The sequence below is a fragment of the Mycobacterium sp. IDUB_28 genome (genome assembly GCF_055419285.1).
Map to the genome: position 1 here is coordinate 361062 of NZ_JBVAXK010000003.1, position 111526 is coordinate 472587.

Annotated in this window: 123 protein-coding genes and 3 pseudogenes (1 of these 126 running past the window's edge); 90 read left to right on the top strand and 36 right to left on the bottom strand. The window is 67.4% G+C overall.

The features are described 5' to 3' along the window. The 9 genes and pseudogenes from ACZYZ9_RS08470 to ACZYZ9_RS08510 form a co-directional block, all read left to right on the top strand. On the top strand, window positions 1–501 hold the 3' portion of the coding sequence (locus ACZYZ9_RS08470; protein WP_463825788.1) for a TetR/AcrR family transcriptional regulator. It extends 150 nt beyond the left edge of the window; only the last 501 of its 651 coding nucleotides appear in the window; its start codon lies beyond the left edge, outside the window; its stop codon occupies window positions 499–501. 246 nt (window positions 502–747) lie between these two features. Continuing rightward, on the top strand, window positions 748–1122 hold the full coding sequence (rpsL, locus tag ACZYZ9_RS08475) for a 30S ribosomal protein S12 (RefSeq protein WP_055578870.1): 375 nt from the start codon (window positions 748–750) through the stop codon (window positions 1120–1122). Beyond that, window positions 1122–1592: a 30S ribosomal protein S7 gene (gene rpsG / locus ACZYZ9_RS08480; RefSeq protein ID WP_065159461.1), complete on the top strand. Its 471-nt coding sequence runs from the start codon at window positions 1122–1124 to the stop codon at window positions 1590–1592. The genes rpsL and rpsG overlap by 1 nt, the downstream gene beginning before the upstream one ends. Before the next feature lie 72 nt (window positions 1593–1664). Then, window positions 1665–3770: an elongation factor G gene (gene fusA / locus ACZYZ9_RS08485; RefSeq protein ID WP_463825789.1), complete on the top strand. Its 2106-nt coding sequence runs from the start codon at window positions 1665–1667 to the stop codon at window positions 3768–3770. A 109-nt stretch (window positions 3771–3879) separates the two neighbouring features. Then, a complete protein-coding gene (gene tuf / locus ACZYZ9_RS08490; protein ID WP_463825790.1) occupies window positions 3880–5070 on the top strand; it encodes an elongation factor Tu in 1191 nt (396 codons plus the stop codon). A 174-nt stretch (window positions 5071–5244) separates the two neighbouring features. Then, window positions 5245–6105: pseudogene (locus ACZYZ9_RS08495) on the top strand (PE family protein); the annotation flags it as partial. Between the two features lie 111 nt (window positions 6106–6216). Continuing rightward, the gene (locus ACZYZ9_RS08500) at window positions 6217–7020 is read left to right on the top strand and encodes an SHOCT domain-containing protein (protein WP_463825791.1); all 804 of its coding nucleotides are present in this window, start codon (window positions 6217–6219) and stop codon (window positions 7018–7020) included. 66 nt (window positions 7021–7086) lie between these two features. Next, window positions 7087–7905: a mycofactocin-coupled SDR family oxidoreductase gene (locus tag ACZYZ9_RS08505; RefSeq protein ID WP_463825792.1), complete on the top strand. Its 819-nt coding sequence runs from the start codon at window positions 7087–7089 to the stop codon at window positions 7903–7905. 25 nt (window positions 7906–7930) lie between these two features. Beyond that, window positions 7931–9103, top strand: coding sequence for an NAD(P)/FAD-dependent oxidoreductase (locus tag ACZYZ9_RS08510; protein WP_463825793.1), 1173 nt, complete (start codon window positions 7931–7933; stop codon window positions 9101–9103). On the opposite strand, the gene ACZYZ9_RS08515 is transcribed toward ACZYZ9_RS08510, so the two are convergent. Genes ACZYZ9_RS08515 through mftR form a run of 4 tightly spaced genes read right to left on the bottom strand, consistent with a single transcriptional unit; the run spans window position 9100 to window position 12541 of the window. Further along, window positions 9100–10341, bottom strand: coding sequence for a VOC family protein (locus ACZYZ9_RS08515; RefSeq protein WP_463825795.1), 1242 nt, complete (start codon window positions 10339–10341; stop codon window positions 9100–9102). The genes ACZYZ9_RS08510 and ACZYZ9_RS08515 overlap by 4 nt on opposite strands. Continuing rightward, window positions 10338–10847: an RNA polymerase sigma factor gene (locus ACZYZ9_RS08520; RefSeq protein WP_463825796.1), complete on the bottom strand. Its 510-nt coding sequence runs from the start codon at window positions 10845–10847 to the stop codon at window positions 10338–10340. The genes ACZYZ9_RS08515 and ACZYZ9_RS08520 overlap by 4 nt, the downstream gene beginning before the upstream one ends. Window positions 10848–10901: 54 nt before the next feature. Next, entirely contained in the window at window positions 10902–11951 is a 1050-nt protein-coding gene (locus ACZYZ9_RS08525) for a DUF2332 domain-containing protein (RefSeq protein ID WP_463825797.1), read from the bottom strand. Continuing rightward, window positions 11948–12541 (bottom strand): mycofactocin system transcriptional regulator, encoded by a 594-nt coding sequence (mftR, locus tag ACZYZ9_RS08530; RefSeq protein ID WP_463825798.1) that lies wholly within the window; start codon window positions 12539–12541, stop codon window positions 11948–11950. The genes ACZYZ9_RS08525 and mftR overlap by 4 nt, the downstream gene beginning before the upstream one ends. 87 nt (window positions 12542–12628) lie before the next feature. On the opposite strand from mftR, the gene mftA reads away from it, so the two are divergent. The 7 genes from mftA (at window position 12629) to mftG (ending at window position 19239) form a co-directional block, all read left to right on the top strand. Next, window positions 12629–12736, top strand: a complete 108-nt coding sequence (mftA, locus tag ACZYZ9_RS08535) for a mycofactocin precursor MftA (protein WP_463825799.1) — start codon at window positions 12629–12631, stop codon at window positions 12734–12736. Beyond that, a complete protein-coding gene (gene mftB / locus ACZYZ9_RS08540) occupies window positions 12721–13050 on the top strand; it encodes a mycofactocin biosynthesis chaperone MftB (protein WP_463825800.1) in 330 nt (109 codons plus the stop codon). Before mftA ends, mftB begins: the two co-directional genes overlap by 16 nt. Further along, on the top strand, window positions 13047–14228 hold the full coding sequence (mftC, locus tag ACZYZ9_RS08545; protein WP_463825801.1) for a mycofactocin radical SAM maturase: 1182 nt from the start codon (window positions 13047–13049) through the stop codon (window positions 14226–14228). Before mftB ends, mftC begins: the two co-directional genes overlap by 4 nt. 2 nt (window positions 14229–14230) lie before the next feature. Further along, a complete protein-coding gene (gene mftD / locus ACZYZ9_RS08550; RefSeq protein ID WP_463825802.1) occupies window positions 14231–15406 on the top strand; it encodes a pre-mycofactocin synthase MftD in 1176 nt (391 codons plus the stop codon). Window positions 15407–15630: 224 nt separating this feature from the next. Next, window positions 15631–16329 carry a mycofactocin biosynthesis peptidyl-dipeptidase MftE gene (gene mftE, locus ACZYZ9_RS08555; RefSeq protein ID WP_463825985.1) on the top strand — a complete coding sequence of 233 codons (699 nt, stop codon included), beginning with the start codon at window positions 15631–15633 and terminating at the stop codon, window positions 16327–16329. A gap of 49 nt (window positions 16330–16378) precedes the next feature. Next, complete coding sequence (mftF, locus tag ACZYZ9_RS08560; RefSeq protein ID WP_463825803.1) at window positions 16379–17791, top strand: mycofactocin biosynthesis glycosyltransferase MftF; 1413 nt, start codon at window positions 16379–16381, stop codon at window positions 17789–17791. Between the two features lie 8 nt (window positions 17792–17799). Beyond that, window positions 17800–19239 (top strand): mycofactocin dehydrogenase MftG, encoded by a 1440-nt coding sequence (gene mftG, locus ACZYZ9_RS08565; RefSeq protein WP_463825804.1) that lies wholly within the window; start codon window positions 17800–17802, stop codon window positions 19237–19239. A 7-nt stretch (window positions 19240–19246) separates the two neighbouring features. On the opposite strand, the gene ACZYZ9_RS08570 is transcribed toward mftG, so the two are convergent. Then, complete coding sequence (locus tag ACZYZ9_RS08570; protein ID WP_463825805.1) at window positions 19247–19909, bottom strand: PE family protein; 663 nt, start codon at window positions 19907–19909, stop codon at window positions 19247–19249. Between the two features lie 300 nt (window positions 19910–20209). On the opposite strand from ACZYZ9_RS08570, the gene ACZYZ9_RS08575 reads away from it, so the two are divergent. After that, window positions 20210–20815, top strand: a complete 606-nt coding sequence (locus ACZYZ9_RS08575) for a TetR/AcrR family transcriptional regulator (RefSeq protein ID WP_463825986.1) — start codon at window positions 20210–20212, stop codon at window positions 20813–20815. Between the two features lie 70 nt (window positions 20816–20885). On the opposite strand, the pseudogene ACZYZ9_RS08580 reads toward ACZYZ9_RS08575, so the two are convergent. Beyond that, window positions 20886–21074: pseudogene (locus ACZYZ9_RS08580) on the bottom strand (hypothetical protein); the annotation flags it as partial. Window positions 21075–21181: 107 nt separating this feature from the next. Between ACZYZ9_RS08580 and rpsJ the strand changes: the two are divergent. The 11 genes from rpsJ to rpsQ are packed head-to-tail and all read left to right on the top strand — an operon-like array spanning window position 21182 to window position 26673. Continuing rightward, a complete protein-coding gene (rpsJ, locus tag ACZYZ9_RS08585; RefSeq protein ID WP_003873519.1) occupies window positions 21182–21487 on the top strand; it encodes a 30S ribosomal protein S10 in 306 nt (101 codons plus the stop codon). 14 nt (window positions 21488–21501) lie between these two features. Next, window positions 21502–22155 (top strand): 50S ribosomal protein L3, encoded by a 654-nt coding sequence (rplC, locus tag ACZYZ9_RS08590; protein WP_463825807.1) that lies wholly within the window; start codon window positions 21502–21504, stop codon window positions 22153–22155. Beyond that, window positions 22155–22817, top strand: coding sequence for a 50S ribosomal protein L4 (gene rplD, locus ACZYZ9_RS08595; protein WP_463825808.1), 663 nt, complete (start codon window positions 22155–22157; stop codon window positions 22815–22817). Before rplC ends, rplD begins: the two co-directional genes overlap by 1 nt. After that, window positions 22818–23120, top strand: a complete 303-nt coding sequence (gene rplW, locus ACZYZ9_RS08600; RefSeq protein ID WP_463825809.1) for a 50S ribosomal protein L23 — start codon at window positions 22818–22820, stop codon at window positions 23118–23120. Between the two features lie 29 nt (window positions 23121–23149). Next, window positions 23150–23992: a 50S ribosomal protein L2 gene (rplB, locus tag ACZYZ9_RS08605; RefSeq protein ID WP_065159153.1), complete on the top strand. Its 843-nt coding sequence runs from the start codon at window positions 23150–23152 to the stop codon at window positions 23990–23992. Window positions 23993–24004: 12 nt separating this feature from the next. Further along, window positions 24005–24286 carry a 30S ribosomal protein S19 gene (gene rpsS, locus ACZYZ9_RS08610; protein ID WP_085258074.1) on the top strand — a complete coding sequence of 94 codons (282 nt, stop codon included), beginning with the start codon at window positions 24005–24007 and terminating at the stop codon, window positions 24284–24286. Then, window positions 24283–24816 carry a 50S ribosomal protein L22 gene (gene rplV / locus ACZYZ9_RS08615; protein WP_463825810.1) on the top strand — a complete coding sequence of 178 codons (534 nt, stop codon included), beginning with the start codon at window positions 24283–24285 and terminating at the stop codon, window positions 24814–24816. The genes rpsS and rplV overlap by 4 nt, the downstream gene beginning before the upstream one ends. Then, window positions 24816–25646, top strand: coding sequence for a 30S ribosomal protein S3 (gene rpsC, locus ACZYZ9_RS08620; protein ID WP_463825812.1), 831 nt, complete (start codon window positions 24816–24818; stop codon window positions 25644–25646). Before rplV ends, rpsC begins: the two co-directional genes overlap by 1 nt. 3 nt (window positions 25647–25649) lie before the next feature. Next, window positions 25650–26066 carry a 50S ribosomal protein L16 gene (gene rplP, locus ACZYZ9_RS08625; protein ID WP_463825813.1) on the top strand — a complete coding sequence of 139 codons (417 nt, stop codon included), beginning with the start codon at window positions 25650–25652 and terminating at the stop codon, window positions 26064–26066. After that, the gene (gene rpmC / locus ACZYZ9_RS08630; RefSeq protein ID WP_463825814.1) at window positions 26066–26302 is read left to right on the top strand and encodes a 50S ribosomal protein L29; all 237 of its coding nucleotides are present in this window, start codon (window positions 26066–26068) and stop codon (window positions 26300–26302) included. Before rplP ends, rpmC begins: the two co-directional genes overlap by 1 nt. After that, a complete protein-coding gene (gene rpsQ / locus ACZYZ9_RS08635) occupies window positions 26299–26673 on the top strand; it encodes a 30S ribosomal protein S17 (RefSeq protein ID WP_463825815.1) in 375 nt (124 codons plus the stop codon). The genes rpmC and rpsQ overlap by 4 nt, the downstream gene beginning before the upstream one ends. A gap of 7 nt (window positions 26674–26680) precedes the next feature. Here the strand turns inward: rpsQ and ACZYZ9_RS08640 are convergent, their stop codons facing one another. Then, entirely contained in the window at window positions 26681–27235 is a 555-nt protein-coding gene (locus ACZYZ9_RS08640) for a TetR/AcrR family transcriptional regulator (RefSeq protein ID WP_463825987.1), read from the bottom strand. Window positions 27236–27336: 101 nt separating this feature from the next. On the opposite strand from ACZYZ9_RS08640, the gene ACZYZ9_RS08645 reads away from it, so the two are divergent. Beyond that, on the top strand, window positions 27337–28689 hold the full coding sequence (locus ACZYZ9_RS08645; protein ID WP_463825816.1) for an oxygenase MpaB family protein: 1353 nt from the start codon (window positions 27337–27339) through the stop codon (window positions 28687–28689). Between the two features lie 226 nt (window positions 28690–28915). On the opposite strand, the gene ACZYZ9_RS08650 is transcribed toward ACZYZ9_RS08645, so the two are convergent. Further along, on the bottom strand, window positions 28916–29602 hold the full coding sequence (locus tag ACZYZ9_RS08650) for a class I SAM-dependent methyltransferase (protein ID WP_463825818.1): 687 nt from the start codon (window positions 29600–29602) through the stop codon (window positions 28916–28918). Window positions 29603–29633: 31 nt separating this feature from the next. Between ACZYZ9_RS08650 and ACZYZ9_RS08655 the strand changes: the two genes are divergently transcribed. The 5 genes from ACZYZ9_RS08655 to ACZYZ9_RS08675 all read left to right on the top strand — a co-directional run bounded on the left by ACZYZ9_RS08655 (window position 29634) and on the right by ACZYZ9_RS08675 (window position 35923). Then, the gene (locus ACZYZ9_RS08655; protein WP_463825820.1) at window positions 29634–30881 is read left to right on the top strand and encodes a cytochrome P450; all 1248 of its coding nucleotides are present in this window, start codon (window positions 29634–29636) and stop codon (window positions 30879–30881) included. A 111-nt stretch (window positions 30882–30992) separates the two neighbouring features. After that, a complete protein-coding gene (locus tag ACZYZ9_RS08660) occupies window positions 30993–33350 on the top strand; it encodes an arylsulfatase (RefSeq protein ID WP_463825822.1) in 2358 nt (785 codons plus the stop codon). A gap of 7 nt (window positions 33351–33357) precedes the next feature. After that, a complete protein-coding gene (locus ACZYZ9_RS08665) occupies window positions 33358–33999 on the top strand; it encodes a hypothetical protein (protein WP_463825824.1) in 642 nt (213 codons plus the stop codon). Window positions 34000–34003: 4 nt separating this feature from the next. Further along, a complete protein-coding gene (locus ACZYZ9_RS08670) occupies window positions 34004–34897 on the top strand; it encodes a formylglycine-generating enzyme family protein (protein ID WP_463825826.1) in 894 nt (297 codons plus the stop codon). 81 nt (window positions 34898–34978) lie between these two features. Continuing rightward, window positions 34979–35923 (top strand): DUF4436 domain-containing protein, encoded by a 945-nt coding sequence (locus ACZYZ9_RS08675; protein ID WP_463825828.1) that lies wholly within the window; start codon window positions 34979–34981, stop codon window positions 35921–35923. A 10-nt stretch (window positions 35924–35933) separates the two neighbouring features. Here ACZYZ9_RS08675 and pstS read toward each other — a convergent pair whose 3' ends face one another. After that, window positions 35934–37067: a phosphate ABC transporter substrate-binding protein PstS gene (pstS, locus tag ACZYZ9_RS08680; RefSeq protein WP_463825830.1), complete on the bottom strand. Its 1134-nt coding sequence runs from the start codon at window positions 37065–37067 to the stop codon at window positions 35934–35936. A gap of 415 nt (window positions 37068–37482) precedes the next feature. Here pstS and ACZYZ9_RS08685 point away from each other — a divergent pair, with 415 nt between their 5' ends. Then, complete coding sequence (locus tag ACZYZ9_RS08685) at window positions 37483–38451, top strand: DUF4436 domain-containing protein (protein ID WP_463825832.1); 969 nt, start codon at window positions 37483–37485, stop codon at window positions 38449–38451. Next, window positions 38430–39614: a flavin-containing monooxygenase gene (locus ACZYZ9_RS08690; RefSeq protein ID WP_463825834.1), complete on the top strand. Its 1185-nt coding sequence runs from the start codon at window positions 38430–38432 to the stop codon at window positions 39612–39614. Before ACZYZ9_RS08685 ends, ACZYZ9_RS08690 begins: the two co-directional genes overlap by 22 nt. On the opposite strand, the gene ACZYZ9_RS08695 is transcribed toward ACZYZ9_RS08690, so the two are convergent. Then, on the bottom strand, window positions 39577–40653 hold the full coding sequence (locus ACZYZ9_RS08695) for an NAD-dependent epimerase/dehydratase family protein (RefSeq protein WP_463825836.1): 1077 nt from the start codon (window positions 40651–40653) through the stop codon (window positions 39577–39579). The genes ACZYZ9_RS08690 and ACZYZ9_RS08695 overlap by 38 nt on opposite strands. 244 nt (window positions 40654–40897) lie before the next feature. Between ACZYZ9_RS08695 and rplN the strand changes: the two genes are divergently transcribed. From rplN to rplO, 10 genes are all read left to right on the top strand, one after another. Continuing rightward, the gene (gene rplN / locus ACZYZ9_RS08700) at window positions 40898–41266 is read left to right on the top strand and encodes a 50S ribosomal protein L14 (RefSeq protein ID WP_036352708.1); all 369 of its coding nucleotides are present in this window, start codon (window positions 40898–40900) and stop codon (window positions 41264–41266) included. Next, window positions 41267–41584: a 50S ribosomal protein L24 gene (gene rplX / locus ACZYZ9_RS08705; RefSeq protein ID WP_463825838.1), complete on the top strand. Its 318-nt coding sequence runs from the start codon at window positions 41267–41269 to the stop codon at window positions 41582–41584. Between the two features lies 1 nt (window position 41585). Further along, on the top strand, window positions 41586–42149 hold the full coding sequence (rplE, locus tag ACZYZ9_RS08710) for a 50S ribosomal protein L5 (protein WP_463825840.1): 564 nt from the start codon (window positions 41586–41588) through the stop codon (window positions 42147–42149). A gap of 3 nt (window positions 42150–42152) precedes the next feature. Next, entirely contained in the window at window positions 42153–42338 is a 186-nt protein-coding gene (locus ACZYZ9_RS08715; RefSeq protein WP_011739072.1) for a type Z 30S ribosomal protein S14, read from the top strand. 73 nt (window positions 42339–42411) lie between these two features. Next, window positions 42412–42810, top strand: a complete 399-nt coding sequence (gene rpsH / locus ACZYZ9_RS08720; RefSeq protein WP_463825843.1) for a 30S ribosomal protein S8 — start codon at window positions 42412–42414, stop codon at window positions 42808–42810. 14 nt (window positions 42811–42824) lie between these two features. Next, entirely contained in the window at window positions 42825–43364 is a 540-nt protein-coding gene (gene rplF, locus ACZYZ9_RS08725; protein WP_463825845.1) for a 50S ribosomal protein L6, read from the top strand. A 41-nt stretch (window positions 43365–43405) separates the two neighbouring features. Next, window positions 43406–43774, top strand: a complete 369-nt coding sequence (gene rplR / locus ACZYZ9_RS08730; RefSeq protein WP_463825988.1) for a 50S ribosomal protein L18 — start codon at window positions 43406–43408, stop codon at window positions 43772–43774. Window positions 43775–43811: 37 nt separating this feature from the next. Further along, window positions 43812–44495, top strand: a complete 684-nt coding sequence (rpsE, locus tag ACZYZ9_RS08735; protein ID WP_463825847.1) for a 30S ribosomal protein S5 — start codon at window positions 43812–43814, stop codon at window positions 44493–44495. Continuing rightward, the gene (gene rpmD, locus ACZYZ9_RS08740) at window positions 44492–44674 is read left to right on the top strand and encodes a 50S ribosomal protein L30 (protein ID WP_463825849.1); all 183 of its coding nucleotides are present in this window, start codon (window positions 44492–44494) and stop codon (window positions 44672–44674) included. Before rpsE ends, rpmD begins: the two co-directional genes overlap by 4 nt. Then, the gene (gene rplO, locus ACZYZ9_RS08745) at window positions 44671–45111 is read left to right on the top strand and encodes a 50S ribosomal protein L15 (RefSeq protein ID WP_463825850.1); all 441 of its coding nucleotides are present in this window, start codon (window positions 44671–44673) and stop codon (window positions 45109–45111) included. Before rpmD ends, rplO begins: the two co-directional genes overlap by 4 nt. On the opposite strand, the gene ACZYZ9_RS08750 is transcribed toward rplO, so the two are convergent. Further along, entirely contained in the window at window positions 45108–46034 is a 927-nt protein-coding gene (locus ACZYZ9_RS08750; RefSeq protein WP_463825851.1) for an LLM class flavin-dependent oxidoreductase, read from the bottom strand. The genes rplO and ACZYZ9_RS08750 overlap by 4 nt on opposite strands. A 59-nt stretch (window positions 46035–46093) precedes the next feature. Here ACZYZ9_RS08750 and sppA point away from each other — a divergent pair, with 59 nt between their 5' ends. Continuing rightward, window positions 46094–47890 carry a signal peptide peptidase SppA gene (gene sppA, locus ACZYZ9_RS08755; RefSeq protein WP_463825852.1) on the top strand — a complete coding sequence of 599 codons (1797 nt, stop codon included), beginning with the start codon at window positions 46094–46096 and terminating at the stop codon, window positions 47888–47890. On the opposite strand, the gene ACZYZ9_RS08760 is transcribed toward sppA, so the two are convergent. From ACZYZ9_RS08760 to ACZYZ9_RS08770, 3 genes are all read right to left on the bottom strand, one after another. Further along, window positions 47887–48801: a class I SAM-dependent methyltransferase gene (locus ACZYZ9_RS08760; RefSeq protein ID WP_463825853.1), complete on the bottom strand. Its 915-nt coding sequence runs from the start codon at window positions 48799–48801 to the stop codon at window positions 47887–47889. The genes sppA and ACZYZ9_RS08760 overlap by 4 nt on opposite strands. Before the next feature lie 9 nt (window positions 48802–48810). Next, on the bottom strand, window positions 48811–49764 hold the full coding sequence (locus ACZYZ9_RS08765; RefSeq protein WP_463825854.1) for a class I SAM-dependent methyltransferase: 954 nt from the start codon (window positions 49762–49764) through the stop codon (window positions 48811–48813). A gap of 75 nt (window positions 49765–49839) precedes the next feature. Then, window positions 49840–50487 (bottom strand): class I SAM-dependent methyltransferase, encoded by a 648-nt coding sequence (locus tag ACZYZ9_RS08770; protein WP_463825855.1) that lies wholly within the window; start codon window positions 50485–50487, stop codon window positions 49840–49842. 73 nt (window positions 50488–50560) lie between these two features. Between ACZYZ9_RS08770 and ACZYZ9_RS08775 the strand changes: the two genes are divergently transcribed. Beyond that, window positions 50561–51415 (top strand): helix-turn-helix transcriptional regulator, encoded by an 855-nt coding sequence (locus tag ACZYZ9_RS08775; protein WP_463825856.1) that lies wholly within the window; start codon window positions 50561–50563, stop codon window positions 51413–51415. A gap of 177 nt (window positions 51416–51592) precedes the next feature. Here ACZYZ9_RS08775 and ACZYZ9_RS08780 read toward each other — a convergent pair whose 3' ends face one another. Then, on the bottom strand, window positions 51593–52246 hold the full coding sequence (locus ACZYZ9_RS08780) for an L-fuculose-phosphate aldolase (RefSeq protein WP_463825857.1): 654 nt from the start codon (window positions 52244–52246) through the stop codon (window positions 51593–51595). Then, complete coding sequence (locus tag ACZYZ9_RS08785) at window positions 52243–53223, bottom strand: NAD(P)-dependent oxidoreductase (RefSeq protein ID WP_463825858.1); 981 nt, start codon at window positions 53221–53223, stop codon at window positions 52243–52245. The genes ACZYZ9_RS08780 and ACZYZ9_RS08785 overlap by 4 nt, the downstream gene beginning before the upstream one ends. Before the next feature lie 30 nt (window positions 53224–53253). Between ACZYZ9_RS08785 and ACZYZ9_RS08790 the strand changes: the two genes are divergently transcribed. Both ACZYZ9_RS08790 and ACZYZ9_RS08795 read left to right on the top strand, forming a co-directional pair. After that, on the top strand, window positions 53254–54609 hold the full coding sequence (locus tag ACZYZ9_RS08790) for a xylulokinase (protein ID WP_463825859.1): 1356 nt from the start codon (window positions 53254–53256) through the stop codon (window positions 54607–54609). 49 nt (window positions 54610–54658) lie between these two features. Further along, a complete protein-coding gene (locus ACZYZ9_RS08795) occupies window positions 54659–55324 on the top strand; it encodes a GNAT family N-acetyltransferase (protein ID WP_463825860.1) in 666 nt (221 codons plus the stop codon). 8 nt (window positions 55325–55332) lie between these two features. On the opposite strand, the gene ACZYZ9_RS08800 is transcribed toward ACZYZ9_RS08795, so the two are convergent. Both ACZYZ9_RS08800 and ACZYZ9_RS08805 read right to left on the bottom strand, forming a co-directional pair. Then, complete coding sequence (locus ACZYZ9_RS08800; RefSeq protein WP_463825861.1) at window positions 55333–56259, bottom strand: class I SAM-dependent methyltransferase; 927 nt, start codon at window positions 56257–56259, stop codon at window positions 55333–55335. Between the two features lie 2 nt (window positions 56260–56261). Next, window positions 56262–57206 (bottom strand): class I SAM-dependent methyltransferase, encoded by a 945-nt coding sequence (locus ACZYZ9_RS08805; protein WP_463825862.1) that lies wholly within the window; start codon window positions 57204–57206, stop codon window positions 56262–56264. 296 nt (window positions 57207–57502) lie between these two features. Between ACZYZ9_RS08805 and secY the strand changes: the two genes are divergently transcribed. The 4 genes from secY (at window position 57503) to ACZYZ9_RS08825 (ending at window position 60736) form a co-directional block, all read left to right on the top strand. Next, on the top strand, window positions 57503–58828 hold the full coding sequence (gene secY, locus ACZYZ9_RS08810; protein WP_463825863.1) for a preprotein translocase subunit SecY: 1326 nt from the start codon (window positions 57503–57505) through the stop codon (window positions 58826–58828). After that, on the top strand, window positions 58825–59370 hold the full coding sequence (locus tag ACZYZ9_RS08815) for an adenylate kinase (RefSeq protein WP_463825864.1): 546 nt from the start codon (window positions 58825–58827) through the stop codon (window positions 59368–59370). The genes secY and ACZYZ9_RS08815 overlap by 4 nt, the downstream gene beginning before the upstream one ends. A 3-nt stretch (window positions 59371–59373) precedes the next feature. Next, window positions 59374–60171 (top strand): type I methionyl aminopeptidase, encoded by a 798-nt coding sequence (map, locus tag ACZYZ9_RS08820; RefSeq protein ID WP_463825865.1) that lies wholly within the window; start codon window positions 59374–59376, stop codon window positions 60169–60171. Window positions 60172–60235: 64 nt separating this feature from the next. Beyond that, a complete protein-coding gene (locus ACZYZ9_RS08825; protein ID WP_463825866.1) occupies window positions 60236–60736 on the top strand; it encodes a MarR family winged helix-turn-helix transcriptional regulator in 501 nt (166 codons plus the stop codon). On the opposite strand, the gene mmsB is transcribed toward ACZYZ9_RS08825, so the two are convergent. From mmsB to ACZYZ9_RS08840, 3 genes are read right to left on the bottom strand one after another with little or no spacing between them, the layout of a single operon-like run. Continuing rightward, window positions 60733–61614 carry a 3-hydroxyisobutyrate dehydrogenase gene (mmsB, locus tag ACZYZ9_RS08830; protein WP_463825867.1) on the bottom strand — a complete coding sequence of 294 codons (882 nt, stop codon included), beginning with the start codon at window positions 61612–61614 and terminating at the stop codon, window positions 60733–60735. The two genes, ACZYZ9_RS08825 and mmsB, sit on opposite strands and share 4 nt — an antisense overlap. A 9-nt stretch (window positions 61615–61623) precedes the next feature. Continuing rightward, a complete protein-coding gene (locus tag ACZYZ9_RS08835; RefSeq protein WP_463825868.1) occupies window positions 61624–62784 on the bottom strand; it encodes an acyl-CoA dehydrogenase family protein in 1161 nt (386 codons plus the stop codon). A gap of 9 nt (window positions 62785–62793) precedes the next feature. Then, window positions 62794–64314 carry a CoA-acylating methylmalonate-semialdehyde dehydrogenase gene (locus ACZYZ9_RS08840; protein WP_463825869.1) on the bottom strand — a complete coding sequence of 507 codons (1521 nt, stop codon included), beginning with the start codon at window positions 64312–64314 and terminating at the stop codon, window positions 62794–62796. Between the two features lie 123 nt (window positions 64315–64437). On the opposite strand from ACZYZ9_RS08840, the gene ACZYZ9_RS08845 reads away from it, so the two are divergent. Next, window positions 64438–65697, top strand: a complete 1260-nt coding sequence (locus ACZYZ9_RS08845) for an HNH endonuclease (RefSeq protein WP_463825870.1) — start codon at window positions 64438–64440, stop codon at window positions 65695–65697. On the opposite strand, the gene ACZYZ9_RS08850 is transcribed toward ACZYZ9_RS08845, so the two are convergent. From ACZYZ9_RS08850 to ACZYZ9_RS08865, 4 genes and pseudogenes are all read right to left on the bottom strand, one after another. Beyond that, window positions 65694–66296, bottom strand: a complete 603-nt coding sequence (locus ACZYZ9_RS08850) for a dTDP-4-dehydrorhamnose 3,5-epimerase family protein (RefSeq protein ID WP_463825871.1) — start codon at window positions 66294–66296, stop codon at window positions 65694–65696. The two genes, ACZYZ9_RS08845 and ACZYZ9_RS08850, sit on opposite strands and share 4 nt — an antisense overlap. A gap of 1 nt (window position 66297) precedes the next feature. Continuing rightward, window positions 66298–67293, bottom strand: coding sequence for a dTDP-glucose 4,6-dehydratase (gene rfbB, locus ACZYZ9_RS08855; RefSeq protein ID WP_463825872.1), 996 nt, complete (start codon window positions 67291–67293; stop codon window positions 66298–66300). A gap of 10 nt (window positions 67294–67303) precedes the next feature. After that, window positions 67304–68163: pseudogene (locus tag ACZYZ9_RS08860) on the bottom strand (LLM class F420-dependent oxidoreductase). An 8-nt stretch (window positions 68164–68171) separates the two neighbouring features. Further along, the gene (locus ACZYZ9_RS08865; protein WP_463825873.1) at window positions 68172–69023 is read right to left on the bottom strand and encodes an LLM class F420-dependent oxidoreductase; all 852 of its coding nucleotides are present in this window, start codon (window positions 69021–69023) and stop codon (window positions 68172–68174) included. 245 nt (window positions 69024–69268) lie between these two features. On the opposite strand from ACZYZ9_RS08865, the gene infA reads away from it, so the two are divergent. The 8 genes from infA to truA all read left to right on the top strand — a co-directional run bounded on the left by infA (window position 69269) and on the right by truA (window position 73828). After that, window positions 69269–69490, top strand: coding sequence for a translation initiation factor IF-1 (infA, locus tag ACZYZ9_RS08870; RefSeq protein ID WP_003418601.1), 222 nt, complete (start codon window positions 69269–69271; stop codon window positions 69488–69490). 51 nt (window positions 69491–69541) lie between these two features. Then, window positions 69542–69655 carry a 50S ribosomal protein L36 gene (gene rpmJ, locus ACZYZ9_RS08875; protein ID WP_003886927.1) on the top strand — a complete coding sequence of 38 codons (114 nt, stop codon included), beginning with the start codon at window positions 69542–69544 and terminating at the stop codon, window positions 69653–69655. A gap of 161 nt (window positions 69656–69816) precedes the next feature. Beyond that, on the top strand, window positions 69817–70191 hold the full coding sequence (gene rpsM / locus ACZYZ9_RS08880) for a 30S ribosomal protein S13 (protein ID WP_463825874.1): 375 nt from the start codon (window positions 69817–69819) through the stop codon (window positions 70189–70191). 6 nt (window positions 70192–70197) lie between these two features. Next, window positions 70198–70614 (top strand): 30S ribosomal protein S11, encoded by a 417-nt coding sequence (rpsK, locus tag ACZYZ9_RS08885; protein WP_463825875.1) that lies wholly within the window; start codon window positions 70198–70200, stop codon window positions 70612–70614. Between the two features lie 6 nt (window positions 70615–70620). Continuing rightward, on the top strand, window positions 70621–71226 hold the full coding sequence (gene rpsD / locus ACZYZ9_RS08890; protein WP_463825876.1) for a 30S ribosomal protein S4: 606 nt from the start codon (window positions 70621–70623) through the stop codon (window positions 71224–71226). Window positions 71227–71311: 85 nt separating this feature from the next. Then, window positions 71312–72355: a DNA-directed RNA polymerase subunit alpha gene (locus tag ACZYZ9_RS08895; protein ID WP_055579866.1), complete on the top strand. Its 1044-nt coding sequence runs from the start codon at window positions 71312–71314 to the stop codon at window positions 72353–72355. Between the two features lie 59 nt (window positions 72356–72414). Then, window positions 72415–72990, top strand: a complete 576-nt coding sequence (gene rplQ / locus ACZYZ9_RS08900; protein ID WP_463825877.1) for a 50S ribosomal protein L17 — start codon at window positions 72415–72417, stop codon at window positions 72988–72990. Next, a complete protein-coding gene (gene truA, locus ACZYZ9_RS08905; protein WP_463825878.1) occupies window positions 72896–73828 on the top strand; it encodes a tRNA pseudouridine(38-40) synthase TruA in 933 nt (310 codons plus the stop codon). Before rplQ ends, truA begins: the two co-directional genes overlap by 95 nt. Here truA and ACZYZ9_RS08910 read toward each other — a convergent pair. Then, window positions 73825–74418 carry a cutinase family protein gene (locus tag ACZYZ9_RS08910; protein ID WP_463825879.1) on the bottom strand — a complete coding sequence of 198 codons (594 nt, stop codon included), beginning with the start codon at window positions 74416–74418 and terminating at the stop codon, window positions 73825–73827. The two genes, truA and ACZYZ9_RS08910, sit on opposite strands and share 4 nt — an antisense overlap. A 31-nt stretch (window positions 74419–74449) precedes the next feature. Beyond that, window positions 74450–75292, bottom strand: a complete 843-nt coding sequence (locus ACZYZ9_RS08915; RefSeq protein ID WP_463825880.1) for a cutinase family protein — start codon at window positions 75290–75292, stop codon at window positions 74450–74452. A 119-nt stretch (window positions 75293–75411) separates the two neighbouring features. Between ACZYZ9_RS08915 and eccB the strand changes: the two genes are divergently transcribed. Beyond that, a complete protein-coding gene (gene eccB, locus ACZYZ9_RS08920; RefSeq protein WP_463825881.1) occupies window positions 75412–76809 on the top strand; it encodes a type VII secretion protein EccB in 1398 nt (465 codons plus the stop codon). On the opposite strand, the gene mycP is transcribed toward eccB, so the two are convergent. Beyond that, window positions 76771–78066: a type VII secretion-associated serine protease mycosin gene (gene mycP / locus ACZYZ9_RS08925; protein WP_463825989.1), complete on the bottom strand. Its 1296-nt coding sequence runs from the start codon at window positions 78064–78066 to the stop codon at window positions 76771–76773. The two genes, eccB and mycP, sit on opposite strands and share 39 nt — an antisense overlap. A gap of 14 nt (window positions 78067–78080) precedes the next feature. Further along, window positions 78081–79382: a type VII secretion integral membrane protein EccD gene (eccD, locus tag ACZYZ9_RS08930; RefSeq protein ID WP_463825882.1), complete on the bottom strand. Its 1302-nt coding sequence runs from the start codon at window positions 79380–79382 to the stop codon at window positions 78081–78083. Between the two features lie 93 nt (window positions 79383–79475). Here eccD and eccCb point away from each other — a divergent pair, with 93 nt between their 5' ends. From eccCb to ACZYZ9_RS08975, 9 genes are all read left to right on the top strand, one after another. Further along, complete coding sequence (gene eccCb, locus ACZYZ9_RS08935) at window positions 79476–82976, top strand: type VII secretion protein EccCb (protein ID WP_463825883.1); 3501 nt, start codon at window positions 79476–79478, stop codon at window positions 82974–82976. Continuing rightward, the gene (locus tag ACZYZ9_RS08940) at window positions 82973–84172 is read left to right on the top strand and encodes a type VII secretion-associated protein (RefSeq protein ID WP_463825884.1); all 1200 of its coding nucleotides are present in this window, start codon (window positions 82973–82975) and stop codon (window positions 84170–84172) included. Before eccCb ends, ACZYZ9_RS08940 begins: the two co-directional genes overlap by 4 nt. 59 nt (window positions 84173–84231) lie before the next feature. Then, the gene (locus ACZYZ9_RS08945) at window positions 84232–84558 is read left to right on the top strand and encodes a WXG100 family type VII secretion target (protein ID WP_463825885.1); all 327 of its coding nucleotides are present in this window, start codon (window positions 84232–84234) and stop codon (window positions 84556–84558) included. 16 nt (window positions 84559–84574) lie between these two features. Continuing rightward, a complete protein-coding gene (locus tag ACZYZ9_RS08950) occupies window positions 84575–84874 on the top strand; it encodes a WXG100 family type VII secretion target (protein WP_463825886.1) in 300 nt (99 codons plus the stop codon). A gap of 187 nt (window positions 84875–85061) precedes the next feature. Continuing rightward, window positions 85062–85505 carry a 50S ribosomal protein L13 gene (gene rplM / locus ACZYZ9_RS08955; protein ID WP_463825887.1) on the top strand — a complete coding sequence of 148 codons (444 nt, stop codon included), beginning with the start codon at window positions 85062–85064 and terminating at the stop codon, window positions 85503–85505. 26 nt (window positions 85506–85531) lie between these two features. Beyond that, on the top strand, window positions 85532–85969 hold the full coding sequence (gene rpsI / locus ACZYZ9_RS08960) for a 30S ribosomal protein S9 (RefSeq protein ID WP_463825990.1): 438 nt from the start codon (window positions 85532–85534) through the stop codon (window positions 85967–85969). 130 nt (window positions 85970–86099) lie between these two features. Continuing rightward, complete coding sequence (glmM, locus tag ACZYZ9_RS08965; protein ID WP_463825888.1) at window positions 86100–87437, top strand: phosphoglucosamine mutase; 1338 nt, start codon at window positions 86100–86102, stop codon at window positions 87435–87437. Between the two features lie 44 nt (window positions 87438–87481). Then, entirely contained in the window at window positions 87482–87769 is a 288-nt protein-coding gene (locus tag ACZYZ9_RS08970) for a type VII secretion target (protein WP_463825889.1), read from the top strand. Between the two features lie 2 nt (window positions 87770–87771). Next, window positions 87772–89076 (top strand): hypothetical protein, encoded by a 1305-nt coding sequence (locus ACZYZ9_RS08975; RefSeq protein ID WP_463825890.1) that lies wholly within the window; start codon window positions 87772–87774, stop codon window positions 89074–89076. Between the two features lie 4 nt (window positions 89077–89080). Here ACZYZ9_RS08975 and ACZYZ9_RS08980 read toward each other — a convergent pair whose 3' ends face one another. Genes ACZYZ9_RS08980 through ACZYZ9_RS08990 form a run of 3 tightly spaced genes read right to left on the bottom strand, consistent with a single transcriptional unit; the run spans window position 89081 to window position 91316 of the window. After that, complete coding sequence (locus ACZYZ9_RS08980; RefSeq protein WP_463825891.1) at window positions 89081–90124, bottom strand: LLM class F420-dependent oxidoreductase; 1044 nt, start codon at window positions 90122–90124, stop codon at window positions 89081–89083. Next, window positions 90124–90471, bottom strand: coding sequence for a nuclear transport factor 2 family protein (locus tag ACZYZ9_RS08985; protein WP_463825892.1), 348 nt, complete (start codon window positions 90469–90471; stop codon window positions 90124–90126). Before ACZYZ9_RS08985 ends, ACZYZ9_RS08980 begins: the two co-directional genes overlap by 1 nt. Before the next feature lie 5 nt (window positions 90472–90476). Then, window positions 90477–91316 carry a dienelactone hydrolase family protein gene (locus ACZYZ9_RS08990; protein WP_463825893.1) on the bottom strand — a complete coding sequence of 280 codons (840 nt, stop codon included), beginning with the start codon at window positions 91314–91316 and terminating at the stop codon, window positions 90477–90479. A gap of 140 nt (window positions 91317–91456) precedes the next feature. On the opposite strand from ACZYZ9_RS08990, the gene glmS reads away from it, so the two are divergent. The 13 genes from glmS to ACZYZ9_RS09055 all read left to right on the top strand — a co-directional run bounded on the left by glmS (window position 91457) and on the right by ACZYZ9_RS09055 (window position 105427). Further along, the gene (glmS, locus tag ACZYZ9_RS08995) at window positions 91457–93325 is read left to right on the top strand and encodes a glutamine--fructose-6-phosphate transaminase (isomerizing) (protein WP_463825894.1); all 1869 of its coding nucleotides are present in this window, start codon (window positions 91457–91459) and stop codon (window positions 93323–93325) included. Window positions 93326–93340: 15 nt separating this feature from the next. After that, window positions 93341–94177 carry a DUF4436 domain-containing protein gene (locus ACZYZ9_RS09000; RefSeq protein WP_463825895.1) on the top strand — a complete coding sequence of 279 codons (837 nt, stop codon included), beginning with the start codon at window positions 93341–93343 and terminating at the stop codon, window positions 94175–94177. Window positions 94178–94190: 13 nt separating this feature from the next. Further along, window positions 94191–94940: a rhomboid-like protein gene (locus ACZYZ9_RS09005; RefSeq protein ID WP_463825896.1), complete on the top strand. Its 750-nt coding sequence runs from the start codon at window positions 94191–94193 to the stop codon at window positions 94938–94940. Window positions 94941–94949: 9 nt separating this feature from the next. Then, complete coding sequence (locus tag ACZYZ9_RS09010; RefSeq protein WP_463825897.1) at window positions 94950–96368, top strand: NAD(P)H-hydrate dehydratase; 1419 nt, start codon at window positions 94950–94952, stop codon at window positions 96366–96368. Between the two features lie 21 nt (window positions 96369–96389). Further along, window positions 96390–97769: a glutamate decarboxylase gene (locus ACZYZ9_RS09015; RefSeq protein WP_463825898.1), complete on the top strand. Its 1380-nt coding sequence runs from the start codon at window positions 96390–96392 to the stop codon at window positions 97767–97769. Between the two features lie 28 nt (window positions 97770–97797). Next, on the top strand, window positions 97798–98955 hold the full coding sequence (alr, locus tag ACZYZ9_RS09020; protein ID WP_463825899.1) for an alanine racemase: 1158 nt from the start codon (window positions 97798–97800) through the stop codon (window positions 98953–98955). Window positions 98956–98996: 41 nt separating this feature from the next. Beyond that, a complete protein-coding gene (gene tsaE / locus ACZYZ9_RS09025) occupies window positions 98997–99413 on the top strand; it encodes a tRNA (adenosine(37)-N6)-threonylcarbamoyltransferase complex ATPase subunit type 1 TsaE (protein ID WP_463825991.1) in 417 nt (138 codons plus the stop codon). Continuing rightward, the gene (gene tsaB / locus ACZYZ9_RS09030) at window positions 99410–100030 is read left to right on the top strand and encodes a tRNA (adenosine(37)-N6)-threonylcarbamoyltransferase complex dimerization subunit type 1 TsaB (protein WP_463825900.1); all 621 of its coding nucleotides are present in this window, start codon (window positions 99410–99412) and stop codon (window positions 100028–100030) included. The genes tsaE and tsaB overlap by 4 nt, the downstream gene beginning before the upstream one ends. Next, window positions 100027–100485, top strand: a complete 459-nt coding sequence (gene rimI / locus ACZYZ9_RS09035) for a ribosomal protein S18-alanine N-acetyltransferase (RefSeq protein WP_463825901.1) — start codon at window positions 100027–100029, stop codon at window positions 100483–100485. The genes tsaB and rimI overlap by 4 nt, the downstream gene beginning before the upstream one ends. Next, entirely contained in the window at window positions 100482–101507 is a 1026-nt protein-coding gene (tsaD, locus tag ACZYZ9_RS09040) for a tRNA (adenosine(37)-N6)-threonylcarbamoyltransferase complex transferase subunit TsaD (protein ID WP_463825902.1), read from the top strand. The genes rimI and tsaD overlap by 4 nt, the downstream gene beginning before the upstream one ends. Before the next feature lie 253 nt (window positions 101508–101760). Continuing rightward, complete coding sequence (gene groES, locus ACZYZ9_RS09045) at window positions 101761–102063, top strand: co-chaperone GroES (protein ID WP_085250279.1); 303 nt, start codon at window positions 101761–101763, stop codon at window positions 102061–102063. A 140-nt stretch (window positions 102064–102203) separates the two neighbouring features. Next, entirely contained in the window at window positions 102204–103826 is a 1623-nt protein-coding gene (groL, locus tag ACZYZ9_RS09050; protein ID WP_463825903.1) for a chaperonin GroEL, read from the top strand. Between the two features lie 89 nt (window positions 103827–103915). Beyond that, window positions 103916–105427, top strand: coding sequence for an adenylate/guanylate cyclase domain-containing protein (locus ACZYZ9_RS09055; protein WP_463825904.1), 1512 nt, complete (start codon window positions 103916–103918; stop codon window positions 105425–105427). On the opposite strand, the gene ACZYZ9_RS09060 is transcribed toward ACZYZ9_RS09055, so the two are convergent. Both ACZYZ9_RS09060 and ACZYZ9_RS09065 read right to left on the bottom strand, forming a co-directional pair. After that, window positions 105409–105921 (bottom strand): hypothetical protein, encoded by a 513-nt coding sequence (locus tag ACZYZ9_RS09060; RefSeq protein WP_463825905.1) that lies wholly within the window; start codon window positions 105919–105921, stop codon window positions 105409–105411. The two genes, ACZYZ9_RS09055 and ACZYZ9_RS09060, sit on opposite strands and share 19 nt — an antisense overlap. Before the next feature lie 23 nt (window positions 105922–105944). Further along, on the bottom strand, window positions 105945–106526 hold the full coding sequence (locus ACZYZ9_RS09065) for a TetR/AcrR family transcriptional regulator (RefSeq protein WP_463825992.1): 582 nt from the start codon (window positions 106524–106526) through the stop codon (window positions 105945–105947). A 139-nt stretch (window positions 106527–106665) separates the two neighbouring features. On the opposite strand from ACZYZ9_RS09065, the gene ACZYZ9_RS09070 reads away from it, so the two are divergent. Next, window positions 106666–107613, top strand: coding sequence for an oxygenase MpaB family protein (locus ACZYZ9_RS09070; protein ID WP_463825906.1), 948 nt, complete (start codon window positions 106666–106668; stop codon window positions 107611–107613). Window positions 107614–107842: 229 nt separating this feature from the next. Here ACZYZ9_RS09070 and ACZYZ9_RS09075 read toward each other — a convergent pair whose 3' ends face one another. Further along, a complete protein-coding gene (locus ACZYZ9_RS09075) occupies window positions 107843–108151 on the bottom strand; it encodes a WhiB family transcriptional regulator (RefSeq protein ID WP_463825907.1) in 309 nt (102 codons plus the stop codon). Window positions 108152–108616: 465 nt separating this feature from the next. Between ACZYZ9_RS09075 and ACZYZ9_RS09080 the strand changes: the two genes are divergently transcribed. The 3 genes from ACZYZ9_RS09080 (at window position 108617) to ACZYZ9_RS09090 (ending at window position 111035) form a co-directional block, all read left to right on the top strand. After that, window positions 108617–109486: a hypothetical protein gene (locus tag ACZYZ9_RS09080; RefSeq protein WP_463825908.1), complete on the top strand. Its 870-nt coding sequence runs from the start codon at window positions 108617–108619 to the stop codon at window positions 109484–109486. A gap of 81 nt (window positions 109487–109567) precedes the next feature. Then, complete coding sequence (gene sigD, locus ACZYZ9_RS09085) at window positions 109568–110143, top strand: ECF RNA polymerase sigma factor SigD (protein ID WP_463825909.1); 576 nt, start codon at window positions 109568–109570, stop codon at window positions 110141–110143. After that, a complete protein-coding gene (locus ACZYZ9_RS09090) occupies window positions 110136–111035 on the top strand; it encodes an anti-sigma-D factor RsdA (protein WP_463825910.1) in 900 nt (299 codons plus the stop codon). The genes sigD and ACZYZ9_RS09090 overlap by 8 nt, the downstream gene beginning before the upstream one ends. Here ACZYZ9_RS09090 and ACZYZ9_RS09095 read toward each other — a convergent pair. Next, window positions 111032–111445 carry a DUF5319 domain-containing protein gene (locus ACZYZ9_RS09095; RefSeq protein ID WP_236981250.1) on the bottom strand — a complete coding sequence of 138 codons (414 nt, stop codon included), beginning with the start codon at window positions 111443–111445 and terminating at the stop codon, window positions 111032–111034. The two genes, ACZYZ9_RS09090 and ACZYZ9_RS09095, sit on opposite strands and share 4 nt — an antisense overlap. Window positions 111446–111526: the final 81 nt, after the last annotated feature.

A 111526-nucleotide genomic window follows, 5' to 3' on the forward strand; every position in this document is an offset into this window, starting at 1 on the left:
CTGGCGACCCAGCTCGGGACCAAGGGTCCATCGTTGTACAACCACGTGGACAGCCTGGAGGATCTGCGCCGCGCGGTGCGCATCCGGGTCGTCGACGACATCATCACCATGCTGAATCGGGTCGGCGAGGGGCGCGCCCGCGATGATGCCGTTCTGGTCATGGCGGGCGCCTATCGCAGCTACGCCCACCACCACCCGGGGCGGTACTCGGCGTTCACCCGGATGCCCTTCGGCGGGGACGACCCCGAATATTCCGCCGCGACCAAGAATGCGGCCGGGCCGGTGATCGCGGTGTTGGCTTCCTACGGTTTGGAGGGCGACGAGGCGTTCTACGCGGCGCTGGAATTCTGGTCGGCGATGCACGGCTTCGTGCTGTTGGAGATGACCGGGGTGATGGACGACATCGACACCGACGCCGTGTTCACTGACATGGTGCTGCGGCTGGCGGCCGGCATGGACTCGCGCACCCCCCATTCCGGGGATCGCCGCCTGACCCGTTAGCCGTCGCCGTCGCTTTGACCTGCCAGACCGCTGGCGGGTAATGTGGTGGCTCGTGCCTGGCGGCTTACGGCGCCTGACGTAAGGGAACGAATGCCGGGCTAATTCGCATGTCCGCGCAGCATCGGAGTGCTTCCGGTGCTCGGCCGTATGCGACACGCCCGCACGCGGGGGGAGCGCGAGGTCCCCTTCGAGGGCATAACTGCAGTACAGAGACTTGACGTGAACGAGAACAGAGAAAGCCGGTAGATGCCAACCATTAATCAGCTGGTCCGCAAGGGTCGCCGTGACAAGGTCGCCAAGGTCAAGACCGCGGCCCTGAAGGGCAGCCCGCAGCGCCGCGGCGTGTGCACGCGTGTCTACACCACCACCCCGAAGAAGCCGAACTCGGCGCTTCGCAAGGTGGCGCGTGTGAAGCTGACGAGTCAGGTCGAGGTCACTGCCTACATCCCCGGCGAAGGCCACAACCTGCAGGAGCACTCGATGGTGCTGGTGCGTGGTGGACGTGTGAAGGACCTGCCCGGTGTTCGCTACAAGATCATCCGGGGGTCGCTGGACACTCAGGGCGTGAAGAACCGTAAGCAGGCGCGCAGCCGCTACGGCGCCAAGAAGGAGAAGAGCTGATGCCGCGCAAGGGCCCCGCACCCAAGCGCCCGCTGGTCAACGACCCGGTATACGGGTCGCAGCTGGTCACCCAGTTGGTGAACAAGGTGCTGATGCAGGGAAAGAAGTCGCTGGCCGAGCGCATCGTGTATGCGGCGCTCGAGCAGGCGCGCGACAAGACCGGCACCGATCCGGTCATCACCCTCAAGCGGGCACTCGACAACGTCAAGCCGGCCCTGGAGGTTCGTAGCCGCCGCGTCGGTGGTGCCACCTACCAGGTGCCGGTCGAGGTACGTCCGGACCGGTCCACCACGCTGGCGCTGCGCTGGCTGGTGAGCTTCTCGCGGCAGCGCCGGGAGAAGACCATGATCGAGCGGCTGGCCAACGAGATCCTGGACGCCTCCAACGGCCTCGGGGCCGCCGTCAAGCGGCGTGAGGACACCCACAAGATGGCCGAGGCGAACCGCGCCTTCGCGCACTATCGCTGGTGACAGCCACCAGCGGACACGCTGGGTGCAACCGATAGCGATTTTACTGAGCAACGAAAGAGTGGGAAGACTTCTGTGGCACAGAAGGACGTGCTGACCGACCTGACGAAGGTCCGCAATATCGGCATCATGGCGCACATCGACGCCGGCAAGACAACGACGACCGAGCGCATCCTCTACTACACCGGTATCAGCTACAAGATCGGTGAGGTGCACGACGGCGCCGCAACCATGGACTGGATGGAGCAGGAACAGGAGCGCGGCATCACCATCACGTCCGCAGCGACCACCTGCTTCTGGAACGACAACCAGATCAACATCATCGACACCCCGGGCCACGTCGACTTCACCGTCGAGGTGGAGCGTTCCCTCCGTGTTCTCGACGGTGCCGTGGCCGTTTTCGACGGCAAAGAGGGTGTCGAGCCGCAGTCCGAGCAGGTGTGGCGGCAGGCCGACAAGTACGACGTGCCGCGGATCTGCTTCGTCAACAAGATGGACAAGATCGGCGCCGACTTCTACTTCTCGGTCCGGACGATGGAAGAGCGCCTGGGCGCCAACGTCATCCCGATCCAGTTGCCCGTCGGGTCCGAAGGCGACTTCGAGGGCGTCGTCGACCTGGTCGAGATGAAGGCCAAGGTGTGGCGGGGCGAGACCAAGCTCGGTGAGACCTACGAGACTGTCGACATCCCCGGCGACCTTCAGGAGAGGGCCGACGAATACCGCACCAAGCTGATCGAGGCGGTCGCCGAGACCGACGAGACGCTGCTGGAGAAGTACCTCGGCGGCGAGGAGCTGTCGACCGCGGAGATCAAGGGTGCGCTGCGCAAGCTCACCATCAACTCCGAGGCCTACCTGGTGCTGTGCGGTAGCGCGTTCAAGAACAAGGGCGTGCAGCCCATGCTCGATGCCGTCATCGATTACCTGCCCTCCCCGCTCGACGTGCCGCCGGCGATCGGCCACCCGCCGGGCAAAGAGGACGAGGAGATCGTGCGCAAGCCGTCGACGGATGAGCCGTTCTCGGCGCTGGCGTTCAAGGTCGCCTCGCACCCGTTCTTCGGCAAGCTCACCTACGTCCGGGTGTACTCGGGCAAGGTCGACTCCGGCAGCCAGGTCATCAACGCCACCAAGGGCAAGAAGGAGCGGCTGGGCAAGCTGTTCCAGATGCACTCCAATAAGGAGAACCCGGTGGAGACCGCGTCGGCGGGTCACATCTACGCGGTGATCGGCCTGAAGGACACCACCACCGGTGACACCCTGAGCGACCCGAACAACCAGATCGTGCTGGAGTCGATGACCTTCCCCGATCCGGTGATCGAGGTGGCCATCGAGCCCAAGACCAAGAGCGACCAGGAGAAGTTGAGCCTGTCGATCCAGAAGCTCGCCGAAGAGGACCCCACCTTCAAGGTGCACCAGGACGCCGAGACGGGCCAGACCGTGATCGGCGGCATGGGCGAGCTGCACCTGGACATCCTGGTGGACCGGATGCGCCGCGAGTTCAAGGTCGAGGCGAACGTCGGCAAGCCGCAGGTGGCCTACAAGGAGACCATCAAGCGGACCGTGGAGAAGGTCGAGTTCACCCACAAGAAGCAGACCGGCGGCTCGGGCCAGTTCGCCAAGGTGCTCATTTCCCTCGAGCCCTTCACCAGCGAGGACGGCGCGACCTACGAGTTCGAGAGCAAGGTCACCGGTGGGCGCATCCCACGGGAATACATCCCGTCGGTGGACGCCGGCGCCCAGGACGCGATGCAGTACGGCGTGCTGGCCGGCTACCCGCTGGTGAACTTGAAGGTCACCCTGCTCGACGGCGCCTTCCACGAGGTCGACTCGTCGGAGATGGCGTTCAAGATCGCCGGTTCGCAGGTGCTGAAAAAGGCTGCGGCGCAAGCCCAGCCGGTGATCCTGGAACCGATCATGGCCGTCGAGGTCACCACCCCCGAGGACTACATGGGTGATGTGATCGGCGACCTGAACTCCCGCCGTGGTCAGATTCAGGCCATGGAGGAGCGGGCCGGTGCGCGCGTCGTGAGGGCGCACGTGCCGCTGTCGGAGATGTTCGGCTACGTCGGCGACCTGCGGTCCAAGACGCAAGGCCGGGCGAACTACTCCATGGTGTTCGACTCGTACGCCGAAGTGCCGGCGAACGTGTCGAAGGAAATAATCGCGAAGGCGACGGGGGAGTAGGCCCGGAGAAGCCTGCGAGTAGGCTGACGCGGTTAGCACCGCGGCAAGAACAAAACCAGAAAAATCAACACTGCTTTTTTAAGCACCAACAGTCCAGGAGGACACAGAAGTGGCGAAGGCGAAGTTCCAGCGGACCAAGCCGCACGTCAACATCGGGACCATCGGTCACGTTGACCACGGCAAGACCACCCTGACCGCGGCTATCACCAAGGTCCTGCACGACAAGTACCCCGACCTGAACGAGTCGAAGGCGTTCGACCAGATCGACAACGCCCCCGAGGAGCGTCAGCGCGGTATCACGATCAACATCGCGCACGTCGAGTACCAGACCGAGAAGCGTCACTACGCGCACGTCGACGCCCCCGGCCACGCCGACTACATCAAGAACATGATCACCGGTGCCGCCCAGATGGACGGCGCAATCCTGGTGGTCGCGGCGACCGACGGCCCGATGCCGCAGACCCGTGAGCACGTGCTGCTCGCCCGCCAGGTGGGTGTGCCCTACATCCTGGTCGCCCTGAACAAGTCCGACGCGGTGGACGACGAGGAGCTGCTCGAGCTCGTCGAGCTGGAGGTCCGCGAGTTGCTGGCCGCCCAGGAGTTCGACGAGGAGGCTCCGGTCGTGCGGGTTTCGGCGCTCAAGGCGCTCGAGGGCGACGCGAAGTGGGTCGAGTCCGTCGAGCAGCTGATGGACGCGGTCGACGAGTCCATCCCGGACCCGGTCCGCGACACCGACAAGCCGTTCCTGATGCCCGTCGAGGACGTCTTCACCATCACCGGCCGCGGCACCGTGGTCACCGGTCGTGTGGAGCGCGGTGTGGTCAACGTGAACGAGGAAGTCGAGATCGTCGGCATCAAGCCGACCAGCACCAAGACCACGGTCACCGGTGTGGAGATGTTCCGCAAGCTGCTCGACCAGGGCCAGGCCGGTGACAACGTCGGTCTGCTGCTGCGTGGTGTCAAGCGTGAAGACGTCGAGCGCGGCCAGGTCGTCATCAAGCCCGGCACCACCACGCCGCACACCGAGTTCGAGGGCCAGGTCTACATCCTGTCCAAGGACGAGGGCGGCCGGCACACGCCGTTCTTCAACAACTACCGTCCGCAGTTCTACTTCCGCACCACCGACGTGACCGGTGTGGTGACGCTGCCGGAGGGCACCGAAATGGTGATGCCCGGTGACAACACCAACATCTCGGTGAAGCTGATCCAGCCCGTCGCCATGGACGAGGGCCTGCGGTTCGCGATCCGGGAAGGTGGCCGCACCGTCGGCGCCGGCCGGGTCACCAACATCATCAAGTAATTTCTGACAGCGTTGCCCGGGCCACGCCCGGCCGCCAGACGCAAATGCCCCCGAAAGCGAAGGTTTTCGGGGGCGTTTGCGTCTGCCGCCTTTTTGGGGTAGTCGACTACGCAAGCGCATGGCAGCGCCCGTCCGTAGGCTCAGCTCACACCGGGTCCGAGTCAGGAGGGTCGGATGTCGTTCGTTACTGCCACAACCGGTTGTGTGTCCGCCGCCGCGGCGGATCTGGCCAGGATCGGCGTTACCCTCGGTGCTGCGAACGCCGCCACCGCACTGCCGACCCAGGCGGTGCTGTCCGCTGGAGCCGACGAGGTGTCGGCCGCGGTCGCGTCGTTGTTCAATGCGCATGCGCAGGCCTATCAGGTGGTGAGCGAACAGGCGGCGCTCTTTCATGACCAGTTCGTCGAACTGCTCAACGGTGGCGCTGCGCAGTACGCCGCGGCCGAAGCTGCCAACGTGCAACAGCAACTGCTCGACGCGATCAACACCCCCACCCGACTGCTGCTGGGCCGCCCGCTGATCGGTGACGGGCGAGCAGGGGCACCCGGACTGGCCGGCGAGGACGGCGGGATCCTGTGGGGCAACGGTGGCGCCGGCGGCGCAAGCAATGCCATCGGAATGGCCGGCGGACGAGGCGGCTCGGCGGGCCTGCTCGGCAACGGCGGTGCCGGTGGTGCCGGATACAACGGCGCCTTCCGGCCGGACGGCACCGGGTATAGCGCCGGTACGAACGGAGGAGCCGGTGGGCGTGGTGGTCTGTTGTACGGCGACGGCGGTGCCGGCGGACGGGGTGGCACCGGGGCCAGTGCGCAGTACCAATTCGGTGCCTTCACAGGCATATATGCCTCCGCTGGTGGCGCCGGCGGCGCGGGTGGGTCGGCCTGGATATTCGGCGACGGCGGAACAGGTGGCCCCGGTGGATCAGGCGGATCGAGCTTGGGATATTTGGAATTCGGTGCCCTGGGTGGCGTCGGCGGAGCGGGCGGTCACCGCGGGTTCCTGCTTGGCGTCGACGGCGGCAACGGTGGGCCAGGGATCACCACCGGTGTCAATTCGCCGGGCGGTAACAGATTCTTCTTGTGATCGGTAGCCGGACCGCGGGCGTTACTGTGGCAGCAACTTTCCGGCGTCTCAAAGGGCGGTCACATGCTGGCGCGGTATATCAAGATGCAACTGCTGGTGCTGTTGTGCGGTGGTCTGGTGGGGCCGATCTTCCTGGTCGTCTACTTTGCCGCCGGGCTGGGCCAGTGGATGTCCTGGATGTTCTACGTCGGCCTGCTCATCACGATCGCCGATGTGCTGATCGCGATAGCGCTGACCTACTACGGGGCAAACGCGCAGGCCAGGTCGGAGTTCCTGGAGCAGCACGGGGTGCTGGCGCTGGCACAGATCATCGGCCTCACCGAAACCGGGACCTCGATCAACGACCAACCGGTGGTCAAGGTGCGCCTGCACATCTCGGGGCCCGGCATCGCGCCGTTCGAGAGCGAGGACCGGGTGCGAGCCAGCGTCGGCCGGCTGGGCATACTGACTTCCCGTAACTGCGTGGTGTTGGTCGATCCCGGCTCGAACGAATACCACATCGATTGGGAGCGAAGCGCATTGGTCACCGGCCAGCTGCCCGCCCAGTTCACCGTCGAGGAAGACAACCGGACCTACGACCTCAGCGGACAGGCCGGCCCGCTGCTGGAGATCCTGCAGATCCTCAAGGCCAACAACCTCCCGTTCAACCGCATGGTGGATATCCGGTCCCATCCGGCGCTGCGCCAGCAGGTCCTGGCCGTGGTGCGTCGGGCAGCCGGTCAGCAGGCGGCGCCGGCCGCGGAGTTCGTGGTTCCGCAGGCCTCGATCGCCGACCGGCTGCAGGAGCTGGAGTCGCTGCGGGCCGACGGTGTGCTGAACGACCACGAATACGCCACTCGCCGGGCTCAGATCATCGCCGAAATCTGATCTGCGGGACGCACTAGAACACGTTTCAGTTTCGCTGCTAGCCTGACAGCGGCGAAAGGACGACACGTGGCTGGATCACTGCAAGGACAGGTCGCTTTCATTACCGGCGCCGCGCGCGCCCAGGGTCGGTCGCACGCGGTGCGGCTGGCCCGGGAGGGCGCCGACATCATCGCCTCCGACATCTGCGCCTGGGTCTCGGACCATCTGACCTACCCCCCGTCCACGCCGGAGGACCTGGCCGAGACCGTCCGTGCCGTCGAGGCCGAGGGTCGCAAGGTGCTGGCGCGGGAGGTCGACGTCCGCGACGACGCAGCGCTGCGAAAGTTGGTGTCCGACGGCGTGGAACAGTTCGGCCGGCTCGACGTCGTGGTCGCCAACGCCGGCGTGCTGGGCTGGGGCCGGGTGTGGGAGCTCACCGACGAGCAGTGGGACACCGTGATCGGGGTCAATCTGACCGGCACCTGGCGCACCCTGCGGGCCACCATCCCCGCGATGATCGAAGCCGGCAACGGTGGTGCCATCGTGGTGGTCAGCTCCGCAGCAGGTATCAAGGCCACGCCGGGCAACGGGCATTACGCGGCCAGTAAATACGGGCTCACCGCGCTCACCAATACGCTGGCGATCGAACTCGGCGAGTTCGGAATTCGCGTCAACTCCATCCACCCGTATTCGGTCGACACCCCGATGATCGAGCCGGAGGCCATGATGGAGGTGTTTGCCAGGCATCCCCGGTTCGTACACGCCTTCCCGCCAATGCCGATGCAGTACAAGGGGTTTATGAGCCCCGACGAAGTATCCGATGTGGTGGTGTGGTTGGCGGGCGCTGGCTCGGGCACGTTGTCGGGCACGCAGATACCTGTGGATAAGGGTGCCCTAAAGTACTGACCGGCCATCGTGCTATGAACTCCACGTGACCAACAACGGAATCGTGATCGTCGGGGGTGGGCTTGCCGCCGCCCGGACCGCCGAGCAATTGCGCCGGGCAGCGTACGACGGCCCTGTCACCATCGTCAGTGACGAAGTGCACCTGCCCTACGACCGGCCGCCGCTGTCCAAGGAAGTGCTGCGCAGCGAGGTTGACGACGTCGCCCTCAAGCCGCGCGAGTGGTACGACGACAAGAACATCACGCTGCGACTGGGTGCGGCGGCCACCGGTCTGGACACCACCGCTCAGACGGTGAGCCTGGCCGACGGCAGCGAGCTGGGTTACGACGAGTTGGTCATCGCAACCGGCTTGGTGCCGCGCCGCATCCCGAGCTTTCCTGATCTCGAGGGCGTCCGGGTGCTGCGGTCCTTCGACGAGAGCATGGCGCTGCGCACCCATGCGGCAGCATCGAAAAAAGCGGTGGTCATCGGTGCCGGGTTCATCGGCTGCGAAGTGGCGGCCAGCCTCCGCGGCCTCGGCGTGGACGTGGTCCTGGTCGAACCGCAGCCGACACCGCTGGCATCGGTGCTCGGCGAGCAGATCGGTGCGTTGGTCACCCGGTTGCACCGCGCCGAGGGCGTCGACGTGCGCACCGGACTCGGAGTGGCCGAGGTCCGCGGCGCGGGTCACGTCGACACGGTGGTGCTCACCGACGGCGCCGAGATCAGTGCCGACCTGGTGGTCGTCGGCATCGGATCACTGCCGGCCACCGACTGGCTGGCCGACAGCGGCATCGACGTCGCCAACGGCGTCGTCTGCGACGAGGCCGGACGCACCAGCGCGCCGCACGTCTGGGCACTCGGCGACGTTGCTTCCTGGAAGGATGCGACGGGACACCAAGCGCGCGTGGAACATTGGAGCAACGTTGCCGACCAGGCCCGGGTGGTGGTGCCCGCCATGCTGGGGGCCGAGGTGCCGTCCAACGTCGTCGTCCCGTATTTCTGGAGCGACCAGTACGACGTCAAGATCCAGTGCCTGGGGGAACCCGAGGCCACCGACATCGTGCACCTCATCGAGGACGACGGGCGCAAGTTCCTGGCGTACTACGAGCGCGACGGGGTGTTCGTCGGGGTGGTCGGAGGCGGCCTGCCCGGCAAGGTGATGAAGGTCCGCGCCAAGATCGCCAACGCCACGCCCATCGCCGAGATGCTCGGCTAGAACTGCCCCAGGTAAAACCGCGCGCCCTGGTCGTCGGCGCATTCGGCAGACAGCCCGTAGGGCTGTTGCGACGGTTCGGCCAGCACGGTGCCGCCGGCCGCGCGGACCCGCGCCACCGCAGCCTCGATGTCGGCGACGGTCCACATCGGTACGACACCCGGCTGCGTGCTGCCGCCCGCGGCACCCGACATCGGGTGGGCGTCCAGCACCTGCCACCCGTCGGCAATCCGGCCCGGTGCGAAAGTCCACCCCAGCACCTGACCGTAGAAGTCGCGGAACGCAGCGGAATCGGCCGTCTCGTAGGTGACATACGACAGCTCCCCGGGCCCGGACCCGTTGAGCTCCGGGCGTTTCCGTCCCGGTGTCGCTTCCAGGACGGCAAAGGCCGCGCCCTGCGAATCCGTCGCATCGAGGAGGGTGCCGCGCTCGGTCTGACGTAGTTCGCCGGGTGTGCCACCGGCTGCGGTGATCGCTGCGCTGGCGGTCGTCAGGTCGGCAACCGCGTAGCAGCAGATCAGGGTCGGCCGCCCCGCGGCGGCGTGGATGCCGGTCGGCAGATCGGTGTTGGTCACCCGATGCGTCCCGGGGTCGTAACTCCAGCCCAGGACGTGACCGTAGAACGCGGCTGCGCGATCTGCGTCGGGCACCCGCATCGAGATGGATCCGAGGTCGCCCGGCTGAATCACAGCGCCGACAGGTCCGGTCAGCATCCAGCGGTGGCCGAACGGGTCGACGATGGTCGCGTTGCGCGACCCATGACTTTCACCGATCTCGCGTACCACTTCGGCGCCGTGTTGACGCGCCCGCCGAAGCGCCGCATCGGTGTCGGCCACCTGGAGCATCAGGCTCACTGAAACCGCTTCTGGCTCAGGAGCTCTCAAGCCCAGCTCGGGATATTCGTCGGCCAGGTAGAGCACGCCACCGGCCAGTGCGATCTCCGCGTGCCCAATTCGGCCGTCCGGCATGACAATCGGCTCACCGGCGAGCACAGCACCGAAGGCGTCGGTGTACCAGGACAGCGCACTGCGGGCGTTGGCCACGCACAGGTAGGGCAGCGCCGCGGGCCGCGGAACTACCTCGGTCCCCTGCGGATTGGTGGTACTGGTCATGTCGATCCTTTCTGCGGGTAGTGCCAAGGTGGCCGCCAGCCGCCGGCGCAACTGCGCGGCGAAGGCCGGATCGGGTTGCACCGGAAGGTCAACGGTGTGCAGCACGCGCAACGGGTCGGGCCGACTCATGACGTGCCTCCTTCCGGATACTCTTTTCTGAACGCTCTTTTCGCGCGGACCAGCAGTGCCTCGGTCGCATGCACGGTGCGCCCGATCAGTGCGGCACATTCGCCCACGCTGCAGTCGTCCATGTAGCGCAGCACCAGCACGGTGCGGTGCGAATCGCTCAACCGGGTCAACACACTCTCGGCGACCAGCCGATCGAGTTCGGCGTCCCACTCGTCGACGGCATCCACCGGTGGTTCGGCCACCGGCTCGGGATCGGCTCGGCGCCGGTAGTGGTCGGCCAGCTTGTGTCGCGCGACTCCGAGCAACCACGGCACCGCGATCGGGGGCGGGTCCGGCTTGCGGGCCGCGTCCATCGCGGCCAGAAAGGTCTCCGAGGTGAGGTCCTCGGCGGTGCCCCGATCGCGGCAGCGGCGCACGAGGTAGCCGTACACCACCGGCAGTGCCGTGTCGCAGAGCGCCAACAGCGCACGGGCCGCGTCGCCGTGGCGGTCTGGTTGGGCGCTCACACCCCTATCGTCGCGTTGACGGCCCGAAATCCGACGCCCGGTCCGAAGAAATTTCTACTGCCAGCGCACCGGCGGGCCGTGCGCATGGCACTCGGCCAGCACCGGCTTATCCGCGCCCGGCCACCGGGCCGCGCGCACCAGGAACTTCAGCGGCGCACCGGGTCCGTCGCGGGCCGGCTCCATGGTCAGATGCGCGAACGGGGATCGGGCGGTGGCGCGGCCACTGACCTCGTCGATGCCGGCGCGCACCGCAGCCCGCTGCTCGGCGGACAGGTACTGCCAGGTAATCGAATGCCACAGCACGGTCAGCGTCCCGTCGGCCAGGGTGAGCCCTTGCACCGCATCTGCTGCCGTCCGGCGCTGCACCTGCACCGGCACCTCGCGGGCGACCGCGATGGCCCCCCGCAGGCGTTGCATCCGGGCGTCCTGATCGGGCCACACGTAGCTCAGCAGGGTCAGTTCCCCATCGGTGCCGGTGACGTCCAGGGGGGCGATGTCGTATCCACACCGCTCGACGATGCGCACCTCGCCCCCGGGCGGCAACTGGCCCTGCCACGCCCCGTCGATGAGCACCGGGGAGTCGTTCGGGCCCCACCGCCCGCCGGGGTACCGGTAGTGATACCGGTCCGCCCGCAGATTGAGTCCGGCACTCGCGCCGATCTCGAAAAGCCTTATCGGGTAACCGAAATCGTGGTTGATACAGAGCAGACCCCCGATCAGGGCGGCTGCCCGGCCCACTTCGTTCGTCTGCGGCGGCTGCTGTAGCGATGCGCGCAACGCCTCGACGCTCGAGGCGGCCACCCGGCGGATCTCCGGCCACGCGGCTTCGGCATCCCAGGTGCCGCCGACGCTGGGATACCAGCGCCGCAGTTGCGGTGCCCGTCCGTCGAGCACCAGCCGGTGCAGGCCACCGAGCAGCCGTAGCGGCACCGCGTGCCCGGCGGGCGCGTCGTGGTAGCCGGCGAGGACGGTCGCGAATACGCCGCCGGACTCCACGTCGGCGGCCACCCGCTCGGACAGCTCGCCGTACATGGTCGACCCGGCGGCTGCGCAGAAACGGCCCTGGGAGCGCAGCGTGTGCAGCAGGTGTGCGTTGCGGCTCACCCGAGCCCGTCCAGCCCGGTGCCGACGACGTCGAAGGCGTTGCCCAACGCGGCCGGCAACGCCAATGACTCGTCGCTGAGCCAGTACTGGTATGCGCTCAGTGCGACGCCGAGCATCGTCCAGGCGACGGTCTGGGGCAGCAGATCGGTGGTCTTGGTCCCCGTCCTGGCCGCGACGAACCCGGCGATCACCTCGCGCCAGCCGGCATACATCGTCATCGAATAAGCCTGTAGCTCAGCGGTTTCCAGGATCACCCGCATCCGTTGGCGGTGTCGCGCCGTTTCGCATTCGTCGAAGGTGTTGAAGGCCAGCAGCGCGGCGCGCAGTGCTTCGCGCAGCGGCACCGCAGGGTCTGCGTCGTCCAGCAGCTCCTGCAGTTGGCTCAGGTAACTGTCGAATTCTCCCCAGGGGATCGCGTTCTTGGAGGCGTAGTAGCGGAACAGGGTGCGCCGGGAGATTCCGGCCGCCTGCGCGACGTCGTCGACGCTGACGTCGGCGAAACCGCGGGCGGCGAACAGGTCGATGGCGATGTCGGCGATGTGCAGCGGAGTCGTCGAGCGGCGCCGGCCGACCCGTGACCCGTGCAGCATCGCCCCCGCCCTTCCTTTTCGGCACTCGATGCCATATTGTGACCAGAACCACTCAGGATTGTCGAGACCCGCGCGAAAGGGAACGCTGTGAACAACGACGACACGATGGACAACGAGAACCAGAACGAGACCGAGCTGGTCTCCGAGACGCTGGTCGAAGAGGTGTCCATCGACGGTATGTGCGGGGTCTACTGACCGTGGCGGTGCCCGCGCACGCCGGGCAGCTCGACGCAGCCGCGTTCGACCCCGGCCGCGGCTGGCGTCTGCACCCGCAGGTGGCCGTTCGGCCGGAACCCTTTGGCGCGCTGCTGTATCACTTCGGCACCCGCAAGCTCTCGTTCCTGAAAAACCGCACCATTCTGACGGTGGTGCGGTCGCTGGCCGAGTATCCCGACGTGCGCTCGGCATTGCAGGCCGCGGGCGTCGACGACGCCGACCAGGGCCCGTATCTGCACGCGCTGCGCGTGTTGGCCGATTCCACGATGTTGCTGCCGCAGGAGGACGAATGACCGCACCGGCCAAGGTGCCCCGGCTCATCGAGCAGTTCGAGCACGGACTGGATGCGCCGATCTGTCTGACCTGGGAGCTGACCTACGCCTGCAACCTGGCGTGCGTGCACTGCCTGTCATCGTCGGGCAAACGCGACCCCCGGGAGTTGTCCACCCGCCAGTGCCAGGACATCATCGACGAGCTGGAACGCATGCAGGTGTTCTACGTGAACATCGGTGGCGGCGAACCCACTGTGCGCCCGGACTTTTGGGAACTGGTGGATTATGCGACCGCACACCACGTCGGGGTCAAGTTCTCCACCAACGGTGTGCGCATCACTCCCGAGGTGGCTGCGCGGCTGGCCGCCAGCGATTACGTCGATGTGCAGATCTCGCTGGACGGCGCGACCGCCGAGGTCAATGACGCCGTGCGCGGCGCCGGCTCGTTCGACATGGCGGTGCGTGCCTTGCAGAACCTGGCCGACGCCGGCTTCCGGGATGCGAAGATCTCGGTGGTGGTCACCCGCCACAACGTCGGTCAGCTCGACGAATTCGCCGCGCTGGCAAGCCGTTACGGCGCCACGCTGCGGATCACCCGGTTGCGCCCCTCAGGTCGCGGCGCCGATGTCTGGGAGGAGTTGCACCCCACCGCCGAGCAGCAGGTCCAGCTGTACGACTGGTTGGTCGCCAAGGGTGAGCGGGTGCTCACCGGTGACTCGTTCTTCCACCTGGCCCCGCTGGGCTCCGCCGGTGCGTTGGCCGGGCTCAACATGTGTGGCGCCGGACGGGTGGTGTGCCTGATCGACCCGGTCGGGGACGTCTACGCCTGCCCGTTCGCCATCCACGACCGCTTCCTGGCCGGCAACGTGCTGTCCGACGGCGGCTTTGACAATGTCTGGAAGAACGCGCCGCTGTTCCGCGAATTGCGCGAGCCGCAGTCCGCGGGAGCCTGCGGCAGCTGCGGACACTACGACAGCTGCCGGGGCGGCTGTATGGCCGCCAAATTCTTCACCGGCCTACCGCTGGACGGGCCCGACCCCGAATGCGTCCAGGGTTACAGCGCACCGGCGCTGGCGACCGAACGCGAGACGCCCCGGCCGCGCGTCGATCACTCCCGCGGTCGCCGCATCAGCACCCCGGTGCCGCTCACGCTCTCGATGCGGCCACCGAGCCGGATCTGCAACGAAAGTCCCGTATAGCCATGGCAGACCAATGGTTTGAAACTGTTGCCATTGCCCAACAGCGTGCCAAGCGGCGGCTACCGAAATCGGTCTATTCGTCTTTGATTTCGGCCAGCGAAAAAGGCGTCACTGTCGCCGACAATGTCGCGGCGTTCAGCGAACTCGGTTTTGCCCCGCACGTCGTCGGGGCCAGCGAGAAACGCGACCTCGCGACCACTGTTATGGGCCAGGACATTTCCCTGCCGGTCCTCATTTCCCCCACCGGCGTGCAGGCGGTCGACCCCGAGGGGGAGGTGGCCGTGGCCCGGGCGGCGGCCGCTCGCGGCACGGCAATGGGTTTGTCGTCGTTCGCCAGCAAGCCGATCGAGGAGGTCGTGGCGGCGAACCCGAAGATCTTCTTCCAGATCTACTGGCTCGGCGACCGGGACGCGATCGCCGCGCGCGTCGAGCGGGCCCGACAGGCCGGTGCCGTCGGCCTGATCGTCACCACCGACTGGACGTTCTCCCACGGCCGGGATTGGGGCAGCCCCAAGATCCCCGAGGCGATGAACCTCAAGACCATGCTGCGGATGTCGCCGGAGGCGATCACCAAGCCGCGGTGGTTGTGGAAGTTCGGCAAGACGCTGCGGCCGCCGGACCTGCGGGTGCCCAACCAGGGCCGCCGCGGCGAGCCCGGCCCGCCGTTCTTCAACGCCTACGGCGAGTGGATGGGGACGCCGCCGCCGACCTGGGAAGACATCGCCTGGCTGCGCGATCTGTGGGGCGGACCGTTCATGCTCAAAGGCGTGATGCGCGTCGACGACGCCAAAAGGGCGGTCGACGCCGGTGTTTCGGCGATCTCGGTGTCCAACCACGGCGGCAACAACCTGGATGGCACACCCGCGTCGATCCGTGCCCTGCCCGCTGTCGCGGCCGCCGTCGGCGACCAGGTCGAAGTGCTGTTCGACGGGGGAATCCGCCGCGGCAGCGACGTCGTGAAAGCGGTGGCGCTGGGCGCCCGCGCGGTGATGATCGGGCGGGCTTACCTGTGGGGGCTGGCCGCAGCAGGCCAACCCGGCGTGGAGAACGTCCTCGACATCCTGCGCGGCGGCATCGACTCGGCGTTGATGGGCCTCGGGCACTCGTCCGTGCACGACCTCAGTGCCGACGACATCCTGGTTCCGGACGGCTTCACCCGGACGTTGGGCGTGGGCTGAGCGGTGCCCCCCCGATTCGGGTAGCGCTCTGCGGTTACCACAAGTGTGGTTGCGCCGAAAGGGCTTTAAATGACGAATCCGGCAAACATGGTACGGGCGGGGCAGTCGTGGCGAACGAGCATCGAATTCGCGTACTGGATCAATGTGGACAGAAAAAAATTTGAATAGGTAGTGCAACAATTGGTGCACGACAGGTTAATTCGGCCTACCATCGGCGAGTGCCAATGCTCGGCGAGGTGGGGAGTGCAACGTCGAAGCAACTCTCGATATCCGCCCCGCCGTCAATAATGGTCCCGCTCGGATCCACCGAGCAGCACGGGCCGCACCTGCCATTGGATACCGACACCCGGATCGCGACGGCCGTCGCCCGTGCGATCGCCGAGCGGGTGGACTGGCTGGTGGCGCCCGCGATCGCCTACGGCGCCAGCGGCGAGCACCAGGACTTCGCCGGCACGATCTCGATCGGCACCGAGGCCTTGACCACCCTGCTGGTGGAGTTCGGCCGCTCGGCAACCTGCTGGGCCGGGCGCGTGGTCTTCGTCAACGGGCACGGCGGCAATGTGCCGGCGCTGGGCCGGGCGACCAGCGTGCTGCGATCCGAAGGTCGCGACGTCGGTTGGTGCCCGTGCGTGACAGCCGGTGGTGACGCGCATGCCGGGCATACCGAAACGTCGGTGTTACTGCTCATTTCGCCGGACGAGGTGCGTACCGACGCGATTCTCGCCGGCAACGAGGCGCCGTTGCGTGAGTTGCTGCCCGCGATGCGCCGCGGCGGGGTCGCGGCGGTGAGCCAGATCGGCGTGCTGGGTGATCCGACAACTGCCACGGCGGTCGAGGGGAAAAGGATCTTTGCTGAAATGGTCGACGATGGGGTGCGTCGAATTGCCCGGTGGCTGCCTGGGGGCGACGGGATGCTGACATGACGGCGCCGGCGACGGTGCAGAGGTGCGGCGATGCCGAGGAGCGGCGCACATGACGCAGACCCGCCTGCCGGACGGGTTTGCGGTACAGGTCGATCGTCGTGTGCGGGTGCTCGGCGACGGCAAGGCGCTGCTGGGCGGGTCGCCGACCCGGTTGCTGCGGCTGGCGCCGGCCGCCCAGAGCATGCTCTCCGACGGACGCCTGAAGGTCAGCGACGAGCTCAGCGCCCAGCTGGCCCGCACCCTGCTCGACGCCACGGTGGCCCACCCGCGCCCGGCCACGGGCCCGTCGCACCGCGATGTCACGGTCGTTATCCCGGTGCGCGACAACGTATCCGGTCTCCGCCGACTGGTGGCGTCGTTGCGCGGGCTGCGGGTGATCGTGGTGGACGACGGTTCCTCCCGCCCGATCGAACTGGAAGATTTCACCGGTGCCCACTGTGACGTCGAAGTGCTGCATCACGTCCGCAGCAGAGGCCCGGCGGCCGCCCGCAACACTGGGCTGGCCGCGTGTTCTACCGATTTCGTCGCGTTCCTGGATTCCGACGTGGCACCGCGCCGTGGCTGGCTGGAAGCTCTGCTCGGTCACTTCTGTGACCCGACTGTCGCACTGGTCGCGCCCCGCATCGTCGGCCTGACGCCGACCGAGAATGTGATAAGCCGCTACGAAGCGGTGCATTCGTCGCTGGACCTGGGTTTGCGTGAGGCGCCGGTACTGCCGCACAGCACGGTGTCCTACGTGCCCAGCGCCGCGATCGTCTGCCGGACCTCGGCGATCCGGGAAGTGGGCGGCTTCGACGAGACCATGCACTCCGGTGAGGACGTCGACTTGTGCTGGCGCCTGGTGGAAGCCGGTGCCCGGCTGCGCTACGAGCCGATCGCGCGGGTTGCGCACGACCATCGGACCGAGCTCCGGGTCTGGATAGCGCGCAAGGCTTTCTACGGCGGGTCGGCGGCTCCGCTGTCGGTGCGCCACCCCGACAAGACCGCGCCGGTGGTCATCTCGGGGTGGGCATTGATCGCCTGGATCCTGATGTCGCTCGGCAGCGGCCTGGCCCAGCTGGCGTCCGTGGCCATCGCCGTATTGACGGGCCGGCGCATCGCGCGGGTCATGCGCAGCGCCGAGACCACGATGTGGGACGTGGTCGTGGTCGCCACCCGGGGCCTGTGGTCGGCGGCGCTGCAACTGGCGTCGGCGCTCTGTCGGCACTACTGGCCGCTGGCGCTGTTCGCGGCGATCCTGTCCCGGCACTTCCGGCGGGTCGTGCTGGTGGCGGCGGTCGTCGACGGTGTGACGGACTGGCTTCGCCGCCGCGACGCCGTCGACGACGACGCCGAGCCGATCGGGCTGCTGACCTACCTGCTGCTCAAGCGGGTCGACGATCTGGCCTACGGCATCGGGCTGTGGTACGGCGTGCTGCGCGAACGCAACATCGGCGCACTCAAGCCGCAGATTCGGACGTAACGCCCGCCTTGTCCGCAGCCGCCCGGCACAGCGACGTCTTGGTCGTGGGCGCCGGAAGCGCCGGTTCGGTTGTCGCCGAACGCCTTTCCGCGGATTCCCGCTGCACGGTGCGGGTATTGGAGGCCGGCCCCGGACTTCTCGACCCGGATCTGCTGGCCCGCACCCGCAACGGGCTGCAGTTGCCCATCGGCACGGGCAGTCCGTTGGCCGAGCGCTACCTGGCCAACCTCACCGACCACCCGGTCCGGCAGCTGCCGATCGTGCGGGGGACGACCGTCGGCGGCTCCGGTGCGGTCAACGGCGGCTACTTCTGCCGCGGGCTCCCCGACGACTTCGACAGCCTCGGCCTACCCGGCTGGGGGTGGCCCGACGTACTCGAACACTTCCGGGCCATCGAGACCGACCTGGATTACCAAACTCCCGGGCACGGCGACAATGGGCCCATCCCGGTCCGGCGCACCGCGGAGTTCACCGGGGCCTCCGAAACCTTTGTCGCCGCCACCCGGCGCGCCGGGTTTCCCTGGTTGACCGACCTCAACGACGTCGGACCGCTCCCGGTGGCGGGGGTGGGGGCGGTGCCGCTCAATATCGTCGACGGGGTGCGAACCGGGTCGGGCGCCGCCTTCCTGATACCCGCACTGCATCGCCCGAACCTCACCCTGCTGGCACAGACGCGGGCGCTGCGGTTGCGGTTTGCCGGCGGGTCGGCGACCGGGGTGGACACGATCGGTCCCGACGGCCCTGTCACCTTCAGCGCAGAACGAATCGTGTTGTGCGCCGGGGCAATACGATCGGCACAGCTGCTGATGCTGTCTGGCATCGGTGCCGAGTCGGTGCTGCGGGCGGCCGGTATAGCGGTGCGGGAGGCGCTGCCGGTCGGACAGCGATGCAGCGACCACCCGGAACAGGTGATGCCGACGAGTTGGGATGTGGCGGTGGACCGTCCGGTGCTGGAGGTGGTGCTGAGCACCGCCGACGGTATCGAGATACGTCCTTACACAGGTGGTTTCGTGGCCATGACCGGTGACGGCAGCGCCGGTCACCGCGACTGGCCGCACGTCGGGGTGGCGCTCATGCGGCCACGGGCGCGCGGCCGCGTGACGGTGGTGTCGGCCGATCCCTCGGTCCCGCCCCGGATCGAGCATCGTTACGACAGCGAGCCGGCCGACCTGGCGCAACTGCGGGACGGCACGACGCTGGCACGCGAATTGCTCTGCACATCAACGCATCTCGGTCAAGCCGTGTGGTCAACGTCGCAGCATCTGTGCGGCAGCATCCCGATGGGTATCGATGATGATCCGCACGCTGTCGTCGACAACCGTTGTCGGGTAAAGGGTTTGGACAATCTCTGGGTGATCGATGGTTCGGTGCTGCCGGTGGTGCCCAGTCGCGGGCCGCACGCCACCATCGTGATGTTGGCTCACCGCGCGGCCGAATTCGTGGCCTGACAAGCGGTCAGCCGTGGCTCGCCGCCGGCTCCTCGGACGTCACCACACGTGCCACCGGTGCAGGTTGCGCGGCCGCCGCCGCCCGGGCCGCCAACGGTGCGGGCAACGCCGATGCTGCGGGCGCGTCCACTTCCACCACTTCGTCCGGGACGGTCCGTAGCGGCGAGATCGGCTGACGTGTCACCGACCCCACCGATCTCGCCGCTACTGCCGACCCCGACGAACCCACCGGCACAGCCGATGTTGTCGCAGGGCCCCCCGGCCCCAACGGTCCACTGATGGCCACCGCTTGTGCGGCAGCGGGCGCCACCGCAGCGCTGTGGCTCAGCGCTGCACGCCCGAGCGTCTCCTGGGGCACTGCCGCCTCAGCCTCGAAGCTGGAGTTGTTCGCGGCCTCGCTGAGTCCGTACTGCTGCGCGCCCATACTCATGAGTTGCACGAATTGGTTGTGAAATTGGTTCGCCTGGGCGCTGATCGCCTGGAATGCCTCGGCATGCGCCCCGAACAATGCCGCGATCTGCGCCGACACGGCGTCGGCGCCCGCGGGCGCCAGTACCCCTGTCGTGGGACCCACGGCTGCCGAGCCGGCATCGCTGATCGCCGATCCGATGTTCGCCAAATCCGTTGCCGCCGCGGCAACGTACTGCGGCGCTGCGATCACATACGACATTCCGGTTCCCTCAGTTGGCCTAGATAGAGTCCGCTGCCCGCCGACGAACCTTGCCCCCGAACAGATGGTAACCAGCAGCGCCGGTCGCGCGTGCCGTTTTGGCGGAATGCGTTCCGGACTCACCGCAGCCCGGGAGCCCGGGGACCGGCCAGGACCGCCGACTCGCGACGATGACAGCCGAGGGCAGGTTTCAGGGTCTCGGCCATAGCCGGCGAATGTTGTACTCGAACCCGGAGGTGCATCACAATCGAGCAGGTGAGTGACACAGATCCTCGCCCGGCGCGGTCCAGGGCCCGTTTGCTGGAAGCCGCCGCCGCGCTGCTGCGCTCCGGAGGTCCCAGTGCGGTGACCATCGACGCGGTCACCCGAGCCGCCAACGTGGCCCGAGCCACGTTGTACCGCCACTTCCCGAGCGGAAACGATCTACTGGCAGCAACTTTCAGCAGCCTCATCCCTGCCGCGCCGACACCGCCCGAAGACGGCCCGCTGCGGGATCGGCTGGTGGCGCTCTTGCTGGCGCAGGCCGAGTTGATCGCCGAAGCCCCCGCGGTGCTGACCGCGACGGCGTGGCTGGCGCTGGGATCGGATCTGCAGGAGTTGCCCGGGCCCGGCGACGGCAGCGGCACGCCGAACGCGATGGCCACCTTGCGCGAGCGCATCGCCCAGCAATACGCGGCACCGTTCGACGTCATCTTCGGCAGCCCCGAGGCGGTGGCCGAACTGGGCGAGGTCGACCGGTCCCGCGCGATTGCCCTGCTGATCGGTCCGGTGGCGATAGGGCGGTTATCCACCCTGCCGGATTTCGACTACCGCGAAACCGTGCAGGCGGCCGTCGACGGCTTCCTGCACGTGCAGCGCGCCCAGGCACGCGCCGACGCGGCGGATACCCGATCGGCAGGTGCCTGACCCGCCCTATAAGCCCAGCTAGGGCCGTTGCCGGCGAGGAATCTGCGGCCGCGGTCGGCACGACGTCGCAAGATTTGGCCGAGCGCTGATCTTCAGGCATACTGTTCAGGTTGCCCAGCGCCAGGTTTGCGCCTGGCCGGGCATACGACCAGCGCCCACCAGGGCGCGTCCGGTCCCAACCTTGGAGCGCGACAATTTCGGTCGCCTACAAGGCTGCGTGCGGGTGACACATCCGGGCGCGGGGGAGCGGCTGGACCACGACAGGTAAACAGCGGCGCAGTATCCGGCGCAACGCTAGAGCGGCCCCCGAGGGGCGTCGTTCTCGCGCGTCGGGTGGCACTGGGTGGAAGAAGAGGTAGGAGAAGCGTGGCGGGACAGAAGATCCGCATCAGGCTCAAGGCCTACGACCATGAGGCTATCGACGCGTCGGCGCGCAAGATCGTCGAAACCGTCGTACGTACCGGAGCCAGCGTCGTCGGACCGGTGCCGCTGCCGACCGAGAAGAATGTGTACTGCGTCATCCGCTCACCGCACAAGTACAAGGACTCGCGGGAGCACTTCGAGATGCGCACACACAAACGGTTGATCGACATCCTCGACCCGACGCCGAAGACCGTTGACGCACTCATGCGCATCGATCTGCCGGCCAGTGTCGACGTCAACATCCAGTAGGAGATCGGCGACCAATGGCGAGAAAAGGCATTCTGGGTACCAAGCTGGGCATGACGCAGGTATTCGATGAGAACAACAGAGTCGTGCCCGTGACGGTCGTCAAGGCCGGTCCGAACGTGGTGACCCGCATCCGTACCCCCGAGCAGGACGGGTACAGCGCCGTGCAGTTGGCCTACGGGGAGATCAGTCCGCGCAAGGTCAACAAGCCGGTCACCGGCCAGTACGCCGCGGCGGGTGTCAACCCGCGCCGGCACCTGGCCGAGTTGCGGCTCGACGATCCGGAGGCGGCGGCCGAGTATCAGGTCGGTCAGGAGCTGACGGCGGAGATCTTCGCTGACGGCGCCTATGTCGACGTGACCGGCACCTCCAAGGGCAAGGGCTTCGCGGGCACCATGAAGCGGCACGGTTTCCGTGGTCAGGGCGCCAGCCACGGCGCCCAGGCGGTGCACCGGCGCCCGGGATCGATCGGCGGATGTGCCACTCCGGCAAGGGTGTTCAAAGGCACCCGGATGGCCGGGCGGATGGGTAGCGACCGCGTCACCGTGCAGAACCTGGTGGTGCACAAGGTCGATGCCGAGAACGGCGTGCTGTTGATCAAGGGCGCGGTTCCCGGCCGCACCGGTGGACTCGTCGTGGTCCGCACTGCGATCAAACGAGGTGAGAAGTAATGGCGCTCAAACTCGACGTGAAGACGCCGGCGGGTGACACCGACGGCACCATCGAGCTGCCGGCCGAGCTGTTCGACGCACCGGCCAACATCGCGTTGATGCACCAGGTGGTGACCGCCCAACGGGCGGCGGCACGGCAGGGTACGCACGCGACGAAGACCCGGGGCGACGTCAGCGGTGGTGGCCGCAAGCCCTACCGGCAGAAGGGCACCGGTCGCGCGCGGCAGGGTTCGACCCGTGCCCCGCAGTTCACCGGCGGTGGCGTGGTGCACGGTCCCCAGCCGCGCGACTACAGCCAGCGCACGCCCAAGAAGATGATCGCCGCCGCTTTGCGCGGGGCGCTGTCGGACCGGGCGCGCAACGGGCGCATCCACGCGGTGACCGAGTTGGTGTCGGGGCAGACCCCATCCACCAAGAGCGCCAAGGCTTTTCTGGGCACGCTGACCGACCGCAAGCAGGTGCTGGTGGTCATCGGCCGCAGCGACGAGGCCGGCGCGAAGAGCGTGCGCAACCTGCCCGGTGTGCACATCTTGCCGTCGGACCAACTCAATACCTACGACGTGCTGCGAGCCGACGACGTGGTGTTTAGCGTCGAGGCGTTGAACGCCTACATCGCGGCCAACACCGGTCATAAGGCAACTTCCGAGGAGGTAACGGCGTAGATGGCGACCATCGCTGACCCCCGCGACATCATTTTGGCGCCGGTCATCTCGGAGAAGTCCTACGGACTGCTCGACGACAATGTGTACACCTTCGTGGTGCACCCCGACTCGAACAAGACGCAGATCAAGATCGCTGTCGAGAAGATCTTTGCCGTCAAGGTCGTATCGGTGAACACCGCGAATCGGCAGGGCAAGCGCAAGCGCACCCGGACCGGTTACGGCAAGCGCAAGAGCACCAAGCGCGCCATCGTGACCCTGGCACCGGGCAGCAAGCCGATCGACCTGTTCGGAGCACCGGCCTAGCGCCGCGCGCGAGAGAGAGCTGATCAGACATGGCAATTCGCAAGTACAAGCCGACGACACCGGGTCGCCGCGGTGCCAGCGTGTCCGACTTCGCCGAGATCACTCGGACGACGCCGGAGAAGTCGCTGGTTCGCCCGTTGCACGGTCGCGGTGGTCGTAACGCGCACGGCCGGATCACCACCCGCCACAAGGGCGGTGGCCACAAGCGTGCCTACCGGGTGATCGACTTCCGCCGCAACGACAAGGACGGGGTGAACGCCAAGGTCGCGCATATCGAGTACGACCCGAACCGCACCGCCCGCATCGCCCTGCTCCATTTCCTGGACGGCGAAAAGCGTTACATCATTGCGCCGAACGGTCTTTCGCAGGGTGACATCGTCGAGTCGGGTGCCAACGCCGACATCAAGCCCGGCAACAACCTGCCGCTGCGCAACATCCCCGCCGGCACCCTGGTGCACGCGGTGGAGCTGCGCCCCGGCGGTGGCGCCAAACTCGCGCGCTCGGCCGGGTCGAGCATCCAGCTGCTCGGTAAGGAAGCCACCTACGCCTCGCTGCGGATGCCCAGTGGTGAGATCCGCCGCGTCGACGTGCGCTGCCGCGCAACCGTTGGTGAGGTCGGCAACGCCGAACAGGCAAACATCAACTGGGGCAAGGCCGGTCGGATGCGGTGGAAGGGCAAGCGCCCGTCCGTCCGTGGTGTGGTGATGAACCCGGTCGACCACCCGCACGGCGGTGGTGAGGGTAAGACCTCGGGTGGTCGGCACCCGGTGAGCCCGTGGGGCAAGCCCGAGGGCCGTACCCGCAACCCGAACAAAGCAAGCAACAAGCTCATTGTCCGACGCCGGCGCACCGGCAAGAAGCACGGCCGGTAGGAGTAACCAACCATGCCACGCAGCCTCAAGAAGGGCCCGTTCGTCGACGACCATCTGCTCAAGAAGGTCGACGTGCAGAACGAGAAGAACAGCAAGCAGGTCATCAAGACCTGGTCGCGCCGCTCGACCATCATTCCCGACTTCATCGGGCACACCTTCGCGGTGCACGACGGCCGCAAGCACGTCCCGGTGTTCGTCACCGAATCGATGGTGGGCCACAAGCTCGGTGAATTCGCTCCCACCCGCACCTTCAAGGGGCACATCAAGGACGACCGGAAGAGCAAGAGGCGATGAGTACCACCACTACCGAATATCCGTCGGCGACCGCCAAGGCGCGGTTCGTGCGGGTGTCGCCGCGAAAGGCGCGCCGGGTCATCGACCTGGTGCGCGGGCGGTCGGTGACCGACGCGCTCGACATCCTGCGCTGGGCGCCGCAGGCCGCCAGCGAGCCGGTGGCCAAGGTGATCGCCAGTGCCGCGGCCAACGCGCAGAACAACAACGGACTGGACCCGGCCACCCTGGTGGTGGCCACGGTGTATGCCGACGAGGGCCCGACCGCCAAGCGCATCCGCCCCCGGGCGCAGGGACGCGCGTTCCGGATCCGCCGGCGTACCAGCCACATCACGGTGATCGTGGAAAGCCGGCCCAGCCGCGACGAGCGGTCGTCGAAGTCGTCGCGGACCCGTCGCGCCGAAGGCAGCAAGGCCGCCGCGAAGGCCGGGCCCGCCTCGGCCGCGAAGAAGACGCCCGCCAAGAAGGCACCTGCCAAGAAGGCACCCGCGAAAACCGCTGAGGCTGCTGACGCGAAGGGAGGCTCAGACTAGTGGGCCAGAAGATCAATCCGCACGGCTTCCGCCTGGGCATCACCACCGACTGGAAGTCGCGCTGGTACGCCGACAAGCAGTACGCCGAGTACGTCAAGGAGGACGTCGCGATCCGGCGCCTGCTGTCGACCGGCCTGGAGCGCGCCGGCATCGCCGACGTGGAGATCGAGCGCACCCGCGACCGGGTACGGGTGGACATCCACACCGCCCGGCCGGGCATCGTGATCGGCCGGCGTGGTACTGAGGCCGACCGGATCCGCGCCGACCTGGAAAAGCTGACCAAAAAGCAGGTGCAGCTCAACATCCTCGAGGTGAAAAACCCTGAGTCGCAGGCACAATTGGTGGCCCAGGGCGTCGCCGAGCAGTTGAGCAACCGGGTGGCGTTCCGTCGCGCGATGCGCAAGGCCATCCAGTCGGCGATGCGGCAGCCCAATGTGAAGGGCATCCGGGTGCAGTGCTCGGGCCGCCTTGGCGGTGCGGAGATGAGCCGCTCGGAGTTCTACCGCGAAGGCCGGGTGCCGCTGCACACGTTGCGGGCCGACATCGACTACGGCCTCTACGAGGCCAAGACCACGTTCGGCCGGATCGGCGTGAAGGTGTGGATCTATAAGGGCGACATCGTCGGCGGCAAAAGGGAATTGGCCGCCGCCGCCCCCGCGGGCGGGGAGCGTCCGCGCCGGGAGCGCCCGTCGGGCACCCGTCCGCGCCGCAGCGGTGCCTCGGGTACGACGGCGACCGGCACCGACGCCGGCCGTGCGGCCGGTGGCGAAGAGACTGCTGTTGCCCCCGAAGCGGCGGCCCCAGCAGAAGCGCAGAGCACGGAGAGCTGAATCATGTTGATTCCCCGCAAGGTCAAGCACCGCAAGCAGCATCACCCCCGCCAGCGCGGTATCGCCAGCGGCGGCACCGCGGTGAATTTCGGTGACTACGGCATCCAGGCCCTCGAGCACGCCTACGTCACCAACCGGCAGATCGAGTCCGCGCGTATCGCCATCAACCGGCACATCAAGCGTGGCGGCAAGGTGTGGATCAACATCTTCCCCGACCGCCCGCTGACCAAGAAGCCGGCCGAGACCCGGATGGGTTCGGGTAAGGGTTCGCCCGAGTGGTGGGTGGTCAACGTCAAGCCGGGCCGGGTGCTGTTCGAGCTCAGCTACCCGAACGAGCAGATCGCGCGTGCGGCGCTCACCCGGGCGATTCACAAGCTGCCGATCAAGGCACGCATTGTTACCCGAGAGGATCAGTTCTGATGGCAGTGGGAATTTCGCCGGGTGAACTGCGTGAGCTCACCGACGAAGAGCTACAAGAGCGCATCCGGGAGTCCAAGGAAGAGCTGTTCAACCTGCGCTTCCAGTTGGCGACCGGGCAGCTGAGCAACAACCGCCGGCTCCGCGTGGTGCGCCACGAAATCGCGCGCGTCTACACGGTGCTGCGCGAACGAGAACTGGGTCTGGCTTCCGGGCCCGACGGCGATAAGGAATCGTGATGGCAGACGCTAACACTCCCGCGAAAGCGGCACCCAAGAAGGCTGCTTCCAGTTCGAAAGCAGCCACGGACGCGGCGCCAAAGGAGAAGGGCCCCAAGCACACTCCGGCTACACCGAAGCCGCGCGGACGTCGCAAGACGCGCATCGGCTACGTGGTGAGCGACAAGATGCAGAAGACCATCGTCGTCGAACTCGAAGACCGCGTGAAGCACCCGTTGTACGGCAAGATCATTCGGACCACCAAGAAGGTCAAGGCGCACGACGAGAACAGCATTGCCGGCATCGGCGACCGCGTCTCGTTGATGGAGACGCGTCCGCTCTCGGCGACCAAGCGCTGGCGACTGGTGGAGATTCTCGAGAAGGCCAAGTAGCCGGCCACTAACGCAGGTTCCGCAGCAACGCGCGCAGCCGTTCGCGGGTGGCGTTCTCGGGATCGCTGAGGCGCAGTTGCAGCAGTTCCCGGCCGGCGGCGTAGAGGATCCGGGCGGTGTATTCGGGATCGTGCACGTCCGGATTGATGCGCAACAACTCCGCCGTCAGGAATCCCCGGACCAACTCCTGAGATTGGGCCAGCCGGGTGTGTAACTGCGGCGGAGCGCCCTGCGGGGGAAACAGGAATAACCGCCACGTCGCCGGGTTCGCGTCCACCGCGGCCAGCACCCCGTCGAGCGCGCGCACCAGCGTCTGATTCCGTTCGCTGGGCTCGCCCAACTCGCTGATCGCGCCGAAGAACTGCTGGCCGGCCCGGGCCGCTTCCCGGTCGATCAACGCGACAAAGAGGCCCGCCGGGTCACCGAACTGCTGATAGATCAGCGATCGATTGATGCCGGCCGCCTGCGCGATCCGGTTCGGCGTCGCCGCGTGAAATCCCTCGGCGTCGACGATCGCGTGGGTGATGTCGAGGATCTGCTCGCGCCGACCTTCGGCTGTCATCCGCCGCTTGGGCGCGTCCCTGGTCGCGTGGGTCACACTTGACAGCATAACTAACACTTTGTGACTATTGCTCACAAAGTGTTAGTTATTGAGAGGTCTTGATGGTCACCTATTTTCCGGAGCTCGCCCGACGGGTCGCAAGCCAGCGCGAGTTACAGCCAGACCTCTACGGCGACATCGACTTTGACGCACACCCTTACCGCTTGACCGGGCAGCCCGGTGACAAGTCGTCGCTGCCGGACTGGGTCGGCGACCGCGAGTCGATCCTGCACGACGACCGGGTGCGGGAACTGATGGAAACGGCCACCATGCTCGGGGACGTGGTGGCCGACCCGTATGCGGCGCTCATGAGTCGCTACAGCGTGGCCGCGCTGATCGACATGCTCAAGACGGCGTGCCGCCACGGCATCGAGGCGGTACCCGATGCGCCGGAAGAACTCGCGGCGTTCATCGCCGCCATGGAAGCCACCCCGGACTGGATCAACCTCGACCTGGTGGAAGAAGGTGCTCAGACCGCACGCATCTCGGCGGCGCTGATCGCCCACTTCATCACCCGGGGCGCCTTCATCGCGACGTTCACCAACACCTACGCCGCGCTGCCGATGGGTCTGACCGGTGCGCTCTCCGGCCGCCGTGCTGCGCGTCGGGTCAACGAGACGGCAAGCTTCTTCGCCGTCACCACGCTGCCCGGTGCGTTGAAGCGTTACGGGCCAGGGTTTGAGGCGGCCGCCATGGTGCGGCTGATGCACTCGATGGTCCGCTACAACGCACTGAAGAAGTCCGGCAAATGGGACGTCGACATCTACGGCATACCGGTGCCGCAGGTCGATCAGATGCCGGCCGGAATGATCGGCCAGTACCTGACCTCCCAGCAGGTGCTGCGACAGGGCCGCACGGAGTTCAACGACGAGGAACGCGCCCTCGTCGAATTCGGCCGGTACCGCTGCTTCCTGCTCGGGCTGCCGGAGGAGTTGCTGCCCACCACGCCCGGTGACACCGTGCACGTCATGCACGCCCGCGCGGCGCTGCTGCGCGACGGGTTCGACGCGGTCTGCCGCGAACTCGTCGACTCCACCATGGATGCCTATCTGCGGCCGGGCACCACGCTGTTCGACCGCGCCGCTGAGGCGGTGGAAAAGAGTTACAGCAAGGAGTCCTTCGTGCGGGCGTTCTGCAACGGCAACCGCGCCGCCGCTGCCGCCATGGGCGTCTCGATCGGACTGGCGGACCGCGCACGCATCGCGCTCACCGGTCCGTTCATTGCCGGACGGTATCTCGTCGTGAGTCGCCTGGCCCGCGTCCCGGCGTTGCGTGAGCTCGTCGACCAGTACATCATCGGGTTGCTCAAACTGCGGCTGGCTACCTACGGCAAACCCGAATTCACCAGTGACTCAGCGCATTACACACCGATCTCAGCCGCACCACGTGGTGGGACCACAACGCTTGTCCACTGATTGGGGGACGCCGGAAACCCCCCGAAGGTAGCGACGATCGGTGGAATCCCTGCACCGGGGCACGGCGCTAATTTATGAAGCAACGAAGCGCACTGCACCCAAAGGAGATTCCCATGGCCCACGACGTTCTGTTCTGCGAGACCGAGGTCGTCTACTCGATGCCGATCTATAAGGCTGACGACGCCTGCGAATGATCTTCCCCAGCAAACGGCGCCGCGGACATGAGTCACCGGCGCCGTTTTGCATGCAGCCAGCGCGTGTCGTCGGGATCGGCCGTCGTCAACTCCAGGCCGGCGCGGTCCAGCTCGGTCCGGATCGCGGCGGCAGAGATCTCCTCGGCCGTCAGCGATTGGCGCCAAACCCGGCCGTCGGCGGCCAGCGTGAACTCGCCCGCACTGATCCCGCCGCTGTTGGAGTGGATCGTCAGGGTGGTCGTCACCCCGTCCAGGGTCAGCGACTTCGACCAGCCAGCCGGCCGGGCGGCAAGCAGTGACGCCGGCGCCCACTGAATGATGGCCTGCCCGTCGGCTTTCAGATGGCGGGCCACGGTGGCCAACACAGACCTGCGCTGCTGCGTACCCGGGTAGTTGACCATGTTGCCGATCACCAGGACGACGTCGAATTGCTCATCGAGCCGCAGGTCCTCGATGCGGGCTTGTTTTGTGCGCGCATGCCGGATGTGGGCCAACATGTCCGGTGAGTCGTCGACGGCGGTGACCCGGTGACCGAGCTCGGCCAGCGGATCGGCAATGCGTCCGGTACCCGCACCCAGGTCGAGCACCGAACTGTGCGGCGCCAGTTGCGATTGGATGTACTCGATCTCGCCCAGCGACGGCAGGCGGCGGTAGATTTCCACTGCAGTGCCGTCGGCCGCCACCGCACCGGACTGCTGCACGCCCGGATCTTGCGCCACTTGTATCGTCCTCCCGCCTGAAACGGAACACATGCGAACCTACTCTGCGGGTGCAGCCGGCAATCCGCTCGGCGTCGATCTGACGGATCCGACGACCTTCGCCGACGGGTTCCCGCACCAGGTGTTCGGACGCCACCGCCAGCAGGCGCCGGTGTTCTGGCACGAACCCACCGAACACACCCCCGACGGCGAAGGCTTCTGGTCGGTCGCCAGATACACCGACACCATTGCGGTGCTTCGTGATTCGACCACCTTCTCGTCGGTCACCGGTGGGAAGCGGCCGTTCGGGGGCACGCTGCTGCAGGACATGCCGGTCGCCGGCCAGGTGATCAACATGATGGACGATCCACGGCACGCGGACATCCGGCGATTGGTCAGCTCCGGCCTGGGGCCGCGCATGATCGGCCGGGTGGAGGACGACCTGCGCGGGCGGGCGCGCCGGTTGCTCGACCGGATCGAACCGGGCGCGCCGTTCGACTTCGCGGTCGACATCGCCCCGGAACTGCCCCTGCAGGCGATCTGCATCCTGCTCGGCGTGCCCGAGGTGGACCGGCACTGGCTGCTGGCCGAGCTGGAAACGGTGCTGGAATTTCGCGGTTCCCGAAAAGACTACGTATCAACGGTTTTCGGGAAGAACCCGGAATCCCGCCGGGATGACTACGGCCGCGAACTGATCGCCCGCAAACGCACGCAGCCCACCGACGACATGCTGTCCATCGTCGCCAATGCCACCGTGGACGGCGCCCCGTTCCTGTCCGACGATGAGGTGTACCTGTTCTTCCACCAACTGTTCAGCGCGGGCGCCGACACCACCCGCAACGTCACAAGTGTCGGCCTGCTCGCCCTGGCCGACCGACCCGACCAGTGGCGCCGGTTGCGTGCCGACCCGGGCCTGCTGCCGACGGCCATCGAGGAAATGGTGCGGTGGACCACGCCGTCGCCGTCGAAGCGGCGGACCGCCACCTGCGACGTCAGGGTGGGGGGCCAGCCGGTCCAGGCGGGGGACAAAGTGTTGGTGTGGGAAGGCTCGGCCAACCGTGACCCCGCCGTGTTCGACCGTCCGGACGAGTTCGACATCACCCGAAAGCCCAATCCGCACTTGGGTTTCGGTCAAGGTGTGCACTACTGTTTGGGCGCCAACCTGGCCCGGCTGGAGCTGCGGGTGTTTTTCGGGGAACTGTTGCCGCGCTTCGAACGGCTGGACATCGTGGCCCCGGTCGAGTGGGCGCGCAGCAACCGCCGCAACGGTCTGCAGAGCCTGGTCGTGGAATTCCGCTGAAAAGTACTTTCTCTCAGGCTTTTCTTCGGTCCACTGGTTACTGTCACCGCGGTGTAATCTCGCACGCGATGTCCGGCGAATGAGTTCACTACGGGAGTGAGGCCGACGGTTATGACTGGGTCGACAGAGTTTCGGGGCAAGATCGAGCTGGACATCCGCGATTCGGAGCCGGACTGGGGCCCGTACGCTGCGCCGACCGCCCCGGAGAACTCGCCGAACATCCTGTACATGGTGTGGGATGACATCGGCATCGCCACCTGGGATTGCTTCGGTGGGCTGGTCGAGATGCCGGCGATGACGCGCATCGCCGAGCGCGGTGTGCGCCTCTCGAATTTCCACACCACCGCGCTGTGCTCACCGACCCGGGCGTCCCTACTGACCGGACGCAACGCCACCACCGTCGGCATGGCCACCATCGAAGAATTCACCGACGGCTTCCCGAACTGCAACGGCCGCATCCCGGCTGACACCGCCCTGCTCTCCGAGGTTCTCAACGAGCGCGGCTACAACACCTACTGCGTGGGCAAATGGCACCTGACCCCGCTCGAGGAGTCCAGCATGGCCGCGACCAAGCGGCACTGGCCGACTTCGCGCGGCTTCGAACGCTTCTATGGCTTCATGGGTGGCGAAACGGACCAGTGGTACCCCGACCTGATGTACGACAACCACCCGGTTGATCCCCCCGGTACCCCCGAGGAGGGCTATCACCTGTCCAAGGACATCGCCGACAGGACAATCCAATTCATCCGCGACGCCAAGGTGATCGCACCCGACAAGCCGTGGTTCAGCTACGTCTGCCCCGGCGCCGGCCATGCGCCGCACCACGTGTTCACCGAGTGGGCCGACAAGTACACAGGCGTGTTCGATATGGGCTACGAGGCCTACCGGGACATCACGCTGGAGAAAATGAAGGCGATGGGCATCGTGCCCCCGGACACCGAACTGTCGCCGATGAACCCCTACATCGACGTCAAAGGACCCAACGGCGAGCCGTGGCCGTTGCAGGACACCGTGCGGGCCTGGGACTCGCTCAGCGACGACGAGAAGAAGCTGTTCGCCCGGATGGCCGAGGTGTTCGCCGGCTTCCTGAGCTACACCGACGCCCAGATCGGCCGGATCCTCGACTATCTCGACGAGTCCGGCCAGTTGGACAACACCATCATTGTGGTGATCTCGGACAACGGCGCCAGCGGTGAGGGCGGTCCCAACGGATCGGTCAACGAAGGCAAGTTCTTCAACGGCTACATCGACACCGTCGAAGAAAGCATGAAGCAGTTCGACCACCTCGGCGGGCCGGAGACCTACAACCACTATCCGATCGGCTGGGCGATGGGTTTCAACACGCCGTACAAGCTGTTCAAGCGCTACTCGTCGCACGAGGGCGGTATCGCCGACACCGCGATCATCTCCTGGCCCAACGGCATTGCCGCGCACGGTGCGGTCCGCGACAACTACATCAACGTCTGCGACATCACCCCGACCGTGTACGAACTTTTGGGAATGACGCCCCCGGACACCGTCAAGGGCATCCCGCAGAAACCCCTCGACGGGGTGAGTTTCAAAGCCGCCCTTGATGATCCAGCGGCAGACACCGGCAAGAAGACGCAGTTCTACACCATGCTCGGCACCCGGGGGATCTGGCACGAAGGGTGGTTCGCCAACACCATCCACGCCGCCTCGCCCGCGGGTTGGTCGCACTTCGACAGAGACCAGTGGGAGCTGTTCCACCTCGACGCCGATCGCAGCCAGTGCCACGATCTGGCCGCCGAGCACCCGGAGAAGCTCGAAGAACTCAAGGCGTTGTGGTTCGCCGAGGCGGAGAAGTACAACGGGCTGCCGCTGGCCGACCTGAACATGCTCGAGACGCTGACCAGGTTCCGGCCCTATCTGAGCGGCGACCGCAACAGTTACGTCTACTACCCCAACTGCGCCGACGTGGGCATCGGCTCGGTCGCCGAGATTCGCGGCCGTTCGTTCGCGGTGCTGGCCGACGTCACCGTGGACACCACCGGAGCCGAAGGCGTGCTGTTCAAACAGGGCAGCGCGCACGGCGGGCACGTGCTGTTCCTGCAGGACGGGCGCCTGCATTACGTCTACAACTTTCTCGGTGAGCGCCAGCAGGAGGTCTCGTCCAATGGCCCTATCCCGCTGGGTCGGCACCTGTTCGGTGTTCGTTACGAACGCAGCGGCACCGTCCCGAACAGTCACACTCCGATCGGCGACGTGACGCTCTATTTCGATGAGCACGTGGTCGGGACGTTGCCGGAAGTGGTGTCCCATCCGGGCACATTCGGGTTGGCCGGCGCCGGCCTCACGGTGGGCCGCAATGGTGGCTCGAGCGTGTCCAGTCGCTACAAGGCGCCGTTCATCCTGACCGGTGCCACCGTCGCCCAGGTCACCGTCGACCTGTCGGGCCGGCCTTACGAAGACGTGGAAAAAGATATCGCGCTTGCCTTTTCGCGGGATTGAGTCCGCGGTGCGTCGGCTGGTCGGGTTGGGTTTTCTGCTGGGCATCTCGATGGTGGTCGTCAGTTGCCAGAACACCGGGGGGACTGCTGCACCGCCTCAGCATTCGGACCCTGCGATGCCGGTGCCGGGCATCGCGGCCACCCAGTCCGAGAACCTGGCACCCGAGACGCTGGTCTGCCCTGCGGCCCCGGACGGGGACGGCCCCGCCGCGGTCGCCGCGGTCGCCGACCCGGCCGCGCCGCGCATCACGATCAGCGTCCCCGACGGGTGGAGCACGGCACCCGGCGACGGGGATACGGCGCTGACGTTGACCGGTCCGCACGCCATGTCCGCCACGGTGACCATCACCGCGACGGAACTGGAACCGGAGAGCGCTTTCCTGCGCCATACCGCCGGCGTCGGCGGCACGGCGCCGCGTCTGAAATTATCGGTGACGGGCGCGCCGTTCTGTGGTTTCAGCAGCGAACAGCTCACCGGCACCCTGCAGGGGCCCTCCGGCGGGATCGACTTCGCCGACCGCGTCACCCACATCTGGACGAACACCAAGCAATACCTGGTGACCATTCATCTCGAGGGCAGATCCGGTTCCCCCGGATTCAGCGCGGCCAAATCCACGTTGACGCAGGATTTCGCGGTCGTCATACCCTGAAGAGGTGCTGACCGAGCTTGTCGAGGTGAGCGGCGGCGCTTTCCGGATGGGGTCGACGAGCTTCTATCCCGAAGAGGCGCCGATCCACACCGTGTCCGTTGCTGGTTTCGCGCTGGAGAAGCACCCGGTCACCAATGCGCAGTTCGCTGAATTCGTCGCTGCCACAGGCTATGTGACGGTGGCCGAACAGCCTCTGGACCCGGCGCTGTATCCGGGGGCGAACCCGGCCGAGCTGTGCCCGGGGGCGATGGTGTTCCGTACCACACCGGGGCCGGTCGATCTGCGGGACTGGCGGCAGTGGTGGGACTGGGCGCCGGGCGCACGCTGGCGACACCCGCTCGGCCCGGACAGCGAGGTGGCCGCCAAAGCCGACCACCCTGTCGTTCAGGTGGCCTATCCCGATGCTGCGGCCTATGCGCGGTGGGCCGGACGGCGGTTGCCCACCGAGGCGGAGTGGGAGTACGCCGCCCGGGCCGGTGCCGCCGGTACCTATGCCTGGGGCGAGGAGGAGCGGCCCGGCGGCCGGTTGATGGCCAACACCTGGCAGGGCAGGTTCCCGTACCGCAACGACGGCGCGCTGGGGTGGATCGGCACCTCTCCGGTGGGTACGTTCCCGCCCAACGACCTCGGGCTGCTCGACATGATCGGCAACGTGTGGGAGTGGACCACAACGGAATTCAGCGCACATCACCGCGTCGATCACCCCCCGAAGGCCTGCTGTAGCCCCGTGGGACCGGCCGACCCTGCGGTGAGCCAAACCCTCAAAGGGGGCTCGCACCTGTGCGCGCCGGAATATTGCCACCGGTACCGGCCCGCGGCCCGCTCGCCGCAGTCGCAGGACACCGCGACAACCCACATCGGGTTTCGCTGTGCGGCGGATTCGACCCGCGTCGAATAAATTCGCGCGGCGCATTGCGGCGGGAATCTCTATGAGTTTCAATAGCCTTTCTTCGCCCTTGCTAATGAAAGGCTGCGTCCGATGAGCCATCAGGCCCCACCGCCCGCATCGCCCGCGCAGCCACCGACAGCACCGCCGCCGACAACTCCGCTGACGCCGAAGCAACCCTCCCGCGGTAGGCGCATCCTGATCGATTTCGGGGTGATCCTCGCCGTCGTGGTGGTCTACGTTCTTTCGCTGGTCGGGGTCCACCTGTTGGCCACCTCGTCCGAAGAACTACCCGCACCGGACTTCGGCACCACCGAGGACACCGTGGTGCAGGTGAAGGTCGAAGAACTGGACACGGTGAACAACCGGTTGAAGGTGAGTGTGCTTGTCATTCCCGAAGATTCGAAGTTCAACAAGAATTTCCACACGCTGACCGAAGACCTCACCGTGCGCCTGTACCCGGAAAACGACCTGGGAGACCTGGAGTACAAGGTCGGCAAGTCACCGGCTCAGCAGAGCACCTACATCGACGCGGAGGGCGATCCGAACAACTGGCCCTTCGACACCTACACCACCGGCACCATCCAGGCCGAGGTCTACGCCGGGACCGGCGACAACCGGACTAAAGAAGACGCCCGCGTCGAGGTGATCGGAAATGTCGGTGCCTGGGACGTCAGCGTCAGGCGGGTGGGGGAATCCACCCAGTCCTCGCCCCGGCCCGACGACGTGATCATCACATTGAAGCGGTCCAAGAGCACGCTGATCTTCGACCTGGGCATCATCCTGGTGTTGATCTCCCTGCCGGCGCTGGCATTGTGGGTGTCCATCCCGATGGTGTTGGGCAAGAAGAAGTTCCTGCCCCCGTTCGTGTCGTGGTTCGCCGCCATGCTGTTCGCGGTGGTCCCGCTGAGAAACATCTTCCCGGGCAAGCCCCCGGAGGGGTCGTGGGTGGACCAGGCGATCACGCTGTGGGTGCTGCTCGCGCTGATCGTCGCGATGACCCTGTTCATCATGGCCTATCGAAAACAGTCGGACTGACCGGGTCAGATCATTCTTCGGCCTGGGCGGCGCCGGGAGCGCTGATCGCGTCCACGGCCTCGGAGACCCTCGCCTGGAACTGCGGGGACAACGGGATGTAACCGACCCGGTTCAGGTCGACCTGGCCGGGGCCGATCGCCGCCTGCAGGAACGCCTTGACCGCCATCGCGACATCGGACGAGGGGTACCGGGAGCAGACGATCTCGTAGGTGGCCATGACGATCGGGTAGACGTCGGGTTGGGCGGGGTTGTAGAACGACGAGATATCCAGCACGATGTCGTTTCCCCGGCCGACGATCTTGGCGCCCCGAATGGTCTTGCCGAGCGCGTCGGTGCCGATCCGGACCGGCCGCAGCGACCGGCGACTCGCCGGGGTCTTGATCTCCGCGGCGTAGAGCCCCTGCTTGAGGGCGAAGGACAGTTCGTTGTAACTGATCGCGCCCTCGGTGGACTTCACCAGCGCCGCCGTGCCGTCGTTGCCGACCGCCCCGGTGCCGACGCCCCCGCTGAACGTTTTGCTGGCGCCTTGACTCCACGCGCCGCCGGATGCGGCCTGCAGATAGGACTGGAAGTTGTGGGTGGTGCCGGAGGCGTCGCTGCGGTAGATGACCCGGATCTCCGCTGCCGGCATGGATGCGTTGAGCGCGGTGAGGGCCGGGTCGTCCCAGCGGGTGATGGTGCCGTTGAAGATCTTGGCCAGCGTGGGACCGTCGAGCACCAGCGAGTCCACGTTCGGGAGGTTGTAGGTGATGGCCATCGGGCCGAACACCACGGGCAGGTTCCACGCGTCGGCACCGCCGCAGCGTTGCTTGGCGGCGGCGTACTGATCACCGGACAACGGCGTGTCCGAACCAGCGAAATCGGTTTTGCCGGAGAGGAATTCACTGATACCCGCGCCCGACCCGATCGCTTCGTATCTGAGTGTCTGTTGCTGGCAGGCGGTCTGGTAGGCGTCGACGAAGCGCTGCATCGCGAACGTTTGCGCTGTCGACCCGCTGGCCGTCAACGTCTGCTTGCCGCCACAGTCCACTTTGGCTCCGTTGGTGTACGGCAGGGTCGCATGGGCCGCGCTGCTGCACCCCGCGAGGGCCAGCACCCCGGTGGCCAGCACGGCCATCGTCCCACTACGTCGGTGGCGCTTCATGCTATGGCTCCCTTGAGAACAACAGAGGTTTCAGCCGCGCGCAGCGATGCGCAGCGGCGCAATCGATCCCGTCGTCCTGGTTGCGACGCACCTTGACATTTACAACCGCCGAAATCGGTGCGCAAGCGAACAGTGCATGAACCGTCCGTCGGCACCGGATGAATCCCTGGTGTCCGGCGGCTGTTCGACCAGTCCTGGGCGTCGCCAAACCGTCTGTAGCCCAATGATTCCCACACCGATCTCACAGGGAGTGTGCCGCCTCGGCCGCAGGCAAAGCGACCTGCGCATTACCGCGAGATGGACTGCGGGTGAAGCTACTTCACCCGGGACGCGCAGGCGGCACGAGTTCGCTAGCATCGGACCCCGTGTCCCGACGAGTTGGCTCGGATACGCAGGTCTGGGTTGGTAGCGGTCGATGACCACCGCAGCGCCGCCGGGTCCGGCGGCGGAGAGCTCCCCAGACGCGGCCGGCGAGCCGCCCGCAAAGACGAAACCGGTCCGCAAGAAGCCGGACAAACCCCGCATCCTGATCGGCGTCGGGGTGGTCACGCTCGTCGTGATCACCTACGCCCTGTCCCTGATCGGCGTTCACTTCCTGCAGAAGTCAGCGGGGCCGCTACCGCCGCTGGACCTGAGCCAGGGCGGGGGCGATGCCACGATCGTGCAGCTGCGGTTAGAGGAGCTGAAGCCTGTCACCAACCGGCTTACCGTGAATGTTCTTGTTTATCCGGCAATTTCGGCGTACGACAACCGCTTCGACGTATTGGGCACCGATGTCGCCGTGCGCCTGTATCCGCCGAGCGACCTGGGCGACCTGCATTATCCGAAAGGGCAGGCTCCAGCCCAACTCACCAGCACCGTCGAGGCGCACGGCGATCCCGGAAACTGGCCCTTCGACACGTATCGCACTGAACCGATCTCAGCAGATGCGTTCGTCAGCCTTGCCGAAGGCCTGCGGAAGGTGCCGGCCCGCGTCGAGGTGACCGGATCGTTGGACGGGTGGGACATCAGCGTCAGCCGGGTCCACGACCCCGCCGCGTTGCCGACGTCACGCACTATGGAGAACGGAAATGTCGTCATCACCTTCAAGCGGGCAAAGGGTCCGCTGATCTTCGACCTGGGCATCTGCCTGGTGCTGATCGCGCTGCCCACCCTGGCGCTGCTGGTGGCGATTCCGATGCTGCTCAACAAACGGAAGTTCCTGCCGCCCATCGCCAGTTGGTATGCCGCGATGCTGTTCGCCGTGGTGCCGTTGCGCAATTTCCTGCCCGGCTCGCCACCACCCGGTTCCTGGATCGACCAGGCTATCGTGCAGTGGGTGCTGATCGGACTGGTGGTGGCGATGACGTTGTATATCTGCGCGTGGATACGGCAGGGAGACTGAGCTCCGAGCAGGTCGTCGTCATCGGCGCCGGCCCGTGCGGCATGGCCGTGGCTCGCCAGCTGGGCCACGACCGGGGAATCGACGCACTCGTGCTCGACCGCGCCGACACCCCGGCATCGTCGTGGCGGCAGCTCTACGACGGGTTCAGGTTGAACACGTGCGGCTTCTGGTCCCATCTGCCGGGTCAGCGCATTCCCCGCCGGTACGGGCGTTGGCCGGGCCGCGAGGACATGGTCAGCTATTTCGACGAGTACGCACGGCGTCAGGGCCTGCGACTGCGCCTGGGTGTGACGGTGCACCAGCTGGACCGCGACGCGGGTAGGTGGCGGCTGGTGACCGATCACGAAACCTTCACTGCCACAGCGGTGATCGTGGCTGCGGGCAACTATCACACGCCGATGCTGCCGCCCTGGCCCGGTCTCGAACAGTTCACCGGTGCCGTCCTGCACGCCGCCGACTACCAGAACGCGCTGCCCTATGCCGGGCGTGACGTCCTGGTGGTCGGCTCGGGAAATTCCGGCACCGACATTGCCCTGCAACTGTGTGACGGCGCCGCCGGTCGGGTCCGGATGGCTATCAGAACACCACCGCATCTGGTGCCGCGCGCAGTCGCCGGACTGCCTGTCGATGCGTTCACCGGTGCTTTCAGTCATCTGCCGGTGCCGGTCCTGGACCGCGCCGCCGCGGTAGCGCAACGACTGTGGTTCGGCGACTTGAGCGGTCGCGGGCTGCCGGCCCCGGCGCAGGGGATCTACAGTGCGCTACTCCAGGACGGTCGCATCCCCACCGTGGCGGACGAACTGGTAACCAAGGTCAGAGGCGGCAGGATCGAGATCGTGACAGCCGTCGAACGATTCGACGGCGACAGCGTGTTGCTGACGGACGGCACCACGGTGCGACCCGACGTCGTCATCGCCGCCACCGGATACCGGCGCGGACTCGAGTCGATGGTCGGTCACCTCGGCGTGCTCGACGCAGACGGTGCGCCGCTGGTGAATGGAACACCAAGCGCCGCAGCGGGATTGTGGTTCGCCGGCTACGAGGAGCCGCTGATCGGCCCGTTGCGGTCGTTCCGCAGACGAGCCCCTGGCCTCGCCGCCGACGTCGCCGCCCACCTCAGCTCGGTCAGGGCAGCTGACGGGTGCTCAACGGACCCTTGGTGAGGTCGCGGTACAGCTGCTCGAACATCGACCGGCGGCGGAGCGGCGCGCTGTCGGTGTGCGCCGCGCCGGCCACCCCGTCGATCACCTCGGCAAGCGCCTGCACCGATGAGAATCGCGGATTCCAGTCCAGCTCGGCGCGGGCGCGCGAGCAGTCCAGCAGCGGGGCGCCGAACGCCATATCCAACCAGCCCCGGTCGATGGGCTGCAATCGGGCGCGCCAGCTGAGGTCCACCAGGGTCCCCAGCAGGCCGGCGGGCACATGCACGGACCGCGCGCCGAGCACCTGCGCGACGTCCTGCCGCGTGATCGGGGGTTCGGCCGCCAGGTTGAAGGCTCCGGTGGCACGTCGCTCCAGCGCCGCGATGAAAGCGTCGGCGACATCCTCGGCGTGGACCAACGGGATGGTCAACCCGCGATCCAGGGGCAACAGCGGCAGCAGGGGTATAACGCGCATGGGCACGTATCCGGGCAGCGCGTAGCGCATCAACCCGCTGGCGGCGGCACGCTGCACGATGAAGCCCGGCCGCATCCGGGTGATCGGCACCGCATCTTTGCCGTGCGTGCTCTGGTATTCGTCGAGTCGGGCCTCGGCGGCGGACTTGTCGCGGCTGTAGGGCGATGACGGAATGCCCCTGGTCGACCACGATTCGTCCACCCGCTCGCCGTAGCGTCCGGCCGCGTAGGTTCCGACCGACGACATGTGCAGCAACTGGCCCACCCCGGCCGAGTGCGCCGCCTGGAGCACCCTGGTGGTTCCACCGACGCCGAGACGCGTCAGATACTCGGTGTTGCGCGTGGGCTGGAACCCCCAGGCGAGGTGGACGACGGCGTCGGCGCTCGCGACGATGGCGGGCAACTCGGCGGCCGAGTCTGCCTCGGCGAGGTCGATCGCGTGCCACTGGACCCGCTGATAGACCCCAGTGGGCGGTGGTGGGCGTCGCACGACGCCGATCAGTTCGTGGTCTGCTCCACCGGCTGTCAGCCTGCGCAGCAACGCGGTCCCGACGTTGCCGGATGCTCCGGTGATGACTATTCGCACGCGGGGCGTATTGCCTGATCCGGGCGGCTCAAACGCCGGCGTCACTGATCCGCCGGGTGGCGTTCACTTCGCAATTTGGCGCTGAGCTGGCCTTCCCCTAGACTCAGGGGGTTGCCTTGGGCAGACCTCGGCCGGCATGCGAGAGCACCTGCTGGCCCTGCGTGCTCTTCGGTGACGAACAGACCGCGCACGTTGGGTGAGTTTCTCCTGCCGTGCACACGTCAAAACCAGGTCAGGAGATCGAGTGATTCAGCAGGAATCGCGGCTGAAGGTCGCCGATAACACCGGCGCCAAGGAGATCTTGTGCATCCGGGTGCTCGGTGGATCGTCGCGACGCTACGCCGGCATCGGGGACGTCATCGTCGCCACGGTCAAGGACGCCATCCCCGGCGGCAACGTCAAGCGGGGTGACGTGGTGAAGGCCGTCGTGGTGCGCACCGTCAAGGAACGCCGTCGTCCCGACGGCAGCTACATCAAGTTCGACGAGAACGCCGCGGTGATCATCAAGCCCGACAACGACCCGCGCGGCACCCGCATCTTCGGCCCGGTCGGCCGAGAACTGCGCGAGAAGAAGTTCATGAAGATCATCTCGCTCGCACCGGAGGTGTTGTAGATGAAGGTCCACAAGGGCGACACCGTGCTGGTCATCGCCGGCAAGGACAAGGGCGCCAAAGGCAAGGTCATCCAGGCCTACCCGGAGCGCAACCGGGTACTGGTCGAAGGCGTCAACCGGATCAAGAAGCACACCGCTGTCTCGACCAACCAGCGCGGCGCCCGCTCCGGTAGCATCGTCACCCAGGAGGCTCCGATCCACGTCTCCAACGTGATGGTGGTGGACTCCGACGGCAAGCCGACCCGGATCACCTACCGGGTCGACGAGGAAACCGGCAAGCGGGTCCGCATCTCCAAGCGCAATGGCAAGGACATCTAGCATGACCACTGCAGAGAAAACTCAGCCGCGCCTGAAAGAGCGCTACCGCAACGAGATTCGCGACGCGCTGCACAAGCAGTTCGGCTACGCCAACGTGATGCAGATTCCGACGGTGACCAAGGTCGTGGTCAACATGGGAGTGGGCGAGGCCGCCCGCGACGCAAAGCTGATCAACGGCGCGGTCAACGACCTGGGCCTGATCACCGGGCAGCGTCCGGAAATTCGCAAAGCGCGTAAATCCATCGCGCAGTTCAAATTACGTGAGGGCATGCCCATCGGCGCCCGGGTCACGCTGCGCGGCGACCGGATGTGGGAGTTCCTGGACCGGCTCACCTCGATCGCGCTGCCGCGTATCCGTGACTTCCGCGGCTTGTCGCCCAAGCAGTTCGACGGTGTCGGCAACTACACCTTCGGCCTCGCCGAGCAGTCGGTGTTCCACGAGATCGACGTGGACAAGATCGACCGGGTGCGGGGCATGGACATCAGCGTCGTCACTTCGGCGACGAACGACGACGAAGGACGAGCGCTGTTGCGGGCCCTCGGCTTTCCGTTCAAGGAGAACTGAGTAATGGCGAAGAAGGCATTGGTCAACAAGGCCGCACGCAAGCCGAAGTTCGCGGTACGCGGCTACACGCGCTGCAGCAAGTGCGGCCGTCCGCGCGCGGTGTTCCGCAAGTTCGGGCTGTGCCGGATCTGCCTGCGCGAAATGGCGCATGCGGGTGAGCTGCCCGGCGTGCAGAAGAGCAGTTGGTGACGGGACGTAGGGACTTGATCATGACCGCGATGACGACGATGCGGAGCGCAGCGACGAAGAGGAGTAGCGCCCGATGACTATGACGGATCCGATCGCAGACTTCTTGACGCGGCTGCGCAACGCCAACTCGGCGTACCACGACGAAGTGAGCCTGCCGCACTCGAAGATCAAGGCGAACATCGCCCAGATCCTCAAGAGCGAGGGCTACATCACCGACTTCCACACCGAGGATGCTCGGGTCGGCAAGTCGCTGGTGGTGCAGCTCAAGTACGGACCCAGCCGCGAGCGCAGCATCGCGGGCTTGAAGCGCGTCTCCAAGCCCGGTCTGCGGGTGTACGCCAAGTCCACCAATCTGCCGCGGGTGCTCGGTGGCCTCGGTGTGGCGATCATCTCGACGTCCTCGGGTCTGCTCACCGATCGCCAGGCAGCCAGGCAGGGCGTGGGCGGCGAAGTCCTCGCGTACGTCTGGTAAGGGGGTAAGCAGACATGTCACGTATCGGTAAGCAACCGGTTCCGGTCCCGTCCGGAGTCGACGTCACCATCGACGGCCAGAACGTCTCGGTCAAGGGCCCCAAGGGCGCCCTGGAGTTGACCGTCGCCGACCCGATCACGGTGTCGCGCAACGACGATGGCGCCATCGTGGTGGCCCGGCCGAACGACGAGCGGCAGAACCGCTCGCTGCACGGGCTGTCCCGCACCCTGGTGGCCAACCTGGTCACGGGTGTGACGGAGGGCTACACCACCAAGATGGAGATCCACGGCGTCGGTTACCGCGTGCAGCTCAAGGGAACCAACCTGGAGTTCGCGCTCGGCTACAGCCATCCCGTGGTGATCGAGGCGCCCGAGGGCATCACGTTCGCGGTGCAGGCGCCCACCAAGTTCACGATCTCTGGGATCGACAAGCAGAAGGTCGGCCAAATCTCGGCGAACATCCGCCGCCTGCGCCGCCCCGACCCCTACAAGGGCAAGGGCGTGCGCTACGAGGGTGAGCAGATCCGCCGCAAGGTCGGAAAGACAGGTAAGTAGTCATGGCGCAATCACAGACTGCATCCGACGCGCGAAAGACAGTGGGGCAGAACGTATCCGCTACCAGGCGGGTGTCCCGGCTGCGCCGGCACGCACGGCTGCGCAAGAAGGTTTCCGGCACCGCGGAGCGTCCCCGCCTCGTGGTGAACCGGTCGTCGCGGCACATTCACGTGCAACTGGTGAACGACCTCAACGGCACCACCGTGGCCGCGGCTTCGTCCATCGAAGCCGACGTTCGCGGCCTGGACGGGGACAAGAAGGCCCGCAGCGTGCGGGTCGGCCAGTTGATCGCCGAGCGGGCCAAGGCTGCCGGCGTCGACTCCGTGGTATTCGACCGCGGCGGCTACACCTACGGCGGACGAATCGCGGCTCTGGCCGATGCCGCCCGCGAGAACGGATTGCGATTCTGATGAACAACGCAAGCCTGATAAACGGAAGGACCGCATAATGGCGGAGCAGTCCGCTGGAGGCTCGGCAGACAACCGGGGCCCGGACAACCGTGACAGCCGCGATGGGCGAGGCCGGCGCGACGGTGGTGGCCGGGGTGGCCGCGACCGCGACCGTGACGGCGACAAGAGCAACTACCTGGAGCGGGTCGTCGCGATCAACCGCGTCTCCAAGGTGGTCAAGGGTGGTCGGCGGTTCAGCTTCACCGCCCTGGTCATCGTCGGTGACGGCAACGGCATGGTCGGCGTCGGCTACGGCAAGGCCAAGGAAGTCCCGGCGGCCATCGCCAAGGGTGTCGAGGAGGCCCGCAAGGGCTTCTTCCGGGTCCCGCTGATCCGCGGAACCATCACGCATCCGGTGCAGGGGGAGGCCGCGGCCGGCGTCGTGCTGCTGCGTCCGGCCAGCCCGGGTACCGGTGTGATCGCCGGTGGCGCCGCCCGCGCGGTGCTGGAATGCGCTGGCGTGCACGACATTCTGGCGAAGTCGCTGGGCAGTGACAACGCGATCAACGTGGTGCACGCCACCGTCACCGCGCTCAAGATGCTGCAGCGCCCCGAGGAGGTGGCCGCCCGGCGCGGTCTGCCGATCGAGGATGTCGCCCCGGCCGGGATGCTCAAGGCGCGCCGCGAAAGCGATGCGCTGGCCAGTGCCTCCCAGAACCGAGAAGCGGGAGCACAACCATGAGTCAACTGAAGATCACCCAGGTGCGCAGCACCATCGGGGCGCGCTGGAAGCAGCGCGAGAGCCTGCGCACCCTGGGCCTGCGCAAGATCAGCCACTCGGTGATCCGTGAGGACAACGCACAGACGCGCGGTCTGATCGCCGTGGTGAGTCACCTCGTTGAGGTGGAGGAGGCCAAGTGACCATCAAACTGCACGACCTCAAGCCTGCGCGCGGGTCGAAGACGGCGCGCACGCGCGTCGGTCGCGGTGAGGGTTCCAAGGGCAAAACCGCGGGCCGCGGCACCAAGGGCACCAAAGCCCGCAAGAACGTGCCGGCCACCTTCGAAGGTGGGCAGATGCCCATCCACATGCGACTGCCCAAGCTGAAGGGCTTCCGCAACCGGTTCCGCACCGAGTACCAGGTGGTCAACGTCGGTGACATCAACCGGCTCTTCCCGCAGGGCGGCACGGTCGGCGTCGACGAGCTGGTGGCCAAGGGTGCCGTTCGCAAGAACAGCTTGGTCAAGGTGCTGGGCGACGGCAAGCTGACCGTCGGCGTCGAGGTGACCGCGCACAAGTTCAGCGGCAGCGCCCGCGAGAAGATCACCGCCGCGGGCGGTTCGGCCACCGAGCTCTAACCCAGCCGCGAAATCACTTCCAGGGCAAGCCGTTCCATCTGCTCGCGGTCCTGCGCAACGTCAGCGCCGACGGGATTGAGCAGCAACATCTGCGCGCCCGCATACATGACCTCGGACAGCCCGCGGGCCACCTGCGCCGGGGTGCCGGTCACCGCGACCGCCTCCAGGCCGGACCTCTCGCCGTAGATGCGGTACAGCCCGGCCAGCGCTGTGTCGCGGGCACGCTCGGCGTCGTCGTCGACCATCACGTAGACGCGTTTGGCGATGGTGAACCGCCGGGGATCTCTGCCTTGGCCGGCCAGTTCAGTGCGCACTATGCGCACCGCTTCGGCGAACGCGGCGGTGGTCGACGACCCCGCGCCGATGAACGCATCGCCCAGGCGGGCCGCGCGGGCCAGGGCGGCGGGGGCGCGTCCGCCGAACCAGATCGGTGGATGCGGCCGTTGCACGGGTTTGGGTTGGATCGGCAGATTGTCGACGTCGCGAAACCGGCCGTGGAAGTTCACCGTCGGCTCGTCGGACCAGGCGGCGCGCATCAATTCCAGCCCCTCGGTGAAATACCGGACATGCGTGGACTTCTCGATGCCGAAAGCGCCGAACCGGCGCGAACCTCCGCCGGCGACCACGCCGAGGTCGAGCCTGCCGCCGCTGAGCCGGTCGACGGCGGTCACGGCTGAGGCCAGCTGCAGCGGATCGTGCAGCGACGTCACCAGCACGGCCACCCCCAGGCGCAGCCGCCGGGTGCACGCCGCGGCATAGGCCAGCACCTCGAGGGGCGCCAGCAGGGCTGACCCGCCGATGGCCTGTTCCAGGGTCCACCCGCCCTCGAAACCCAGTTCTTCGGCGCGGGCGAGGTAGTCCTGCAACTGCGCGGTGTCGAAGTCCGGCGAGCCGAGTTGGGGGATCGAGATGGCGAACCTCACCGCTAGCACGCTACCGGTGCCGGCCAGGCGGGTCGGTACCGATCGGTACGCTGCAGAACATGTTCGCCTTTCTGCCTAACCTGCCCGGAGTCGACGACGTGCGGGCGCTGGTCGACCGGGTCGACACCGCCCGTCACCACGGCATACCCAACGGGTGCGTCCTCGAGTTCGACCTGCGCAGCATGCCGCCGGAGACCACCGGGTTCGACCCGCTCACGATCATCAGCGGCGGCGGCCGGCAGCTGCCGCTGCGCGAGGCGGTCGCCGCGATTCACCGTGCCGCCGAAGACCCGCGCGTCGCCGGGCTGATCGCCCGCGTGCAGCTGTCCCCGTCACCGATCGGCGCGGTCCAGGAATTGCGGGACTCCATCGCTGCGTTCAGTGCCGTCAAGCCGTCGCTGGCCTGGGCGGAGACTTTCCCGGGCACGCTGTCCTATTACCTGGCGTCGGCATTCCGTGAGGTCTGGATGCAGCCTTCGGGTGAGGTCGGGCTGATCGGCTTCGCGAGCAACGCGATGTTTCTGCGCGATGCCCTGGCCAAAGCGGGCATAGAGGCCCAGTTCATCGCGCGCGGCGAATACAAGTCGGCGGCAAACCTTTTCACCGAGGACGGCTTCACCGACGCCCATCGCGAAGCGGTGACCCGCATGCTGGAGAGTCTGCAGGATCAGGTGTGGCAGGCCGTCGCCGAGTCGCGCCGGATCGATGCCGGCGCCCTGGACGAGCTGGCCGATCGCGCTCCGCTGCTGCGTGACGACGCGCTGGCCTCCGGGCTGGTGGACCGGATCGGATTCCGCGACGAGGCATATGCGCGCATCGCGGAACTGACTGATGCGCACCATGATTCGTCTGATCGCGCGGATGCCGACCCGGATGAGACGCCGCCGCGGATGTATCTGGCCCGCTATGCCGGCTCGGCGCGGTCGCGGCTGTCGCCGCCGGTGCCGTCGATCCCGGGACGCCGGCCCAAGCCGACGGTTGCCGTGGTCACCGTCGAGGGTGCCATCGTCAACGGCCGGGGCGGGCCGCAGGGCCTGCCGTTGGGGCCGTCGAATGCCGGCGGCGACACGATCGCTGCGGCGCTGCGGGAGGCGGCGGCCGATGACGCCATCTCGGCGATCGTGCTGCGGGTGGACAGCCCCGGCGGGTCCGTGACGGCGTCGGAGAGCATCTGGCGCGAGGTCAAACGCGCACGCGAGCGCGGCAAGCCGGTAGTGGCCTCGATGGGATCGGTCGCCGCGTCCGGCGGGTACTACGTGTCGATGGGCGCCGATGCCATCGTGGCGAATCCCGGCACCATCACTGGATCCATCGGCGTCATCACCGGCAAGTTGGTGGTGCGGGACCTCAAGGACCGACTCGGGGTCGCGTCGGAAACCGTGCGCACCAATGCCAATGCCGACGCCTGGTCGATCGACGCGCCGTTCACCCCCGAGCAGCAGGCGCATCGGGAGGCCGAGGCCGACCTGTTCTACACCGACTTCGTCGAACGCGCCGCGCAGGGCCGCAATCTGACCACTCAGGACGTGGATGTCGTTGCCCGCGGCCGGGTTTGGACCGGCGCCGATGCCTTCGAGCGGGGTTTGGTCGACGAGTTGGGCGGCTTTCGGACCGCGGTGCGCCGGGCCAAGGTGCTCGCCGGCCTCGACCCGGACGTGCCGGCGCGGATCGTGAGCTATCCGGGCTCGTCGTTGCTGGACCTGCTGCGGCCACGGGCGTCCTCGCAGCCGGGCGCGGCGTCGTTGCCCGACGCTGTCGGGGCGTTGCTCACGCGTTCGGTCCTCGGCATTGTCGATCAACTGGAGCAGACGGTCAGCGGTGCCAGCGTGCTGTGGCTGGGGCAGGCGCGGTTCTAGGCCGTCAGTCGCGCGCTGATGAAGATGATCTCGCCGAGCGGGTCGTTGTTCTCGGGCGCGGGGACCGTCAGATTGTGTCGTTCGAATAGTTCGGTGCGGGTCACCGCATCGGTGTCCCAGCCCCTGGCGCGCAGGTAGTCGACGACATGATTGCGCTCGCCGGAGTAGACCAGCGAGGCCATGTCGATGTCCACGCCGTGATCGCGGAAGCTTCCCGACATCTCACGAACCTTATCGGCATCGAAATCCACTATGCCAGGGACGAATTCGGTTGCGATGGTGCTTCCGGGGACGCTCAGCGCGATGATGTTGTCGAACAACCGGTCTTGGGCGTCCGGCGGCAGGTAGATCAGCAGGCCTTCGGCAAGCCATGCCGTCGGTTGGGTCGGATCAAGCCCCGCCGCCCGCAGCGCCGTCGGCCAGTCGCCGCGCAGGTCGATCGCGACCGTCCGCCGATCTGCGGTGGGCGTAGCACCGAGGTCGTCCAGGGTGGTGGTCTTGAACTCGATCACCTGTGGCTGGTCGATCTCGTAGACCACTGTCCCGGCGGGCCACGGCAGCCGGTAGGCGCGTGCGTCCAGTCCGGACGCCAGGATCACGACCTGCCGCACCCCCGCGTCGGTGGCTTGCGCGAAGTACTCGTCAAAGTACTTGGTGCGCACGCCCATTCCGTCGATCATCGCCTGCACCCGTGCCGGGTTGATGTTCTCGAACGTCTCGGGGTCGAGTTTGCCGTCCATCATCTTGGTGAAGAAATCCACCCCGACGGCACGCACCAGCGGTTCGGCGAACGGGTCGTCGATCAACCCGCCGGGCGTGTTCGTGACCATCGCGCGCCCGGCCGCGACCATGGTCGCGGTGGCGCCGACGCTGGACGCCAGATCCCAGTTGTCGTCGTGAGCGCGTGGCATCAATGTCTCCTAGTGGTCCTTGGGCAGGGTACCGCTGACGTAGAGCATCTCGACGGCGGGCGCATCCTCCTCCACCACGGCAGGCGGGAGACCGTTGGCCGCACGCAGCTCCGGCAGGGCGATGGTGGTGATCTGCCAGCCGTGAGCTGTGAGGTACGCCGCGACTTCGTTGCGCTCACCGAGGTAGATCAGATTACCCATGTCGATGTCGAATCCGTGCGCGCGCCAGCGTTCGGAGACCTTTTCCATGTGCTGCCGTAGGTCATTCTTGTCGACGGGCTCGGTTCGGTTCATGCCCTCGGTGGCCAGCCGGCTGCCCGGCGCGCTGAGCTCGGTGATGGTGTCCAGCAGGCGGTCCTGGGCTTCCGGCGGCAGGTACCCCAGCAGTCCCTCCGCGCTCCACGCGGTGGGCAGGGCGGGGTTGAATCCCGCCTGACGCAACGCGGTCGGCCAGTCGTCGCGCAGGTCGACGGACACGGCGCGCCGGTCGGCACTGGGGGTCGCGCCCAACTCGGCCAGGGTGCGCGACTTGAACTCGATGACCTGCGGCTGGTCAATCTCGAAGACCACGGTCTGGTCCGGCCAGGTCAACCGGTAAGCCCGGGCGTCTAGGCCGGAGGCGAGGATCACGGCCTGCTTGATGCCCGCCCGCGTCGCCTCCAGAAAGAACTCGTCGAAGAATTTGGTGCGCACGGCCATGTTCTCCGCGACGTTGGCGACCCCGCTGAACGGGCGCTGCGGATCGCTGTCGAGTTCGGCGACGGTGGTCGCACCGGTCGCCAGCCGGGTGAGCAGATCCACGCCGACCGCCCGTACCAGCGGTTCGGCGAACGGGTCGTTGATCAGCGGATTCTCGGCACGCGTGGCCATCGCGCGGCCGGCAGCGACCATGGTCGCGGTCACCCCGACGCTGGTCGCCAAATCCCAGGTGTCTCCGTCGTACCGTGCGGTGCTGGCAGTCATGGGGGTTCCTCGATCCGGGGGACTCACTGATACTTAGTCAATATAACAAAAGCTCGAACGGGGCGTCGCCGGCGGTCAGACCGGGCGGCTGGCCCGGTAATACACCAGCTGCCCGAGCAGGCGGTGCGACTGGGTGGCGACCTGCGCGCAGTCGAACCCGGCCGTATCCAGCAGGCGTGGAATCGCGTCGCCGAGATTGCCGGCGGCGTGGTGGTTGCTCCTCATCCGCCTGGCTATCGGGCTTGGCGGGGCGGTCATCTCACCGCCGATATCGACCAGGTGCAGGCTGCCGCCAGGCCGCAACACACGGAAGATCTCGGCAGCGGCAGCAGGTTTCGCGTCGTCGGGGAGGTGGTGCAGCATCATCGAGGACAGCACCCGGTCGAATTCGCCGTCGGCGCAGGGTAGCTGCTGGGCATACCCTTCTTCGAACCGAATGCCGCTCAGCCCGTGTGCCTTTCGTCGCGCGCGGTCCAGTATCTGCGGGTCGGGGTCGGTCCCCACCGCGTCGATCCCGGGGTGCGAGCGTTTGGCCGCGATGAGGACATTGCCGGTGCCGCAACCGATTTCCAATACCCGCTGGCCGTCGCGGAGTTCGGCGTGCGTGATCAGCCTGGCATAGACGCGGCGAAATCCCAGTACCCGTGCGATCAGGTCGTACGCGGGCAGCAGGCCGGGTAGGCCAGTGGCAGGCAAGTAGTCAGGTGGATGATGTTTGGTCATGTCACTATTGTTCCGTATTGAGCGCAAGCATCATTGGTCGATTCTCGTCGAAATTGGGACTATCTTCGGTTAGATGACCGCCCCAACTCGACTCAGTCGGCATCGTGGAGGCGTTCCGGTCTACCGGTATCGCAGTGATCCGGACACGCCCCCGGTCTCAATAGCCCGGCGCGATCAGCTCGTCGAGCCGCACCCGCACATCCACGACTTTCCGGCGCTCTGGTACGCGCCGGCGGCCGGATTGGTGCGCGTCGTCGCTCCCGGCAAGGTGCTCGACCCCGCGCAGGTAGCGCCGGCTGAGGAGGGATTCGCGGTGTTCTTCGATCCGTCCGCCCTCGGAGAGGACGCGCGGTCCCCGTGGCCGGCATGGCAGGCCCATCCGCTGCTGTTCCCGTTCCTGCACGGCCGGACGGGTGGGGTGCTGTGTCTGAAGGTGCCCCCGGACCGGCGACCGGCGTGGGATGAGGCGATCCTGTCGATGCAGACCGAGCTGACCCTGCACCAGGACGGCTATCGGCAAGCGGTCCTGGCGCACCTGACCCTGCTGCTGATCGAACTGGCGCGCCTGGCCAAAGACGTGGTGGCCGATCTGCGGCGTAGCGGAGAACCGCTGCTGGCAGAGGTGTTCGCGGTGATCGACCGTCGACACGGTGAACCATTGTCACTGCGGGACGTGGCGGGCGAGGTCGGGATGACGCCCGGGCACCTGACCACGATCGTGCGCCGGCGCACCGGACGCACCGTGCAGGAATGGATCATCGAGCGCCGCATGGCCGAGGCTCGCGAGTTGCTGGCCGATACGGATCTGCCGGTGGGCGAGGTCGCCAGACGGGTCGGCATACCCGATCCCGGATATTTCAGCAGGCTGTTCGGCCGCACCCACGGCGGTCCGCCTCGGCAGTTCCGGGCGTCAGCGCACCGCCGTTGACCGGCGGATCGGTTCATTGACCCGCGGACTCGAACACTGTTCGACATGGGGGCCGCGGTGTTGCATACCAACGATATCGAGATGGGCGAACCCCGGATGCAGCTGCCCAACCTGGCCAACAACATGACGGTGTACGAGTCGCTGCCGGTGCGTCTCGGTTAAGCCGCGTACGGCGATTCAGGAGTTCGCGCGCAGGTAGGTGTACACGCCGGCGAAGTTGCGGTTGACCTCTTCGGGCACCGGCACCGGACCCCCCAGAGCTCGCGCACCCCAGGCGATTTGCGCGGTCCGCTCGACGAGTGCGGTGATGTGCAACGCCGTGGCCGGCCGGGGGCCGACGGCCACCAGGCCGTGATTGGCGATCAGGGCCGCGCCGCGTCCCCCCAGGGCTTTGACCGCGTTGGTGCCGACATCGGGGGTACCCGACGCGGCGTACTCGGCGCAGCGCACGTCCCCGCCGCAGTAGACCGCGAACTCGTCGATGCAGGCCGGAATCGGTTGGTGTGCCACGGCGAACATGGTGGCCCAGACGGGATGGCTGTGGATGACGCTGCCGATGTCGTCGAATGCCGCAAAGCACGCCAGATGCAGTTGCAGCTCGGTGGACGGCATCCGGCCGTCCTTGGCGTGCAGTACGGCGCCGTCCGGGTCGACCAGCACCAGGTCGTCGAGTGCCATGTCGGCATAGTCCACCGACGACGGTGTGATCACCAGGTTTCCGTCGGAGCGGCGGGCCGAGATGTTGCCGGCGGTGCCTTCGACCAGTCCGCGGCGCAGCATGTCCTTGGCCGCCGCGAGCACCGCCACTTCGGCGTCCTCGACGAACTTCATGAGCCCAGCACCTCCGGGTTGACGATATGGGCGGGCGTGGCGCCGGACAGCAGTGCCTCCAGGTCGTCGGCAACCATCTGCGCCTGCCGGGCCTCAGTGTTCCAGGTGGCCCCGCCGATGTGCGGGGTGAGTACGACGTTGGGCATGCCGGTCAGGGGGTGATCGGCATGCAGCCACTCGCCCGCGAAATGATCCAGCCCGGCGGCGGCGACCTTGCCGCTGCGCAGCGCATCGACCAGTGCATCGGTGTCGTGCAGTTGGGCGCGTGCGGTGTTGAGGAACACCACGCCGTCCCGCATGGCACCGAACTGCTCGGCGCCGATCATCCCGGTGGTGTCCTCGGTGACCGGTGCGTGCAGCGAGACGACGTCGGACTCGGCCAGCAACTCGCCCAAAGAGTGCCCGGCCTCGTCGCTGTACGGATCGCACGCGATGACCCGCAGACCCAGGCCGGCCAGCCGCCACCGGGTGGCCCGGCCGACGGCGCCCAGGCCCACCAACCCGGCGGTGAGCCCCGCGATCTCAGCCCCGCGGAAGCGCTGATAGGGGATGGTGCCGTCGCGAAACATGTTGCCGCTGCGCACATCCGCATCCGCGGTCAACAATGCGCGGGTGACGGCCAGCAGCAGGGCCACCGTCAGCTCGGCGACCGCATCGGCGTTGCGGCCCGGGGCGTACAACACCGGGACGCCGGCCGCCGTCGCACCGGCGACATCCACATTGTTCGGGTCGCCACGGGTGGACGCGACCGCGCGCAGGCCCAATTCCAGCACCGGACCCTGTACCGAATCGCTTTCCACCACAAGGACTTCGGCGGCTTCGGCGGTGATCCGCTCAGCCAGCTGCTCGGCGCTGTAGATGCGCAGCGGCACCTGCTCGATCCAGGGGTCGTACACCACGTCGAGCAGCTCCCGCAGTTTGGCGAAGCCCGGTCCGCGCAGCGGAGCGGTCACCAGGGCACGCGGTCGAGGGGTCACGTCTGCCAATGCTGGCGTACCGTGGCGCCCGTGTCACGCGAAGACGTCACAATCGGCATCGACGTCGGCACCACGGCGGTCAAGGCGGTTGCGGCCGACGAGAACGGCCGCGTAGTGGCGCGGGCCCGCATTCCGCACCAGCTCCGCGTGCCCGAACCGGACCAACTGGAACACGACGCGGACGAGGCGTGGCGACAGGGTCCGGTGGTCGCCCTGCACCGGGTGACCGAAGCTGGGGCCGGGCGAGTCCGAGCGGTGGCCGTCGCGTCGATGGTGCCGTCGATGACCGCTGTCGACGCGGCCGGCCGGCCCCTCACCCCGGGCCTGCTGTACGGCGACAGCCGCGGCCGGGTGGTCGACGCTCCCGAACAACCCGTTCCCGCGGTGGGGGAGGCCGCCGAATTCCTGCGCTGGACGGCCGCGCAGGCGCCGGACGCCGCCGGCTACTGGCCGGCGCCCGCCGTTGCCAATCATGCGCTGGCGGGACAGCCGGTGATCGACTTCGCAACGGCCATCACCTCATTGCCGTTGTTCGACGGGGCGGGGTGGAATGCGGCGGAGTGCGCCCAGCGCGGCGCCGGCACCGAGCAGATGCCCCGGGTGGAGACCTTCGGTGCACCGATCAGTCACCTGCACGGCGACGCGCAGAACACCGCTGTACTGGCGACCGGTGCCATCGACGCGCTGTGTGAACAGATCGTCGCCGGCGCCGATCAGGACGGCGACGTGCTGGTGCTCTGTGGCACGACATTGATCGTATGGACGACGATTTCAGCTGCCCGGCAGGTGCCGGGCTTGTGGACCATCCCGCACACCGCGCCCGGCAAGAGCATGATCGGCGGTGCCAGCAACGCCGGTGGCATGTTCCTGGGATGGGTGGATCGTGTTGTTGCACAAGCTGATCCGATGTCATGTGACCCGCGTCGGGTTCCAGTGTGGTTGCCTTACATCCGTGGCGAGCGCACCCCGTTCCACGATCCGGACCGGCGTGCCCTGCTCGACGGCGTGGACCTGACGCACGACGCCGCGGCCCTTCGGCGCGCCGCCTACGAGGCGTCCGGCTTCGTCGTCCGGCAGATGCTGGAACTGAGCGGCGCGCCGGTGCGGCGGATCATCGCCTCCGGCGGCGGCACTCGGCTGCAGCCCTGGATGCAGGCCATTGCCGACGCCACGGGTCGGCCCGTCCAGCTGTCCGCGGTCGCTGAGGGGGCGGCCCTGGGGGCAGCTTTCCTGGCCCGGATGGCTGTCGGACTGGAGTCGGTGATCACCGACGCAGGCCGCTGGGCGCGGGTCGAGCACGTCGTCGAGCCGCGGCCGGACTGGGTGGGGCCGACCAAGGACCGGTATCGCCGGTTCCTGGAGCTCAGTCGATCGCGATTGGTATGACGGGCGGATTGGTGGCGCGCATCGGTGGGCGGCGTTCTACGCTTATGCGATGACTGACCACGACCAGACCGCCATCCGTCGAGAGATCGCCGATACCCTACTGGCCGCGTTGGAACGCCGGCACGAGGTTGCTGATGCGATAGTGGCGGCGAAGAACAAACCGGCCGCGGTCGAGGCCATCGTCGAGCTGCTGGGTACCTCGCATCTGGCGGCCGAGGCCGTGATGAGCATGTCGTTCGAGCAGCTCACCCAGGATGCGCGCGCAAAGACCCTGGCCGAGCTCGACGACCTGAACAAACAGCTCAGCTTTGCTGCCAAGGAGCGGCCGGCGAGTTCGGGGGAGACCCTGGAGCTGCGGGCATTCTCCGCAGTGGAGGACCGTGACATCTTCACCGCGCGAACGGAGGAGATCAAGTTCGCCGGGGACGGCTCGGGCGCCCCGGCCGGCGCCATCGACGACGAGATCCGGGCGGCTCTGGGCCGGCTGCGCGACGAGGAGGCGGCCTGGTTCGTCGCCGTGGACTCCGGCGAGAAGGTGGGCATGGTCTTCGGGGAGCTGCTGCACGGTGAGGTGAATGTGCGGATCTGGATCCACCCCGAGCACCGCAAGAAGGGTTACGGCACCGCGGCGCTGCGCAAATCACGCTCGGAGATGGCGTGGGCCTTCCCGGCAGTACCGATGGTGGTCCGGGCGCCGGCGGCCAATCCCGAATAGCCGCAACGCTATTCGCGCGTCGCAGTCACTGTGACGATGTCGCGCAACTGGCCCACCTCGGGTTCGTCCGGGAAGACCAGCCCGTAGTCGGCATACAGATCCCGGCGGGGCCGGGTGCGCACCTGCCAGCCGTGCCCGGTGAGGTAGTCGACGACGTTGTTGCGCTCGCCGACGTAGAACAGCCCGGACAGGTCGATGTCGCAGCCCAGATTGGCCCAGCGCCGGTTGAACTCCTGGGCGCGGTCAGCCATCGGCACCGTGGACTCGGGATGGTATTCGGTAGCCACCCGGCTGCCCGGCCCGCTGAGCTCGGTGATGTTGTCGAAGAGCCGGTCCTGGGCGTCGGGTGGCAGATACATCAACAAGCCCTCGGCGCTCCAGGCGGTGGCCCGCGACGGTTCGAACCCGCTGCGTCGCAGCGCTGCCGGCCAGTCGTCGCGCAGATCGACGCTCACCGCCTTGCGATGCGCCGACGGGGTGGCGCGCAGCTCCGACATGGTGGCGTTCTTGAACTCGATCACCTTGGGCTGGTCGATCTCATAGACCACGGTGCCCCGCGGCCAGTGCAGCCGGTAGCCACGCGCGTCCAGGCCGGCCGCCAGGATCACCGCCTGGTGGACGCCGGAGCGGGCGGCATCGAGGAAGAACTCGTCGAAGAAGCGGGTGCGGACGGCCATCGACTCGGCCATCAACGTCAGCTCGCGTCGGCGGGAGTCGTCGGCGGCGATTTCGGCGACCTCGCCGTCGATCAGGCGGGTGAAGAAATCCAGCCCGACGGCTCGCACCAGCGGTGCGGCGAACGGGTCGGTGATGACGGGGTTGTCCTGCTCGCTGGCCACCGCCCGGGCGGCGGCAACCATCGTCGCGGTTGCGCCCACACTGGACGCCAGATCCCAGCTGTCGCCGGTGGATCGCTGTGACTCCGGTTGGGACATCGTTACCGCAGCTCCGCGCTGAGGAAGACCACCTCGCCGAACGGGGCGTCGTCACCCTGCGCCTGCGGCAGCCCGTGCGTGGTGAACAGCTCGGCGTTGCTCGCGGTGGTCGTCTGCCACCCGCGTTCGGACAGGTAGGTCCCCGCATCGGTGCGGTCGTCGAAGTAGACCAGCGCGGCCATGTCGAAGTCGAGGCCGTGCCGGCTCCAGCGCTCATTGTGGCGACGCATCCGGCGCCGGAGTTCGTCTTCGTTGAGTTCGTTGATGTCCAGCAGACCCTCGGTGGCGAACCGGCTGCCCGGCACGCTCTGCGCGGTGATCTGGTCAAGCAGGCGGTCCTGCGCCTCAGCCGGCAGATACCCCAGCAACCCCTCGGCGATCCAGGCGGTGCGCTGGGTGGGATCGAAGCCCGCCGCGCGGAGCGCGGCCGGCCAATCTTCGCGCAGATCGACCGCCACCGTCCGTCGGTCCGCAGTCGGTTCGGCGCCCAAGCCGGACAGCGTGGCGGTCTTGAACTCGATCACCGCGGGCTGGTCGACCTCGAACACCGTGGTGCCCGCCGGCCAGGGCAACCGGTAGGCGCGGGAGTCCAGACCGGCGGCCAAGATGACGGCCTGCCGGATGCCGGTCGCCGTCGCTGCGGCGAAGAAGTCGTCGAAGAACCTGGTGCGAACAGCCATGGCGTTGGCGAAATGCGCTGTTGCGGTGGCGGTTTCCTTGTCGAGATCGGACAGGTCCAGCTCGCCCCCGGCCAACCGGGAGAAGAAGTCGACACCTACGGCCCGGACCAGCGGCTCGGCGAAGTGGTCGGCGGCTACTGCGCCGGCACCGTCGGCGTCCCGCGCGGCGACGGCGCGCGCCGCCGCGACCATGGTGGCCGTCAACCCGACACTGGACGCCAGATCCCACGTGTCGCCCTCGAATCGGGCACTACCCAGCTGGGTCATCGACATCTCCCCGCAAACAGGTTTCTATTACTTAGCCAATGTAACGAGCTCCCCAGACTCTACGCCGCACAGGTGGCACCGGGCGACGACGTGTGGTGCCGTGGACGGAGCTGCGCCGGTTAGCTGTTAGTCTCGTACACGGTTTGACGCGCTTGCATCGTGGCCGGTCCTACGTCCTGGCCTGCTGGTATTAGGCACGTGCATGCGGAATAACCCAGGAATGATCAGGAAAAGGACCCAGCCGGCCAATGCCGGTTGGCATGCCGCGACCAGAGTTCGGCTGCGCAGGAGGAAGAGTGCTTTCGGCTTTCATCTCATCGCTGCGGACAGCCGACCTGAGACGAAAGATCCTGTTCACGCTGAGCATCGTGGTGCTGTACCGGCTGGGCGCCGCGCTACCGTCTCCGGGTGTCAACTTCCCCAATGTCCAGCAGTGCATCAAGGAAGCCAGCGGCGGCCAGGCCGGACAGATCTATTCGCTGATCAACCTGTTCTCCGGCGGTGCGCTGCTCAAGCTGACAGTCTTCGCGGTGGGCGTGATGCCGTACATCACCGCGAGCATCATCGTCCAGCTGCTCACCGTGGTCATTCCCCGCTTTGAGGAACTCCGCAAAGAAGGTCAGTCCGGGCAGGCGAAGATGACGCAGTACACGCGTTATCTGGCGATCGCGCTGGCCATCCTGCAGGCCACCAGCATCGTGGCGCTGGCGGCGAACGGTGGCCTGCTCCAGGGCTGCTCGCTGGACATCCTTGCCGACCAGAGCATCTTCGCCGAGATCGTGATCGTGCTGGTGATGACCGCCGGCGCCGCGCTGGTCATGTGGATGGGCGAGCTGATCACCGAACGCGGGATCGGCAACGGCATGTCGTTGCTGATTTTCGTCGGCATCGCCGCCCGCATTCCCGCTGAGGGCAACCAGATCCTGCAGAGTCGCGGCGGCATGATTTTCGCCGCCGTGCTGGGAGCCGCGCTGCTCATCATCGTCGGCGTGGTGTTCGTGGAACAGGGCCAACGACGCATCCCGGTGCAGTACGCCAAGCGCATGGTGGGCCGGCGAATGTACGGCGGAACGTCGACGTACCTGCCACTGAAGGTCAACCAGGCCGGCGTCATCCCGGTCATCTTCGCGTCCTCGCTGATCTACATCCCGAACCTGATCACCCAGCTGGTGCGCAGCGGCGGCGCCGGGAGCGGGCACAGCTGGTGGGACAAGTTCGTCGGCAGCTATCTGTCAGACCCGAGCAACCCGGTCTACGTCGGCATCTATTTCAGCCTGATCATCTTCTTCACGTACTTCTATGTGTCGATCACCTTCAATCCGGACGAACGTGCCGACGAAATGAAGAAGTTCGGCGGCTTCATTCCCGGTATCCGTCCCGGCCGACCGACCGCCGACTATTTGCGTTATGTGCTGAGCCGCATCACCCTGCCGGGCTCGATCTACCTCGGCGTGATCTCCGTGCTGCCCAACGTGTTCCTACAGATGGGCAACAGCGGGGGGATCCAGAATCTACCCTTCGGGGGTACCGCGGTGCTGATCATGATCGGCGTCGGGTTGGATACGGTCAAACAAATCGAGAGTCAGCTCATGCAGCGCAATTACGAAGGATTCCTCAAGTGAGAGTTGTTTTGCTCGGGCCGCCGGGGGCGGGCAAGGGGACGCAGGCCGAGAAGCTGGCGCAAAAACTGGGCGTTCCACATATCTCCACCGGGGACCTGTTTCGCAGCAACATCAAAGATGGCACCAAGCTGGGCCTGGAGGCCAAACGGTATCTGGACGCGGGCGACCTGGTGCCCTCCGAGCTGACCAACCAGCTCGTCGATGACCGGCTGGACGACTCGGACGCGGCCGACGGCTTCATTTTGGACGGATACCCGCGCTCGGTGGCGCAGGCCGAGGCGCTGCACGACATGCTGCAGCGGCGCAACACCGACGTCGATGCGGTGATCGAGTTCCGGGTGTCCGAGGAGGAGCTGCTGAAGCGGCTCACCGACCGGGGCCGCGACGACGACACCGAAGAAGTCATCCGCAACCGGTTCAAGGTCTACCGCGAGGAGACCGCGCCGCTGCTGGATTACTACAGCGACGAGCTCAAGACCGTCGACGCCGTGGGCTCCCTGGACGAGGTGTTCGCGCGCGCACTGCAAGCCCTGGGCAAATAGCCCATGGGTGCCCTGGCACGGCTGCGGGGCCGCCGAGTGGTGCCGCAGCGCACCGCCGATGAACTCGACGCGATGGCCGCGGCCGGAGCCGTCGTCGCAGCCGCGTTGCGCGCCGTGCAATCCGCCGCTATGGCCGGCGTCTCCACCCTGGCACTGGACGAGATCGCCGAATCGGTGATCCGCGATGCCGGGGCGGTCCCGTCCTTCCTGGGCTACCACGGCTATCCTGCCTCGATCTGCGCATCGGTCAACGACCGTGTCGTGCACGGGATCCCGTCGGCCGCCGAGGTACTCGTGCCGGGCGACCTGGTGTCCATCGACTGCGGTGCGATCCTGGACGGCTGGCACGGCGACGCGGCCGTCAGCTTCGGGGTGGGCGCCCTGATCCCCGCCGACGCAGCACTGTCGGAGGCGACCCGGGAGTCGCTGGAGGCCGGCATCGCGGCGATGGTCATCGGGAATCGGTTGACCGACGTCTCACACGCCATCGAAACGGGCACGCGCGCCGCCGAGGTCCGCTACGACCGCGCGTTCGGAATCGTCGAGGGATACGGCGGGCACGGCATCGGCCGGCAGATGCACCTGGACCCGTTCCTGCCCAACGAAGGCGCGCCGGGCCGGGGCCCGTTACTCGCCGACGGTTCGGTGCTGGCGATCGAACCGATGCTGACGCTGGGAACCGGTAAGACATCCGTTCTCGACGACAAATGGACGGTCATCACCGTCGACGGCTCCCGTGCGGCGCACTGGGAACACACGGTCGCGGTCACCGAGGCGGGGCCGCGGATCCTGACCTTGTGAAGCCGTCCGCGCCCGCTGGTGGGGCTGGCTAGGCCGGTTGTTGCCCTTGGGGTAAGAAAGGGGCGTGGCCGACTCCCAGAAGCGCGATCCGATCGCTGCGGCACGGACCAATTGGGAACGGGCCGGCTGGGGTGAAGTCTCGGGGGGCATGGTCGCAGTGACGTCGGTGATGCGGGCCCACCAGATCCTGCTGGCGCGCGTCGAAGCGGCGCTGCGTCCCTACGACCTGAGCTTCTCCCGCTACGAACTGCTGCGCCTACTGGCGTTCAGCCGCACCGGGGCACTGCCGATCACCAAAGCTTCCGACCGGTTGCAGGTGCACGTCACCAGCGTCACCCATGCGATCCGGCGCCTGGAGGCCGACGGTCTGGTGCGACGGGTGCCGCATCCCACCGATGGACGCACCACGCTGGTGGAAATCACCGACCTCGGCCGATCCACCGTGGAGGACGCCACGGTCACGCTCAACGAGCAGGTGTTCGCCGACATCGGGATGGCCGCCGACGAATCGCAGGCGCTGGTGTCGTCGATCGAGACGTTGCGGCGCAACGCCGGTGACTTCTAGGTCCGCAGTTGTTCGATGATCGCGCTGAAGTCCTTGCTGGGGTGTGTGGCGGCGAATTCGGCGTAGATCTGTGCCGCGTGCGTGCCCAACGGCGCCGCCGCACCGGTCGAAGCGACCGCGTCCATCGCCAGTCCCAGGTCTTTGTTCATCAGCGCGGCAGCGAAGCCGGGCTTGAAGTCGTTGTTGGCGGGTGACGTTGGAACCGGCCCTGGCACCGGGCAATTGGTGTGCACCGCCCAGCAGTTGCCGGTCGCGCCGGTGATCACGTCGAACAGTGACTGCGCTTCCAGCCCGAGTTTCTCGGCGAGCACGAACGCCTCGCCGATGGCGATCTGCTGCACGGCCAGCACCATGTTGTTGCACAACTTGGCGGCCTGGCCTGCTCCGGCCGCGCCACAGTGGATGATCTTGCCCGCCATCGGTTCCAGCACCGGACGAGCCCGATCCAGGGCGTCAGCTTCGCCGCCGACCATGAAAGCCAGCGTCCCGGCCGCGGCGCCCTTGACGCCACCGGACACGGGTGCGTCGAGTTGCTGCATACCGTGTGACCCGGCCAGCCCGTGGGCCTCGCGGGCGTCGTTCACCGAGATCGTGGAGCTGTCGATGAACAACGCCCCGGCTCGCGCGGCCGGCAGCACTTCGCTGTAGCAGAGCTTCACCACGTCACCGTTGGGCAGCATGGTGATCACGACATCGGCGTCGGCTACCGCTTCGGCCGCGGTGCCGAACAGGGTCACGCCCTTGTCGGCGGCGGCGCCGGCAACTGCGGACACCGGGTCGAAGCCGCGCACAAGGTGGCCTGCGTCAAGCAGATTGGCCGCCATGGGGCCGCCCATGTTGCCGAGCCCCAGGAACGCGATCGCGAGACGTGTTGTCATAGTGCCCTTCTAGGCGCTGGCCCGGAAACGTGCGGCTTCGGCCCGGCCGACGACCACACGCATGATCTCGTTGGTGCCCTCCAGGATTCGATGCACCCGCAGATCGCGCACGATCTTCTCCAGACCATACTCGCGCAGATAACCGTAGCCACCGTGCAACTGCAATGCCTTATCGGCGACCGTGAAGCAGGTGTCGGTGACGTACAGCTTCGCCATCGCGCACAGCTCCACCTTGTCCTCGGCGTCGGCGTCCAGCGCACTTGCGGCCCGCCACAACATCATTCGTGATGTCTCGAGCCCGGTCGCCATGTCCGCGAGGGTGAACCGGATGGTGGGTTCGTCGAGCAGTGCCGAGCCGAACGCCTGCCGGTCGCGCACATAGGCGCCCGCTTTGTCGAATGCGGACTGCGCGCCGCCCAGCGAGCACGCCGCGATGTTCAACCGGCCGCCGTTGAGGCCGTTCATCGCGATGCCGAAGCCGGCGCCTTCGCCGTCGGCGCCGCCCAGCATGGCATCGGCCGGCACCCGCACTCCGTCGAGCACCACTTGGGCGGTGGGTTGAGAATTCCAGCCCATCTTCTGTTCCATCGCACCGAAACTGAGCCCCGCAGCGTCCTTTTCGACGATGAACGCCGAAATGCCGCGGGGGCCTTCGCTCCCGGTGCGCGCCATGACGACGTACACGTCGGAGGTGCCGGCGCCGGAGATGAATTGCTTGACGCCGTCGAGCACGTAGTCCGAGCCTTGTTTCACTGCGCGGGTGCTCAGTGCGCTGGCATCGGAACCGGCGCCGGGCTCGGTCAGGCAGTAGCTGGCGATGGCGTCCATCGACGCCAGGCGCGGCACCCATGCCTTGCGTTGTTCCGCGGTGCCGTAACGGTCGATCATCCACGCGCACATGTTGTGGATCGACAAGAACGCAGCGGTCACCGGGTCGGCGATCGCCAATTGTTCGAAGATGCGCACTCCGTCGAGGCGCCGCAACCCGCTGCCGCCGACGTCGTCGCGACAGTAGATCGCCGCCATGCCGAGTTCGGCTGCATCGCGCAGTACGTCAGTCGGGAAATGCTTGGTGGCATCCCATTCCAGGGCGAAGGGGGCCAGCCGTTTGTCGGCGAACGCGGCTGCCGTCTCGGTGATAACCCGCTCTTCGTCATCAAGGGTAAACATGAGCTACCGCTAATCCATTGTGGGAATTGAGAATTCGGCGCCGTCCTTAATGCCCGACGGCCAGCGCGACGTCACGGTCTTCACCTTGGTGTAGAACTGGATCGACGCGGTCCCGTGCTGGTTGAGGTCACCAAAACCGGATCGCTTCCAGCCGCCGAAGGTGTGGTAGGCCACCGGAACCGGGATCGGCACATTGACCCCGACCATGCCCACCTCCACCCGCGACGTGAAGTCGCGCGCGGAATCGCCGTCACGGGTGAAGATGGCCACCCCGTTGCCGTACTCGTGCTCGGTGGGCAACCGCAGGGCCTCTTCGTAGTCGTGGGCGCGCACGATGCACAGCACCGGGCCGAAGATCTCGTCGGAGTAGATCGACATGTCGGTGGTGACGTGGTCGAACAGGGTGGGGCCGATGAAAAAACCGCCCTCGAGGTTCGCGTCGCCGAAAGTCAGGTCGTCACTGGCCCGCTCGCGGCCGTCGATGACAAGCTCGGCGCCGGCCTCCACGCCCTGGTTGATGTAGTCGCGCACCCGGTGCAGCGCGGCTTCGGTGACCAACGGGCCGTAGTCGGCCTTGGGGTCCAGACTGTGTCCGACGCGCAGGTTGTTGATCCGCTCAATCAGCCTGGCGCGCAGGCGGTCTGCGGTCTGCTCGCCGACCGGGACCGCTACGCTGATCGCCATGCACCGCTCGCCGGCGCTGCCGTAACCGGCGCCGATCAGTGCATCGACGACCTGGTCGAGGTCGGCGTCCGGCATGACGATCATGTGGTTCTTCGCGCCGCCGAAGCATTGTGAACGCTTGCCGTTGGCTGCGGCCGTCGAATAGATGTAGTGCGCGATGTCGGAACTGCCGACGAAACCCACCGCCTTGATGTCCGGGTGATGCAAGATGGCGTCGACAGCTTCTTTGTCGCCGTGCACCACCTGGAAGACCCCGGGCGGCAGACCGGCCTGGGTGAACAGCTCGGCCAGTCGCAACGGAACCGACGGGTCGCGCTCACTCGGCTTGAGCACGAACGCATTTCCGCATGCGAGTGCCGGGCCGGCCTTCCACAGCGGGATCATCGCCGGGAAGTTGAACGGGGTGATGCCCGCGACGACACCCAGCGGCTGGCGTAGCGAGTACACGTCGATGCCGGGGCCGGCGCCTTCGGTGTAGTCGCCCTTGAGCAGATGCGGGATGCCGATGCAGAACTCGATCACCTCGATACCGCGCTGGACGTCACCCTTGGCGTCGGCGACCGTCTTGCCGTGCTCGAGCGACAGCAATTCGGCGAGCTCGTCGATGTTCTGATTCACCAGGTCGATGAACCGCATCAGCACGCGGGCGCGCCGCTGGGGATTCCAGGCGGCCCAACCCTTTTGGGCCTCCTTGGCCGATGCGACGGCGGCATCGACATCGGCCTGGGAGGCCAGCGGCAGTGTCGCCTGGACCTCGCCGGTGCTCGGGTTGAGCACGTCGGCGGTGCGGGTGGACTGCCCGGCGGTGCGCCGGCCGTCGATGAAGTGCGGAATCTGTGTGGTCATGTGGTCCCTGTCAGGAGAGGGATGGTGGATACTTGCATATCCTAGTAAATCGGATTCAGCGTTGGCAAACCCCGGGAGATGGGCGGCTGGCGGGGAGTCCGTAGCGGGCGTATACTCGAACATATGTTCGATTCAATGTCTGCGTCCGCGCTGGGCGGCGGTGCCGGCGAGGCCGATCTGATCGCGAGCATCACCGCCCTGGAACAGCTCAAAAGCCGGGCCGCCGCCGAACAGGCACGCCTAACAGCTGAATTGATAACTGCCCGGCGCGCGGCTGAAGCTGCGGCCGGGGTGCCCACCCGCAAGCAGTGCCGCGGGCTGGCCGGTGAGGTCGCGTTGGCCCGGCACGACTCGCCGGCCCGTGGGGGCCAGCACCTCGGTTTCGCCAACGCACTGGTCCACGAGATGCCGCACACTCTGGCCGCGCTATACGCCGGGGTGTTGTCGGAATGGCGCGCCACCTTGATTGTGCGCGAATCGGCGTGCCTGGATGTCGAGGATCGCCGCACGCTCGACCGCGAATTGTGCGCCGACGCCACGGAATTGCAGGGGATGGGCGACACGCGGGTGAGTGCGGCGGCCCGGGCCATCGCCTACCGCCTCGATCCGCATGCGGTCGTCGATCGCGCCGCCAAGGCCGAGAAAGAGCGCACTGTGACCATCCGGCCCGCGCCGGACACCATGACGTGGGTCAGCGCCCTGCTGCCCGTTGCGAAGGGGGTCGGGGTCTACGCCGCACTGCGCCGCGCCGCCGACACTACGTTCGACGGGCGCTCCCGCGGCCAAGTCATGGCCGACACCTTGTTCGAGCGGGTCACCGGGACGCCCGCCGACGTGCCGGCGCCGGTCGCGGTCAACATGACGATCTCCGATGAGGCGTTGCTCGGGGACGAACCCAGCGCCGCCGTGATCGACGGCTACGGGCCGATCCCGGCCGCGGTGGCGCGCAACCTCATCAACAGCGCGCTGGCCGATACCAGGTCCCGGGCCACCCTGCGCCGCCTCTACGTCCGACCTCAGACCGGCGCCCTGGTCGCGATGGAGGCGCGCTCGCGCGCCTTCCCTCGCGGGCTGGCCCACTTCATCGGGCTACGCGACCAAACCTGCCGCACCCCCTACTGCAACGCCCCCATCCGCCACCGTGACCATGTCCGGCCGTGGCAGCGGGGTGGCCCCACCTCCGCCGACAACGGCCAGGGCCTGTGCGAATACTGTAACTACGTCAAAGAGTCGGCCGGTTGGACCGTGGCCACGGCGACCGGCGAAAACCAGAGGCACACAGCCGAATACACCACACCCACCGGAGCCCACTACCACTCCACGGCGCCGCGGCCACCTGGTTATCCCCGACTCGACTCGTTGCTGGATCTGCACGCCGCCTAGGCAAGAGTCCGGATGAATTGCTGCGTCTCATCCCAGGTGGGCAGCAAGCCGGACTCGCGCACCTCGTCGAAGCTGGGGGCTACCGCGTCGCGGTCGGACAAGCTGGGAGCGGCGCCGTCCACCAGCGGCCAGTCGATGGCCAGCACGGGGTCGGTGGCGCGGATGGTGTGCTCTCGCTGCGGGTTGTACTCCGCCGAACACAGATACATCACCGTCGAATTGTCTTCCAGGGCAAGGAAACCGTGGCCGAGACCCTCGGAGATGTAGACCGTGTTGTGCACACGGGAGTCCAGGCGGACGGCGTCCCACTGCCCGAAGGTCGGTGAACCGATCCGGATATCGACCACCACGTCGAAGATGGCACCGGTCAAGCAGGTCACATACTTGGCCTGGCTGGGTGGCAGCTGGGCGAAGTGCAGACCCCGCAAAGCTCCCGCCGACGACACCGAGCAGTTGGCCTGCTTGATGTCCAGACTGTGGCCGGTGAATTCCCGGAAGCCGCGGTCGGTCAGCCATTCGAAGAACAGCCCGCGGGAATCAGGATGGATTTTCGGGGTGATCTCCCAGGCGCCAGGGATCTTCAGTTCGCGCGCTTCCATGTCACTGACCACGCTCTGCGTATCGGGCCTCGGCGGCATCTTTGACCGGGCGCCACCACGATTCGTTGGCCCGATACCAGTCGATGGTGGCTTGCAGTCCTTCTTCGAAATCGGTGTGCTTTGGCGCCCAACACAATTCGGTGTTGAGCAGCGTCGGATCGATGGCGTACCGAAGATCGTGGCCAACGCGGTCGGTCACGTGGTCGAAGTCGTCGGGGTCGCGACCCATCATGCGCAACACCGTGCGCAGGACCGTCAGGTTGTCGCGTTCACCCTCCGAGCTGATCAGGTAGGTGCGGCCGATCTGACCTTTCTCCAGGATGCTGCGCACCGCGCTGTTGTGGTCCTCGACGTGTATCCAGTCCCGTACGTTGGCCCCCGCGCCGTAGAGCTTGCACCGACGGCCGGTGAGCACGTTGGTGATCTGGCGGGGGATGAACTTCTCGATGTGCTGATACGGACCGTAATTGTTCGAGCAGTTGGACAGGGTTGCGCGCACGCCGTAGGACCGCACCCAGGCCCGGACCAGCATGTCGCTGCCGGCCTTGGTCGCCGAGTACGGGCTCGACGGGTTGTACGGCGTGGATTCGGTGAACCGCTGGGGATCGCCCAGTTCCAGGTCGCCGTACACCTCGTCGGTGGAGATGTGGTGCAACCGGACTCCGTGGCGCCGCACCGCCTCCAGGATGGTGAACGTGCCGATCACGTTCGTGTGCAGGAACGGCTCCGGATCATCGAGTGCGTTGTCCACATGGGATTCGGCGGCGAAGTGGACGACGGCGTCGGATTCGGCCACCAGCGACGAGACCAGCTCAGCATCGCAGATATCGCCTTCGACGAACCTGATGGCGTCGGCCACGTCGGCCAGCGACTCCCGCCGGCCGGCGTAGGTCAGCGAGTCGATGACGGTCACCGAATCCTCGGGGTGTTCGCGCACGGTGCTGTGCACGAAGTTCGCGCCGATGAAGCCCGCCCCTCCGGTGACCAGCAGTCGCATGGGGCCAACCCTAATGGGTGAGGCTCAGCGCTCCAGCCAGTTCGCCGAGGACCGGTATCAGCTGCTCGGGACGCGAGGCACCCAGGACCTGGACCGCGACGTGGTCAGCACCGGCGTCGATGTGCTCGTTTAGGCGCCGCGCGATCGCGTCGGGGGTGCCGTAGGCGACCAGCGCGTCGATCAGCCGGTCGCTACCAGGCTTGCGCACGTCGTCCTCGGTGAAGCCCAGCCGCAGCCAGTTGTTCACGTAGTTGCTCAGGCCGAGGTAGAAGTCGACGAACTTGCGGCCCACCGCGCGGGCCTCGGCCGCGTCGGTGGTCAGGACGACCTTGTGCTCCGGCGCCAGAAATACGGTGTTGCCCACCAGATGCCGTGCCTTGCCGGTGTGTTCAGGCGTTGTCAGGTACGGATGCGCACCCGCGCTGCGTGCGGCGGCCAGTTCCAGCACCCGCGGGCCGAGCGCCGCAAGCACCCTGCGACTCGTCGGCACCAGCGCATTGTCCAGCGCGTCGAGGTAGGACACCAGCGCGTCATACGGCTTCTGGTACTGCTCGGTGTGTTCGGGATGACCCACTCCGACCCCGAGCAGGAACCGACCTGGATAGGCGGATTCGATGCGCTGATAGGACGCCGCGACCTCGGCGGCCGGCGCCGTCCACACATTCACGATCCCGGTGGCCAGCTGCAGCGAACTGGTCTCGGCCAGCGCGGGTTCGACCCAGGCCAGGTCGGCGTCCGGGGAAGCGCCGATCCACGCCCCGCCATAGCCTAGGGATTCGATCTGGGCCGCCAACTCCGGTTCCAGGACCGGGAGCCCAGCCATACGCCGAACCGCCCCAAATCAGGTTTGAGTGAAACTGAGCCAGTCATCTAGCCCCCTATACCCGTTCGAGCCCGAGCGCCCCGGCCAATTCGGCCAGGGCCGGGACAAGGTTCTCATTCCGGGTCAGAACCTGGACGGGGACGTGGTCGGCACCGGCGTCGAGGTGCTCGCGCAGCCGGGCGGCGATCGCATCGGTGGTCCCGTACGCGACCACCGCGTCCACCAGCCGGTCGCTGCCCGGCTTGGCGACATCGTCGTCGGTGAAACCGAGTCGCTTCCAGCTGTTCAGGTAGTTGGCGAGATTGAGATAGATCTCGAGGGCCTTACGTCCCACCGCTCGCGCTTTCTCGGCGTCGGTGGTGAGGATGACTTTGTGTTCGGGCGCCAAGAACGCCGACGGCCCGATCAGCTCGCGCGCCCGCGCGGTGTGTTCGGGCGTGGTCAGGTACGGGTGTGCCCCGGCGCTGCGCTGCGCGGAAAGCTTGAGCACCCGCGGACCCAGTGCGGCCACCACGCGGCGGTGCGCAGGCACGCCGTGCTCGTCGAGCTGATCCAGATACTCGGTCAGCGCGTCGTACGGCTTGCGGTATTGCGCGTGTGCCTCGGGATGGCCGACACCGATGCCCAGCAGGAACCGGCCCGGGTAGGCCTTGTCGATCCGGTGAAACGATTCGGCAACCGGTCCGGCCGGCGCAGTCCAGATGTTGACGATGCCGGTGGCCACCTGCAGGGTGCTGGTCGCCGCCAGGATCGGTTCCACCCAGTCCAGTTCGGCGGGCGGAGAGCCGCCCACCCAGACCGCGCCGTAGCCCAACGCTTCGATCTCCCTGGCTTGCTGCGGCGTGACGCCGCGTCCGAACGATCCGAATCGGGACAGGTCGGGTTTGCTCTGAGCTGAATCCGTCATGACGGGTCCAACCTGTGCGCTGACCGGCCCTATTCCGGGTTCGGGCGCTGATCTGCAGCGTTTTGCGTCGGGGGCGGCGAAGCGGGTATCGTGGACCAACGGTGCGGCGTCCGTGCCGACTCTTGGCGTGCCCTATCTGAAATTTCTTCCGGGAATTTCCATCATCGGTTCACGTTTTGCAGTTCGGACGAATGCTGCGCCCAACCAGGTGCACGGAACCAAAAGTAGAGGATCGTCAAAGCGTAATGGCCAAGAAGGACGGTGCCATAGAGGTCGAGGGTCGCGTGGTCGAACCCCTGCCGAATGCGATGTTTCGCATCGAGCTGGAGAACGGCCACAAGGTGCTCGCCCACATCAGCGGCAAGATGCGGCAGCACTACATTCGTATCCTGCCCGAGGACCGGGTGGTGGTGGAGTTGTCTCCCTACGACCTGTCCCGTGGCCGCATTGTGTACCGGTACAAGTAGCGCACTGACATTGAATAGCAAGCCCAGAGGAAGAACAGGACCGAGACTGCCGTGAAGGTGAACCCGAGCGTCAAGCCGATCTGTGACAAGTGCAGGGTGATCCGTCGGCACGGACGGGTCATGGTGATCTGCCAGGACCCGCGCCACAAGCAGAGACAAGGTTAGTCAGGGCTTCGGCCCAACAACTGAATGCAGACCTCCCAGTTCCACTGAGCGGATAGGCCGTTCAACACGTCCGGACGGAGGCCGGACCCCGTCGCCCAGAACCTTCTGGGCAGGGAACGGACTGGGAAAAGACCTCCGCTGAGAAAGAGGAAACGCCACCTATGGCTCGACTAGTAGGCGTCGATCTGCCGCGCGACAAGCGCATGGAGATCGCGCTGACCTACATCTTCGGTGTGGGTCGCACCCGCTCGAACGAGATCCTTGCTGCCACCGGCATTGACAAGGACCTGCGCACCCGAGACCTCACCGACGACCAGCTGACCCAGTTGCGCGACTACATCGAAGCCAACCTGAAGGTGGAGGGTGACCTGCGCCGCGAGGTGCAGGCCGACATTCGCCGCAAGATCGAGATCGGTTGCTACCAGGGCTTGCGGCACCGTCGCGGCCTACCGGTGCGCGGCCAGCGGACCAAGACCAACGCGCGGACCCGCAAAGGCCCCAAGCGCACCATCGCCGGCAAGAAGAAGGCCAGGTAACCCCGAATGCCACCAGCAAAGAAGGCAGCCGCAGGCCCGAAGAAGGGGCAGAAGACCCGTCGTCGGGAAAAGAAGAACATCCCGCACGGTGCCGCCCACATCAAGAGCACGTTCAACAACACGATCGTGACCATCACCGACCCGCAGGGCAATGTGATCGCGTGGGCCTCGTCGGGTCACGTCGGCTTCAAGGGGTCGCGTAAGTCGACTCCGTTCGCCGCTCAGCTGGCCGCGGAGAACGCCGCGCGCAAGGCCCAGGAGCACGGCGTCAAGAAGGTCGACGTCTTCGTGAAGGGCCCGGGATCGGGCCGCGAGACCGCCATCCGGTCGTTGCAGGCCGCCGGCCTCGAGGTAGGCGCGATCTCCGACGTCACCCCCCAGCCGCACAACGGCTGCCGCCCGCCCAAGCGCAGAAGGGTCTAGAAAACCATGGCACGTTACACCGGACCCATCACGCGCAAGTCGCGCCGGTTGGGCACCGACCTCGTCGGCGGCGACCAGTCCTACGAGAAGCGTCCCTACCCGCCCGGCCAGCACGGCCGCGCGCGGGTCAAGGAGAGCGAATACCGTCAGCAGCTGCAGGAGAAGCAGAAGGCCCGCTTCACCTACGGCGTGATGGAGAAGCAGTTCCGCCGCTACTACGAAGAGGCGACCCGGCATTCCGGCAAGACCGGTGAGGAACTGCTGAAGATCCTGGAGAGTCGGCTCGACAACGTCGTGTACCGCGCCGGGCTGGCCCGGACCCGGCGGATGGCCCGTCAGCTGGTCACCCATGGCCACTTCACGGTCAACGGTGTACGCGTCGACGTGCCCAGCTATCGGGTGTCGCAGTACGACATCATCGATGTGCGGGACCAGTCGGTGAACACGGTGCCGTTCCAGATCGCGCGGGAGACCGCGGGCGACCGGCCCATCCCGAGCTGGCTGCAGGTGGTGGGGGAGCGGCAGCGCATCCTGATCCACCAGCTGCCCGACCGTGCGCAGATCGACGTCCCGCTCGCCGAGCAGCTGATCGTCGAGTACTACTCGAAGTAGCGAGAGACTTCTGGTTCGGCAGCCGCCGGAACGGAACCCAAACGGCATCAAATAGCGGGTGCCGAGAAGGAGATAGAGAAACACCATGCTGATTTCTCAGCGCCCCACCCTGTCCGAGGACATCCTCACCGACAGCCGGTCCCAGTTCGTCATCGAACCGCTGGAGCCGGGTTTCGGTTACACGCTTGGCAATTCGCTGCGTCGTACGCTGCTGTCGTCGATTCCCGGCGCGGCCGTCACCAGCATTCGCATCGACGGTGTGCTGCACGAGTTCACCACCGTGCCCGGAGTCAAGGAAGACGTCACCGACATCATCCTGAACCTCAAGAGCCTGGTCGTCTCGTCCGAAGAGGACGAGCCGGTCACCATGTACCTGCGCAAGCAGGGTCCGGGTGAGGTCACTGCCGGCGACATCGTGCCGCCGGCCGGCGTCACCGTGCACAACCCGTCGATGCACATCGCCACCCTGAACGACAAGGGCAAGCTGGAGGTCGAGCTCGTCGTCGAGCGCGGCCGCGGCTACGTGCCGGCCGTGCAGAACCGCGCCTCGGGTGCCGAAATCGGCCGTATCCCCGTCGATTCCATCTACTCACCGGTGCTCAAGGTGACCTACAAGGTGGACGCCACCCGTGTCGAGCAGCGCACCGACTTCGACAAGCTGATCCTCGACGTGGAGACCAAGAGCTCGATCACCCCGCGTGACGCGCTGGCCTCAGCCGGTAAGACGCTGGTCGAACTGTTCGGTCTGGCACGCGAACTCAACGTCGAGGCCGAGGGCATCGAGATCGGGCCGTCGCCGGCCGAGGCCGACCACATCGCGTCGTTCGCGCTGCCCATCGACGATCTGGATCTGACCGTGCGGTCCTACAACTGCCTCAAGCGCGAAGGCGTGCACACCGTCGGCGAACTGGTCTCGCGCACCGAGTCCGACCTGCTCGACATCCGCAACTTCGGTCAGAAGTCCATCGACGAGGTGAAGGTCAAGCTCCACCAGCTGGGCCTCTCGCTCAAGGACAGCCCGCCGAGCTTCGATCCGTCCGAGGTCGCCGGGTACGACGTCGCCACCGGCACCTGGTCCACCGAGGGTGCCTACGACGACCAGGACTACGCGGAAACCGAACAGCTCTAACTCAATCTCGTCCCGGTCCTACCTGATACGGGGGCCGGCCCCACCTAGGAGAAGTCGCAATGCCCAAGCCCACCAAGGGTCCTCGCCTCGGCGGGTCGTCCTCGCACCAGAAGGCGATTCTGGCCAACCTGGCCACGTCGTTGTTCGAGCACGGCCGGATCAAGACCACCGAGGCCAAGGCGCGGGCGCTGCGACCCTACGCGGAGAAGCTGGTCACCCACGCCAAGAAAGGCACGCTGCACAATCGGCGTGAGGTGATGAAGAAGATCCGCGACAAGGATGTGGTGCACACGCTGTTCGCCGAGATCGGCCCGTTCTTCTCCGACCGCGACGGCGGTTACACCCGCATCATCAAGGTCGAGCCGCGCAAGGGCGACAACGCACCGATGGCTGTGATCGAGCTGGTGCGGGAGAAGACGGTGACCTCGGAGGCCGACCGGGCGCGCCGGGTCAAGTCGTCCAAGAAGTCCGAGGCACCCGAGGCGGCGGCCGCGGCACCGCAGGCTGCGGTGGAGCCGGAGGCAGTGGACTCCTCGGCCGATGAGGCTGCCGCGGAGACCGAGGACGCACCCGAAACCGCGGCCGTGGCGCCGCAGGGCGGGCTCGAGGAATCCGAAGAGGCTCCCGAGAATTAGTGGGCTCGTCCGTCTGAGGCTCGATATCGCCTATGACGGAACCGATTTCGCGGGCTGGGCGGCACAGGCGGGTCAGCGCACGGTCGCCGGCGTCCTTGACGACGCGCTGACGACCGTGTTCCGCACGCCGGTGCGGTTGCGTGCTGCCGGGCGCACCGACGCCGGGGTGCACGCGGTCGGACAGGTCGCCCATGTGGACGTGCCTGCGGACGCGGCGCCCAACGCCTACTCGCGAACCGCTCCGTCCGGGGACCCGGAGTTCCGGGCATTGGTGCGGCGGCTGGGCCGGTTCCTGCCCGCCGACGTACGCGTGCTCGAAATAGCCCGTGCGCCGGCAGGTTTCGATGCCCGGTTCTCGGCGCTGCGGCGCCACTACGTCTACCGGTTGTCGACGGCGGTCTACGGTGTGGTGCCGCAGCAGGCGCGTTTCATCACCGCCTGGCCACGCGAGCTGGACATCGACGCGATGGCCGTCGCCTCGCGAGGTCTGTTGGGGTTGCACGACTTTGCCGCATTCTGCCGGCGCCGCGAAGGCGCGACGACGATCCGGGAACTGCAGCGGCTGGACTGGACGCGGGCTGGGGATCTGGTCACCGCGCGGGTCAGCGCGGACGCCTTCTGCTGGTCGATGGTGCGCTCATTGGTGGGGGCGCTACTGGCGGTGGGCGAGCACCGACGAAATCCCGACTGGTGCGTCGAAATGCTCACTGCGACAAGTAGATCCAGCGATTTCGCGGCGGCACCGCCGCAGGGCCTGACCCTGGTGCAGGTGGACTATCCACCCGCCGACCAACTCGCGGCGCGGACGCTGATCACCCGCGATCTGCGGTCCAGCTAGAGTTTCCCGGCCACAAACGCGGCAGCCTGATCGATGAGTCCGGAGCTGAGGTAGGAGGGCTGCAGGTGCGCCGGCCAGCTGGTGCCTCTGCCGCAGATGGGGTCGCCCGGCGCGCACTGGTCGATCGTCTTGGCGGCGTAGGCGGGGGCGATTCCCCGGGTGCCGTTGCCGAACAACGCGACCGCCGCCACGTGCTGGTCCATGCCCGGCGCCATCCGGCAGCACGTCGCGACATCGGCCACCTCCGCGCCCAGCGAATAACCGCCAAGCACCTCACGGGTGTTGGGGCAACTCTTGGCCATCGACTGCACGTGACCGCTCATGTCGTTGGCGCCGCTGTCGACGCTGATGTTGGCGGGATAGTTCACCCCGTAGACACCGATCGACTTACTCGTCTTGGAACGTAGCGAACTGACGAGAGCATCGCCGATCTGACCGACCCCCGGCGGCTCTTCGCGTCCCCGGGCGAAGACGACCTCGGCATCCGGACAACCTGCCGCCACGGCAGGAGTCGCGGCGAGCACGGACGCGAACGGGAGCAGTGCAACAGCTACAAAGACGGCCAACCGGCCGATCGACACACGCCTCATGATCCGATGCTACGGATACTTCGGCAGTGGGTCAGTGGACCTGTACGCCGGTCCCGGGCGAACTCACGATAGAACCGGGCGCAGGTGCTACCGGTACGGGCGACGGGACTGTGCTCGGTGATCCCGGCACCAGCGGTGCGGGGGAGGCGGGAAACAACGGGCTGTTGCCCGGGAGCTGGCTGGGCAGGTGCGGCGTGGTCCCCGCCATCAGCTTGTTCGCCACGAAGGAGGCAGCCAGGGTCGTGTAGGTCGGGACATAGCCCTCGGTGTGCCCGGTCCACTCGTTTCCGGCCCCGGCGTGGCAGATCGGGTCGATCGGGTTGCAGTAGTCGACGGCCTTGGCGCCCAGCAGCGGGCTCAGCGTCGGCAACGATCCACCGGACCGGTCGGCGACGTCGCCGAAGGTGACCACGGCCGCGACGTTGGCGGCGTACTCAGGCGGCAGCGCACTGCCCCAACTGATGCCACCGATCGGCACGCCGGCGACGATGTCCATCACCGATGCGCCCTGCGAATAGCCACCCAGCACGATCTTGGTGCTCGGGCAGGACGACGCCGTCGACTTGACGTGCGAAATCACGTCGTTAGCGCCGTCGCCGCCGTGTAGCTGCAACTTGCTGGCGGCGTAGTTGACGCCGTAGGTGCGGATGTTCAGGCCGCTGGTCTGCTGACGCAACGATTGCACGAACGCATCACCCACCCGGCCCATGCCGACCGGCTCGTTGGTTCCCCTGGCGAAAACCACCTCGGCGTCCGGGCAGTCGGCCGCCGCGGCCACCGGAACCGTCGCAGCAGGAGAGACGAGTGTCGCGGCGATCAATGCGCCGACGCCCACTCCGGCCTGACCGGCTGAGCGGAGGAATTGCTGAAGCACGCCGGAATTTTACCCGCAGCCGGGTCGGGCAAAACCCTCGTGGCTGTGGATGAACGGCGTAGGCCTACCGGTCCGCGACCTAACGTAGACGGCGATTCGGCAACATTCCGGGAGATCAAGTGCCGCCCCAAGCGTCGACCTGGCTGCACGCCAGCGGCCACCGATTCCTGCTGCGACGCATCGAATGCGCGTTGCTGGGCAGGGATCCGCGGTTGGTCGGCGGGCCGCCGCGCGCCCAGGCCGCTGCGTTGACGGGTGGCTGCGCGCTGGCCGTTGTCGCGGTTGTGGTTTGCGCAAGTCTGGCTTTGCTACGGCCGCAGGTCGACCTCGGGGACGCTCGAATCGCGATGGGCAGGACGTCCGGTGCGTTGTATGTGCGGGTCGGCGACACCTGGCATCCGGTGCTGAACCTGGCCTCGGCGCGGTTGATCGCGGCAGTGGACGCCAATCCGACGCCGGTGCCGGAGTCTACCTTGATCGCTGTCAAACATGGTGCGCTGCTGGGCATTCCAGGTGCGCCGCAGATGTTGACGCCGCCGCTGTCGCCGGACGAGTCGGTCTGGACCGTCTGTGACAGTGACGATGCTGCGACTACGACGGTGTTGGTCGGCCCGGTACCGGCATCGGCACCGCGCCGCCTGGAACCTGACCGGGCCGTGCTGGCGACGGCTGGGTCGGATTCGCCGGTATATCTGCTCTACCGTGGACGTCGCGCGGTGGTGGACCTGGCTGACCCCGCGGTGCTGCGTGCTGCGGGACTGTCCGGCCAAGCTCCGCGCCGGGTTTCACCGCTTTTGCTCAATGCCATCCTGGAGGTGCCGCCCATCGCCGTCCCGCGGATCCGCCGTGCGGGCGGGCCCGCCGGGTCCTGGTTGCCGGGATTCGCGGTGGGAAGTGTGTTGCGGATCACGCGCGCCTCGGGTGACGAGCATTACGTCGTGCTCGACGCGGGAGTCCAGCGAATCGGTCGTTTCACCGCGGACCTGCTGCGGTTCAGCGATTCGCAGGGCACCGCGGGGGTGATCGCGGTGGCCCCCGATGTGATCCGGGCGGCTCCGCTGGTGCACACGCTGCCCGTGGCCGGCTTTCCTGACGAGACACCGCACCTCTCCGGCGACACCACGGTGTGCGCAACATGGCAGCCTGCGCGCTCGGGTCCAGCCGACAGCACCGTGCTGATTGGCAGCGGTCTGCCGCCGGGTCGTGCGGTCAGCCTGGCGCAGGCCGACGGCCGCGGGCCCGCAGTCGACGCCGTCCGGATTCCGCCCGGCCGCACCGCGTACGCGGTCGGGCAGGTCCTCGGCGGGAGCGGGCCGGCCTACGGCACCCGCTACCTGGTGACCGATACCGGAGTGCGGTTTGCGATCCACGACGACGATGCCGCTCGTGCCCTCGGGCTGCCGGCGACCGCCGCACCCGCGCCGTGGCCGGTGCTGGCGGCCTTGCCGGGCGGACCGGAACTGAGCAGAGAGCAGGCGTCAGTGGCGCGTGACACCATCGGCACGGGCGCGCCGTAGCCGGCCGGTCACCACCGTCACCAACAGCGCCAGGAGACAGGCCGCCGCGCCGCCGAACGCGGTGGTGCGGGGACGGCTGTCCGACGGTTGCCGGGTTTGGATAGCTGGTAGGTCGATGTGTGTCGGTGCCGTGCCGGCGGTCGGTGGGGTGGCGGCGGTGCTGATCGCGGCCAGGGCGTCGACAGTGCCGTGACCGACCAGCGGATCCCAGCCGGCGGGTGGATGATGTGCCGTCGACTCGATGCGTTGCATGACCTGGCGTGCGGTCATCGTCGGGAACCGGGCCCGGATCAGCGCGGCCACCCCGCTGACCACTGGCGCGGCATAGCTGGTACCCGACAGCGGCGTGGCGTCGGTGCTGTTCACCAGCCCGTCGGTGACCGGACTCAACGAGGTGACGCCCTCGCCCGTCGCCGCGACATCGACCCAGGGCCCGGCCAGGGTGAACGACGACGGCGCGCCCTGGGAGTTCACCGAGCCGACCGTCAGTACGTATTCGTCGTACCAGGCCGGACTGACCACCACCGCCACGGTGTCCCGGGTGGCACCGGGGGGTTGCGGTGGGCACTGGGCCGGTCCGCCGCTGTTACCTGCCGCCGCGACAACGACCGCGTTCTTGACGTCCACCGCATAGGCCAGGGCCGCCCCCAGTGCGCGGTCGTCGATCTTGTCCGCGGCGGCCACGCATGCGACCGACGAGATGTTGATGACCGAGGCGCCTAGGTCGGCGGCGGTCCGCACGGCCTTCGCCAGGGTCTGGACGTCGCCGACGCCCTGCCGCGACCGGTCGCTGACCGCAGCGAACTTGGAACTGGACTGTCGGATGCTGATCAGCGTGACATCGGGCGCGATGCCGCTGAACGTATCTGCCTTATCTGTTGTGGCAGCGATGATTCCGGCCACCAGCGTGCCGTGTGCGTCACAATCCTGGGTGCCGTCACCGAGGGACACGTAGTCACCGCCGGCCGCCAGATCCTTCAGGCGCGGGTGCCGCCGGACGCCGGTATCGATGACCGCGACGCGCTGCCCAGCGCCGCGGGTCAGTTGCCAGAGCTGGGGCAGGTCGAATCCGGTGAACTGGGTTGGCTGCTCAACCTCGCCCAGCGCGGCTACTTCGCACACCTCCCGCTGCACCGTACGCTGTGACGGCGCCGGCAATGCCGCAGTGGGCAGCCATTTTTCGTCGATCGGTGGCGGCGAGACCGCATATGCCGGAGCTATCTGATACGGCAGCGTCACTGCTGCCGCCAGCAGCAGACCCGGTAGGCGTTTCACGGGTGCAAGTTCAGGCCGCGCACAGCGCTGAACGCACCGCACGTCCAGCAGACCACCGGCACCACAGTGATCAACGCCAAGCAGCCCAGCGAGTCGACGATCCGCTGCGTCGCCGGAGACAGGCGGATCCTGGGCGCGACGAGATCGAGGTAAATCGCCCCGGCGGTGAGGGTTGCGGTCAGCGCGGCGATCCACGGGCCGTGTGCCGGGGCGGCGATGGCCCAGATCGCGAAGGTGATTGTGAGAGTGGCGATTCCGGTGGCGGCGAACATCATCGCTCTGCTCCGGTCGGTCCGGGAGTGCCACAGCAGTACCGCACCGGTGACGACGGCCAGCATGACGGCGCGGTGGTCGGACAATGCTGCAAGCACGGCCGCGACGGCTGCGGCCGTCGCACACGCGCCGCGAATGCTGGTCAACCAGTTGTCGGCGCGCAGCCCTTTATGGGCCAGCTCGGTCTCGCTGCACATTGGTGACAGACCCGTCAGCGCCATCGAGATCCGCGGTGCCATCTCGATCAGTCCCAGGCAGACCGGCACCATAATCGATCCGACAATGTGCGGTGGTGCGCCGCTGATCACCTCCGCCAGTGCGGCGACCGCGCCGACGACGGCACAGCACGCCAGGGCGGTCAATGTGACTGTCCCGCAGTGTGTTATCCGCATAGCCAGCACGGTGGCGGCAGCCGTCGTCATCGCGGCCAGCAACACGTTGGGGGCACCGGGTGGGCCCGGCACCGCAAGCAGACCGGCAACAGCGGCGAAGATGGCGGCTACGAGCGAAAGCGCGAGTCCCGCGACCGGGTCGCCGAGACCCCGGTGCCCGACGCCGGCCGCCGCGAGGGCGCCGACTGCGGCGCCCCCGGCGACCACCGCGGCCGTACCCGCACCGGCCGGCGCCACGAATGCGTTTCGGACCAGCACCGCTGCGCCGACCGCGGTGAGACCACCCGCCGCGACCGCGCCGGTGAGCCGGCCGGGTTCGCGGGACTGGGTCGCGGTGCCCAGCGCGGCTGCCACCGCAGCGGCGTCGTCGTCGCAACGACGCACGGGTGGCAGCGGGTCCACACGGCTCAGGATGAGCACGGTGCCATCTCGGATGCCGTTCTGCGCCAACGTAGTCGAGCTCGGCAGCGACGCCCCGCCGATACAGGACAGGCGATGGCGGCCGCGCGGTGCGCCACCCAGGAGGTCGACGATCGGCGGTACGAGTTCGGCGACGGGCAGGGCGGTGGGCAGGGTCAGGTCGGTGCTGACACCTTCGCAATGAACGGTGACGCGACACAACGATTCCGGCATCTGTGCGACGTTAACCGGCTGCTGGGGCGGTGATCTCCGGTTGTCCACAGCTGACTTGTCGCACATTGCACCGGCCCCTAGCGTTGCCCGACTGTGACCGCGGTAATCGAAGTCACGGCACCGCCGGAGGTGCCGCGCTCGGGGTCGTCGAGCCCGCTCGCCCTGGTGGTGCCGATTGTCATGGCGATAGCGATGCTGGGTGTCACCGGCGCGGGATTCCTCACCGGGACGCCGACGGTACGCAATCCCACCTTCATCGCGTTCCCGGCGATGATGTCGGTCTCGCTTCTGGCGACCGCACTCACCGGCCGCAGCCGCCGGCGCGGCGCTGCGCTCAATGCCGAGCGCGATTGGTACTTCAGCTATCTGGGCGAACTACGTGACACGGTCACCCACACCGCTGCAGCACAACACCGCGCACTGATTTCCGCGCACCCCGACCCGGATACACTGTGGACACTGGTCGGCGGCCCGCGCATGTGGGTACCAGCGCAGCCGGAACTCTGCCACGTGCGAATTGGCATCGGTCAGGTGCCGCTGGCGACCCGGCTGGTGCCCGTGCCCGCCCCCGCCGCCTGCGATCCGGTCAGCGACGCTGCGCGACAACGGTTTCTGGGTGCTTACTCCACACTGGAAGCGCCCGTCGTGATAGCGCTGAACGGGGAAGTGACGATCGACGGTGACCCCGGCGAGGTGCGGGACCTGATCCGGGCAATCGTCTGCCGGCTGGCGGTGGCGCAGCCGCCCGGCCAGTTGCTGATCGCAGTGGCTTGTGACCGGAATCCGATCAACTGGGACTGGTTGAAATGGTTGCCGCACAATCGACGTCCAGCCGGCGCTGAGCAGTTGACGTTTGCGACAGTGGGTGAGGCCGGACCTGTCCTGGCTGCGGTCGGCATCCGGGCCGTTCTGGTTGTCGATAGCGCCGAGCCCGCCCCTTCGATCCCCGGGGTCATCCTTCTCGTGGTGGGGGCTGAGGCGACATCGCTGACGGTGCGGCATGGCGATCAGGCCGAGGCGCCACCTGCGCCGGACCGACTCGACGCCGGCGATGCCCTGGCATGTGCTCGCCGGCTGGCCGCCCACGGGAACTCGGTACCGCGCGGTGACGATGACTGGGCGAGCCTGCTCGGCATCGACAACCTACGTTGTGCCGAACCGAAACTGAGGTGGCGCAATGGCGTTCAGCGTCGGCACCTGCGCGTCCCGATCGGCACCACGGCTGGCGGACAGCCCGTGCAGCTGGACATCAACGAGGCCGCCGAAGGCGGAATCGGCCCACACGGTCTCTGTGTCGGGGCCACTGGATCGGGCAAGTCCGAACTGTTGCGCACCGTCGCGTTGGGCATGATGGCCTGCAACCCACCTGACGTGCTCAACCTGCTCCTCATCGACTTCAAAGGTGGGGCAGCATTTCTCGACTTCGCCGGCTCGCCCCAGGTGGCTGCGGTGGTCACCAATCTGGCCGACGAAGCGCCGCTGGTGGCCCGGATGCGTGATGCGCTGGCGGGGGAGATGAACCGCCGCCAACAGCTGTTGCGCACGGCGGGAGCCGCGAGCATCACGGCCTACAACCAGGCGCCCGGCTCGGTGCCGTTGCCTGCCCTGTTCATCATCGTCGACGAGTTCTCCGAACTGCTCAGCCAACACCCGGATTTCGCCGACACCTTCGTCGCGATCGGCCGACTCGGCCGCTCCCTGGGAATGCACCTGCTGCTGGCCAGTCAGCGGCTCGACGAGGGTCGGCTGCGCGGCCTCGACGCACATCTCTCCTACCGGATCTGCCTCAAGACGCTGTCGGCCAGTGAATCACGGGCCGTGCTGGGGACCCTCGACGCCTACGAGCTGCCCGCCACCCCCGGCGTGGGGTTCCTGCGGGCGGGCAGTGCGGAGCCGGTCCGCTTCCGGGCGGCATATGTGTCCGGGCTGCTGAGGGCCGAACCGGTTGAGGCGCAGGCTGAAGTGCGCCGGTTCACCGCCGAACCGGTCGGCGCCGGGGCACCGTCCGTCGCGGCGCCGCAGCCCTCGGTGCTGCACTCCGTCTTGGACCGGTTGGCCGGGCACGGCCCGCCCGCGCATCAGGTGTGGTTGCCGCCGCTGAGCGTGGCGCCACCCCTGAGCGCGTTACTCGACGCGCACGCCGGTACGCGGCTCACCGTGCCCCTCGGTGTCGTCGACCGCCCGTACCAGCAGTGCCGCACCCCGCTCTTGGTCGATCTGTCCGGCGCCGCGGGCAACGTCGCTGTTGTCGGTGCGCCTCGCGCGGGCAAGTCCACGGCGCTGCGCACTTTGATCACCGCGCTGGCCGCCACCCACGAACCTGAGCAGGTGCAGTTCTACTGCATGGACTTTGGCGGCGGCACGCTGTCCGCGGTGGGCGACCTGCCACATGTGGGCGATCTGGCCGATCGCGCCGCACCGCAGCTGGTTTGGCGCATGGTTGCTGAAATGGAGTCGGCGGTGCGGGCCCGGGAGGCACCCTGCGGTGCGCGCGGCAATGTGCGGCCGACCGACGCGGAGATCTTTCTGGTCATCGACGGCTGGGCCACGCTGTGCAGGCAGTTCGAGGGGATCGACGAGAAGGTCACCGCCATTGCAGGCCAAGGGCTCTCGTTCGGTGTGCACGTGGTGTTGTCGACGTCGCGGTGGGCGGACCTACGGCCGGCGTTGAAGGATCAGATCGGCACCCGCATCGAACTTCGGCTCGGCGATCCCGCAGACTCCGAAATCGACCGCGGACAGGCACGCCACGTGCCGCCCGACCGCCCCGGCCGCGGGCTGTCCCGGGACGGCAAGCACATGCTGATCGCGCTGCCGGACGGCGTCGGGTTGCGCCTCGGCGCCGCGGTTGCACCCCCGATACCGTTGCTGCCCGACCTGGTGGACTATCCCACCGTCATCGCCGCCTCGGACGAGAATGTGGTGCTCGGGATCGAAGAGCACCGATCACAGCCGCTGACAATCGATTTCGACACCAATCGGCACCTGCTGATACTGGGGGACAACGGCTGCGGCAAGACCGCGGCACTACGGGTGCTGTGCCGCGAAATCGTCCGGACCAACACCGCCGCCCAGGCGCGACTGTTCATCGTCGACTTCCGGCGAACCCTGCTCGGCCTGATCGATTCCGAACACCGTGGCGGGTACGCCATGTCACCGGCTGCACTGGGATCGATGTTGCCGGAACTGGTCGCCACCCTGCGCGGCCGGCTTCCCGGCGCCGATGTCACCGAGGCGCAACTGCGGGCCAGGGCGTGGTGGACGGGGCCCGACATCTATCTCGTCGTCGACGACTACGACCTGGCCGCGGGATCGTTGTCGGCGCTGCTCGAATATCTGCCCTATGCAACGGATCTCGGATTGCATGTCATCGTGGCCAGACGCAGCGGGGGCGCGGCGCGCGCCCTGTTCGATCCGCTGCTCGCCGGCCTGCGCGACCTCGGGTGCCTCGGGATGCTGATGAGCGGCCAACCGGAGGAGGGACCACTACTCGGGTCAGGCCCGCCGGTGCCGCTGCCCCCGGGACGTGGCAGGCTGATCACCCGTCCTGGTGTCGAGCAGATGGTGCAGGTTGCCTGGAGTCCGCCCCCGTGACCGCACATCGCGCCGTCATCGAAGCCGGACCGACCGTCATCCGCCGATTATGCTGTGGCGCAGTCCAAGCCAGCGAGTCGTGGGTGGCCGCGGTCGAGGCGGTAGACGACGCGGTGACGCTGGTAGACGAGCAGCCGGTGGCCGTCGAGGTGCTGTGGAGCGAGGCGCTGCGCACGTTGGCCGCAGGGCATGACGACGGTGTGATCGTGGTGCATCCGTCGTGGTGGTCGGCGGCGCGCATCGGTGTGATCACCAGTGCCACAAAGGAGTTGAGCGGTGCGGTCACGCTGCGGCCGCGGTCGTGGTTGCTCGCGACGGCAACCGGTGACCAGCTGACTCATCCGGTATCGGTGGAGATCACCGGCCGGTTGGTGGCCGTGCTGGGTACCCAGGCTGTTGCGGTGGCACGCCGGGCGACACCGGAGCAGACAGTCGGGAAGGTCGTCGAGGCCGTGGTGGCGACGGGCACGGCGCCCGTTGTCATCGATGCCGCGGGCGGGGCAGACGGAGCGGCGCAACTCGCCACGCTGCTCGCCGAGGCGGTGCCCGGCGGTGAGCGGACGGTCCTGGTGATCGACGATGCGCGGCTCGCCAGGCTCGCCCGGGCCACTGCGTCCGTGCCGGCGGAGCCGCCCGCGGCGGCGGTGGTGGCGCGGCGGGGGTCGTCGGCGACTCGGCTCGCGGCGGCGGCGGTCGCTGTGACCGGGCTGGCCGTCCCGGCGCTGGCCGTCCCGAGGCCGGGCGGGGTACCCCTGGCGCGGCCGGCGCCGACGACGGTGCTGCTCGAAGGCCGGGTCGCGCTGACGGTGCCCGCCGACTGGGCTACGCAGCGGGTGGTCTCCGGTCCCGGCTCGGCGCGGGTACAGATCACCTCGCCGACGGATCCGGAGGTGGCGTTGCACGTCACGCAGTCACCGACGCCCGGCGAGACACTCAGCGGTGCCGCCGAGACACTGCGCCGCGCGATCGACGCCGAACCGGCCGGCGTGTTCGTCGACTTCAACCCGGCCGGTAGCACCGCCGGTCGCCCGGCGGTGACCTACCGCGAGGTGCGGGCCGCTCATGACGTGCGGTGGACGGTGCTGCTCGACGGATCCGTCCGCATCAGCGTCGGGTGTCAGAGCCGGGCGCGGGACCCCGACGCGGTGCGCGATGCGTGCGAGCAGGCCGTGCGGTCGGCGCACGCGGTCGAATAAATACCTGGAACCGAAAGGGCTCGGCCGCAGTCGAACTAGATAGCGAAAGGAGAGAGACGATGAGCACACCGACGGGTGCCGACACCCTGCACACCGATTTCGACCTGATGCACTCGGTCGCCGCCACCACGGACGCGCGCAACGAAGAGATCCGGTCGATGCTGCACGCCTTCATCGGCCGGGTGAGCAGCGTGCCACCGACGCTGTGGGGCGGGCTCGCCGCCGCACGGTTCAAAGACGTCGTGGACCGCTGGAACGCCGAGTCGATGCGGCTGTATCACGTGTTGCACGAGATCGCCGAGACCATCCGGAACAGCGAAGCTACCCTGCGCGAAGCCGGCCTCGACCATGCCCGCCATATCGGCGCGGCCGGCGGAAATCTGTGATCGGGGGAGGCCGGCCATGGACTCGGTGCTGTCGTACAACTTCGCCGCCATCGAATACTCGGTCCGGCAGGAGATTCACACCACCTCGGTGCGGCTCAATGCCGCACTCGACGAGTTGAGGTCGCAGATCGCGCCCCTGCAACAGTTGTGGACGCGGGAGGCGGCCGCCGCCTACCAGGCCGAGCAACTCCGGTGGCACCAAGCGGTCACCGCGTTGAACCAGATACTGGTCGAGTTGGGAAATGCGGTCCGGGCGGGGGCCGACGACGTGGCCCACGCGGACCGTCGGGCAGCCGGCCGCTGGGGCCGCTTTTGACCTGCGGGGATGCGCATCGGTAAGCTGCACCGTTGGCGTGCGGGTGCCTCCGGGTACTGGGCTTCCAGGGATTTCTCGGGTCTACGTCGGTCGCCGAGACCATATCCCCGCACACGCCGGACCGGCCCCCGGTCACACCGGGATCCAATCCGAGCTCAGGCTCGCAGAGAAAACAGGAGTAAGCGCTGTGCCTACCTATGCGCCCAAGGCAGGTGACACCACCAGGTCGTGGTACGTCATCGACGCCACGGACGTAGTGCTTGGCCGCCTTGCTGTCGCAGCAGCCAATCTGCTGCGTGGCAAGCACAAGCCGACGTTCGCGCCCAACGTCGATGGTGGTGACTTCGTCATCGTCATCAACGCCGACAAGGTCGCCATCAGTGGCGACAAACTGCAGAGCAAGATGGCCTACAGCCACTCGGGTTACCCCGGTGGTCTGCGCAAGCGGAGCATCGGCGAGCTGTTGCAGAAGCACCCCGACCGCGTGGTGGAGAAAGCGATCGTCGGCATGCTGCCGAAGAACAAGCTCAGCCGCCAGGTGCAGAAGAAGCTGCGCGTCTATGCGGGCCCGGAGCACCCGCACACCGCTCAGCAGCCCGTTCCGTACGAGATCAAGCAGGTGGCGCAGTGACCGAAACCAGTTTCGAGACCACCGAGGTGGTCGACGCCGCGGTCGAGGGTTCGGCCACCGGCGAATCGTTCGTGTTCGAACGCCCGATCCAGACCGTCGGCCGCCGCAAGGAGGCTGTGGTGCGGGTGCGCCTGGTCCCTGGCACCGGCAAGTTCGACCTCAACGGCCGCAGCTTGGAGGATTATTTCCCCAACAAGGTGCACCAGCAGCTGATCAAGGCCCCGCTGGTGACCGTGGACCGGGTGGACAATTACGACATCTACGCACTGCTGCACGGCGGCGGCCCGTCGGGTCAGGCCGGCGCGCTGCGGTTGGGCATTGCCCGCGCGTTGATCATCGCCACGCCGGAGGATCGTCCGTCCCTGAAGAAGGCCGGCTTCCTCACCCGTGACCCCCGTGCCACCGAACGCAAGAAGTACGGACTGAAGAAGGCCCGCAAGGCGCCTCAGTACAGCAAGCGCTGATCGACGATCACTTTTTGGGCTGCGAGCGGGTGTCGCTCGGCGTGTCGCCGACATACGACACCCGCTCGCAGCCAACAGTGATTGAGTGCATGCTCACCACTGGTGAGCCAACTGTGAGAGGTTTGACCGCATGGGTCGACTATTCGGCACTGACGGCGTCCGCGGAGTCGCGAATCGCGAGTTGACCGCCGAACTGGCACTGGCGCTGGGCGCCGCCGCCGCGCGGCATCTGGCGAGCGCATCGGGCCCCGGCAGGCGGGTAGCCGTGATCGGGCGCGACCCGAGGGCCAGTGGTGAAATGCTGGAAGCCGCCGTCATCGCCGGCCTGACCAGCGAGGGCGTCGACGCGTTGCGCGTCGGCGTGCTTCCCACCCCCGCGGTGGCCTATCTGACCGGCGCCTACGACGCCGACTTCGGGGTGATGATCTCGGCGTCGCACAACCCGATGCCCGACAACGGCATCAAGATCTTCGGCCCAGGCGGCCACAAGCTCGACGACGAGACCGAAGACCGGATCGAGAACCTGGTCGCCGCGGGACCCGGGCTGCGACCCGTCGGTGCGGGGATCGGGCGCGTCGTCGACGCCCAGGATGCCGTGGACCGCTACCTCCGCCACGTCGGCAAGGCCAGCACCAGCCGGCTCGACGGGCTGACCGTCGTGGTCGACTGCGCGCACGGCGCGGCCTCCGCCGCGGCGCCCAGCGCCTACCGTGCGGCCGGTGCCCGCGTCATCGCGATCAATGCCGACCCCAACGGACTGAACATCAACGACGGCTGCGGGTCCACCCACCTGGAATCGTTGCGCGCCGCTGTCACCGCACACCGCGCCGACCTCGGCCTGGCCCACGACGGTGACGCCGACCGCTGCCTGGCCGTCGACGCCAACGGTGATCTCGTCGACGGCGACACCATCATGGTGGTGCTGGCACTGGCCATGAAAGAAGCCGGCGAGCTGGTCTCCGACACCTTGGTGGCCACGGTGATGAGCAACCTCGGGCTGCACCTGGCGATGCGCGCGGCCGGGGTGACGGTACGCACCACCGGCGTCGGTGACCGCTACGTCCTGGAAGAGTTGCGGGCCGGCGATTACAGCTTGGGCGGCGAGCAGTCCGGCCACATCGTGATGCCGGCACTGGGCTCCACCGGCGACGGTATCGTCACCGGGCTGCGATTGATGACGCGCATGGTGCAGACCGGCTCGTCGCTGGCCGCCCTGGCGTCGGCGATGCAGACGTTGCCGCAGGTGCTGATCAACGTCGAGGTCGCCGATAAGGCCACCGCCGCGGCTGCACCGACGGTACAGACAGCGGTCCGGCAGGCCGAGGCCGAACTCGGCGACACCGGGCGAATCCTGTTGCGTCCGTCGGGAACCGAGCCGCTGATCCGGGTGATGGTGGAGGCGGCCGATGAGGAGATCGCTCAGCGGTTGGCCGCGACGGTGGCCGACGCGGTCAGCGCTGCCCGCTGAAACTTTGCTGGAACCGCGCCGCTCGCCGCGGCGTCGAAGTAAGTATGAGACTCGATAGCGCTGAGATGTGCCAGATCGCCGAGCGGATCACTGCCGCGGCTGAACTGATCGATAATGCAGCGGCAAATCATCTGTCCCGGTTGACATTCGGAGGTGCGTGCGCCGGCAGAGCCCACCCGGCCCGCGGCGAGGCGTTGCGCGCTGCGCTGGACCGTCTGGTCGTGGAGCTTGCGCAGTGGTCGCGGGCAACGACGGAGATAGCCGTCGCGCTGCGCTCGGGTGCTGAGCGCTACCTCGACGCCGATCGGTACGCCGCGGCCCGGATCGCCTGACTGTGGCCGATCGGCTCGATGTCGCCGGGCGCCTTGCCGAAGGACGGTCGGCCGTCGAACACACCCAGACCTATGTGCGCGCCAGCCAGGTTGTCGGCTACCGGCATCCGGAGCTGACCGCCCACCCCACTCAGATCCACGACTGGTACGACAGCGAAGACGGACTCGACCTGCACGCGCTGGATGCCGACTGCGCGCGGCTGCGGGCGGCGGACGCGATGCTCACCGAGGCCCTGCGCGAGCAGCGCGCCCAAGTGACCGCCCTGGCGACAGCGTGGACGGGGCCGGGAGCCGACGCGGCGGTCGCGTTCATGCAGCGTCATTGCGACACCGCCGGCGCGCTGATAACCGAGATCCGAGCAGCGGCCCAGCGTTGTGAGTCGTTGCGCGACAACCTCTGGCAACTGGTCGATGCGAAGGTCGCCACCGCCGTCGCGATCGACGACCGCACACTGGCGCAGCGGCCCGCCTGGCTGGCGGCGGCCGCTGCGGTCACGGGCGGTGAGTCCGCCGCACAGCAGGTGATCACCCAACAGGTCGTGCCGTACGTGGACACCGTGATCGGCAACGACTGGGTCGCGGCGATGCGGTCGACGCGGGCGGCGGTAACGGCATGCTTCGATCTGGTCACCGACCGGTTGGCCACCGCGATGCCGGCACATTTCGAGGTTCCGGGCGATTTCGGGCCGTCGTCGAGTCCGCCGTCGCGGCCGCAGCGGCCGGTCGCCCACAGCGCGCAGCCGGCAAGCGTCCTGACGGCGCCCGCGAGTGTCGAGCCGGCCCGGGGGTCTGGGTACGCGGCACCGGCAAGCGCGCCAACGCAGTCGGCATCGCCGCCGAATCCTATTCCAGCACAACCAGATTCGATCCCACCGCTGGGTGTGGGCGGTGCGGGTCTGGGAAGCGGCGGCGGACTCGGCGGGGATGCCGGCCTGGGCAGACTCGGCGGGATCGCCAGCCGGATCATTCAGGAGATGGGTGGCCTGCTGGGGAGTGAGCCGCCAGATCCAGAGCACAGGTTCGACGACGAGGAGGACCATTCCGGCAGCGACGCCGACCACAAGCACACCAAGGACAAGACCGACGCCCCAGAGGCGCCGGAACCCGGCAAGCAGACCCTCGGAGAGGCGACGGTCAACCCGCCGGTCGGCGAACCCGCCCCGATGGCACAATCCAGCCAGCCGCTACCAACAGCCGAACCCGCCCCGGCACACCCACTCCCCAACGCTCCACCGCCGAAGGCGCCGATGTCCGGATCCACGCCCTGCGAGATCGCCGCCAACGAACTGCCGCAGGCCGGGCAGTAGCGAGTCAGGAGGGACGCAGTTGTAGCAGCTCTTCGACATAGCGCAGCGCTTCACCGGGATCTGCGGTCACCGGTCGGACCAGCAGCGTGGTCGCGCCGGCGGCAGCGAAGGCGGCCAACCGCTCGGCGATGAATCCCCGCGGGCCGATCAGCGAGATCCCGCGGACCAACTCGTCGGGCACCGCGTCGATCGCCGCACGCTTGCGGCCGGCCAGGTACAACTCCTGGATGCGGTCGGCGACCTCGCCGAACCCGTACCGGGTGGCCAGGTTGTGGTAGAAGTTGCGGCCCCTGGCACCCATGCCACCGATGTACAGAGCCAGCTGCGGTTTGGTCCACGCCAGCCGGTCGTCGACGTCGTCGCCGATCGCCAGCGACGTGCTGACCATGACATCCAGCGGGCCCAACGCCGGATCGCGTTTGGCGTTGCCGGCCGCCAGCGAAGCGCCCCACACTTCGGCGGCCCGTTCCGGATAGAAGAATACCGGCTGCCAGCCGTCGGCGATCTCCGCGGTGAGCTCCACGTTCTTCGGTCCCAGAGCCGCAATGGATATCGGAATACGTTCCCGCACTGGATGATTGATCAAGTGCAGGGCTTTTCCCAGCCCCGTTCCGCGATCTGCCGGCAGCGGGATCTGGTAGTGCCTGCCGGCGTGCTGCACCCGCTCCCGGCGCCACACCTGCCGGCAGATCTCAACTACCTCGCGGGTGCGGCCCAGCGGGGAGTCGAACTCGACGCCGTGGAATCCCTCGATCACCTGCGGACCGGAGGTGCCGATGCCGAGGTGGAATCGGCCGTCGGACACATAGTCCAGTCCGGCGGCGGTCATCGCCAACAGGGTGGGCGTGCGGATGAAGATGGGAAGCACGCCCGAGGCGAGTTCGACGGTTTCGGTTTTGGCCGCCAGATATCCCAGCTGACTGATCGCGTCGAACGCGTACGCTTCGGCCACCATCGCGATGTCGATGCCGGCCTTCTCCAGGGCGACCACCCGGTCCACGCCGTCGCGGAAACCGCCGCTGTAGTCCAGGGCGACGCCGATCCGCATCAGCCCGACGTACCCGTCCAGTACTCTTCGAACCGTTGCCCGTCGGGTGCGAGTCTGAGGATGTCGTTGCCGGTGAACGTGACGGGACCGTCGGGCCCGCTGCCCCTGCCTACCCAACGGCCGGCCACGAAATCCCCGTCGCGCAGCGGACCCAATTCGATGGTGAAGGCCAAGTCGGCCAACATGTTTCGGGTCTCGCCGACGATCGCTTCGAGCTCCGCCGGTCCGTGGATCTCCCGGTCCGGCCAGTGGCCCACGAAGTCGTCGGAGACGATCTCGGCAGCTACCGGTTGGCCGGCCCACAACTCGCCGATCCACCGCTGGTAAAGGTCATGTGGAGTTGGCATAGTGCTCATTTCAATAGTGCGGCGATCTTGTCCTCGGACGTGACGTCCAGCGATTCGGGGTCCAATTCCTGAGTCTTGGGCAGCTGCACCTCGGGGTCGGCGAAGTCGCGATAGGTCTTGTCGCCGGTCAGCGTGTGCAACAGGTAGCCGGTCAGCAGCGCCCGCACTGTGCGCTGGGTCTTGCGATCCGAGCCGGGCAGTCCGACGGCCTTTGCCAGCCGCCGACCCTCGACCACGCCGCCGGGGTCGGACTTGCTGACGATGCGTAGCGTGGCAGCGTCCCACGCCTGGGACAACGCCAGAGCGTTGGAATTCAGAGTTGTGGGGTCGTCCGGGGCGGCCAGTATCAGACCCGGCACGTCCAGACCGGCCGCCGGCTGCTCGGCGGCAGGCGCGGTCACCGTGGGGAACAGCGCCGCCACCGCGGCGGGTTTGGTGGGCAGGCCGGCCGCGGCGAACACCGCGGCCGATGCCCCGAGACCGTGCCCCACCAGACCGAGCTTGGTCGGGTGGACACTGATCTTGCCCGGCCCCAACCGCACCCCGGAGATGATGTCGAGCGCGACACCGAGGTCGAACGCCAAGTTCATCACCGACGGCACCAGGCCGCGCTGGGTGTCCGGCGCGCCGCACACGATGCCCCACGACGCCAGATGTTCCAGCAGACCCGAATAGTTGGCGCTGCCGGTGAGCCAGTCGTGGCCGAAGGCGATGCCGGCCAGGTTCAACCCGGTCTCCGGGGTGTAGACCACCCCGGGCAGCCCGGCAAAAGCCAGGTCACCGCGCAAGACGCGGTGCGGACCACGGCGGCTGAGAGCGGCGAATAGCTTGCGGGTGCGGGCCACCCGTCGACGTTAGCCGTGCGTCGGCGGATTGGTCCACTGGGCTGGGCGGGGAAGTCCGGGCGTTAATTCTGCGGTGAGATCGGCGCAGGTCAGGTCCGCGCCGACGGCCCGGTGGGCGGGTCTGCACTACCCTGTTCAGAATGTGCGGAATCGTCGGTTACGTCGGGCAGGGTCCTGCCTGCGACGTCGTGATGAATGCACTGCGCCGGATGGAGTACCGCGGATACGACTCTTCGGGCATCGCACTGGTCGACGGCAAGGGCCAGCTCACCGTTCGCCGGCGTGCCGGTCAGCTGGCCAATCTGGAAGCCGCCATCGCCGGGATGGCACCGGACGAGCTGGGCGGCACCGCCGGCCTGGGCCACACCCGGTGGGCCACCCACGGCCGCCCCACCGACCGCAACGCGCACCCGCACCGGGACGCCGCCGGCCGCATCGCCGTCGTGCATAACGGCATCATCGAGAACTTCGCCTCACTGCGCCAGGAACTGGAAACCGCCGGGGTCGAATTCGCCAGCGACACCGACAGCGAGGTCGCGGTGCACCTGGTGGCCCGCGCCTTTCACCACGGCGAGACCGCCGGCGATTTCGTCGCGTCGGTGCTGTCGGTGCTGCGCCGGCTCGAAGGCCACTTCACCCTGGTGTTCGCCAACGCCGACGACCCCGGAACCATCGTGGCGGCCCGCCGCTCCACCCCACTGGTGGTCGGGATCGGCGACGGCGAGATGTTTGTGGGATCGGATGTGGCGGCATTCATCGAACACACCCGCCAGGCCGTCGAGCTGGGTCAGGATCAGGCCGTGGTGATCACCACGAACGGCTACCAGATCCTCGACTTCTACGGTCACGACGACACCGCCAACGCCCGCGAGTTTCACATCGACTGGGACCTGGCCGCCGCCGAAAAGGGTGGCTACGAGTACTTCATGCTCAAGGAGATCGCCGAGCAGCCCACCGCGGTGGCCGACACCCTGCTCGGGCATTTCGTGGACAACCGGATCGTGCTGGACGAGCAGCGCCTGTCCGACCAGGAGCTGCGCGAGGTCGACAAGGTGTTCGTGGTCGCCTGCGGCACCGCCTATCACTCCGGTCTGCTCGCGAAATATGCGATCGAGCACTGGACCAGGTTGCCGGTGGAGGTGGAACTGGCCAGCGAGTTCCGGTACCGGGACCCGGTGCTGGACCGCAGCACCCTGGTGGTGGCGATCTCGCAGTCCGGTGAGACCGCCGACACGCTGGAAGCCGTCCGCCACGCCAAGGAGCAGAAGGCCAAGGTGCTGGCGGTCTGCAACACCAACGGCTCGCAGATCCCGCGGGAATGCGACGCGGTGCTCTACACCCGCGCCGGCCCGGAGATCGGCGTCGCCTCCACCAAGACCTTCCTGGCGCAGGTCACCGCCAACTACCTGGTCGGCCTGGCGCTGGCGCAGGCCCGGGGCACCAAATACCCGGACGAGGTCGAGCGCGAGTACCACGAACTCGAGGCGATGCCGAATCTGGTGGCCCGGGTGATCGCGGCCACCGCGCCGGTCTCCGCGCTGGCCCACCGGTTCGCGCAATCGTCGACGGTGTTGTTCCTCGGCCGGCACGTCGGCTACCCGGTGGCGCTGGAAGGCGCACTCAAGCTCAAGGAACTGGCCTACATGCACGCCGAGGGCTTCGCGGCCGGCGAGCTCAAGCACGGCCCGATCGCGTTGATCGAGGACGACCTACCGGTCATCGTGGTGATGCCGTCACCGAAAGGGTCGGCCACGCTGCACGCCAAGCTGCTGTCCAACATCCGCGAGATCCAGGCCCGCGGAGCGGTGACCATCGTGATCGCCGAGGAAGGCGACGAGACGGTACGGCCCTACGCCGACCACCTGATCGAAATCCCCGCGGTGTCTACGCTTTTGCAACCACTGTTGTCGACGATCCCGCTGCAGGTGTTCGCGGCGTCGGTGGCCCAGGCGCGGGGCTACGACGTGGACAAGCCACGCAATCTCGCGAAATCTGTCACCGTCGAATAACCGGGCCGGCTGCTGATGAGATGGGGCATCGTCGGTGTGGCGGTCTTCGTCGCCGCATACCTCGGCCTGGTGACGTTGTATGCCGTCACCGGCATGGGGCCGCCGCATCCCGTCACCAGCGCAGCGCCGGCCGGCGACGGGACAACGGTGACGATGGATGTCGAAGGCATCGCGCCCTACCGCAACGTGTTGACCGCCAACCTGACCGTTGCGCCCGGAGCCGCGCTGCTGGACCGCGCCGGCAACCTGAAGGAGGATCTCAGCGTCGCGGTCACGTCGGCGGCCACACCCACCACGCGGTCCTGGCCCAAAGGCACGCAACCCGGCGTCGTTCCGGTGTCGCTGAACATCAACGGCGACGTGTCGGACTGGCCTTTCGACAGCTACCATTCGGGTCCGATCTCGGTCGACCTGTTCCGCGGCACCGAGCAGATTCCGGAACGGGTGTCGGTGAGCTTCGTCGATCGTCTACCCGGCTGGCAGGTGCAGATCCCGGGCGGCAGGACCGGCGATCTGTTCGCGCCGTACCGGGTGCAGGTGCAGCGCTCACCGAGCACCGTGGCACTGGCCGTGGCCCTGCTGGGGGTGCTGGTCGCGCTGGCCGGCATCGCGCTGTTCGTGTCGGTCGCCACCGCGCGTGACCGACGAAAATTCCAACCCCCGATGACGACCTGGTTCGCCGCAATGCTTTTCGCGGTGATACCACTGCGCAACGCGCTGCCCGACTCGCCCCCCTTCGGCGCCTGGGTCGACGTCACCGTGGTGCTCTGGGTGATCGTGATCCTGGTGTTCTCGATGACGCTGTACGTGTCGTGCTGGTGGCGACACACCGCGCCGGACTTCGATCAGTAACTAAGGTTGAGGCATGGCATCAAAGTCGGCCTCGGTGCGGCTGCGCGCACTGGTTCGCGTGGTGTGGCACTACGTGATCAGCGCGCCGCTGACCTACGGCTGGCTGATGGCGCTGTCGGTCACCACGATCGTGCAACACCTGCTGACCGGCCACCAACTGCACTCGATACTCCTGCACCGCTACACCAACCTCCACGCCCTGGCCACCGATCCGCTGGGCGTGCTGTTCTCCAGTCTGTTCTGGATCGACGGCAGGAGCTTGGAACCGTACCTGCTGCTGTTCACCCTGTTCCTGGCACCGGCCGAGCGTTGGCTAGGTCAATTACGTTGGCTCACAGTGGGATTGACCGCGCACATCGTGGCCACGTACATCAGCGAAGGTCTGCTCTATCTGGCGATCCAGCTGAACGAGGCCTCGCAGCGGTCGGTGCGTGCGCACGATATCGGCGTCAGTTACTTCCTGGTCGGTGTGATGGGTGTGCTGACCTACCGGATCGCGCGGCCCTGGCGCTGGGGTTATCTGGGCGTGCTGCTGCTCATCTTCGGGTTCCCGGTGCTGCTGATGGACCGCATCGAGCTCAGTTTCACCGCCATCGGCCACTTCGCGGCGCTGCTGGTCGGACTGGCGTTCTACGCGATGGCCCGCGAACGCAAACGCGCCCCGTGGGATCCGGCCCAGGTCAGGGAATTCTTCCGGCGACGCCAGGCGGCGAATGAGGGCCCACAAGAGGTGCCGGCATCCCCGGATCGCCCGCGAACGTAACCTTGGTGCGTGCGGCACTACTATTCGGCTGACGCGATCCGCGCGGCCGAAGCGCCCTTGCTGGCCAGCCTGCCTGACGGTGCTCTGATGAAGCGCGCCGCGTATGGGCTGGCCACCGAAATCAGCCGGGAACTGACGGCCCGCACCGGCGGGGTGGCCGGTCGCCGCGTCTGCGCGATCGTCGGCTCCGGCGACAACGGGGGCGACGCGCTGTGGGCGGCGACCGTCCTGCGGCGACGCGGCGCAGCCGCCGAAGCGGTGTTGCTCAAGCCCGAACGTACCCACCGCAAGGGGCTGGCGGCGTTCCGCAAAGCCGGTGGCAGAATAGTCGAAAATATCTCTGCTGCAACCGATCTCGTCATCGACGGGGTGGTGGGCATCTCCGGTTCGGGCGCGTTGCGGCCGGATGCGGCGCGAGTATTCGCCGAGGCCGCACAGATCCCGGTCGTCGCCGTCGACATTCCCAGCGGCATCGACGGGGCCACCGGGGCGAGCACCGGACCCGCCGTGCACGCCGCGCTCACGGTGACCTTCGGCGGGCTCAAACCGGTGCACGGGCTGGCCGACTGCGGCCGCGTCGCCCTGATCGACATCGGACTCGACCTGCCCGACACCGACGTTCGGGGTTTCGAAGCGACCGACGTGCTTGCGCGCTGGCCCATTCCCGGTGCCCGCGACGACAAGTACAGCCAAGGCGTCACCGGCATCATGGCCGGGTCCGCCACCTATCCGGGTGCCGCCGTGCTCTGCACAGGTGCGGCCGTCGCCGCCACCTCGGGCATGGTCCGTTACGCCGGCAGCGCCAATCACGAGGTGCTCGCGCACTGGCCGGAGGTGATCGCCACCTCCACCCCGGCCGCCGCCGGACGGGTGCAGGCGTGGGTGGTCGGGCCGGGGCTGGGCACCTCCGAACCGGAGGCGGCCGGGGCGTTGTGGTTCGCACTCGATACCGACCTGCCGGTGCTGGTGGACGCCGACGGGCTGACCATGCTGGCCGCCCACCCCGACCTGGTGGCCAACCGCACAGCCCCGACGGTGCTGACCCCACACGCCGGCGAGTTCGCCCGGTTGGCCGGGGCGCCCCCGGGCGAGGACCGGGTGGGTGCGGTGCGCAAACTCGCCGACGCGTTCGGCGCCACCGTGCTGCTCAAAGGCAACGTCACCGTCATCGCGGACCCCGGCGGTCAGGTTTACCTGAACCCGGCCGGGGAGTCCTGGGCGGCCACCGCCGGATCCGGTGACGTGCTGTCCGGGATCATCGGGGCGCTGCTGGCGTCGGGATTGGCACCGGCCGAGGCAGCCGCGGCCGGGGCTTTCGTGCACACCCGGGCGGCGGCGCTGTCGGCCGGCGACCCGGGACCGGGTGACGCACCCACGTCGGCGTCGCGAATTCTGCATCACATCCGGGCCGCGCTGGCCTCCCTGTAGTACCCGACGAAAGGTCCCGCCGTGCCCCACCCGCCCGTGCCCGCCCATTCGATCGCTCCGGCCTACACCGGCCGGCTGTTCACCGCGCCGGTGCCGGCGCTGCGGTTGCCCGAGGAGTCGATGGACCCCGAGGCCGCCTACCGCTTCATCCACGACGAGCTGATGCTCGACGGCAGCTCGCGGCTGAACCTGGCCACCTTCGTCACCACCTGGATGGATCCCGAGGCCGGCAAGCTGATGGCCGAGACCTTCGACAAGAACATGATCGACAAGGACGAATATCCGGCGACGGCAGCCATCGAGCAGCGTTGCGTGTGCATGGTCGCCGACCTGTTCCACGCCGACAACCTGCGCGATGACGACCCCAACAGCGCGGTCGGGGTGTCCACCATCGGGTCCAGCGAGGCGGTGATGCTGGGTGGGCTGGCCTTGAAATGGCGGTGGCGGGCCAAGGTCGGCAAGGACTGGCGCAAGCGCACCCCGAACCTGGTGATGGGTTCCAACGTGCAGGTGGTGTGGGAGAAGTTCTGTCGCTACTTCGACGTCGAGCCGCGTTATCTGCCGATGGAGGAGGGGCGCTACGTCATCACCCCGGAGCAGGTGATCGACGCCGTCGACGAGGACACCATCGGGGTGGTCGCGATCCTGGGCACCACCTACACCGGGGAGTTGGAGCCGGTCGCGGAGATCTGTGCGGCGCTGGACAAGCTGGCCGCCGGTGGTGGTGTGGACGTGCCGGTGCACGTGGACGCCGCCAGTGGCGGCTTCGTGGTGCCCTTCCTGCATCCCGAGCTGAAGTGGGATTTCCGGCTGCCCAGAGTGGTCTCGATCAATGTCAGCGGCCACAAATACGGCCTGACCTATCCCGGCATCGGGTTCGTGGTGTGGCGCAGCGCCGAGCACCTGCCCGAGGACCTGGTGTTCCGGGTGAATTATCTCGGCGGCGACATGCCGACGTTCACGCTGAACTTCTCCCGGCCGGGCAATCAGGTGGTCGGCCAGTACTACAACTTCCTGCGGCTGGGTCGCGACGGATACACCAAAGTCATGCAGTCGTTGTCGGCGACGGCCCGCTGGCTGGGCGAGCAGCTGCGGGTCGGGGAACACGCCGAGCTGATCTCCGACGGCACGGCGATCCCGGTCGTCGCGTTCCGGCTGGCCAAGGACCGCGGCTACACCGAGTTCGACGTCTCGCACGAGTTGCGCACGTTCGGCTGGCAGGTGCCGGCCTACACGATGCCGGACAACGCCACCAACGTGTCCGTGCTGCGCATCGTGGTACGGGAGGGGCTGTCCGCCGACCTGGCACGCTCCCTGCACGACGACGCCGTCACCGCGCTGGGCAATCTGGACAAGCTCAAGCCGGGCGGGCACTACGAGGCCGAGCACTTCGCGCACTAGGGATCGCACGTTTGGGACAATGGCGCCCGTGGCCGCATCTCCGACCTCCCTGACGCCGGGTCTCCTCGCCGAGGCCGTCGTCGACCTGGGTGCCATCCAGCACAACGTGGCAGTGTTACGCGAGCATGCGGGTAACGCGCAGGTCATGGCGGTCGTCAAAGCCGACGGTTATGGCCATGGCGCCACCCGGGTCGCGTATGCCGCGCAGGCTGCCGGAGCCACCGAACTCGGCGTCGCCACCGTCGACGAGGCGCTGGCGCTGCGCGCCGACGGCGTCGCCGGACCGATTCTGGCGTGGCTGCATCCGCCCGGCCTCGATTTCGGGCCGGCGCTGGCCGCTGACGTGGAGATCGCGGTGTCCTCGGCGGCCCAATTCGCGGGACTGCTCGACGCGGTGCGCCGCACCGGTACGCCGGCCACCGTCACCGTCAAGGTGGACACCGGACTGAACCGCAACGGCGTGGCCCCGGCCGAATATCCGGCGCTGCTGACCGCGTTGCGCCAGGCCGTGGCCGACGAGCAGATCCGGGCGCGGGGGCTGATGTCGCACCTGGTGTACGCCGACGCCCCCGATGAGGCGATCAACGACGTGCAGGCGCAGCGGTTCCGCGACATGCTGGCCTACGCCCGCGAGCAACGGGTGCACTTCGAGGTGGCGCACCTGTCGAACTCGTCGGCAACGATGGTCCGACCCGACCTGGCGTTCGACCTGGTGCGACCGGGTATCGCGGTGTACGGCCTGAGCCCGGTGCCGGCGCTGGGCGACCTGGGCCTGGTCCCGGCGATGACAGTGAAATGCCCGGTGGCGCTGGTGAAGTCGGTCAAGGCGGGGGAGGGAGTGTCCTACGGGCACACCTGGATAGCGCCGCGTGACACCAATCTCGCGCTGCTGCCGATTGGCTACGCCGACGGGGTGATCCGGTCGCTGGGCAATCGCCTGGAGGTGTCGATCAACGGGCGTCGTCGGCCCGGGGTCGGACGGATCTGCATGGACCAGTTCGTCGTCGACCTCGGCCCGGGCCGGCCCGATGTCACCGAAGGCGACGAGGCGATCGTCTTCGGACCCGGCGCCGACGGCGAGCCCACCGCGCAGGACTGGGCCGACCTGGTCGGCACCATCCATTACGAGGTGGTCACCGGCATCCGGGGACGCATCATCCGCAGCTACCGCGAGGCGGCAGCTTGACTTCTTCCGGCACCGCCACCTTGGAGCGGCCCGAAGACACCATGGCGCTGGGGTCCCGGCTCGGTGCGGCGCTGCGGGCCGGTGACGTGGTGGTGCTCTCCGGGCCGTTGGGTGCTGGAAAAACGGTGCTGGCCAAGGGAATTGCCGAGGTGCTGGACGTCGACGGTCCGGTGACCTCGCCGACCTTCGTGCTGGCGCGGGTACACCCGGCGCGGAGGGCGGGCAAGCCGGCGATGATCCACGTGGACGTCTACCGGCTGCTGGACACCCCGGGTGCCGACCTGCTCGCGGAGCTCGATTCACTGGACCTCGACACCGATCTCGAGGATGCCGTCGTGGTGGTGGAGTGGGGTGAGGGGCTGGTGGAACGGCTGGCCGAGCGTCACCTCGACATCCGGCTGGAGCGCATCACCCATTCCGACGTGCGGATCGCGACCTGGGAGTGGGTCCGCACATGATCGTCCTGACTCTGGACACCTCCACCCCCGCGGTCACCGCCGGAGTGGTCCGCGTGGACGGCCTCGTCACGCTGGCCGAGCGGGTCACCGTCGACCCCCGCGCGCACGCCGAACGGCTGACACCCAATGTCGTTGCAGCACTTAATGATACGGGCCTGACCATGGGGGACCTGGCTGCGGTGGTGGTGGGCTGCGGGCCCGGGCCGTTCACCGGGTTGCGGGCCGGGATGGCCACCGCCGCCGCCTACGGCCACGCGCTGGACATCCCGGTGCACGGGGTGTGCAGTCTGGACGCGATCGGCACGTTGACGACGGGCGAGACGCTGGTGGTCACCGATGCCCGCCGGCGCGAGGTCTACTGGGCGCGGTACCGCGACGGGGTGCGTACCGACGGACCGGACGTCGCCGCGCCCGCTGACGTGGCGCCCGGCCCGGCGCGTGCGGTTGCCGGCTCACCGGAGCACGCGGCGCTGTTCGGGTTACCGGTGATCGAGCCCGTCTACCCGTCGCCGGCCGGGCTGGCGCGCGCCGTCGACGACTGGTCCGCCGAACCTGCGCCGCTGGTGGCCCTGTACCTGCGCCGCCCCGACGCCAAGCCGTTGGCGGCCCGCGGGTGATCGCCGACATCGTGCTGGGACCGTTGGTCCGCGCCGACGCCCGCCGCTGTGCCGAACTGGAGGCGCTGTTGTTCGACGGCGACGACCCATGGCCGGCCGTCGCGTTCGAGCGGGAACTGGCCAGCAAGACCAACCACTATGTCGCCGCGCGCAGCGGCGACACGCTGGTCGGCTATGCCGGGATCACCCGGCTGGGCCGGGTGCGCCCGTTCGAGTACGAAGTGCACACCATCGGCGTGGACCCGACTTATCAGGGGCGCGGGATCGGGCGCAGGTTGCTCGACGACCTGCTGGACTACGCCGACGGCGGGGTGGTCTATCTGGAGGTCCGCACCGACAACGAGGCGGCGCTCGAGTTGTATCGCAGCGCGGGATTCCACCAGATCGGCGTGCGCAAGCGCTACTACCGGGTCAGCGGGGCCGATGCCTACACGATGCGGAGAGACGCCCGGTGACAGTCATTCTGGCCATCGAAACCTCCTGCGACGAAACGGGTGTGGGGATCGCCCGACTGCACCCCGACGGCACGGTGGACCTGCTGGCCGACGAGGTCGCCTCCAGCGTCGACGAGCACGTGCGGTTCGGCGGGGTGGTTCCCGAGATCGCATCCCGCGCGCATCTGGAAGCTCTCGGGCCGGCGATGCGCCGCGCACTGGCCACCGCGGGGGTGCGCAAACCCGACATCGTCGCGGCCACCATCGGTCCCGGGCTGGCGGGTGCGCTGCTGGTGGGAGTTGCTGCGGCCAAAGCGTATTCGGCCGCGTGGGGGGTGCCGTTCTACGCCGTCAACCACCTGGGCGGGCACCTGGCCGCTGATGTCTACGAGCACGGTCCGCTGCCCGAGTCAGTGGCCCTGCTGGTGTCCGGGGGGCACACCCACCTGCTGCACGTGCGTTCGCTCGGCGAACCCATCGTCGAGTTGGGCAGCACCGTCGACGACGCCGCGGGTGAGGCCTACGACAAAGTGGCGCGGCTGCTGGGGCTGGGTTATCCGGGCGGCCGGGCGCTCGACGAGTTGGCCCGCACCGGGGTCCCGGCCGCGGTGGTGTTTCCGCGCGGCATGACCGGCCCGCGTGACGATCCCTATGCGTTCAGCTTCTCTGGTCTCAAGACGGCCGTCGCCCGCTACGTGGAGAGCACTCCCGACTTCGTCGCCGCGGATGTGGCCGCGGGATTTCAGGAAGCGGTGGCCGACGTGTTGACCCTTAAGGCGGTGCGGGCGGCCGGCGAGCTGGGCGTGTCGACGCTGCTGATCGCCGGGGGCGTGGCGGCCAACTCGCGGCTGCGCGAGCTGGCCACCCGGCGTTGCGCGGCCGCTGGTCTGACGCTGCGGATCCCGCGCCCACGGTTGTGTACCGACAACGGGGCGATGATCGCCTCCTTCGCCGCGCATCTGGTGGCCGCGGGTGCGTTGCCTTCGCCGCTGGACGCAGCCAGTGACCCGGGGTTGCCGGTGGTCCAGGGTCAGGTCGGCTGATGTTCGCTCAGCGCGGACACGCCGATTGGCAAGAAGCACCGGGGTGCCCTTGAGTGCTAGCACTCTCGCGTATAGAGTGCTAGGCGGCAGTCGGACAGCCCTTGTGTCGGCACCCGCGACGACGGCGCATGGACAACGGACGAAGGCCGTTTCACCTGGTAATTCGGACGGTTCGGGCACCCCCCGGACCGACCGCCAACTCTGGCCGGGGCGACGAGTCCCGGACCCGATTCGAATAGTGGAGGCTCCAATCGTGGCGAAGGTCAACATCAAGCCACTCGAGGACAAGATTCTCGTACAGGCCAACGAGGCCGAGACCACGACCGCGTCCGGTCTGGTCATTCCCGACACCGCCAAGGAGAAGCCCCAAGAGGGCACCGTCGTCGCAGTCGGCCCCGGCCGGTGGGACGAGGACGGCGAAAAGCGGATCCCGCTCGACGTCTCCGAGGGTGACACCGTGATTTACAGCAAGTACGGCGGCACCGAGATCAAGTACGGCGGCGAGGAGTACCTCATCCTGTCGGCACGCGACGTGCTGGCTGTCGTTTCCAAGTAAGACACCGTGTCCCGCCCCGGCGATCGCTGTGCTGTTTCGCACGGGCGATTTCCGGGGCGGCACGCGTTACGCAGTTTGACTTGCCCGGCTCCCCTCAGCAGGCCTCGCGGCCCGCATCGTCGCCGGGCGGAAGGAGCCTGATGAGCAAGATCATTGAGTACGACGCGACCGCGCGTCGCGCCATGGAGGCGGGCGTGAACAAGCTCGCCGACGCGGTCAAGGTCACGTTGGGCCCCGGCGGCCGCCACGTGGTGCTGGCCAAAGCCTTCGGCGGGCCGCAGGTGACCAACGACGGCGTCACCGTCGCCCGCGAGATTGACCTGGAAGACCCGTTCGAAAACCTGGGCGCCCAGTTGGTGAAGTCGGTGGCCACCAAGACCAACGACGTCGCCGGCGACGGCACCACCACCGCGACCGTGCTGGCTCAGGCGCTGGTCAAAGGCGGCCTGCGCCTGGTTGCCGCCGGTGCCAACCCGATAGCGCTGGGGTCGGGCATCTCCAAGGCCGCCGACGCGGTCTCCGAGGCGTTGCTGGCCGCGGCCACCCCGGTGTCCGGCAAGGACGCCATCGCTCAGGTGGCGACCGTCTCGTCGCGCGACGAGCAGCTCGGCGAGTTGGTCGGCGAGGCGATGACCAAGGTCGGCGCCGACGGCGTCGTCAGCGTCGAGGAATCCTCCACGCTGAACACCGAGCTGGAGTTCACCGAGGGCGTGGGCTTCGACAAGGGTTTCCTGTCGGCCTACTTCGTCACCGACTTCGACTCCCAGGAAGCCGTGCTGGACGACCCGCTGATCCTGTTGCACCAGGACAAGATCAGCTCGCTGCCCGACCTGCTGCCAGTGCTGGAGAAGGTCGCCGAAGCGGGCAAGCCGCTGGTGATCATCGCCGAGGACGTCGAGGGTGAGGCGCTGGCCACACTGGTGGTCAACTCCATCCGCAAGACGCTCAAGGCGGTCGCGGTCAAGGCGCCGTACTTCGGCGACCGTCGCAAGGCCTTCCTGCAGGACCTGGCGATCGTGACCGGCGGCGAGGTGGTCAACCCCGACACCGGTCTGCTGCTGCGCGAGGTCGGCCTCGACGTGCTGGGCACCGCGCGGCGCGTGGTGGTCAACAAAGACGACACCGTCATCGTCGACGGCGGCGGGACCAAGGACGCGGTCGCCAACCGCATCAAGCACCTGCGGGCCGAGATCGAGGCCAGCGACTCCGATTGGGACCGGGAGAAGCTGCAGGAGCGGCTGGCCAAGCTGGCCGGCGGCGTGGCGGTGATCAAGGTCGGTGCAGCCACCGAGACGGCTCTGAAGGAGCGCAAGGAAAGCGTCGAGGACGCGGTGGCCGCGGCCAAGGCCGCTGTCGAAGAAGGCATCGTCGCCGGCGGTGGCTCGGCGCTGATCCAGGCCCGCCACGTGCTCTCCTCGCTGCGCGACGAGCTCAGCGATGACGAGAAACTGGGCGTCGACGTGTTCTCCCAGGCGCTGGCCGCCCCGCTGTTCTGGATCGCCACCAATGCCGGGCTCGATGGCGCGGTCGCGGTCAACAAGGTCAGCGAGCTGCCCAACGGGCAGGGCCTGAACGCCGCGAGCCGCACCTACGGCGATCTCGCGGCCGACGGCATCGTCGACCCGGTCAAGGTGACCCGCTCGGCGGTACTCAACGCGTCCTCGGTGGCCCGGATGGTGCTGTCCACCGAGACCGCGGTCGTCGAGAAGCCGGCCGAGGCCGCCGACGACGGCCACGGCCACGGCCACGGCCACCACCACTAGCGCGAACAGACGCAAAAGCTCCCGACACGCTGAGCGTGCGGGAGCTTTTGCGTCTTTCTCGTGCGCGCCGGGCCGTCTAGTCTCGCGCAATGGACCGCATCCTGCAGGCGGCGTGGGACCGTCACGGCGCACGGTACTCATGGGTGCTGGCCGGATTGGTTGTGGCGCTGGCCCTCCCGATCTACCTGCTGCTGGCCTTTGTCATCGTGGCCTTCGAGAAGTCCACCCGGTACCTGGAAGCGGCCGGACTCACCGTGATCGCCGTGCTCATCCTGGTCTGCCTGCTGGGTCCACCCGGCCGGGGCATCTGGCGGGATGTCGAGCGCCAAGCCGCTGGATCCGAAATCGATCGCGCTGCAACGTTGCAGGCCACCTACGACTGGGGCCGCAAAGCGCCCCTGCGGTGGGTGATCGTCAATGCGATTCTGGCCGCAGCGATGTCGGCGACGGTGGGAACCGTCGCCGGAGCCAGTCCGTCGAGACTGGTTCAGTATGCGATCGTGGGCGCCACCATTCAGGGTCCGTGCCAGTTGATCGGCGTGCACAGTCTGGTAGTGGCGGTGATGCGGCCGGTACGTGTCGCCCTGATCGGTGGCACCGGCATCGGCGACTCGCTGCCGCGTTCCCGGCCGACCTTCGCTACCTGGTCGCAGATATCCATGCTCGGCGTGGCACTGGCGTTCGCGATCGAAAGCGCAATGCTGACAGCGATATTCGACGGAGCGCACCAACCGCCGCTGCTGTGGGTCGGGGTCGGTTGCGCGTTGATGCTCGGCATCGGAGTGCCGTTGACGGTGGGCGCCGCTTTCGCTCCGTCACTGCGGCCCATCGGAGAACTCGCCGACGGCACCAAACGTGTTGCAGCCGGCGACTTCAGCCGGCGGTTGCCAGTGGTGCAGGACGACGACCTTGGCACGCTGGCAGCGTCGTTCAATCGCATGCAAGCGGGATTGGCTGAGCGTCAACGACTTCAGGGTGCATTCGGCACCTACGTAGACCCCACACTTGCGGCGCGACTGCTCGAGCAGGGCGACGATGTCTTCTCCGGTGAGCGCCGCGAAGTGACGGTGATGTTCATCGACATCCGCGAATTCACCTCGTTCGCCGACGCGAATACCGCCGAGGACACCGTCATTCGACTCAATGCACTGTTCGAACTGGTCGTACCCGCCGTGGTCGACGCCGGCGGGCACGTCAACAAGTTCCTCGGCGACGGTGCGTTGGCAGTCTTCAACGCCCCCAACGATCTTGCCGATCATGCCGATGCGGCGGTTTCCGCCGCGGTGCTGATCCAGGATCTCGTCGGCGACCGGTTCGGCGCCGAGCTACGGATCGGCATCGGGATCAACACCGGCGAGGTCATCGCCGGCACCATCGGAGGTGGCGGAAAACTTGAATTCACCCTGATCGGTGACACCGTCAATGTCGCAGCTCGCGTTGAACAACTCACTAAAATCACCGGCGACGCAATCCTTCTCACCGGTCAGACCGCCGAGGCCCTGACTTCGCGACCGCCCGAACTGACCGACCGCGGATCGCACGCGGTGAAGGGAAAATCAACCACGATCAAGATTTTCGGGCTCTACCGCGGCGTCGGCTGAATGAACAACAGGTGGAACGCGCCGGGCTGGGCGTCATCCGGGGCGAACCGGACCATCAAGGTGTTCGGCGGAAACTGACCGGCCAGATCGTTCAGGGTTCTGGGCAGGAACGCCTTGGCCTTGGCGTTGGCATACCAGTTGGGGTCGGAGGGGTCGACGCTGAGGTTCGCCACCCTGTCGATCGCATCGTCCCACTGCTGCACGGCGGCCGGTCGCGCACCTCCGAAGCCCGCCGACTTGTGGTAGGCATCCGCCTGTCCCGCAAGGGTAATCACCGCTCCGCCGCCGACCGGTGTTCCGGTGACGGTTCCGTTGCCGGCATCGGCCGTGACCGACACGAGTCGGGCGGTGCACACGTTGTCGACGACGCTGGGCGGCACGCAGAATTCCGGCAGCGGGGCAGCGTGTGCACGGGCGACGTCAAGCCCGCCCGGCAGCAGGACGGTCGCGGCGGCGGAGATCGCGGCCAGCATTCGGACGTGGACGTTCGGCATTGAAGGGTCCTTTCTTGACGGGCTCAGGTGCTCATCGTCTTATCCCGCCCGCCGACCAGCAATCCGGTGGAGGCGAACTTCAATCCGGCCCGCAATTCCTCCAATCGGATCGGGTCGTCGGACTCGATGTAGCGCAGCGTGGTCGCAACCGCCATGTTGAAGAAAAGCCAGGCCAACGCACTCGGACTCAACTCGTCCCGGTATTGGCTGCGGTAATGATTCATGTGCAGCGTGGACATCGCGAGCAGCGTGGCGTTGAGCCCGGAAACGTTGTCGAAGGTGCGGACGTGATCGGGACGTTCGGCGAGGTAGCGGATCAGCCGGCGGTTGGCGATGGTGAAGTCGATCAGGATGTCGATCGAGGACTCCATTGCCGATTCCGGCTGATCGAGCGTGATCGCCCGGAGCATGGCTTCGATCGCGGGTGACTGCTCGCCAACCAGCTGTTCGATCGCCGCGTTGATTATCTGTTCTTTGTTCTCGAAGTACTGATAGATCGATCCCTTACTGACCCCGGCCTGGTCGGCGATCAGATTGGTGGTGATCTGTTCGGGTGCGTGGACGCGCAGCAGCGACGCCGTGGCCGACACTATTTTTGCGACCATCTCGCGGGAGCGCAGCTGTTGTGGCGCCTTGCGACGCGCTGAACTCGGCTTTGTAGCGCTCACGAGCAGTCCTTACGCGACTTGAATGCGACCTGACGGTCATATTAGCGTTGTTGTGGGACTTGACAAGGGGGAACTTATGACTGCCGTGACGGAACAGGTCGTCCAACAGCATGCCGGAGATTCAGGGGAAATCGAGCTCGTCCCGCCGGACTCGCTGACTGCCGAGCACACCGGGCGGTGGACGTTCCTCATTCTCGAGGGCGCCGCGTTCATGATGCAGGCCATGCATCCGGTGATCGCCGAAATCACCGGCCGATACTCGGCTGCGTTCCACGGTGACCCGGGCGGACGCGCGATTCGCTCCGTCGACTCGGTGCTGCGCTGGACCTACGGCGGCACCGAGGCCAGGGCCGAGGGTGACCGGGTGCGCGCCATGCACCAGCCGATCACGATGAAGAGCGCGGCAACCGGTAAGCAGATCAGTGCGCTGAACCCCGAGGCCTACCAGTGGGTGATTGCCACGGGTTACATCGTCAATGCTCAGGCCGGCCGGCTGCTGATCGGCCGGGAATTCACTGACGCGGAGAAGCAGGAATTGCTGCGCGACAACCGCCGGCTGGCCCGCCTGCTGCACGTGCCGATGCGGGGTTATCCCGAGACGCAACAGGAGATGACCGACTATTTCGAGGCGATGATCGACACGCTGCAGGGCACGCCGCAGGCGCTGCAGTTGATGCACGATCTGCAGGCCGGCAAGGTCGACCTGCCGCCGGCCTTCCCGAAAGCGTTGGCTCCCTTGGCAAGAGCGTCGGTGCTGCCTGCGATCGGGCTCAACTACCTCTCGATCGTGGGGTTGCTGGATCCTCGGCTGCGCGAGAAGCTCGGCGTCACCTGGAGTGCGAAGGAGGAGCGCCAGCTCTCGCGGCGTTACACCGCGATCCGCACCGCCTACCGTGTGCTGCCCGACCGGCTCACCTATTTCCCGCTGGCGTATCACGCCCGCAAGCACCATCAGTGCCTGGAGAAGATGAAGCAACGTCAGCAGAAGTCGTTCGCGTACCAGCTCCCCGACGCCACCGGATAGCCCCGACCGGTCCCGATAGGCTGCCGGCGTGAAGCGAGTCGCAGCGCTTGCCGCGGCGGGGATTGCCGCACTGGCGGCATTCGCGCGAAAGTCTGCCGCGCTCAAGGACTTTGACGCGGGCGCCCGCGAGCACCTGCGGTAGCGGCCGCAGGCCGGCCGCGAGCAAAACGCAGGCCCGGAGGCGTAATGCACCCCGGGCCTGCGTCGTCTTGCTGCGAATAGGCCGCGATCAGGCCGTGCGGCGGATCCCGCGTCCCCGTCCGATCGAGCCCTTGAGCAGCATGTCGCGCTCAGACTCCGAGAGGCCACCCCACACGCCGTAGGGCTCGCCGACGTCCAGGGCGTGGGTGCGGCACTCGTCAATCACCGGGCAACGCCGGCACATCTCCTTGGCGCGCTGCTCACGCTGCATGCGTGCGCGACCCCGCTCGCCGTCCGGGTGGAAGAACATCGACGAGTCGACCCCGCGGCACAATCCCTGCAGTTGCCAGTTCCAGATGTCGGCGTTGGGCCCGGGTAGCTGTTCCGGCTGTGGCATTGCTGATTCCCTCCTGCACGGCCCATGTCTCAGCGGGGCCAGACCCGTGGATAGCGCGAGTTGTGCAACTGAATTGGCAGTGGCGTCACCGATGACTACACCGAACAGGGTAGACGCTAGGTGGGCTATCGAATTTCCGTCAATAGGCGCGGGATGTGGCGAAAAACGCCTCTTTAGAAGCAGATTTAACTCCGCGTTCATCTGTCTACCTATTGACGACGGCTAGATGTGCTAACCGGGTCGGGTCGGTATCGTATTTTCCCAGCTCAGCGTGCCGTCGTGGCCGACCCGTAATTGGCAGAGAACCGGGTTTGAGTAATATTCCGGTAACCCGCAGAGCACAAACTTTTTACCCACGCGGCGCAACTATCACGGTGATTGAAACTCGTTGCAGTTCGGCGGCGCTGCGCCGGTGCCATCGCCCCCCGTCGGGGGTCGTCGTCGGGCACTGGTGACAATTGCGCCATGGAAACAGCCGGGACTGCGGGCAGTGCCACAGGCGGGACCTCTGCCGCGACCGACGTTGCCGCGACGCTGGCCGATGCGGCGTTCGGCAACCGGCCCGGCACCTGGCCGTTGCCGGCGGCGACGAACTCCCACGAGTTGTGGCTGCGTGCCGTTGCCGCCGGCGGCCAGGGCCGGTACGGCAGCGCCTACGCCGACCTGGCGCTACTGCGCCGCCGGGTAACACGCGGACCGCTGGCCTCGCTGGCGCACAGCACCCAGGGGTCGTTCCTGCGGCAATTGGGTTGGCACACGCTGGCGCGCGGCTGGGACGGTCGCGCCGTCGCCCTGGCCGCTGACGACCCCGAGGCGCGCGCCGACGCTTTGATCGGGCTGGCAGCCGACGCATTGGGGGTCGGCCGCTTCGGTGTGGCGGCGACGTTGCTATCCCGTGCGGACGCCGCGCTGCGGGGAGCCGAGATGGCGGCCCACACGTCCGACCGGCTCGCGGTGCGCCGCGGCTGGGTGGGTGCAGAGCTTGCCATGGCCTCCGGCGACGGCAAGACGGCGGTGGCTCGCGCCGAGAGCGCCGTCGTCAAAGCCGGGCAGATGACGGGCGCTTCGGCACGCCACCGCATCAAGAGCGACGTGGTCCTGGCGGCCGCGCTGTGCAGCGCCGGCGACGTCGAGGCGGCCCGCACCGTCGCCGAGGCCGCGCTGCGGGCCAGCGAACCCCTCGGCCTGGTACCGCTGCGCTGGGCGCTGGCTTGCTTGCTGATCGATACCGGAAGCGTCACGGTTGAAGAACAGGGGCTGTCTGAACTCGTCGAAATCCGGGATATTTGCGCAGGTGAGGTACAACGCGCCGGGGGGGCCTGGCGTCACGCCTGACATTCCTGCCCGCCCGTGATTGTCGATCAGCGAGTTAGCCCGGGATGTAGCCCGTCCGTGACTTTGGAGAAACCACCGTCGATGACAATGCAAGGGGAACGTCTCGACGCCGTGGTCGTAGAGGCCGCAGCCGGGGACCGGAATGCGCTTCGGGAGGTGCTGGAGACCATCCGTCCAATCGTCGTCCGATACTGCCGCGCGCGGGTCGGCACCGTCGAGCGGAGCGGGTTGTCCGCGGACGACGTGGCTCAGGAGGTGTGCTTGGCCACCATAACGGCGCTACCGCGCTACCGAGACCGAGGCCGCCCATTCCTGGCCTTCCTGTACGGCATCGCGGCCCACAAGGTCGCCGACGCCCATCGCGCAGCGGGCCGCGATCTGGCCTATCCGGCCGAAGAGGTACCCGAACGCCGTTCCCATGACGCCGGTCCCGAACAACGGGCCATCGAAGCCGATTCGGTCACCCGGATGAACGAACTGCTGGAAATTCTTCCGGCCAAACAACGCGAAATCCTGATTCTGCGCGTTGTGGTCGGGCTGAGCGCCGAAGAGACGGCCGCTGCTGTCGGCAGCACCACCGGAGCGGTCCGGGTGGCTCAGCACCGCGCCCTTCAACGGTTGAAGGACGAAATCGTCGCGGCAGGTGATTATGCGTAACTACAGATCCGACTTCAGCCGAGGTGACCGGCCCGCCCTGGACGCGGTGGCACAGACCGACCTGCTGCTGGACGCCTTGGCCGCCCGCACCGAGGCGGGAGTCGAGGACTTCGAATGCCTCGAAGACGAGGCCTTGGTCGAATTGCTGGGCGAGTGGCGCGATGACCTGCGGTGGCCGCCGGCCAGCGCGCTGGTCTCCCAGGACGAAGCCGAAGCGGCGCTGCGGCACGGAATCCTGGAGCGCCGCGGGGGCCGGCGCGGACTGGCCGCGGTCGGTTCGGTGGCCGCAACGCTATTGGCGCTCAGCGGGTTCGGGGCGGTAATCGCCGACGCCAAACCCGGCGACCTGCTGTACGGGCTGCACGCCATGATGTTCAACGAGCCCAGGGTCAGCGATGACCAGATCGCGCTGTCCGCCAAGGCTGATCTGGCCAAGGCCGAACAGATGATCGCCGAGGGCCAGTGGGACCAGGCGCAGACCCAGCTGGCCGAAGTCAGCAGCACATTGCGCGGCGTCAACGACGGCAGCCGCAGGCAGGGATTGTTGGCCGAGCTGGACCAGCTCAACACCAAGGTCGAACAACGTGCCCCGAAGGCCTCCCGGCCCGCGTCGCCGCCGGCCAACTCGCCGACGCCGATCCCGACTACGACGCCACAGCCGACCACGACCGCGCCGGTGCCGTCGTCCACACCGACCGCGACCGTGCCGACGACAACCGCGCCGACGACGACCGTGCCGACGACGACCGTGCCGACGACGACTGTGCCGGCTCCGGTGACCAGCACGCCACCGTCACCGACCGACAACCCGACGCCGTCGTCGAAAACGCGGCATCGGCATCGGCACTCAACGACACCAAGTGAAATTCCGGACCCGCCGACGACACCCTAGAGGTGGCGGCGGAAACCGTCGGCGTCTGACGTCGCCTCGTTGAGCGAGGCATCGGCATAACCGCGGCAGTAATCCCACGTGACGTAGGCGTCCGGTTCGGGGTCGTACGCCGGCTCGTGCGGGCGGACGGTGCCGTCGATGAGCAGTTGCAGCAGGTTGGCACGCAGCATGTCCCAGTCGTGGTAGTGATCCTGCTGACATTCGTCGCAGCACACCACGAGTCCGCGAATCCCCTTGTGCGCCAGCAGTGCTTCATACACCGCCAGGTCGGCCAGGTCCGCCTCGACGGCCATCCGCTCTTGTTGATCGAGAGGTTGACCGGGCTCTACGGCCTCCAGCGCCGCCGACGGGTCCAATGGGTCGTCGGCAAAGGGATCGGGCGGCAAACCCGGCGGAAGGTGGTCGCGCACTCCCACAGCCTACGCAGCAGGGCAGGGATTACGCCAGAAATTGCCGAGGCGTGCCGCGCGGCCACCAGCTGGTGGTGCGCC

Coding starts and splice junctions, on each gene's coding strand:
- ACZYZ9_RS08760 (WP_463825853.1), bottom strand. CDS start 48,801: ATGCCACGCGCTCACGACGACAACTGGGATCTGGCGTCCAGCGTCGGC.
- rplX (WP_463825838.1), top strand. CDS start 41,267: ATGAAGGTCCACAAGGGCGACACCGTGCTGGTCATCGCCGGCAAGGAC.
- rpsK (WP_463825875.1), top strand. CDS start 70,198: ATGCCACCAGCAAAGAAGGCAGCCGCAGGCCCGAAGAAGGGGCAGAAG.
- ACZYZ9_RS08950 (WP_463825886.1), top strand. CDS start 84,575: ATGGACTCGGTGCTGTCGTACAACTTCGCCGCCATCGAATACTCGGTC.
- mftD (WP_463825802.1), top strand. CDS start 14,231: ATGGCAGACCAATGGTTTGAAACTGTTGCCATTGCCCAACAGCGTGCC.
- ACZYZ9_RS09060 (WP_463825905.1), bottom strand. CDS start 105,921: ATGCCGAACGTCCACGTCCGAATGCTGGCCGCGATCTCCGCCGCCGCG.
- rpmD (WP_463825849.1), top strand. CDS start 44,492: ATGAGTCAACTGAAGATCACCCAGGTGCGCAGCACCATCGGGGCGCGC.
- rpsG (WP_065159461.1), top strand. CDS start 1,122: ATGCCGCGCAAGGGCCCCGCACCCAAGCGCCCGCTGGTCAACGACCCG.
- tsaB (WP_463825900.1), top strand. CDS start 99,410: ATGATCGTCCTGACTCTGGACACCTCCACCCCCGCGGTCACCGCCGGA.
- ACZYZ9_RS08715 (WP_011739072.1), top strand. CDS start 42,153: ATGGCGAAGAAGGCATTGGTCAACAAGGCCGCACGCAAGCCGAAGTTC.
- ACZYZ9_RS09075 (WP_463825907.1), bottom strand. CDS start 108,151: ATGCCACAGCCGGAACAGCTACCCGGGCCCAACGCCGACATCTGGAAC.
- ACZYZ9_RS09000 (WP_463825895.1), top strand. CDS start 93,341: ATGAGATGGGGCATCGTCGGTGTGGCGGTCTTCGTCGCCGCATACCTC.
- rpmC (WP_463825814.1), top strand. CDS start 26,066: ATGGCAGTGGGAATTTCGCCGGGTGAACTGCGTGAGCTCACCGACGAA.
- ACZYZ9_RS08500 (WP_463825791.1), top strand. CDS start 6,217: ATGCTGGCGCGGTATATCAAGATGCAACTGCTGGTGCTGTTGTGCGGT.
- ACZYZ9_RS08945 (WP_463825885.1), top strand. CDS start 84,232: ATGAGCACACCGACGGGTGCCGACACCCTGCACACCGATTTCGACCTG.
- pstS (WP_463825830.1), bottom strand. CDS start 37,067: ATGAAGCGCCACCGACGTAGTGGGACGATGGCCGTGCTGGCCACCGGG.
- ACZYZ9_RS08865 (WP_463825873.1), bottom strand. CDS start 69,023: ATGACGGATTCAGCTCAGAGCAAACCCGACCTGTCCCGATTCGGATCG.
- ACZYZ9_RS08660 (WP_463825822.1), top strand. CDS start 30,993: ATGACTGGGTCGACAGAGTTTCGGGGCAAGATCGAGCTGGACATCCGC.
- rfbB (WP_463825872.1), bottom strand. CDS start 67,293: ATGCGACTGCTGGTCACCGGAGGGGCGGGCTTCATCGGCGCGAACTTC.
- ACZYZ9_RS08645 (WP_463825816.1), top strand. CDS start 27,337: ATGGTCACCTATTTTCCGGAGCTCGCCCGACGGGTCGCAAGCCAGCGC.
- ACZYZ9_RS08515 (WP_463825795.1), bottom strand. CDS start 10,341: ATGAGTCGGCCCGACCCGTTGCGCGTGCTGCACACCGTTGACCTTCCG.
- ACZYZ9_RS08840 (WP_463825869.1), bottom strand. CDS start 64,314: ATGACCACACAGATTCCGCACTTCATCGACGGCCGGCGCACCGCCGGG.
- ACZYZ9_RS08805 (WP_463825862.1), bottom strand. CDS start 57,206: ATGACCCAGCTGGGTAGTGCCCGATTCGAGGGCGACACGTGGGATCTG.
- mmsB (WP_463825867.1), bottom strand. CDS start 61,614: ATGACAACACGTCTCGCGATCGCGTTCCTGGGGCTCGGCAACATGGGC.
- rpsE (WP_463825847.1), top strand. CDS start 43,812: ATGGCGGAGCAGTCCGCTGGAGGCTCGGCAGACAACCGGGGCCCGGAC.
- ACZYZ9_RS08795 (WP_463825860.1), top strand. CDS start 54,659: ATGACTGACCACGACCAGACCGCCATCCGTCGAGAGATCGCCGATACC.
- rplV (WP_463825810.1), top strand. CDS start 24,283: ATGAGTACCACCACTACCGAATATCCGTCGGCGACCGCCAAGGCGCGG.
- ACZYZ9_RS09055 (WP_463825904.1), top strand. CDS start 103,916: ATGGACCGCATCCTGCAGGCGGCGTGGGACCGTCACGGCGCACGGTAC.
- ACZYZ9_RS08780 (WP_463825857.1), bottom strand. CDS start 52,246: ATGAAGTTCGTCGAGGACGCCGAAGTGGCGGTGCTCGCGGCGGCCAAG.
- ACZYZ9_RS08895 (WP_055579866.1), top strand. CDS start 71,312: ATGCTGATTTCTCAGCGCCCCACCCTGTCCGAGGACATCCTCACCGAC.
- ACZYZ9_RS09005 (WP_463825896.1), top strand. CDS start 94,191: ATGGCATCAAAGTCGGCCTCGGTGCGGCTGCGCGCACTGGTTCGCGTG.
- ACZYZ9_RS08675 (WP_463825828.1), top strand. CDS start 34,979: ATGAGCCATCAGGCCCCACCGCCCGCATCGCCCGCGCAGCCACCGACA.
- tsaE (WP_463825991.1), top strand. CDS start 98,997: ATGGCGCTGGGGTCCCGGCTCGGTGCGGCGCTGCGGGCCGGTGACGTG.
- rplC (WP_463825807.1), top strand. CDS start 21,502: ATGGCGAGAAAAGGCATTCTGGGTACCAAGCTGGGCATGACGCAGGTA.
- rplE (WP_463825840.1), top strand. CDS start 41,586: ATGACCACTGCAGAGAAAACTCAGCCGCGCCTGAAAGAGCGCTACCGC.
- rpsD (WP_463825876.1), top strand. CDS start 70,621: ATGGCACGTTACACCGGACCCATCACGCGCAAGTCGCGCCGGTTGGGC.
- mftR (WP_463825798.1), bottom strand. CDS start 12,541: ATGCTGCACGGGTCACGGGTCGGCCGGCGCCGCTCGACGACTCCGCTG.
- sppA (WP_463825852.1), top strand. CDS start 46,094: ATGTTCGCCTTTCTGCCTAACCTGCCCGGAGTCGACGACGTGCGGGCG.
- groL (WP_463825903.1), top strand. CDS start 102,204: ATGAGCAAGATCATTGAGTACGACGCGACCGCGCGTCGCGCCATGGAG.
- rplQ (WP_463825877.1), top strand. CDS start 72,415: ATGCCCAAGCCCACCAAGGGTCCTCGCCTCGGCGGGTCGTCCTCGCAC.
- ACZYZ9_RS08775 (WP_463825856.1), top strand. CDS start 50,561: ATGACCGCCCCAACTCGACTCAGTCGGCATCGTGGAGGCGTTCCGGTC.
- ACZYZ9_RS08800 (WP_463825861.1), bottom strand. CDS start 56,259: ATGTCCCAACCGGAGTCACAGCGATCCACCGGCGACAGCTGGGATCTG.
- eccD (WP_463825882.1), bottom strand. CDS start 79,382: ATGCCGGAATCGTTGTGTCGCGTCACCGTTCATTGCGAAGGTGTCAGC.
- glmM (WP_463825888.1), top strand. CDS start 86,100: ATGGGTCGACTATTCGGCACTGACGGCGTCCGCGGAGTCGCGAATCGC.
- mftE (WP_463825985.1), top strand. CDS start 15,631: ATGCTCGGCGAGGTGGGGAGTGCAACGTCGAAGCAACTCTCGATATCC.
- rpsS (WP_085258074.1), top strand. CDS start 24,005: ATGCCACGCAGCCTCAAGAAGGGCCCGTTCGTCGACGACCATCTGCTC.
- ACZYZ9_RS08980 (WP_463825891.1), bottom strand. CDS start 90,124: ATGCGGATCGGCGTCGCCCTGGACTACAGCGGCGGTTTCCGCGACGGC.
- ACZYZ9_RS09080 (WP_463825908.1), top strand. CDS start 108,617: ATGGAAACAGCCGGGACTGCGGGCAGTGCCACAGGCGGGACCTCTGCC.
- rplF (WP_463825845.1), top strand. CDS start 42,825: ATGTCACGTATCGGTAAGCAACCGGTTCCGGTCCCGTCCGGAGTCGAC.
- ACZYZ9_RS08655 (WP_463825820.1), top strand. CDS start 29,634: ATGCGAACCTACTCTGCGGGTGCAGCCGGCAATCCGCTCGGCGTCGAT.
- mftF (WP_463825803.1), top strand. CDS start 16,379: ATGACGCAGACCCGCCTGCCGGACGGGTTTGCGGTACAGGTCGATCGT.
- glmS (WP_463825894.1), top strand. CDS start 91,457: ATGTGCGGAATCGTCGGTTACGTCGGGCAGGGTCCTGCCTGCGACGTC.
- rplB (WP_065159153.1), top strand. CDS start 23,150: ATGGCAATTCGCAAGTACAAGCCGACGACACCGGGTCGCCGCGGTGCC.
- map (WP_463825865.1), top strand. CDS start 59,374: ATGGGTGCCCTGGCACGGCTGCGGGGCCGCCGAGTGGTGCCGCAGCGC.
- ACZYZ9_RS08765 (WP_463825854.1), bottom strand. CDS start 49,764: ATGACTGCCAGCACCGCACGGTACGACGGAGACACCTGGGATTTGGCG.
- ACZYZ9_RS08685 (WP_463825832.1), top strand. CDS start 37,483: ATGACCACCGCAGCGCCGCCGGGTCCGGCGGCGGAGAGCTCCCCAGAC.
- rplP (WP_463825813.1), top strand. CDS start 25,650: ATGTTGATTCCCCGCAAGGTCAAGCACCGCAAGCAGCATCACCCCCGC.
- rplD (WP_463825808.1), top strand. CDS start 22,155: ATGGCGCTCAAACTCGACGTGAAGACGCCGGCGGGTGACACCGACGGC.
- infA (WP_003418601.1), top strand. CDS start 69,269: ATGGCCAAGAAGGACGGTGCCATAGAGGTCGAGGGTCGCGTGGTCGAA.
- rpsM (WP_463825874.1), top strand. CDS start 69,817: ATGGCTCGACTAGTAGGCGTCGATCTGCCGCGCGACAAGCGCATGGAG.
- rplW (WP_463825809.1), top strand. CDS start 22,818: ATGGCGACCATCGCTGACCCCCGCGACATCATTTTGGCGCCGGTCATC.
- ACZYZ9_RS09070 (WP_463825906.1), top strand. CDS start 106,666: ATGACTGCCGTGACGGAACAGGTCGTCCAACAGCATGCCGGAGATTCA.
- ACZYZ9_RS08910 (WP_463825879.1), bottom strand. CDS start 74,418: ATGAGGCGTGTGTCGATCGGCCGGTTGGCCGTCTTTGTAGCTGTTGCA.
- ACZYZ9_RS08850 (WP_463825871.1), bottom strand. CDS start 66,296: ATGGAAGCGCGCGAACTGAAGATCCCTGGCGCCTGGGAGATCACCCCG.
- ACZYZ9_RS08985 (WP_463825892.1), bottom strand. CDS start 90,471: ATGCCAACTCCACATGACCTTTACCAGCGGTGGATCGGCGAGTTGTGG.
- ACZYZ9_RS08835 (WP_463825868.1), bottom strand. CDS start 62,784: ATGTTTACCCTTGATGACGAAGAGCGGGTTATCACCGAGACGGCAGCC.
- ACZYZ9_RS09090 (WP_463825910.1), top strand. CDS start 110,136: ATGCGTAACTACAGATCCGACTTCAGCCGAGGTGACCGGCCCGCCCTG.
- rpsL (WP_055578870.1), top strand. CDS start 748: ATGCCAACCATTAATCAGCTGGTCCGCAAGGGTCGCCGTGACAAGGTC.
- ACZYZ9_RS08845 (WP_463825870.1), top strand. CDS start 64,438: ATGTTCGATTCAATGTCTGCGTCCGCGCTGGGCGGCGGTGCCGGCGAG.
- ACZYZ9_RS08770 (WP_463825855.1), bottom strand. CDS start 50,487: ATGACCAAACATCATCCACCTGACTACTTGCCTGCCACTGGCCTACCC.
- truA (WP_463825878.1), top strand. CDS start 72,896: ATGAGGCTGCCGCGGAGACCGAGGACGCACCCGAAACCGCGGCCGTGG.
- ACZYZ9_RS08640 (WP_463825987.1), bottom strand. CDS start 27,235: ATGACAGCCGAAGGTCGGCGCGAGCAGATCCTCGACATCACCCACGCG.
- mftC (WP_463825801.1), top strand. CDS start 13,047: ATGACCGCACCGGCCAAGGTGCCCCGGCTCATCGAGCAGTTCGAGCAC.
- sigD (WP_463825909.1), top strand. CDS start 109,568: ATGACAATGCAAGGGGAACGTCTCGACGCCGTGGTCGTAGAGGCCGCA.
- ACZYZ9_RS09065 (WP_463825992.1), bottom strand. CDS start 106,526: ATGGTCGCAAAAATAGTGTCGGCCACGGCGTCGCTGCTGCGCGTCCAC.
- ACZYZ9_RS08570 (WP_463825805.1), bottom strand. CDS start 19,909: ATGTCGTATGTGATCGCAGCGCCGCAGTACGTTGCCGCGGCGGCAACG.
- rpsH (WP_463825843.1), top strand. CDS start 42,412: ATGACTATGACGGATCCGATCGCAGACTTCTTGACGCGGCTGCGCAAC.
- ACZYZ9_RS08970 (WP_463825889.1), top strand. CDS start 87,482: ATGAGACTCGATAGCGCTGAGATGTGCCAGATCGCCGAGCGGATCACT.